This is a genomic window from Rickettsia sp. MAE-05 (assembly GCF_057319745.1).
Genome location: NZ_JBLTIO010000001.1, coordinates 57,466 through 172,808, shown reverse-complemented (window position 1 = coordinate 172,808; position 115,343 = coordinate 57,466). Strand labels below are relative to the sequence as shown.

Sequence of the window (115,343 nt, the reverse complement as noted above, 5' to 3'; positions counted from 1 at the left end):
ATATTAATTTTATATTCAATAATAGAGAATGTAGTTTTAATACCTCTATAATTGGTAGTTTTCAGGCTAGCAATTTATTAATTGCTGCCCTTACTGTACATTACACCGGATTTGCTTTTGATGAGATAATAGACGCTTTAGCAAAAGTTAAACCGGTAAAAGGTAGAATGGAGCGAATAGACGGCACTAATATTTTTGTTGATTATTCCCATACTCCGGATGCTCTTGAAAAAGCTTTAACGGAACTGAAAAATGTTAAATTACGTGATAGTAGGCTAAACGTAGTTTTTGGTTGTGGCGGTAATCGTGATAAGACAAAAAGAAGTCTTATGGGGCAGATAGCCGCAAGACTCGCTGATAACGTCATAATTACCGATGATAACCCACGTCATGAAGATCCAAAACTGATCAGAGCCGAAATCATAAGCGGTATAGAGAAAGCGGATTATACGGAAATAGCAAATAGAGAAGAAGCTATTAAATATGCTATAAATAATTTAAAGCAAGATGATATCTTATTAATTGCCGGCAAAGGTCATGAAAATTACCAAATTATAGGCGATAAGAAATTACCTTTTGATGATGCTGAAATTGTGAGGAAACTAACGTCATTGCGAGGAAAGGCGAAGCCTTAACGCGGCAATCTCATGCCAAAATCCTGAGATTGCCACGCAGCCTATGGCTGCTCGCAATGACGGGTTGAGCATCCACGCAACAAGACCTTCTTGCAATGACAATAAAAATACACAACAAAAACATATGATTTGGAACTCTGAAACGCTAAGTAAAGCACTAGCTATAACAATCTCTAATTCTATCAATTGTAATGAAGTGCAATTTAACTCCAAAGACGTTAAAAAAGGTGATTTATTTATAGCACTTCAAGGTAATAGAGACGGTCACGATTATGTTCTAGATGCAATAGATCAAGGAGCGGCAGCCGTAATTGTTAGTAAGCAAGTAGAGATAAATGATAAAGATAAAATTATCCTAGTTGATGATTGTTTTGAGACTCTACAAAAAATGGCTTTGTATAAACGAGAGAATTCAAAGGCTAAATTTATAGTTATAACCGGTAGTGTCGGTAAAACCTCCACTAAAGAAGCACTGAAAATATTATTGCAACATGATTCTCTAGTTTTTGCGAGTCGAGGTAACTTTAATAACCATTTGGGGTTACTAATTAATCTTGCATCAATGGCTGATGATACGGAATATGCCATTTTTGAGCTTGGCATGAATCATAAAGGCGAAATAAGGGAGCTAGTTCAAATATTAAAGCCGAATATTGCTATGATTACCAATATTTCGGAGGCTCATTTAGAATTTTTTAACTCGCTTGAAGAGATAGCTGAAGCTAAATGTGAGATTTTTGAAAATTTTAGCAAGAATGATATTGCTGTTATTAATGCTGATACTAATTGCTATAACAAAATATTATCGATATTAAAAAATCTCTCTATTAATAGAGTATATAACTTCGGCATATCGCATAATACACCTGCACAATTAGTTTTATATGAGAACCTAGGAGAGCAAGTTTATTTAAAGTATAAGATAAATAATAAGTCCTTAAGTGTAACTATACCGTTCATTCCTAGGCATTTTGCCGAAAATTATACAGCTATACTTTTAATTATCGATATATTAGGTAAAGATATAGAGATAGCTGCAAATCACTTGGCAAATATTCCTCCTAACAAGGGAAGAGGGGAAATTATCAATATACAAAACTCTCGTATAATTTGTGATTACTATAATGCAAGCCCTGCTTCAATGAAAGCTGCATTAGAATATTTAAAACAAGTACCTGCTGAAAATAAAACTGCTATAATAGGCGATATGCTGGAGCTTGGGGAAAATTCTAAACGGTTACATGAGGAGCTAGTACCTTATATATTAGATGCCGGTTGTTCTAAAGTTTATTTAGTAGGAGTAAATACTAAATATATTTATGATTTACTACCTCCCAAAATAGCTAAAAAATACTTTGAAAATGTTGATGAATTAATTACGCATATCACGGATTTATTTGAAAGTAATGAGCTTATCCTAATAAAAGGGTCAAGAGGTGTAAAACTTGATAAGATTGTTGATTATTATAAATAAATACACTAGGATATTTTTAATGTTGTGTGGTTTAGTTTTAACGTCATTGCGAGGAGAAACATAGTTTCGACGCGGCAATCTCAGGAGTTTGTTATTACTTCATGGGATTGCCACGCAGCCTATGGCTGCGTAGCTCATGACGATTTTATGCAATAAGAACAACATCAAAATATACTTTTTAATTTAAATCTACAAATGTTATATAATCTTTTACTTCCTCACATTCATAATTCACATATAGCTAATTTATTTCACTATATTACTTTTCGTAGCGGTCTTGCTATTATTATAACTCTAAGCCTTAGCTTTATCACGGGTCCGATATTAATAAAATTTCTGCGATCTCTTCAAAAAAACGGTCAGCCTATACGCTCAGACGGACCTGAATCGCATCAAACAAAAGCAGGTACTCCGACAATGGGAGGCATTATGATTATTTTGTCTAGTTGTCTTTCTACTTTATTACTTGCTGATTTAACTAATAAATATATTTGGATTACGTTATTTGGTTTTATTAGCTTCGGTATTATAGGATTTATGGATGATTATGCTAAGGTAACTAAAAATAACCATTACGGGGTAAGGGGAAAAAGTAAGCTTTTACTGCAAGGAATTATTAGCTTAATTATATGTGTTTTACTAGAATATCTAGATAAAAATCCAAGTCATTTACTTAACGTACCGTTTTTTAAAAATTTAAGTTTGGATCTTGGTTATTTTTATATAGTTTTTGCTATATTTGTTATAGTCGGCTCTTCTAATGCCGTGAATCTAACGGATGGGCTTGATGGTCTTGCTACCGTTCCTATTGCTTTTACTGCCGGTTCTTTTGCTTTAATAAGTTATTTAGTAGGGAATCTAATTTACTCGAACTACTTACAGCTAACTTATATACCGAATACCGGAGAGTTAACGGTGTTATGTGCGGGGTTAGTCGGTAGCTGTCTTGGATTCTTGTGGTTTAATGCACAACCGGCAGAAGTTTTTATGGGCGATACCGGTAGTCTAAGTCTTGGTGGTGTACTTGGCATTATTAGTATCATTACTAAGCATGAAATAGTTTTAGCTATTGTCGGCGGCTTGTTTGTTATTGAAACTGCATCCGTAATTTTACAGGTATATTATTTCAAAGCTACTAAAGGAAAAAGAATATTTAAAATGGCACCGCTCCATCATCATTTTGAAAAACACGGTTGGGCAGAATCAAAAGTCGTAATAAGATTTTGGATTATTTCAGTTATATTTGCTCTTATAGGCTTATCATCCTTAAAATTACGTTAATGATATACTCGTCCCACTTGAAAAATTGGCTGCGTCGTCTTTGTAAGTCCTCGGATGCTGAACGTTTATTATACGCTCCGCTCCTCGGCTTACAAACTTCTTGCTCTTTTCCAAGTTGAACTTCGTCTATCTACTTCTCATTTATTGAGAATATATTAACATAAATTAACTTTCCCTTTGCTTTTGTACAAGAAATTTACTATAATGCCAACATTAATTTATAGTAGGTGTATGGCGTGGCTAGAGAAATAGATATAAATAAATTATTAGCACAAGAAAATAATGCTTTAAATACTATATTAAGCCAAGTAAATGAATTATGCGAACAAAATAAGAAGTTGCAAGGTTTAATTGAAATACAAAATGAAACTAAAGAACTAGAAAAAGAACATAATAGATCGTTGCCTTGGTTTAAAAGACTTGTAAAAACAGTTTCTAATGTAAAGTATATTTTTGTAAAAAGTGAAGAACAGTTAACAAATGAAGCAATAAAGTATAATAACAAAATATTAAAAGATATTGATAATAAGATATATAATATAGCGGAAAAATCTGCACCTTTAAAGCAAGAATTACAAGAAGAAATCGAAAAAAATTTTAAGGATTTAACAAAGAAAGATTTATCTAAAGAACAAAGAGAAAGACTATCGGAAGTATATTTTAGTTATAAGAGTAAACCTGAAAGATTTTCAACTCTAAATATGACAAATCCTTTACAATTCATTAAGGCTGAAGAACTAGAGAAACAATATAATTCTTTAAATGCTACAAAACAAAACATCCAAAATTTAATATCTGAGAATTCTAATATCAAAGAACTTAAGGAAATACAAAAACAGGTTGCTGAAATTAGGGAAGAAATACCTTATACATTTTTTGAAAAATTAAATAATATTTGGCAAAATGTTAAAAATGTTTTTATAAATAATAGTGAGCAGGTTTTAGCAAAAAACAAAGAAAGTAATACTAGAACAATTAGAAAGATTGATGAACAATTATATAAAACGAAGCATAAATTTGAGGAATTAATTGAAAATAAGGAAAGAAATATTAATGATATAATTGCAAAGTTGCCTGACAATGAGGAGTTACAAAAGATAGTAAGTAATCTTGCAAATCATATGACTTCAAAAAAGGAGCCAATATTAGCAAATTCGTCCCTAGCTAAACCTTTGGAAAATAGTGTAACATCGCCGCCTCCTTTATCACAAAATAATATTCCATCACCACCTCCACCACCACCCCCTTTGCCGGAAAATAACATTCCACCACCACCGCCGCCACCTCCTTTATCGAAAAATAACATTCCGCCGCCACCACCGCCTATGCCTACTATGGCTCCGGCTCAGACTGAGACATTATCTAAACCTGTAGGAATTACTACTACGGTTAAAAAACCGGAAAATCAACCACGTCCTTCTATAGATACTTCTGATTTAATGAGAGAAATAGCAGGACCAAAAAATCTAAGAAAAGTTGAAAAAACGGATGTTAAGACACAAGATTCTAGAGACTTATTGCTGCAGTCTATAAGAGGTGAACACAAACTAAGAAAAGTTGAGTTTGATCCTAATACAGGAAAACCGGTTGCACATTCGCATAGTAAGCCTGCTCAGAATGTTAGCAAACCTAATGGAGTTGCATCAATTTTAGCACGAAGAGTTGCTATGGAGATGAGTGATAGTAGTAGCAGTAGTGGCAGTGAAAGCGATAGTGGTAACTGGAGTGATGCTAGTGTTAATAGCAATAAACCAAAGGCTCTAAAAACTAGAGGAGAACGAGATGCTAAAACGACTACGCATGCTCAAAAAATTCTAAGTAATAGGAGTTCACAAAAACCATCATTTGTTAGAAGTTGATCTTTAAGTATGCTTTGTTGTGTGGATACTAGAGGCCGTCATTGCGAGGAGCCGTAGGCCTTGTTGCATGGCTCGGTTTTTGTCATTTCTGCGAAAGCAGGAAGGAAGTAAAAACCTATAAAAAACTTGTTTTTTTAGGTTTATTTTATCAATTAATAGTAATTTTATAGCAGTATTAAAGTTATTTTTTGGATTCCCGCTTCTGCGGGAATGACATAAAACACCATATAAATCTATCCTTTAAACTTCTTAGTTATTTCAACTATTCTTTTACCAAATAAATTAGCAGTTTTTAAATCGCCCACGGTAGGAGTAATATCAGGAGAGGATTTGTGGTTAGATTGCGTCATAAGTCCTGACCAGCTACCTAAGCGGTTAATTTTATCTGGATCAGGCATCTCATGATCGGCAAAATTGGGTGAGCTTTCCGCTTGCCCAACCCAAATCATGCAATGCTGCATAGCAAAGTGAAATAGCTGCTGAATACTGCATAACTTATCGCCTGAATAAGAAGCGGAATTAGTAAAAGCTGCTGCTATTTTATCTTTCCATTTCTGCTCGGCCCATTTTGCTGAGGTAGAATCCATAAATGTTTTAAACGGACCGGCTAAACTACCCATATACGTTGGGACTCCAAAAACGATAGCATCCGCATTATCTAATAAATCCCAATCTATATTATCAGGTTTGTCTTTATTTATTTGTATAATAGAAACATTTGCTCCTGCTTCTTTTACGCTCTTGTGTAGTTCTTCAGCTACTTTTGCAGTATGACCGTACCCGCTATAATATACGATAGCTACTTTAACCATTTTATTCTCCATATAAATATTACAACTAAATCGTCATTGCGAGCAGCCGTAGGCTGCGTGGCAATCTCATGAAATAATAACAAACTCCTGAGATTGCTTCGTCAATTTACTATTGTAAATTTCCTCGCAATGACGTCTAAACTACTGATATACGAAACCACACCTCTCCTATAAGCCTACAATAAACTCGGCTTCAGTTTTAGACTTTATTTCCTCAATAGTAACATCGTCAGCCTTTCTAACTAATATCATTTCATCTTTATCAATATCAAAAATGCCAAGATCGGTAATTATTCTGTTAACTACTTTTTTACCTGTTAACGGAAAGCTGCATTCTTTTAATAATTTAGCACCGCCGTCTTTTGCGTTATGTGCCATTATAATAACTACTCTTTTGGTATTAGCGACTAAATCCATAGCTCCTCCCATACCTTTAACCATTTTACCTGGAATAGTCCAGTTGGCAAGATCGCCTTTTTGTGAGACTTGCATAGCACCTAAAATAGTTAAATCGACATGCGAACCTCTAATCATCCCAAATGAAAAGCTACTATCGAAATAGCTGCTTTCAGGAATAGCAGTAATAGTTTGCTTACCGGCATTAATTAAATCAGGGTCTTCTTCACCTTTATACGGAAAAGGTCCCATACCAAGCATACCGTTCTCGCTTTGAAATATTACATTCACTCCTTTAGGTATATAATTTGCTACATGCGTAGGCATACCTATACCAAGATTGACATATAATCCGTCTTTAAGTTCCTCTGCGGCTATTTGATAAATTTCTTCTTGGCTCCAAGCCATATCTTATTTTTCCCTGACGGTTAATTGCTCAATACGTTTCTCATATTTTTCACCTATTATTAATCTTTGTATGAAAATATTAGGTGTGTGAATATTGTTAGGGTCAAGTTCTCCTACCTCAACTATTTCCTCTACTTCACAAACTGTAACTTTAGCGGCACCTGCCATGACTGCATTAAAATTTCGTGCAGTTTTATTGTAAACCACGTTGCCGCTTTTATCAGCTTTAAAGCCTTTAATAATAGCAAGATCGGCTTGCAATGCTGTTTCCATTATATATTTTTCGCCGTTAAATTCCTTTGTTTCTTTACCTTCCTCGACTATTGTACCTATACCGGTTTTAGTATAAAAAGCAGGGATGCCCATACATGCAGCTCTAATTCGTTCGGCTAAAGTTCCTTGGGGGTTTAATTCAAGCTCAAGTACTTTATCAAGATATTGTTGCTCAAAAATCTTATTTTCTCCGACATACGAAGAAATCATTTTTTTTATTTGTTTAGTTTGAAGAAGAAGCCCAAGTCCGAAATTATCAACACCGCAATTATTGCTTATAATCGTTAAATTTTGAACATTGCTTTTAAGAAGTGCATTTATTAAATTTTCAGGAATACCGCATAGACCGAATCCACCCGACATTATAGTCATGCCGTCATAAAGAAGTCCTTCAAGAGCAGCTTCAGCCGAAAGATAGATTTTATTCATAAATTTAAAATTATTTAATATCTATTATTTAAGAAATTAGGAGGATTTTCAAAAGAAGTCAAGGACATACACAAGTTTGGTATATTAAAAAAATACTTTACAAATTTAAAATAGTATATATTGTAGCTACTTATGATTAATAAAAATTAACGATACTATGAAATTAAATAAACTAAATTTAACTATTGCTGCTTGTCTTTTATATTCATCATCAGTATTAGCAACTGCATCAAATATTGATGACGATATGACAATTCAAGAAAATTCTAAAAAAAATTATAGCTATGTAATTACTTATGATAAAGATATGTCCTCAAGAGCAAGTAGTGATGCTGCTATGTCATTGATTGAAGGTTATCGTCAATTAGATGATGCTATGTTTGCCGATTCAGATAATATAGCTATGAAAATCTTAAGTTATATTACAAGATTTACTGCTACATCTTGGATTATGGTAGGTAATCATGAGATAGGCGGTCATGGAGCAAGAGCAAGAGAGTTTGACTTAAAAGTAACAAAATATGAAGTAGATCCTTTTGAGGGTACAACATATTTTAAAACTAAAGATTTTAATTCTTTGCAAGTTCATAAGCAAATTGCTATAGATACAGGTGGGATTCAAGCAAGCTATTTGTTATCTGAAAATATTAAAGATAGATATATGACAAGTAACAAAATTAATCCTACTTACGGTATAGGTTATTTATGGACAAGACTAGATCAAGCAAGTTATATTTTTAGTACTAAGTTTGACGGTAAAGATAAAGACGGTAATGATATAAATGCATATGTAAAAGCGATTAACTCCATATATGGTAAAAATTATATTACTAAAAATAAAATTCGTTCATATGCTTATTTAGATTTATTTGATCCGTTTTTAGTTTATTCAGGTTATTCATTTGTAATGAATACTAACTTAAATGATATTCCGATGATTGAATTAGGACCGGTTAAATATTTACCTGCGACTAGAGCAATACTTGCTCCATATGGTTTAGAGCGTGGTTTGGTTAACCATTTTGTTGTTGATAATAAATATATTCAGCTTAATCTTAATTACGGCAAAAATCAGAAATTTAAGTCTTACGGTGTTGGAGTTAAAGCTAATAACTTAGTCACATTTGATTTTGTCGGTTTAGGTTTAGAAGCAGCATTTTGGAATCAACCTAAAATGTTAACCGCTACTCCTTTAAAAGAGAGCTGTAAACAAGGCGGACTTGGGGCAGTTAATTTTGAGCTTAGCTTAAATGAAACATTTAAGATAGTAGGCTCAGGCGGTTACAAAACAGCGGGATTTATCGAAGGTATGCCTTTAAAATCCTCAGCTATTCTTAGAGCAGGGTTAAAATTAGATTTATAAGCATTGCAAAAAACGTCATTGTGAAGCGGCATTGCCTGTGTGGGACTGGTTTTTCCGTCATTGCGAGCGACCGTAGGGAGCGTGGCAATCTCAGGAGTTTTGCCTGAGGTTGCTTCGTCAATTACTTTGTAATTTCCTCGCAATGACGGCTTTAGTATATTTATTCCGGATGACTTTCTGAATTCCCTGTAATATCTACTTGTGTTTCGCTGGCGAGATATTGCTTAAAAAATCCACCATGGTAGAGTTTTTCATCTCTTTGACATATAAAATCTTTAATTGCTCCTCCTTTCTCCATAGCTATATTAAATGCCTCTTGATCTAAGTTAATATAGCTTAACAGATTCTTTACTATTTCTATATTTCCTGTTTTCATCCCTTCATAAAGGTATTTATTATCATCTTTAATGTCATTACCTGTTAAGCGGAATAATAATGATACTAAAGTTTGAGTCCCTGTTATTTCTTGAGATTGGATACAATCTGTTAAAGCTTTGTATATAATAGAGGAGTGTGATTGTTCTGAGGGTAAACATATCTTAGTAAGAAAAGCTAGGGAGGTGATAGGAGCAAGTTTAGCGATTTTTATAAGGCTTTTTTCATCTAATATTATATTAAAGTTAGGCTGTATACTTGACATATTGATAAAATCAATCATTTCAAACATTAATTTTTTTAAATCTTCTACATTATCTTCATCCATTGCTTTTTGGAAATTACTTCCTAATTTTTTAGCTGTATTCTGTAATAATACAAGATCTAAATTTTCTTGTTGATTAGTTAACATATTAATCTCCATTTAATTTTTTTGTAAAATAGCAAACAAATATAATCATGTAAACTAAAAATTCTTATTAATTTTCTTAGCAAAATAATTTAGAATATATTAGAGTCTGTCGGTAAATAAATATTAACCGGTAATTAAGTTCTTTTTTGCTGCAAATTATAAGATTTTTTTGAAATATGAATAACTATTCCTGCAAAAATCTCATTAATTTTCGCTAAAAAAGCTCTTTAATTACTAATTAATATTTATTTACCGACAGACTCTTAGATTCTTTAAAATATATGCTAACTATTCTAGAAAAATTTTTATTTGCTCCTGTAAAAACGTTCATTAGTATTCGTGAAGATACCGTCTCAGCTCTTAAGAGGCTCGGTATTAACAATATTCGGGATTTATTATTTTATTTACCCGTTTCATATCAAAATAAAATATTATCGCCTAATTTAACCGAAGTTAGAGACGGCGAAATAATCCAAACGGAAATTATAATTGAGAGCATTAATTTACCGAAAAAAAGCAATCAGCCGTTAAAGATTACGGCTAGCAATGATACCGGTTCGTTGTTATTAGTGTTTTTTCATAAGCCCCCTCCGTTCATCTTCAACAAATTAAAAGTAGGTACTTCTCATATTGTTAGCGGGAAAGTACAATTTTTTGATCATTATTTGCAGATTTCACATCCTGAATTTATTACTAATCCTAAGCTTGCAAAGGAAATAGAGCCGATTTATTCCCTGACATATTTACTGAGTAACAAGCAGCTATATTCATATATCATAAAAGCAATAGAGATATTTGAAGATAAGTGTAAAGCGGTGGAAGATAAAGAGGTAAGGGATTACTTAGATGTTATATTGCAGAATTTGAAAATGTTGCACTCTTTATGTCATTCCCGCCCCTTATGTCATTCCCGCGAAAGCGGGAATCCAGAAAAAAAAGTAATAGATTCCCGCTTTCGCGGGAATGACATGATGGGGCTTCGCAATGACGATTTATATGCTAACGCCAAAAAACAACTAGCCGCCAAAGAACTTATCGCTAATCAAATATCTCTTTTTAATGTACGTATGCAAATTGCCGGAAAACAAGGTAATATTTATCCTAAAGCTGTAGCTATACAAGCAAATATATTAAATGAGCTGGGGTTTGAGCTAACTTCCTATCAAAAGCAAGTCATAGAAGAAATAGAGCTTGAGCAAAGCGATAAAGTAGAAATGATGAGGTTATTGCAAGGTGACGTTGGCAGCGGTAAAACTTTGGTAGCTCTGCTGACGATGGTAAACACGGTGGAGGCAGGGTTTCAAGCAACGCTTATGGCTCCAACCGATTTACTTGCCAATCAGCATTACGAGTTTTTTGTTAAAGCCTTAAAAAATACTAATATAAGAGTCTCATTACTTACAGGTAAGATACTCGGGGCAGCTCGTAAAAATATTATGATACAACTTGAAAACGGTGAGATTGATATATTAGTTGGTACTCATGCGTTATTTCAAGAGAAAGTAAGTTTTAAGAAGCTAGGTTATATAGTGATTGATGAGCAGCATAGATTTGGAGTGCAGCAGCGTTTGAATCTAATAAATAAAGGAGTAAATCCCGATGTTTTAGTTATGACTGCAACACCGATTCCTCGGAGTCTTGCACTTACTATGTTTGGTGATATGACTATCTCAAAGCTAATGGGTAAGCCGAAAAATCGTTTGCCTATCGCTACGAACACCATGTCAGTTAATAAGATAGAACATATTATCGAAGCGATAAATAAGAAGCTTGTAGCAGGTGAGCGGGTATATTGGATATGCCCGTTGATAGAGCAGGGAGAGAACTCTGTTATGACACGGGAGGAGCAAGAGGATAGTTTATTGATGGATGTGGGTAGTCGTTTTAATTCGATTGAGAATATATACCAAGGTTATACCGGTATTATTCATGGTAAGATGAAGAACGAGCAGAAAGACCAAATAATGAGGCAGTTTAAGGAAGGTGAAATTAAGATATTAGTTGCAACAACTGTTATTGAAGTCGGAATAGACGTACCTGAAGCAACTTTAATTGTTATCGAAAACGCTGAGCAGTTTGGTCTCGCTCAGCTTCATCAGCTTAGAGGTAGAGTAGGGCGAGGCTCTTTGCAGTCATATTGCATATTGCTCTATAATCCTAAAAGGCTTGGAAAAGTTGCACGAGGTAGGTTTGAGATAATGAAACAAACTAATGATGGGTTTTATATCGCTGAGCAGGATTTAAAACTTCGAGGTAGCGGTGAGATTTTAGGAGTAAAACAAAGTGGTGAAATGGAGTTTTTCTTTGCTGATTTGGCGAAAGATTATGATCTATTACTTAAAGCTCATAAATTTGCAGAAATAGGTTCAAAAGGTAATTTAAATTTTGTTAACTTTCAGATAAAGCTCTTCGCCAAAACGCAACTAAGTGAGCTGGTTTAATTTAAATATGTCACTGTTTGGCATTGTGGTATGGCTTCCTAATCGTCATTGCGAGCGACCGTAGGGAGCACGGCAATCCAGCTAAAATAATAAAAAAATTCTGATTTACAGAATTTTTTACTGGATTGCTTCGTCAAATTACTATGTAATTCTTCTCGCAATGACAGAAAAACCTAGCCATGCAACAAGGCTGGCTTGACCACGATATCTAAAAAAACTACTATTAGTATTATTTCCTATTCTTGATCTGATGGGGCTGATAGCATTTCTCCAATTGCTTCTAGCTCTTGTGTAGGATATCCCGTGTTAGAATTATAGTAAACCGAATTGTAATCGGGTGGTGAATCTAAATTTACTAAAGATTGGGTTTCTATTTTATTAAGATCATAAAGCTCTGCTATTTTATTATGAAGAATTTTTGAAACTTTTTGATCCTTTGTTGCAGCAGCAATCTCATAAATTGTATGACCGCTATTATTAGGTATTAAAGGAAATAATTTAAAATCAGTCTCTACTTTTGCCTTGCTAAAATAATTTTTTAGTAGAGGAGTATTTTGTGATTGAAGTATATTCATTAAAACTGAATTTCCTTCGGCGTCCTTATAATTAAGATTAAGTTGACCTGATGAAAGTAGTAGTTTTGCAGTTTTGTAAGAATTATTTTGTAATGAAGTTTTGAAAGCTTCATCTAGGGGGTATATTTACAGCATTATAAGCACGTATAGTAGTAGCTAAATCGTATTAAGTTTACTAAAAATGCTTTTTGGTGTTGCTGTTAGTACGCGGAGTATTGGCATAACTTAATCCATTAATATTGTTTAATATTCATATAGCTTACATATTAAAAATTTTTAATATGTAAATAAGCCTTAGTGATATACATATAATGGATTTAAATGTCAATTAATTAGTTTTTATCTTTGCTATTTATAATATTCGGTGAAAATTTATTTACTGATACCCTATTATCCAATTAGTCCTGTGTAATTTCAGCAAGTCTAGTAAATAGAGTATCAATCATATCCCAGCCTTTTTTTTGGATAGTGAGTAGAGAAGAATCATTAATATTTATTTGTTTTAATAAATCTATTCCCATTTGTTCATGTTTGGGATCAAGATGCATATGTGTTTTGAAATGTTTTGCTGACTTATGATTTAAAAATATTGATCCTAGTTTTTCATAGAATATAGTAGCACAAGACTCTATTACTAAATGGACAAGGACGGCTCTTTCACTATCTCCAAGAGTCATCATTTTTAGTGTAAACCAAGAACCTAAGGCCTCAAAAATAGAATCTGTAGTTCCTTCATTATTTTCTGGATTTTGGGATAATTCTATATTATGTCCAAATTCATCGGTAAGATGCTCCCATGAAAGTTGTTTAAATTCTTTTGTTTCAGAAAATACTACTCTTGCTAATACCATTTTTTGAAATTCGTCTGACCAAATCCTAAAATGTTTAAGAAATTTATTTTTTTGTAGGGTACTATCTAACTTAATTTCAAATAGTTTGTTTTTTCTGAATTGCTCTTTATATTGTTCATTATCCGAAATTAGATGATCTATTAAATCCATATAAGTAATATTAATATTATCTAAATCATATTAATATTAATCTAGGAGCACTGTCACTAATTATTAGTATTTACTTACCAATTTTTAAAACCATATGTGTATTTATAGATAAATATAAATTGTAAGATTATAATTTGTATGCAGTAAATATATAAAGCATTTCGGCTTATCCATTTTAAATTTATCGGTATTTTTTGTGAGTAATCTTTTAGTATCATTAATGTATAGGTAATCATTAAGAAGATGAGATCTAAAATTAATTCAGTATTTGAAAAATTAAACTCATTAAAGGAAATTGCAAGAGTAAAAAGAGTTGAATGCACGAAAGAAGCAAAAATTGCTATAAAGCAGCAAAGTTTTAGATTTGTCTGCTCATGTTTTGAAATAAATCCAAGTATCATTATAGCAATTACAAGAGTCCCGTAATCAATCAAAGCCCAGCTAATATACCATAATATTACCATTATAATTACATGACAATAACCGCTATAGAGAAAGTGAGTTAAAGAATTACGAAAATAATAAATATACCATTGCCCTAAATATATAGAGATTAGAATATTTGTAGTAAGAAACTGTTTAAATAGTACAGTAGTATATATTTGTAATAAAACACCGAATATTATTATATGGGTTTTTGGCTTATCATGAAAATTATAACCGGCAAAAAAGCAAAATATCGGCATAGCCGTGCGACCTATAATTCGCATAATAGTTAATTCAGGATATAGATATAAACCAACATGATCAATAATCATGGCTATAATAGCTAAGGTTTTTAGCAAATCCTGATAATTTGATTGGTGCTTATTTCTTGTTATTATCATAATTGACCACTTTTAATAAATATGCCGTGCCGAAAAATGCTCCCATTCCAACTGCAATTGTACCCCCTAGCATGCAAACTTTAATCAATAAATATTCCGAATAAAAATATTCTAAATAATAATATTTTATTAAAGCAATGATGATAGACATTGTTATGCAGCATAACAAAATTTTACCACAGAAAAGCTTTATACCTGCTTCTATATGTAGCTTATTTTGTTTTGTAGTATAGCTATATAATAAACCTAGATTATACCAAGCTGCAATAGATGTACCAACTGCAATACCAATATGTTTCAACGAATCCATTAATAATAGATTCATACCGGTATTAATTATTATTGAAAATAAGGTTATTTTGAGCGGTGTTTTAGTATCTCCGTTAGCGTAAAAAATAGGAGTTAAAATTTTTGCCAAAATAAAAGCAGGAAGTCCGAGTGCAAATGCAGAAATAGTCTCGGCTGTATTTGTAGTATCTTGGCTCGTGAATACTCCCCTTTCATAAATTATATTAATAATCGGATGAGATAGAATTATAATACCAAATGTTGCAGGCAATGATAACAATAGCCCCATTCTAATAGCGTTATTCTGTATTTTTTTTGCAGCTACTATATCATTTGATTTATAGATTTTTGACAGTTCAGGTAGCAATATAGTAGAGAAGCTAGTACCTATTATCGATAAAGGAAATTGATATATCCGGTCGGCATAAGATAATATAGAAATAGCACCTTCAATAAAGCTAGCAATAGATTGGGATATGAAAAGATTTAATTGCTGTACGCCGGAGCTAATGGTTGCCGGTCCCATATTAATCAAAAGCTTTTTTACATCGGGATCGCTTGGGTTAAAAATTATCGGAAAGTTTAAATCCGCTCTTTTCACACAGACAAACATAAAAGAAACTTGTAATATTCCGGCAATTATTAAAGATAAGCTAATCGAGATAGTAGACTCTATATAATTATCAAATGTTAAAGTAAAAATTATTACGCATACACTTAAAATAACCGGTGAAAAAGCAAATGCAGCGAATTTTTTTACAGAGTTTAATATTCCGCCAAGTAGAGCCGTTAATGAAACAAATATTAAATAAGGTATTGTAATTCGGCATAAAAATACCGTAAGCTCAAATTTTTCTTTTTTACCGTGAAATCCAGGAGCAATAAACAGCATTAATTGTGGCATGAAGATTTGCATTAATGCTATTATTACTATTAATGTCAGAAGTAGAAGGGTAAATACCTCGCCTGAAAAATTATTAGCGGCTTTCTTAGAAATAAGCATTTTTTCATTATAAATAGGAATGAATACGCTTGATAATGCTCCTTCTGCAAAAATTCTTCTAAATAGATTCGGTAGTTTAAAAGCAACATTAATGCTATCACCCATAGGGGTAGAGCCAAATAATGATGCGATAAATTGTTCACGCACAAGCCCGAATATGCGAGAAATTAATGTGAAAAAAGCTACTACGACCCCTGAACGAAATAATCGACTTCCTGCATAACTTGCTTCTAAAGGTAATTTGTGCGTCAATCCGGTACTCGCATCCTCACGTACTAAAGTGTACGCTGCGGTGGCATGCGCTTCCGTGTTTCCTTCAAATTCCTCTTTATTAGCTACGTTATGTAAGAAGTCGGTCACTGTTTATTTTTTATCTTAAATTTTCCTGATGTCATTCCTGCCTGTGCTCATGGGTGTCAACTTAAGGCGAGTCTCACTGGATGTCATCCCTGCGAAAGCAGGGATCCATGCTAAAAAATCTTTAATTTTAAAAATTTTTTATTATATAGTTTTTTTAAAGTAAAGCTTTTAAAAAGCTTTACTTTAATGGATTCCCGCCGTTGCTAAGAATGACATAATCGGAAGAGCCATGCAGCAATGCCTCTAAATCCTGTTACAACTGGCTATTAGCCCTATCTATTCCTTCATTAATCAAACTATCCGCTTTTGCTTTATTTTCCCATCCGGTAACTTTAACCCATTTACCTTTTTCTAAATCTTTATAATGCTCAAAGAAATGCACGATACGTTTCTTTAGCATTTCACATAAATCATCTAATTCTTTAATATGATCGAAAGTAATATCGAGTTTAGAAGTCGGTACTGCGATTATTTTTTCATCAAGCCCCGATTCGTCTTCCATCATTAATACGCCGACTGCTCGGCATTTTATAACCGACCCAGGCACTACCGGATGATGAGCTACGACAAGTACGTCTACAGGATCACCGTCATTTGAAAGAGTATGAGGAATAAAGCCGTAATTACACGGATAGCTCATGGTAGTTTGCATAAAGCGATCAACAAAAACCGCTCCTGATTCTTTGTCAAATTCGTATTTGATTGGACCGCTATTCATCGGAATTTCGATAATTACGTTTATTTCGTCATTATTTGCTTTTGCTTTGATTTTATCTATAAACATGTTTTTTATTTTGTTTTTGTCATGCCGTGGCTTGACCACGGCATCCAGTTAAAAATATTTAAACAACCTGTAATTTAAGTTGTTTTTATGGATACCGTGGTCAAGCCACGGTATGACACCGAGTGCTTTAACTCGGAGGTCTATAATTCTCATCATGCTTTGCAAGTAATTGTCTTGCTATAAATTTTCCGTCCGATAATTGCCCTATGGCAATAATTCCTTGTCCTTCACGAAATAGAGCAGGGAGTACACCTTGATATAATATTTCGAAATCCTTAATATTATCGGTAATAACAAAACTTATCTTATCAGCAGCAATTTTATTTATTGAGTCTATTTTAACAAGACCGCCGACTCTTAACTCTTTTCCTTGTTCTATTTCATTAATTTTTGATGGTGGCAAAAAAAATACTATATTTTTCTCTAAATTGTAAAGTATTATACTAATTCCAAGAGCTGCAGAGCAGAAACAAATAATTATTGTTATTAATCTATTTCTTACTCTCTTTTGCATTTTTCAATAATTTGTAATTTAAGAAGCTTAAGCCTAGTAATATTGCTAAAACTAAAAAAGTAAATAAATATGCAGTTAATATATAGTTACTCATTAATTGCCTTTCAAAAACTCCATAATTTCCTTAGGTGAAGAATCTAAATAGAAATGTTTCAGATATTTTCCGTTTGCATCGATTAAATAGGTAAAAGATGAATGATCGAGCATATAGTTCGGGTCGTCATCATCACCATTTACACGAGCATAGAAAACTTTAAATTTATCGGTTACATCTTTTATTTGCTGCTCGTTACCGGTAAGACCTATAAATTTCGGATGAAAATGTTTTAGATATTCTTTAAGTACTATAGGAGTATCACGTTTTGGGTCAATAGTGATAAAAACAGGTAGAATATCTATTTTATGTTTATTTAAAATTTCTACAATCTCCGTCATTTTATTTAGAGAGGTTGGGCATATATCAGGACAACTAGTAAATCCAAAATAAATGAGGCTTAAATTGTCTTTCAACTTATCACTATTAAATATCTCTCCATTTTGGTCTATTAGTTCAAAATCACCGCCGATTTTTACGTTATCCTCATAGATATTAACTTGACCGGCAAGCGGTTTTTCAGGCGTTCTTAAAGATAACAACAAATATAATGCTCCTACTCCTATTAATAAGCTAATTACGATAATTATTTTTATAACATTTGATTGCATTTTCATAATATATACTCGTTGAACTTGAAAAATTGGCTACGTCGTCTTTGTAAGTCCTCGGATGCTCACGTATTAAATATACGCTCCGCTCCTCGGCTTACAGACTCCTTGCTCTTTTCCAAGTTGAACTTCGTATATCAACTCTTTATTTCGCAGGAGTATAATTCTTTTCTTTCAAGAAGTTTAAAATTACGACATTTTGGTTGTTTTTACACAAGCCCTAATTTTTTAGGTTTAAAATATTTCACCCAAATATCTATTAACAATTTAGTAATGATAATCGCCGAAAACATTGAAGATATAATCCCGATTGTTAATGCAACGGCAAAACCTTTTATTGCCCCGACTCCGAATATATAAAGTAAAAAAGCAACGATTAAAGTAGTTAGGTTAGAATCAAGGATAGTAGCAAACGCAGATTCAAAACCGGTTCTAATAGCATAAAGATTAGAAACTCCTTTATGCAGCTCCTCTTTAATTCTTTCGTAAATCAATACATTAGCATCAACAGCCATACCCATAGTTAGTATTATTCCTGCAATTCCCGGGAGAGTTAAAGTAGCTTGGAAAAGTGAAAGTAAAGCTAGAATATATAACAATGCAAGGCTTAGAGCTATATTGGCAAATAAACCAAGTACATCGTAAGACCAAACCATAAATATACAAACTGCTATAAACCCTATAAGTCCTGCTTTTTTGCCCGACTCTATAGAATCAGCACCTAAATTTGGACCTATACTTCTCTCTTCAATAATTTTAAGTGGGGCAGGGAGCGAACCGGCTCGCAATAATAGTGCAAGCTCATTTGCCGACTCAACGGTAAAATTTCCTGTTATTATACCGCTTCCGCCCATAATTGCTCCATTTATCGTTGGAGCACTTAGTAATTTATTATCTAAAACTATAGCAAGGCGTTTACCAGTATTATTTTTGGTTATTTCACCGAATATTTTACTACCTAAATTATTGAAAGAAAAAGCAACTACCGCCTGCGAATTTTGATCAAAAGAAGCTGAAGCGGTTGTAAGCTGATCTCCACCTAAAACGACTTTTTTCTTTATAACTACATAATACTCACCGTGATTTTCGTTATCACCTTTAACAAGCATTGAACCTACCGGAACATGTCCTTTTACCGCTTCTTCGATATTGGCATTTTCATCAACTAAATGAAAAGTTAGCTTTGCAGTTTTCCCTAATATATTCTTCAGGTAAGAGGGATTTTCTTCGCCTGGAACTTGCAGTAATATATGCTTATCGCCTTGCTTCTGTAGTGTTGGCTCTTTAGTGCCGGTACTATCAACTCTCATGCGAACGATCTCAATAGATTGGTCTACTACCTTATTAAGTAAGTCATTTAATCTAGATTCGCTGTAGCTAAGCTTTATTTTATTTTCATTTACTTCAGCGATAATTTCCGGATCGATTTTATTAATTATTTTCTTTAACGGCTTTAATTCCTCAGGCGATCTTATTTCTAATTGAATGCTATTTTGTCTAACTAACAGATTTTTATAGCCGATTTTATCCTCACGAAAATTTTTGCGTAAAGTGTCAGCAAGATTTTCCATTGAATCATTTAAGTAGGTGTCAAAATCAACATCGAGTAATAAATGGGCTCCTCCTCTAAGGTCAAGCCCTAGATTTACTGAATCATGAGGCAGAAACTTAGAATTTACCTGCATGAAATTAGGTAAGGCACAAATAACCGCAAAAACCGTACATATAATTGAAAGAAAAATTTTCCATTTAGGAAGATTTTGCACCGCTTACCTTCTTATCTTTTTTGTTATTTTCTTTTTTTACTGCTACTTCTTTTGTACGACTTGTTATATCAACAATAGCACTTTTTAAAGCTTTAATACGTACGTCTTTAGCTATTTCGATTTCAATATTATTGTCATTTTCACTTACTTTAGTCACAATACCGTAAATGCCGCTATTTGTTAGAACTTCTTCACCTTTTTTAACTTCACTTACTAATTTCTCTCTTTCTTTGCGTCGTTTTTCTTGCGGACGTAATAATAAGAAGTAAAATACGGCAAAAATTAAAACCATCGGTATTAAGCTTGTTAACCCCGATTGTAAAGAATTTGTTTCTACAGGCACTACCTCAGTTTCCTGTATCTCTATAGTGTCGTTATTATTTGCCTGATTATCTTGCGTATTTGCTGACATATGTAATTTCCTAATTGTTGCAATAGTCTTCCTGTATAACCTCTTTCTAAAGGTATAAGTCAATCCGGTACTCGTGTCCTCACGTACTTTTTTGTACGTTGTGGTGCTGCGTGCCGTGTTTCCTACAAATTTATCCTTATTAGCTACATTATGCAAGAAGTCTAATAAAATAAAAATAGCTAGCTAAACGCTTTTATGCAAGGGTAAAATAAAAATATAAAGTTAATCAAAGGTAATGCATTATATTTAAATGTATTTTATATTATTATAAGTTATCACAAAACCGATAAATGGCTATTTTTATGACAGTTATAACTACTAGAATTTCTAATGAACTAGATATTATACTTTCTAATGTTGCTAAGGAAATCGATAGACCAAAAGGATATATTATACGTAAAGCAATAGAAAGTTATATAGAAGAAAAAGCAGATTTGTTAATTGCTTTGTCTCGTATAGAAAAAGGGGAAGAAGTAATTTCGTTAGAAGATATTAAGAAAAAATATGGTTTGGAAGATTGAATTTATGATAAACTTACTGGTCGTGCCTCCGTATTGCAGTTTAGAGTAAATAGTCTATAATCCTCAAACAGTAATAAGAGAGAATTATAGTTAAGGAGTTATGGCAAAAATAGATGTTAAGTGTAGATATTGTAACAACACAGAAGAAGTAATAAAGTCAGGATATTCAATTTCAAAACAACAGAGATATCAATGCAAGCGGTGTAATCGATATTTTCAATTGGAGTATATTAATAATGCATCTAAGCCTGGAGTTAAGGAGCAAATAGTAGAAATGTCAATCAACGGCTCTGGAGTTAGAGATACAGTAAGAGTATTAAAAGCGGGTATCAATACAGTTATCCGTGTTTTAAAAAAATCTAGTATTAAAAACAATAAATCATTCTATCAGTACAACAGAAGTAATTATTGCTCCTGAGATAGATGAACAATGGTCTTATGTACAGAATAAATCCAGACAACGATGGCTTTGGTATGCCTTGGATAAGATTTCGTTAAAAGTAGTTGCTTATACGTTTGGTACAAGATGTGATAGCACATTAGAATCATTACTGAAAAAACTAGAGAATTTCAAGGTGACTTTTTACTATACAGATGGATGGGGGAGTTATGCTAGGTTATTAGACCCTAAAAAGCATATTATCAGTAAAAAATACACTCAACGGATAGAACGAAGTAACTTGAACCTTAGAACGAGATGCAAGAGGCTTGCACGTAAGACAATCTGCTTTTCCAAGTCATTGGATATTCATGATAAGGTTATTGGTACTCTTATTGAACGTATAGCTTTTTAATAGGCGTAACTGCAATATGGAGGCATGACCAACTTACTGATGTCATGTGTGAAAGAGCGTTGTTTCCTGGACTGATTTTCCGTCATTGCGAGCGAACGTTAGTGAGCATGGCAATCTCAGGAATTTTGCCTGAGATTGCTTCGTCGACGCCTATGACGTCTTCTCGCAATGACAAAAACGAATAATATTGAAAAATCACTGGAGCGGGTGAAGGGATTCGAACCCTCGACTTCGACCTTGGCAAGGTAGCGCTCTACCCCTGAGCTACACCCGCTTAAATATGAGGGCATCAGTAAATAAATTTTAACCGATAATTTAATTCTTTTTTGCTGCAAATTATAAGATTTTTTTGAAATATTGATAATATTCCTTCAAAAATCTTATGAATTTTCGCTAAAAAAGCTCTTTAATTACTAATTAAAATTTATTTACCGATATCCTCTAACAACGGCGTTTTAATGTAAAAAGTTTAAGGGGATCAAAATTAATTACATATAAAACGCCTTAGTGCTTTTTAATCTAAGCGAATCTGAATATAAGTAATTATAAGATAAATTGCAAGTATTAAATTAGAAATTTATTGGCATTGCTAAATAAAGATAGATTATTTAATAAATCAATACCATTGCAAGGAAATTACAAAGTAATTGACTAAGTAATCTAGTTAAAAACTCTGTAAACTAGTATTTTTTTATTATTTTCTTAGATTGATACGCTACTTTCAGTCGCTCAGCTCATTACGACATTTATCTTTAGTTAGTAATGCTATAAAATCTAATTTTTTTAAATTGACTTTTATTTTTATATAAAACAAGATAGTTCTTTATTAATTTTAACTAATCTGTAAAAAAGCATGTTAAGTTACCCAAAAGAGCAAAAGAGTTTAGCCCGTAATCAAAAAGAAGCAATAGGGCTATTATCGATAGGTACGTTTCTTGAATATTTTGATCTCATGCTTTATGTACACATGGCGGTACTACTTAACGAGCTATTTTTTCCTGAAGCTGATGCACGAGCTGCTTCTCTATATTCTGCCATCGCATTTTGTTCAACTTATGTGTTTAGACCTATCGGAGCTTTAATATTCGGTTGGATAGGAGATACTATAGGTCGTAAATCAACTGTTATTATTACAACTTTTTTAATGTCGCTTTGTTGTCTTATAATGGCTAATTTAAAAACTTATGCCGAAATTGGTATTACGGCAACTTTTGTAGTAACTGCGTGTCGGATTGTTCAGGGGATGTCTTCTATGGGGGAGGTAGTAGGTGCTGAGCTTTATCTAACCGAAATGACCAAAATTCCTCAACGTTATTGGGTGGTGGCTTCGCTTGTTATTTCTGTAGATTTAGGTATAACCATGGCATTGGCAGTAGGAACGCTTGTTACTTCTTTTGGGTCTGATTGGCGTATGGCATTTTGGTTTGGAGCAGTTATTGCTATAGTTGGTGCTGTTGCAAGGACAAATCTTAGGGAAACTCCGGATTTCATTGATGCAAAAAGACGAATAAAGAAAACTGTAGCACAAGCGGGGATAGATAGTAATAGGCTAAAATCAAGTCCTATTTGGAGTGAAAAAATTAATAAAACAACAGCAATAGCTTTCTTTTTTATACATTGTGGAGCACCATTATGGTTTTATATTTTGTATATTTATTGCGGTAATATACTAAAAAACTCATTTAATTACAGTGCTGCTCAAGTAATTCATCAAAATTTTATTGTTTCCATTGTAGAATTAATAAATACAATAATTCTTACTTATTTAGTTTGTAAAATACATCCTCTAAAAATCCTTAAAGTAAGATTAATAATATTTTCTATTGTAGCTATTATGTCTCCTATCTTACTAAATAATATCTCAGTTGCTACTGAATTATTTTTATTCCAATTATTTATTGCATTATTTGCACCTACTACTTTTCCGGCAGGGGCAGTGTTTTATGCAAGATTTCCGGTATTAAAACGTTTTACATGTGGTAGTTTTATATTTGCTTTATCAAGAGCTTTAATGTTTGCAGTTTCTTCTTTTGGAACAGTTTACTTGATAGATTATTTTAATCACTGGGGATTGTTATTCTTTATTATTCCAATTCTAATCGGTTATACATTTGGAGTAAATCATTTTATAAAGTTAGAGAAGGAAGCAGAAAGTTATCATTAGAAAAAGTTTTTTGTCTTTCAAGCTCAATATTAAAAACTTTTAGGCATAACTCAGCAAACTCTTGCTCTAGTTTATAATTTATATTAGCAGCGACCAAAAGAAAATTTATTAAAGTCTCTTCAATAATTTTTCTAGCTTTCTCAGATGATTTAACTCCCAAAGTTTGCACATTATGAATTCGATCAAATAATTTTATTAATGCCGTATTGTATCTTTTCTCTTTAATTAGTAAGTTTAGGCTTTCTCCGCTACTTATCTTCCCGTAAGATTTAATTCTAGTTAGACCTTCTACGTGTTTTGCTACTTCCGATCCAAAAATTTCGGTAATTGCTTCTTCAGTTAATTCGGTGTCTTCAATAGTATCATGAAGTAAAGCAGCTTGCAGCATAATAACGTTATAAAGCTTAGGTGTTTCTTCAGCTACAAATTCAGCAAGCATAATTGCTACCTCAATTGGGTGCGAATAATAAGGATCGTCTGATTGACGCATTTGAGAACCGTGATATTTACGTGTATAGTAGATACCTTTTTTGATTTCAAGGATATCTATAGGATTTTCTACTTTAGTATTTAAATATTCGAGTTTATCAAGTAGTTTTTTACTATAAACACAAATTTTAAACTTTTCTTTCCAAGAGCTTATATCTTCCATAAAAGTTATTTCTTATTTCATTATAATTTGTGGGCTATTAATTAAAAAATTTTAATAATAAATAGCTGCAGATTAAAAATTATTGTTATATAATTTTAAATATTAATCCTAAAGTCAAAATGTAACTATGTCAAACCGTAATAGTTTAGAAGTACAAGAGTATGCACAATCTAGCTCCTTAAATAATACTAATCTAACTGCATTACAGGGTGAGTTAATACTAACTGTTGCAAATTTATTATTCAAAGACTCGAATATAAATAATAATAATCAGAATATACCAAGAGATAATAATATATCTTATGAGAATAATATTAATAATATTACCGAGTCTGAAAATCAGGATACAAGTTGCGGTATATGTAAATGTCTTGGAGCTATAGCTACTGTTTGCTGTAATGTGTATGTATTTTTATTTGAATAGATATTACACTAAAAAAATATGAGCAAGGCTTAAGAAAGTTAAGAAACCTAGAGCATCGGTTATGGTTGTTAGAAATACGCCGGAGCCTGCAGCGGGGTCTATATCAAAATAATGCAGTATTATAGGAATAGCAGAGCCGAATAATCCGGCTACTAAAAAATTTAAAATAACTGCAATAGCAAAAATAACGCTAAGATTTAAGTCAAGCAACATCACAAAGCTAAGTCCTGCTCCGATAATTGCAAGTACAAAACCGTTAAAAGCCGATACGGCTATTTCTTTTAATATAACTTTATTGACATTATTATAATGAATATCTTTATTAGCAAGGGCTCTAACCGTAACGGTCATGGCTTGTGTTCCGGCATTTCCGCCCATTGAAGCTACAATAGGCATAGTGGCTGCAAGCGTTACAAGTTTTGCAATAGTGTCGTTAAAATGGTTAATGATAAGTGAGGTCATGCAGGCAGTGATTAGATTAACAAAGAGCCAAGGAAAACGATGTTTAACGGTATAAAATACATTGAAGAAAGTATCTTGAGTATGTACCCCGCTTAATGATAATATATCTTTTTCGGCTTGTTCTTCGATAATATAAATTATATTATCGATTGATACGCTACCTACTAACTTACCGCTTTTATTTACTACCGGTACGATAGTTAAGGCGTATTGTCTAAAAATGAAGCTGAGTTCATTTAAGTCGGTAAAAGCATCTGCGAGCTTAAAATCTTTGCTCATCAAATCTTTTATTAATTCATTTTTTTTATGTTTAATTAGCGTGCTAAGAGAAATAATACCGATAGGGCGTAATTTATTATCTGTAACGATTGCCGCATAAAAGTCATTCTTTACGTTTTTGATAAAATTTAATGATTCCTCGACCGTCCATCCTTCTTGAAGATTAATAAAATCTCGCTCAATTACTCTACCTACCGTATTTTCGGGATATGTACAACCTACAGTAATTTGGTGTTTTTTTTCTTTAGTAAGATTACTTAGAATAAGATCTTTTATATCATCGTCTAGATCGATTACTACTTCAATAGCATCTTCTATAACTAGCTTATTGATTAATTCTGCAGATTTTTTTATGCCTAAAGTTTCTATTATTAAAGGCTTACTATAAGCATTTAACGATACTAACGTTTCAGGCTTAATTTCATCCTGTAATAAAGGAATAATTATTTTATATGTTTTATTGTTAAGATTATCTAAGAAATCAGCTAAATCGGCATAATGAAGTTTGGCCAGCCTGCTTGCAGCAGCATCATAATTGTGATCTTCAATCAGATCATTAATTTGATCAAAAATCTCGGCAAATTGATCATGATGATCCGGTAAGATGCTTTTAAATATGTTGAAATTAGGCATGACCTATTTACCTAATAGTTTATTATAGACTTATTATAATTAGTTAAAGCTGGTTAGCTAGGCTTGGCACAGAATTGTATACAATTTGCTAATCAATATAAATCACAGAGTACAAATAAGCAATAGTTTTTATTTCAACTCCTTTTCATTTATCAGGAGTATGCAATTAGCACAAACATTTGCTAACAAGAAGAACTTAGGAGTAAATATAAAATCTGAAGTATTAAAATAGAAAAAATTTGACTTTGTGAAAAACTGGCGAGTGGTGCGGTCGAGAAGACTTGAACTTCCAATCTTTTTACAGAACAGCACCCTCAATGCTGCGCGTCTACCAATTTCGCCACGACCGCTTTAGAGGCTATCTGTAAATAAATTTTAATTAATAATTAAAGGGCTTTTTTAGCGAAAATTGATAAAATTTTTACAGGAATATTATTCATATTTCAAAAAAATCTTATAATTTGCAGCAAAAAAGAACTAAATTATCGGTTAAAATTTATTTGCGGATAGCCTCTTAGTTTTACTCTATAGCAGATTATGAGTAAAATATCAATAGAGTTGTTGTTTAGCTGTCATTGCGAGCGACTAAAAGGAGCGTGGCAATCTCAGGACTTTAGCACGAGATTGCGTACGTACAAAACTTACAGTTTTTCCTCGCAATGACGATAAAGCTATTTAAGACAAACTCACTACAAAACTAGGTATAATCGATTGTTTAATAGCAGCTTTTGTTAAATTATCCAGTTTTTCATCACTACTATCAAAATTACTATGATATTCTCTAGAATTTCCGGTTAACACTAGACCAGAATCTATACCAAGGCGATTTGCTGCAAGTATATCGGTATAGAAAGTATCGCCTATCATTAACATACGTTCTTTAGGGGTATTATGACATTCTTTTAAAATCTTGCTATATATATCTTCATATGGCTTACCGCTATAAATTACTTTTCCGCCAAACTGCTTTATTTTTTCGGCATAATAACCGCTACAATATCTATAAATACCGTGTTGATTTATTCCAAGGTCAGGATTAGCACAAATATTGACCATTTTACGTTGTACAACAATTTTAAATAACTCATCGAATTCGTTTAAATCTAAATTTTCGTTTTCGTCTCTGTAAATAGTCATTAAGAAAATATTAGCTTTGTTAATATCATCGGTGATAGGACATTGAATTCCGTTTATTATATCATTTTCTAAATGTCCTAGGTGATATATTACCGGTTTTTCAATACCGAATCGTTCTTTGCTTTCTAGGATCATTTGCACTGCTATTTCACCTGAGCTAATAATCATTTCAGGTAGCACGTTTACTCCCCAAGATTTAATTGTTTGATGCAGCGAAAAAATATTTCGTGGAGCATTAGTAACAAAATATACTTTTTTCCGTTTAATAATTTTATTAATATTTTCTACGACGCCCGGATAAGTATGTCCTCCTTCGATTATTACACCCCAAAGATCAAATAAAAACACGTCATAATCATCAATTACGTCGAAAATATTTTTTAACTTTAATGTATTCATTTGTTATCTCATTAATTCGGTATTGTCATATCGTCATTGCGAGCGACCATAGGGAGCGCGGCAATCTCGTCGAATATCCTGAGATTGCTTCGTCAAAATTTTCAATTTTTCCTCGCAATGACGATATCAAACTGTTATTTTGCTATCTCGCTAATTTTAAATCAAGAAACTTTACTATTCTAATAAGTTACGTTATAGTTATTTTTATTGTTTCTAGCAACAAATAAATATTGTGTCGGATTATGTCGGAAATTGAAGAAAAATTTAATGAATCATCATATGGTGCTGATTCTATAAAGGTTTTAAAAGGTCTTGAAGCCGTAAGGAAAAGACCAGGAATGTATATCGGGGATGTTGGAGACGGATCGGGTCTACATCATATGATTTATGAGGTAGTCGACAATGCTATCGATGAATCGCTCGCCGGTTATTGTGATTTAGTCCGAGTAACGTTAAATAAAAACGGTTCGGTAACCGTGTCCGATAACGGGCGAGGTATACCTGTCGAAATTCATGAAGAGGAAGGGATATCAGCAGCTGAAGTTATTATGACGCAACTTCACGCCGGCGGTAAGTTTGATCAGAACTCTTACAAGGTTTCAGGCGGTCTGCACGGTGTAGGCGTATCGGTGGTAAATGCTCTTTCAGAGTGGCTTGAATTACGTATTTGGCGTAATAATAAGGAATATTTGATTAGATTTAATAATGGTATAACAGAAGCTCCGCTTGCGGTTGTCAAAGAAAATATTGATAAAAAAGGTACGGAAGTTACTTTTTTTCCGTCTGTAGAAACATTTACTAATATAGAATTTGATTTCGGCACTATAGAACATCGTCTTCGTGAGCTTGCTTTTTTAAATTCAGGTGTAAAGATTTTACTCGTCGATAATCGCTTTGAAGAAGTTAAAGAAGTAGAGTTTTATTATACGGGCGGTATAGAAGCTTATGTAAAATATATAGACAGAGCGAAGCATGCTATCCATCCATGTATAGTAGTTAATACGGAGAATGCTGAGTCCGGTATAAGTCTTGAGCTTGCTATGCACTGGAACGATTCTTATCATGAAAATATTTTATGCTTTACTAATAATATTAGGCAGCGTGACGGCGGAACTCACCTTAGTGCTTTTAAGTTGGCAATAACACGTGTTATTACCTCTTACCTTGATACTACGGGTCTTAATAAAAAATCTAAAAATGACTTTAGCGGTGAGGATACTAGAGAAGGCTTATGTTGCGTACTTTCCGTTAAAGTTCCTGATCCTAAATTTTCCTCTCAAACAAAAGATAAATTAGTAAGCTCCGAAGTACGGCCGGTTGTTGAAAATGCCGTTTATACAAAGGTTCTTGAGTGGTTTGAAGAGCATCCGGCGGAATCAAAGGCAATTATAGCTAAGATTATGGAAGCAGCTAATGCTCGTGAAGCTGCTAGAAAAGCGAGGGAGCTAACTCGAAGAAAATCAGCCTTAGAAGTCTCGAACTTACCCGGTAAGCTTGCTGATTGCCATGCAAAAGATCCGGCAATTTCAGAATTGTTTATTGTTGAGGGAGACTCTGCGGGCGGTACTGCAAAGCAGGGTAGGGATAGTAAAATTCAGGCTATATTGCCTCTGCGTGGTAAAATTTTGAACGTTGAACGTGCAAGATTTGACAAAATGCTCGGTTCGGATCAAATCGGTACGTTAATTACAGCTCTTGGGATTAGTGTTGAACGAGAATTTTCCTTAGAAAAGCTTAGATACCATAAAGTTATTATTATGACTGATGCTGATGTTGACGGCTCGCATATTAGAACTTTATTGCTCACGTTTTTCTATCGTCATATGCCTGAGCTAATAAATAAAGGTTATCTATATATAGCCCAGCCACCACTTTATAAGGTAAAGAAAGGAGCAGCTGAGCTTTATTTAAAGAATGAGCAAGCTTTACAAGATTATTTGATAAAATCAACTATCAATGATGCAACTCTAACTCTAGACGGTAAAGAGCAGTTAGTAGGCGGTGATTTAGAAGAGCTAATTAATAAAGTAGTTAAGTTTAATGGCTTGCTTGATCATGCTAGCAAAAAATTTAATCGCTCAATTACTGAAATTCTTGCGATTAATGACTTACTTAATAACAAAATATTTGAGCTAGAGAGTGATTCAAGGCTTCAAAAAGCTTTAGATGTTTTAAATAGCTTAGAAGAGTCGCCTGATAAAACTAATTGGGAAGTTTTAAAACATGAAAATAAAATAGAATTTTTCCGTTTTAGTAGGGGCTTAAAAGAAAGTAAAATATTGTTGAAAGAGCAGTTGGAATCATTTGAGTTTATACAAATATCAAAGCTTGCTTTAGCAATTTTTGATATATTTAGTAAGCAATTAAAGCTTATAGTAAAAAATCAGGAATTCAATATTTTAACACCGAGTCAGTTGCTAAACGCTATTATAGAATGCGGAAAAAGAGGTATAAGTATTCAGCGTTTTAAAGGTCTTGGTGAGATGAATTCCGACCAATTATGGGAAACTACTCTTGACCCTGCAAAAAGAACTTTACTTCAGGTAAGAGTTGCGGAAGTCGATGAAGCGGAGGGCATTTTCTCTACTTTAATGGGTGACGTTGTTGAACCTCGTAGATTATTTATCCAAGCTAATGCGTTAAATGTTGTGAATTTGGATGTGTAGTACAGTGTCATTATTCGTCATTGCGAGCAGCCATATGCCCGAACCGTCATTGCGAGGAGCGAAGCGACGCGGCAATCTCATGAAATAATACTCCTGAGATTGCTTCGTCGAATTACGTTGTAATTCTTCTCGCAATGACGTTGCAATTTTATCAAAATAACTTATGCAAAAATTAATTATTCACGGCGGTAAACCTCTTAAAGGTAGTATTAATATTAGTGGTGCTAAAAATGCCGTGCTACCTATTATGGCAGCGTCTATTCTTACCGATAAACTGCATATTACTAATGTCCCCAAATTAACGGATGTTAGTACTATGAAAGATTTGCTAAGAAGTCATGGGGCAGATATTGAAATATTAGAACACCCGGATGAATTTGAACCTATAATTAATACCGGAAATATAAATAACTTTACTGCAGATTATGAAATAGTCCGTAAAATGAGAGCATCGATTTGGGTGCTTGGTCCTTTGCTTACCAAATACGGTAAAGCAAAAGTATCGCTTCCGGGTGGTTGTGCTATTGGAGCAAGGCAAGTAGATTTGCATATTGCCGTATTAAAAGCTATGGGAGCTACGATTGAAATAGAAGACGGTTATATTAACGCTTCAAGTAAAGGACGTTTAAAAGGTACTCATTTTGCTTTTGATAAAGTTTCTGTAGGTGCTACAATTAATGCAATACTTGCAGCTGTTTTAGCAGAGGGGGAAACTGTACTTTTTAATTGTGGTCGAGAACCGGAGATAGTTGATTTATGTAATTGCCTTATCAAAATGGGAGCCGATATTGCAGGTGTTGGCACTAGCGAAATAACAATTAAAGGTAAGGATTCTTTAAATAAAGCGAGCTATAAAGTACTTTCTGATCGTATTGAAGCCGGTACTTATATGTTTGCGGCAGCTATTACTAAAGGTGATATAAAAATTTGTGGGATTGATTACCATATTATAGAAAATATAGCTTTAAAACTTATTGAAACGGGTATAAAAGTTGTGCCGATCAATAACGGAGTCCAAGTAACTTATGAAGGGAAGTTAAATTCAGTTGATTTAGAAACTAATCCCTATCCTGGTTTTGCTACTGATTTACAAGCACAATTTATGAGCCTTATGACGCTTAGTAGCGGTGTTTCAATGATCACCGAGAATATTTTTGAAAATCGCTTCATGCATGTTCCTGAATTATGTAGAATGGGAGCAGATATAGTAGTACGAGGTAATAAGGCGGTCGTTCGAGGTGTAGAAATGTTAAAAGGAGCAGAAGTTATGGCAAGCGACCTTAGAGCTTCGGTATCGCTAATACTCGCAGGACTCAGTACTAATAGCAAAACCGTATTACACCGAATATATCACTTGGATCGTGGCTTTCAAGATTTAGAAAAAAAATTAAGTAATTGCGGTGCGGATATAAAAAGAGTATAATATACTCGATGAACTTCAAAAATTGGCTACGTCGTTCTACAAGAGCTTCGGTACTCACGTATTAAGTAACTGCTGCCGTTCCTCGCCTTGTGAACTCCTTGCTCTTTTTGAAGTTGATCTTCGTATACTCAGTTCCTATTTATTTGTAGTATACTATTTTTAACGGAGAAAATTATGGCAAGAATTACAGCAGAAGATTGTAATAAAATTATACCGGATAGGTTTCGGCTTGTTGTACTAGCAACAAGATATGCTAAATTATTAAATTATAAAGTAGAAACTAATCAAATCAAAAAAGAAAAGCGTGATAAACCTCCTGTTATCTCATTACGTAGAATTGCTGCCGGAAAAGTATCGGTAGAACAGTTAGAACAAGACCTAATAAACAGTCTGCGTACAAAAACTATGATAGAGCCAATTGTTAATCAGGATGAATCAGAAGATATAGAAGAAAAATTTGAGTATTTACCTGAGGTTTGTATAACGGAAGATTACTCTGATTTAGATGATCAAATTTTTATTGATGAGACCGGTGATGATTTTGAAGATAAGTAAATGTTTATCGGTGTCGGTACTGATATAGTACAAATTCCTAGAATCGAAAAAATATTACATTTATATCCAGAACTTTTTGCTAAAAAAATTCTAACTTCAAAGGAGTTAGCACAGTTTAGTTTATTGGACAAAACAGGTCATGCTGTATTTTTAGCAAAGCGTTTTGCTGCTAAAGAAGCTGTGAGTAAAGCCTTTGGAGTCGGTATAGGTCAAGGTATAAATTTAAAAGATATTACTATACTAAATGATAATTTGGGCAAGCCTATAGTAGAAGTTAGTTCAAACTATACAAAAAAACTCCCACCTTTTAATATTCACCTTTCTCTTTCTGATGATTACCCTATATGTGTGGCGTTTGCTGTAGTCGAGGGGAAGTTATAGTGTCATTCCTGCGGTATTGTTGCGTGGATACCCAAACCGTCATTGCGAGGAGCGAAGCGACGTGGCAATCTCATGAAGTAATAACACAAACTCCTGAGATTGCTTCGTCAAAACTTACAGTTTTTCCTCGCAATGACGACTTGGTATGCGGGGAATGTCCGCTCTAGCGAAATATAAATTACGCTCCGGCTTTGCTGTCTGCTTTAGGTAACATAATTTTTAAATTGGCTTTAGCTTCTAAATCAGAAATATATTTCTTTAGTACTTCTGCAGCTAATATATTATCAATAGTTACTTTTGCTTCTTCTTTTGTTGGAATAGGCACAGGTTTTTTCTCAAGCACTTTGATAATATGCCAACCGAAATCGGTTTTTACAGGAGTTGAAACTTCATTTACTTTTAAAGCAAAAGCTTTCTTCTCAAATTCCGGTACTAACTGTCCAGGTTGATTTAATAGAATGTAACCTATAACTCCGCCGTTTGAAGCTGAAGCTTTATCAAGAGATGATGCTTCTGCAAGCTTAGTGAAATTTCCGCCTTTGCTTAATTTGGTCTTTATATCGTTAGCTTCTTTTTGGGATTTAACTAAAATATGAGCAACTTTTATTTGCTCTTTACCTTTAAGATTACCGACATATTTATTATATTCGTCATCAAACATCTTATCTGTAATATTAGATTTTATATAATTTGCCAATAATTCTTGTTGAGCTAATTGATTTTTTGCATTTTCAAGTTTTTCTTGGAATTCTTTAGAAGAAGTAATATTTGACTTAGCAACTTCTTCTTTTAACAAAAGATTATTAACATAAATTTTTATTAATTTTTCCTGATCTTGCGGTGGAAAATCATCAAAATTTTTGATTGTTTCACCTGATTGAAGATTAAGCTGAGGCTTAAATTCTTTCATAATTTGCGATTCTTTTACTGCACCGCCTTTATAGGTAGCAACTACTTTGTCTTTATCGGCAAAAGCAATACCGGAAAGCATGCTAACTGATAAAAATATAACAGATAATTTTTTCATTTATGACTCATAATTGTGTTAAACATAAGCTTAAATTTTATAAAAATAATATATAACCGTCAACAGCTATTTGAGAATATTTTATTTATTAATAATAATTTACAAATATTTGTAGTAAAAAAATGCCTTTCAATAAAAAATTATTCATTTAAATAAAATTATAACATTTGATAATTTTATAAAATATACCTATATTTAAGTACTAAAATACTAAAAATATCATAAGGACTTTAATGCTTTCTATTTTAAAAAAACTTTTCGGTACTGCAAATGATCGTACTGTAAAAAAACTATATTCTGAAATTACAAAAATTAACTCGCTTGAGCCTGCTATACAAAAATTATCAGATGAGGAGTTAAAGAATAAAACTATAGAGTTTAAAGAAAAGCTTAAAAACGGAGCTACTTTAGACGATATAGTATATGAGGCGTTTGCGGTAGTTAGGGAAGCGGCTAGAAGAGTTTGCGGTATGCGTCATTTTGACGTTCAGCTTATAGGCGGTCTTATATTACACCGAGGCATGATTACTGAAATGCGTACCGGTGAGGGTAAGACCTTAGTTGCAACGCTTCCTGCTTATTTAAATGCTTTAACCGGAAAAGGTGTACATGTTGTAACCGTCAATGATTATTTGGCAAGCCGTGATTCTGCTTCCATGGGTAAAATTTACAATTTTTTAGGTTTATCGGTTGGATGTATTGTTGCCGGTATGCCTGATGAAGCAAAACGAGCTGCCTATAATGCCGATATTACTCATGCAACAAATAATGAACTCGGTTTCGACTATTTAAGGGATAATATGAAGTATAGCTTGCAGGAGCGAGTACTTCGTCCTTTTAATTTTGCTATTATCGATGAGGTTGATTCGATTTTGATAGATGAAGCAAGAACTCCGCTAGTTATCTCAGGTCCGGTTAATGATAATTCGGAATTATACGGTAAAATTGATAAAATTGTACGCCTGCTTAATACAAGTGATTTTGAAAAAGACGAAAAATTAAAAACTATCAATTTAACGGAAACCGGTATTACACATATAGAATCACTTTTAAGTAAAGAACATCTTATAAAGCCTGATTCTGGTTTATATGATTTTGAGAATCTAACTTTAGTACATTATGTTAATCAAGCCTTAAGAGCTCATAATATGTTTACTATTGATGTAGATTATTTGGTGCGTGAAGGTAAAGTAATGATTATCGATGAATTTACCGGTCGTGTAATGGAGGGGCGTAGATATTCGGAAGGGTTACATCAAGCATTAGAAGCAAAAGAAAATGTGAAAATTCAAAATGAAAACCAAACTCTTGCATCTATTACTTTCCAAAATTATTTCCGTAATTATCCTAAATTATCGGGTATGACCGGTACGGCCATGACCGAAGTACCTGAATTAAAAGACATATATAATCTCGATGTGGTTGCAGTTCCAACCCATAATAAAGTCACAAGGCTTGACCTTGATGACGAAATTTACGGTAGTAAAAAAGAAAAATATGATGCTATCTTAAAGCTAATTAAGGATTGTTACGATCGTGGTCAGCCTATACTTGTCGGTACGATAAGCATAGAAAAGTCAGAAGAGCTTTCAAGCGTTTTAAATAAAGAAAAAATCCCTCATAAAGTTTTAAATGCTAAGTTCCATGAGCAGGAAGCTTTTATTATTGCTCAAGCAGGTAGGTTTAAGGCAGTAACGATTGCAACCAATATGGCAGGGCGAGGTACTGATATTATGCTTGGCGGTAACCCTGAAATGCTAATAGAGCAGCTGGATAATGATCATAATTACGAAGCTAAAACAGCTGAAATAAAAGCTCAAATTGCTGAAGAAAAGAAGCAAGTTATTGATGCAGGCGGTTTATTTGTGATAGGTACGGAAAGGCATGAAAGCCGTAGGATAGATAATCAGCTAAGAGGAAGATCGGGTAGACAAGGTGATCCCGGTAAGACTAAGTTTTTCCTATCTCTTGATGATGATTTGATGCGTATTTTTGCATCAGATCGTATATCAGGAGTTCTTAGAACACTTGGATTGAAAGATGGAGAGGCTATCCACCATCCGATGATTAGTCGTTCACTTGAGAAAGCTCAGCAAAAAGTTGAAGGCCATAACTACGAGATGCGTAAAAATTTATTACGTTTTGATGATGTAATGAATGACCAACGTAAGATAATATACGAGCAACGTACTGAAATTATTAAATCTAAAGATAGTCACGGTTTCTTAAATAGTACTACTGAGGAACTCGCTAAAAAGATAGTATTAACTTTTATGCCGGTAGGCTCTTATAGAGAAGATTGGGATATAGAAAATTTAAGCGTAGAATTACATCGTGTCTTTTCTATGAAATTTGATCATAATTTAGTCAGTAAAAATGACGTAACGGAAGAAGAAATCACGAAAATCGTTATACAAATGGCTCATGATATATACAAGTCAAAAGAAGAAGCTTATAGTAGTGAGTTAATGCATAATGCCGTGAAGTATATTTTACTAACTACTCTCGATCAAGTTTGGAAAGATCATTTATATAGCTTAGATCATTTAAGACAAGGCATATCGCTTAGAGCTTATGCTCAAAAAGACCCTCTTAGCGAGTATAAAAGAGAAGCATTTAATTTATTCGAGCAGATGCTCAATAATTTAAAAGAATTATTTATTCAAACAGTATATCACTTCCATATCGACTTAAAACATATTCAAAAAGAAGATGTTTCGCTTGAGCATAAAAAACTTCAGAAAAATATGCGAGAAAGTCGGGAGGATCCGGCATTTAGTAAATATAATGCAGGAAGTAGCCTTGAGACTGACCTTAAACCAGTCGTATCACGTATTGACCCAAAAGATAGAAACCCTGATGATCCTACTAGCTGGGGGAGGGTATCTCGTAATGAGCTATGCCCGTGCGGTTCAGGTAAGAAATATAAATATTGTCATGGTGCAAATGAGTAGATGAAAACCACTTTACCTGAACGTTCTCTAAAAATCCAAGCTAGGCTTAATTTTATAGTGCAGCAAATTCTAGATATTGCCCAAGATAAAATCGCTATGATTATCTTGTACGGTTCGTTTGCTCGAGGTGATTGGGTGCGTGATTTACCTAACGGTTACCATAGCGATACCGATATTTTGATAATTCTGAAGAAAGGTAAATATAAAGGATATAGGTCATGCCTAATAACCTAGCATAACTCCCCCATCCATCTGTATAGTAAAAAGTCACCTTGAAATTCTCTAGTTTTTTCAGTAATGATTCTAATGTGCTATCACATCTTGTACCAAACGTATAAGCAACTACTTTTAACGAAATCTTATCCAAGGCATACCAAAGCCATCGTTGTCTGGATTTATTCTGTACATAAGACCATTGTTCATCTATCTCAGGAGCAATAATTACTTTTGTTGTACTGATAGAATGATTTATTGTTTTTAATACTAGATTTTTTAAAACACGGATAACTGTATTGATACCCGCTTTTAATACTCTTACTGTATCTCTAACTCCAGAGCCGTTGATTGACATTTCTACTATTTGCTCCTTAACTCCAGGCTTAGATGCATTATTAATATACTCCAATTGAAAATATCGATTACACCGCTTGCATTGATATCTCTGTTGTTTTGAAATTGAATATCCTGACTTTATTACTTCTTCTGTGTTGTTACAATATCTACACTTAACATCTATAATTCTCTCTTATTACTGTTTGAGGATTATAGACTATTTACTCTAAACTGCAATACGGAGGCACGACCCACAAAATTATAAATAAATAGAATATGACACAACTATTAAATCGCAGTTTAATTATGCTGCTAAAGTCAAATATAATAGTGCAAGATGTACAGTCTTATGTAGTTCAATTTGGTTTTGAAGCTATTTTAAAAGAAGCTATATCTTTTGATAAAGTGGATGTAGTAAAGAGTTTAAATAAATTACGTGCAGTATCTACTACTGAATTATTTTCAGCATCTTCAAATAATGCACTAAAAGTTGCTGAGTGGCTAGTTGAAACAAAAAAAGCAAATGTTAATATGTGTAGTGAGATTTTTAAGGATACTCCTTTAAATTCAGCTGCACGTCACGGAAGTTATAAAGTGGCAGAATATCTAATAGCAAAAGGAGCTGCAGTAAATGGTAACGATAGAGCTTGGCTAGGGTCACCTTTATATGAAGCTGCAAACGGTAAGCACTTTAATGTAGCAAAACTATTACTTGAGAAAGGAGCTGCGGTTGATCAAAGAAAATCCGGAGAAACGCCTTTACATGCGGTTGCTAAAAACGTTCGATATACTTCTAAAGATATTAAGGATGATGAAATATATAAACTGTTAGTATCATATGGTGCTGATACCAACGCAAAAGTAGAATTTAGAGGAGTAGGGTTTAGTATATATGATGGAAAAACGGTATCAGAAATAGTAAATTTTAAAATAGAGTTAGTTGGTGAAAGTGAATAATAACGGAAGAATAATCATTTTCTGAGATATTACTAGACGGTAGTTATTGACAAGTTTAGGAAAAAGTTTTATATTCTTCACAAGTTTAAGAAAAAGTTAATAGTGTATGTCTAAAGCTAAAGCAAAAACAGCTTCCAAAAATAACCCGACTTCTAGGGAACAGGCTAAAGAATATTTTCATAACGGTCAGAAAATCAAACCGGTAAAGCTTATTGCTGCTCAAAATTCCTTTCTAGCTGCTGAATATGAATCTTCCGGGGATTTAGTCGTAGGAAGTAACGGTCAGCCATTGCCTTGGGGATTAGTTAAAAGCTTATCTTAATAATTTTTACTTCCAAAGACCTCACCAATAAATAATAGGGGATGTAGCTCAGGGGTAGAGCATCTGCTTTGCACGCAGAGGGTCAAGGGTTCGATTCCCTTCATCTCCACCAGTTCCTACAAGGGTTTCAGAGCTTTTTGAAATTTAGCAAAAACTTTGAATGTTCCTTTTATGTTCCAAAATGTCTAATTTTTGTATTAAATCTCTTTTAAATTCCGAATTTTAAATATCATCAAAAAAACTAACTTTATATATTTCTTAAATCAACCTCAGCTTATTTATTCATACTTTTAGTTAAATTTCTATTGCATTCTTAAAACTCCTTATTATGATATATTCATATTTTTTTGTTAGTTTAACAAATAATTATTGTAAAATAGAGTTATGAATAAGAACTAATTCATAGTTTAAGTTAATCAAGGGTATAAGTTATGTATAAAGAATTAATAGAAGCAATAATAGAAAAAGGGCCGTGCCTCCGTATTGCAGTTTAGAGTAAATAGTCTATAATCCTCAAACAGTAATAAGAGAGAATTATAGTTAAGGAGTTATGGCAAAAATAGATGTTAAGTGTAGATATTGTAACAACACAGAAGAAGTAATAAAGTCAGGATATTCAATTTCAAAACAACAGAGATATCAATGCAAGCGGTGTAATCGATATTTTCAATTGGAGTATATTAATAATGCATCTAAGCCTGGAGTTAAGGAGCAAATAGTAGAAATGTCAATCAACGGCTCTGGAGTTAGAGATACAGTAAGAGTATTAAAAGTGGGTATCAATACAGTTATCCGTGTTTTAAAAAAATCTAGTATTAAAAACAATAAATCATTCTATCAGTACAACAGAAGTAATTATTGCTCCTGAGATAGATGAACAATGGTCTTATGTACAGAATAAATCCAGACAACGATGGCTTTGGTATGCCTTGGATAAGATTTCGTTAAAAGTAGTTGCTTATACGTTTGGTACAAGATGTGATAGCACATTAGAATCATTACTGAAAAAACTAGAGAATTTCAAGGTGACTTTTTACTATACAGATGGATGGGGGAGTTATGCTAGGTTATTAGACCCTAAAAAGCATATTATCAGTAAAAAATACACTCAACGGATAGAACGAAGTAACTTGAACCTTAGAACGAGATGCAAGAGGCTTGCACGTAAGACAATCTGCTTTTCCAAGTCATTGGATATTCATGATAAGGTTATTGGTACTCTTATTGAACGTATAGCTTTTTAATAGGCGTAACTGCAATATGGAGGCATGACCAAAATGGCTTATTGAACATGAGAGACAGAATTATTAAATAAAAAATCAATGCCTGAATTTCGGTTATAGTGGTTTTAAGAAGTTCGTATAATATAATTATAAATTTATATTATAGGATAAATTAATATGTTTAATGAGCTTCAAATTAATGAGATTCAAAGGCAAGAATATTATCAGGCATTAATTAATAAAGATGACAGATATGAAAATATCTTTTTTGTAGCGGTTAAAACCACAGGAGTATTTTGTAGATCGACTTGCCCTGCACGAAAGCCTAAATTTGAAAATTGTGAATTTTATAAAACTGCTAAGGAAGCTTTGCATGCTTCATATAGACCTTGTCAGCGTTGTAAGCCTCTTTCTCATCCTTACGAAGCTTCAGATTTAGTTCGCACTCTTGTTGACGCTGTTGAGCTTGAGCCTGCTAAGAAGTGGAAAGATAGTGATTTTGATAAGCTATCAGTAGATGCTTCTACAGCACGTCGCCAATTTAAAAAACGTTTTGGTATGACGTTTGTAGAATATGCAAGAGCAAGGCGTATGGGTATTGCGATGAAGCAAATTCGCATGGGTGAATCAGTAATTAATACACAAATTGATATGGGTTATGAGTCAAGTAGCGGTTTTCGAGATGCTTTCTCTAAAATAATGGGCGGACCGCCGACAAAACTTAATAAGCATTTAAATATTTTAAAAGCTGCTTGGTTAGATACTACACTTGCGGCTATGATTGCAATTAGTGATGAAAAGCTACTTTACTTATTAGAGTTTGTTGATAGAAGAGGTTTAGAGCTGGAAATTGAAAGGCTAAGAATTAAGACGAAATCTGCTATTATTCCTGGAAGTACTAAACCGATTTTAATGATTGAAGAGGAGCTTAAATTGTACTTTAACGGTACTTTACAAAAATTTAATACACCTATATATCTTTTAGGAAGCCCATTTCAAAAAATGGTTTGGCAAGAATTAATTAATATACCTTACGGCAAAACACGAAGTTATTTAAATCAGGCTAAAGTTTTGGGCAAACCTACTTCTTATAGAGCTGTTGCAAATGCTAACGGCATGAATCAGTTAGCAATAATTGTTCCTTGCCATCGTATTATTAATAGCAATGGCGAACTTGGAGGATATGGCGGAGGATTACATCGTAAAAAATGGCTTATTGAACATGAAAGAAAATTTACAACAAATTAGAAATATTTTACTTGAGAATGCTACTATTCCTGTGGAACGTAGAACGCTGTTTTTTAAAACTAAGGAAGGGGAGTATGGAGAGCATGATAGGTTTATTGGAGTTAAAGTTCCAATACTGCATAAGCTTGCTAAAAGTTATTATAATTTAGATGCAGAGGATTTAAGTCAGCTTATTGCTTCAGAATTTAATGAAGAAAGATTTTTAGCGTTAGCTATTTTGATTATGCAATATCAGAAAGCACAAGATAAAGAGTTTTTTTATAATTTTTATTTAAACAATATAAAATACGTAAATAATTGGAATTTAGTGGACGCATCAGCTCATCACGTTGTAGGAGCTTATTTATGGGATAAAGAAAAGGATTATCTTTTTACATTAACAAAATCGGAAATTCTTTGGGAGAGACGAACAGCTATGGTTGCTACTTGGTATTTTATCAAAAATAATCAATTAGATACAACTTTTGAAATAGCAAAATTACTCTTAAACGATAAACATGATTTAATGCATAAAGCAATAGGTTGGATGCTACGTGAAGCAGGAAAAAAAGATGAAAAACAGTTAATAGATTTTTTGGATCGTTATATATCACAAATGCCAAGAACCGCAGTTCGTTATGCAATAGAGAAATTTCCTGAAGAGGTACGTAAGAATATTTTGCAAAAAAAATAACTTATGCTAGTATACTCGTTTAATTTGAAAAATTGGCTACGTTATCTTTTGCTGATAATCCTCACATACTAGTATGTACGCTGCGTTTATCAGCTTCAAGATGCCTTGCTCTTTTCCAAATTAAACTTCGTCTAACCAACTCTTCATTTATTAGATGTATATTCAATTTTAATTTAGCAAAGGTATTATTATGTTAAAAACTTTATTAGTCGGTTTTATAACTTTAATTTGTGCAGTAAGCTATGCTGATGACCAAACAGCTCAAAATCCTAATTCTACAAATTCTTCTTCTGATCAGCCCAATGATATATTACCTGCAGAGGCAGCCGTTAACTTTGCCCAGCCTTGGGCAAGACCTACAACAAATGTGCAAGGTAAAGTTAGCAATTCTGCTATGTATTTTACATTAATAAATACTAGAAGTAAGAGTTATAATTTAGTGAATATATCTTCAGATAAGATAAGCGGAATAGAAATTCATCAAACAATTAATGATCAAGGAGTTAGTAAAATGGTAAAAGTCGATTATCCATTTTCAATTGCCGGTAATATTAACGTTGATTTTAAGCCCGGTGGCATGCATGTTATGCTTTATGACCCGAAAGTAGATTTAAACGCAGGAGATGAGTTTAAAATAACCTTTTTCTTCGATGATAACACGACAAAAACGGTTAATGTTAAAGTAGCAAATGATAATCCGTATAATAAAACAGGGAATTAAGAAAAACGTCATTGCGAGCAGCTATAAGCTGCGTGGCAATCTCATGAAATAATAACAAACTCCTGACTCCTGAGATTGCTTCGTCAATTACTTCGTAATTTTCCTCGCAATGACGATAGGCTAAACAATATGACCCTAGAAATTACCGGAAGTGAGTTAATTAAATCTAAACTTATAGATGCTCCCGAACGCTGCGGGGTTTATCGGATGTTTGACGTTAACAAGCAGGTGATCTATGTCGGTAAAGCTAAAAATTTAAAGAAACGCCTTACTAATTACATTAAAAGCGATTTAGACAATAAGACACTTCGGATGATTGCAAATACTTGTTTTTTAGAGTATAGCATCACTAATTCCGAAGTTGAGGCACTACTTTTAGAAGCCCAGCTAATCAAAAAATTTCAGCCGAAATTTAATATTCTTCTTAAGGATGATAAGTCTTTTCCTTTCATCAAGTTACGTTTAGATCATGATTTCCCGCAATTGCTAAAATATCGAGGTAAAACTCTAAGTGACGGGAAGTTTTTTGGTCCTTTTGCTTCGAGTGCGGAAGTTAATACTACTTTAACGGAATTGCAAAAAATCTTTAAATTACGTTCCTGCACGGATAATTACTTTAATTCACGTACTCGTCCTTGTCTGCAATATGAAATAAAACGTTGTTATGCTCCTTGCGTCGGTAAAATAAATAAGGAGGATTATAGGGACTTAGTAGCTCAGGTTAAAGATTTTTTACAAGGTCGTACTAAAGAACTCCAAGAGAACTTATCTAAAAAGATGGAAGAGCTAAGTAGTCAGATGCGTTTTGAAGAGGCGGCAGAAATTAGAGACCGTATTAAGGCACTTAGTTATGTGCAGCTTAAGGCAGGTGTTTCAGATATTGTTAAAGACGCAGATATAATCGCTATTGTAGAAAAGAACGGACATTATTGTGTGGAAGTGTTTTTATATAGGGCAGGGCAAGCATGCGGTAATATTCCTTATTTTCCTACTTCTACTGAAAATAGTACCAAAGAAGAAGTATTAGAATATTTTTTATTACAATTTTATCAAAAACAACAAGTTCCTGCGGAAATTATAATTAATCATGAAATTAATGATAAAGAGAATGTGATAGAGGCGATTAAAAAAATCAATAATATTACTAAACTCAATATTATAATACCTATTAGTGGAGGTAAAGCCAAGCTAGTTCAGAATGCCGCAATAAATGCTTTATTCTCTCTAGAGCAATATTTGAAGAAATTTGCAAAAAATCAAGAGATTATGCTTGAAATCAAAGAGCTATTTGGTCTTTCTGAAATTCCTGAAAGAATTGAGATTTATGATAATAGTCATATTCAAGGTAAGTTTGCAGTCGGTGTTATGGTAGTTGCCGGTAAAGCCGGTTTTGATAAAAAGGAATATCGGGTTTTCTCATTGTCGTCCCGCAACTCTTCATTGTCATCTCACGCCTCCCCATTATCATCCCGCGACTTGATCGCGGGATCCAGTAGTTATTTTTTGGATCCCATGGTCAAGCCATGCGATGACATTGTAGGTGACGATTATGAAATGCTCAGGCAAGTTTTAACACGAAGATTAACTAGACTTAAGAATGAGCCGCATAAATTGCCAAGCTTGATGATTATAGATGGCGGCAGGGGGCATTTAGGCGTAGTTAAAGAGGTAATGGATAAATTTGAAATGAATATTCCTTTTGTTTGTATGTCAAAAGGAGTAGATAGAAATGCCGGTCTTGAGCAGTTCCATATGACAGGTAAAGAAGTATTTACTCTAGATAAAAATTTGCCGGTTATGAAATATTTACAAATTTTGCGAGATGAAGCTCATAATTTCGCCATAAAGAATCATAGACTCGGTAGATCGCGTGCCATAAAATTATCAAGCCTTGATGATATAGAGGGTATAGGTGAAACTCGTAAAAAAGCATTGCTGCACTATTTTGGTTCTTATAAAGCAGTATGTGATTCAACAATAGATGAGCTTACTAAAGTAAACGGTATTAACAAGTCACTTGCCGAGATGATTTTTAGAACGTTGCATAAGAGCTTATGAATAATTACTCATAATGTCCCCACATGCTAAGTATTTTTATAATTTTTTTATCCTCTAATATTTCATAAACCAATCTCTGTTGTAAATTAATTCTTATAGAACGTTTACCAACTAAATCGCGATAAAGTTTTTTACTATTTAATGGCATTGAATTTATTGTTAAGGATTTACATAAATTTTCTGCTTTATCGGCTAATTTAGCTGCTTTTAAATTTTGTATATCTTCAATTGCTTTTTTTGTGTACAGTATAGTATATATCATTTCCATGCTTCTTCATGGCTAATATATTCTTCTAACGGTTCTTTACTAGCTTCAATGATTCTTTTTACTAAGCCTGGTTTAGAGTACAAATATAAAGTTTCTTGTAATCCTTCGTAATCTTGTTCTGATATGATTACCGCATTATTACGTTTTCCCTTTATATAAATAGGCTCATGAGTTTTATTTGTCTCGTCAATAAGAGTAAACAATTTAGCACGTGCTTGCGAGCTTGTGTAAATAGCCACAATATTATCTCTAAAATAAGTTTTATAATCAAGTGTACCACATTATGTACGTAATAGCAATAATTTGTTTGGTCGTGCCTCCGTATTGCAGTTTAGAGTAAATAGTCTATAATCCTCAAACAGTAATAAGAGAGAATTATAGTTAAGGAGTTATGGCAAAAATAGATGTTAAGTGTAGATATTGTAACAACACAGAAGAAGTAATAAAGTCAGGATATTCAATTTCAAAACAACAGAGATATCAATGCAAGCGGTGTAATCGATATTTTCAATTGGAGTATATTAATAATGCATCTAAGCCTGGAGTTAAGGAGCAAATAGTAGAAATGTCAATCAACGGCTCTGGAGTTAGAGATACAGTAAGAGTATTAAAAGTGGGTATCAATACAGTTATCCGTGTTTTAAAAAAATCTAGTATTAAAAACAATAAATCATTCTATCAGTACAACAGAAGTAATTATTGCTCCTGAGATAGATGAACAATGGTCTTATGTACAGAATAAATCCAGACAACGATGGCTTTGGTATGCCTTGGATAAGATTTCGTTAAAAGTAGTTGCTTATACGTTTGGTACAAGATGTGATAGCACATTAGAATCATTACTGAAAAAACTAGAGAATTTCAAGGTGACTTTTTACTATACAGATGGATGGGGGAGTTATGCTAGGTTATTAGACCCTAAAAAGCATATTATCAGTAAAAAATACACTCAACGGATAGAACGAAGTAACTTGAACCTTAGAACGAGATGCAAGAGGCTTGCACGTAAGACAATCTGCTTTTCCAAGTCATTGGATATTCATGATAAGGTTATTGGTACTCTTATTGAACGTATAGCTTTTTAATAGGCGTAACTGCAATATGGAGGCATGACCATTTGTTTTAAATATCAGTTTCATATAGAAAAAACTAATTTTATAACTCATAATTATATGGTAGTATGAGTTATAAAATAAATATTTATAGCTCATGATATGGAATTGGCAGCATAAAGATTGGCCTAACTTTAAATATAATCAGAAACATATATTAGATTTAGAGAAAAATTTTGTTAAAAATAGTGGTATTCTTTTAGGGGCAGCTAAATATCTTTCAGAAGCAGATCAAAATAACTTAATTGTTATGCTTGCAAGTGATGAAGCATTAAATACTTCTGAAATTGAGGGCGAATATTTAAACAGAGCTAGTGTACAATCTTCTATAAAGCGTTATTTTAATATAGCAACGGATAATAGGAAAGCTTCTCCTGCAGAAACCGGAATCTCTGAATTGTTAGCCGGTATGTATTATTCGTATGAGCAACCTTTAAGTCATGATTGCTTATTTTGTTGGCATAAAATGCTAACTAACGGTAGAAGAGATTTAGGTGCTATAGGAAAATATCGTACTCACTTAGAGCCTATGCAAGTGGTTTCAGGTAAATATCATGAACCTACAATTCATTTTGAAGCTCCTCCGTCTAATATTGTACGGCAAGAAATGGATAAGTTCATAAAATGGTATAATGATACTAAAGATATTCCTCCACTTACTAAAGCTGCTATAGCCCATCTTTATTTTGAGTCTATACATCCGTTTGAAGACGGTAACGGAAGAATAGGCAGAATTATTACTATAAAAATGTTATGTCAAAATATAGGGCAGCCGATATTGATTGCTTTATCGCACGTAATAAATGAAGAAAAGAAATTATATTATAATGTTTTAGAAAATAATAATAAAAGTTTAGAAATTACGGACTGGATATTATATTTTGTTGAAACGATAATTAAAGCTCAAGATTATACTTTGCGTAATATAGAGTTTTTAATAAACAAAACAAAGTTTTACGATAAATTCAAAAATATATTGAATGCACGGCAAGAAAAAGTAGTTACAAGAATTTTTGAGGAAGGAGTTGACGGTTTTAAAGGCGGTTTAAGTGCTAAAAACTACATAACTATTACTAAAACTTCTAAAGCTACCGCTACAAGAGATCTCCAAGAATTAGTAGAAATGCAGCCATTTATTAAAACCGGAGAACTCAAAGGAACGAGGTATAGTATTAATTTAGAAAATTTCTCACAATGATAGGTATTGGTGCATGGAACGATTTTTTCGTCATTGCGAGAAGAATTACAACGTAATTCGACGAAGCAATCTCAGGAGTATTATTTCATGAGATTGAGATTGCCGCGTCGCTTCGCTCCTCGCAATGACGGTTCGGGCATATGGCTGCTCGCAATGACGATTCGTCCAAAAATAAATATCATAAGACTCATCATCGTTCCTATAAACACCCCTCTAAGGTTGAAATATTGTAACGATAAAGAATAATATTCCCACGTTAAAAAAGTAGCTGCTCCGCCGAGTGATGATAAGACCATTACGGTTTTAGATGTTCTGATACCGAAAAGCGTTGTTATTAACGGTACTAATATTACTGGTCCCCAGAAACCGGTAAAGAACACTACTAAATCAATTACATTACTAAATTTTAAGGCTACAATTATCGCAAAACTCCCTATTATAATGTTAATAATTCGGGCAATTAATAATAATTTTTGCTGATTTTTAACCTTAAAAATAGGATTGATTATATCTTTAACAATAGCTATAGAAGTAACGTTTAAATCAGAATCGGCAGTAGACATAACGGCAGCTAAGAGTCCGCTCATTACTACCCCTTGAATTAAAGGCGGAATAATTTGGTTGATTAAATAAGGTAATACTAAATTTGACGGTTGGTTTGGATAAAGCTTATAAGCAATTAAACCGTTTAAAGTAATGCAAATCAAGAAGAAAAAATATATAGCGGATTTTGCATATATTGCTTTAGTTGTTTGCGTAGGATTTTTATTAATTAAAGCTCTTTGAATAAATGTAGGATATAGATTCATGACACTAAAGCTTAAAGCTGCTGCAATCGTATAAGAAAGTAGGTTGCTCTGATCAAAATTTGCATTTTCCGTAGGTAGGTTATTAATAAAATCTACAAAACCGATTTTATTTAAACTGATAAAAGTTATGGTCGGTATAGCGATTATCATTGCCAAAAATTGTAGTAAATTAGTAAAAACAATAGATTGTAAGCCGCCGATTGTAGTATATATAAGTACTATACTATAACTTAAAATTACCCCATTTACATAATTTATTTCTAAGATATATTGAAAAATATAGCCGCTTACGCTTATTTGAGCAGCCAAAAACCCTACTGAAACAATGACTGAGCTAACACCGCCGGTAAAACGACCGATGTTACCGTAATATGTACTCAGGATATCGCCGATGCTTTCAGCTCCGTAATATTTGGCAATTAAAGGCACTATATAGATCGCAATTAATATATCTATAGGTATTGTAAGCATCAAAGCATAGGCATAATATTCATGTCCTAAAAAAACCTTTTCCATAATACCGAAAGTGGTAGCACCTCCGACAGAGCTTGCAAATATTGTAGCTATTAATAACAGTTTACTATTTTTCGCTTTACTTTCGACATTTGCATAGTTCTTAAAACTACTATGTTTAGCTCGGTAATATATACCAATGAGTAGAATAGATATTAGATATATGAATACAATAACATTATCTATAGGTATTTTAAGCATAAATTAGGTTTTTGAAATTCAAAATTTAGTGTTAGTCCACAATAATATATATATCTGGTTAAGAATACTAGATTTATAATTATGTATCATAATCTGTTCCAAGAAGTTCAGTATCCGGTGTCCAAATATCTTGGTTGGGATCATATTTATATATTTTACCTTGAGGCTTAATTTCTGTTTCAGTAGTTTTTTTTCTTTGGTGGATAGTTAGAGTTTGATTGAGTTGTAGTTTTTATATTTTTACAATCTTTATGTGTTTTAAAAAAGCCTATTTTAAATTGTGGCATAATTAACTTTTATTTATGTTTAATCTAAGATAATTTTAACAAAAATTAATAAATCAATATTTTTTATATATTAAGCTTTAATTGTATGTACGAAATATTTAGATATGTAAGTATCGCAAGTTAATAGGGTTAAACCTTCTACTATTGCTTGGGCTATCAATAGTCTATCAAAGGGGTCTTTATGGTATAGAGGCAAATTTGCAATATAGATGCTATGTTCTATTGTAATCGGTAATTTTTGAAAATCATTAGCTTCAATGGCTTTTTCTATGTCATTTGGAGCTTCTAGCTTTCCTAAAGATTTTTTAATGGTAATCTCCCATGTGTTTACACTGCTTACGAAAATTATATTATCAGGATTAGCTATAATTTCTGATATTTTATGCGACAGAGTTCTATCATTATTTAACCACTGCAATAAAATATGTGTATCTAATAAATATTTCATCTGAGCCAATTACTTAAAAAACTCCATAAAATCATCAGGCAAATCATCAAAATCCTCTTTTATAACAACTTTACCTTTCCAATAGCCAGGTTTACGCATTTGCTTCTTAGGATTATATTGCACAAGCTTAACAGTAGGCTTGCCTGATTTGCATATAATGACTTCTTCACCGTTTGCAGCTAATTTTATTAATTCGGATAAGTGAGTTTTTGCATTATGAATGTTAACTATTTGCATTTTAAGCCTTCAAATTTTAAACCAATTTAAACTAGCTTAGTTTAGTTCAGTTTAAAGCATATGTCAAGATTTTACGTCATTGCGAGTGACCTTTGCTTTTGGTGTATGGCTCGAGAAGCTTGCTCTATGTCATTCTCAGCTAAAAGCAGGAGTCCATCATAAAGCGAGATAACCTCCGCTTTTAATTTTAAAAACTTGCTGTATTTATAATTTTTTTTGGATTCCTGCTTTTAGCTGAGAATGACATCGATTATTAATAATTTAACTCCTATCTGTTAAAAACGCTTGACTACGTTATATTCCTATAATATCCTATAAATTACCATAAAATCCCAAATTAACCCAAATTATACCAATGAATGTATTTTTATCTAAGTATGTAAATGGTGTGGATAAAAAGAGTAGGGTGTCAGTGCCGGCGAATTACCGTGCGGTATTAGGGAAAGAACTATTTAACGGTGTGATTGCTTATCCGTCTATTAGGAATAATTGTATAGAAGCATGCGGTATTTCGCATATCGAGAAATTAAGGCAGATGATTGAGAGTCTTGATCCATATTCCGAAGAGCGTGATGCCTTTGAGACTATGATATTCGGGGAAGCCGTGCAGCTTCCGTTTGACGGGGAGGGAAGAATTATATTGCCGCAATCTTTAATGCAGCATGCAGGGGTAGAAGAGCAAGCATGTTTTGTAGGTAAGGGAGTGATTTTTGAAATTTGGCAGCCGCAGAATTTTAAAGAATATTTAAATTCCGCTCAAAAAATTGCTCATGAAAAGCGTTTAACTCTAAGGAATGCGAATTGATGCCGCAATCTCATATACCGGTAATGCTAAATGAAATGCTAGCAAATTTAGCTCCAAAAGACGGTGAGTCTTATCTAGATTGTACGTTTGGAGCAGGAGGATATAGCAAAGCAATATTGGAAAGCTGTAACTGTTATGTCACAGCTTTGGATCGTGATCCGAATGTGATTAAAAGAGCTGAAGAAATTAAGCAAAATTACGGTGAGAGATTTGATTTTATAGAAACGAATTTTGCGGATAGTTTTGCAAAGCTTAAGGAAAAAAAATTTGATGGGGTAGTGCTGGATTTAGGCGTTTCATCAATGCAGTTAGATATAGCAGATAGAGGATTTTCGTTTTTACATGATGGACCACTTGATATGCGTATGAGCGGGCAGGGGCTTAGTGCCGAGGAGTTTGTAAATATTGCAGAGGAAAAAGAGCTTGCCGATGTAATTTATAAATACGGTGATGAGAGCTTTTCACGAAGAATTGCTAAGAGAATTGTGGAATATAGAAAAACGGTGAGAATCGATAGCACAGGTAAACTAGCTCAGATTGTAAGGAGCAGTATAGGATTTAGAAAAGGCAAAATCGATCCTGCTACTAAAACCTTTCAAGCTATTAGGATTTATATCAATAATGAGCTTGGCGAGCTTGAGAGATTTTTAGCGAATGTAAAAAATATATTAAAGAAAGACGGACGTTTAGTTGTGGTGTCTTTTCACTCTTTAGAAGACAGGATAGTTAAGAATTTCTTTAAAGAAAATTCGGAAAAGCCGGTAGCAAGGTCGAAATATGCTAAAGACGATATGGTAATTGATCCAAATAAATGGCTTAAGATTATTACTAATAAAGCTCTAGCACCGTCAGATAAGGAAGTAGGGCTAAATATTAGAGCAAGGTCGGCAAAGCTAAGAGCGGCAAAAAAGATACTATAGTCGGTGTTATTCTTGCATGGACCGATTTTTCCGTCATTGCGAGGAAATTACGAAGTAATTGACGAAGCAATCTCAGGAGTTTGTTATTACTTCATGAGATTGCCACGTCGCTTCGCTCCTCGCAATGACGGACCGGGTATCCACGCAGGTAACGCCTACGCGGGAATGATATCGAATGCTTTTAAAAAATTGTCTAAGTATTATAGGAAATACAAGAGTAATTTAGTTATGACTATAAGAAAGTTTCACTATTTAATATTATTGATAACAATTATAGCAATATGTAGTTTGTTTAGTATAAAAGAGCGAGTCTCAACTCTTGATTATCAATTAAGTAGCGTTGTAAAACAGATAAATAGTGAGAATAATAATATTCATATTTTAAAAGCAGAGCAAGCTTATCTACTTTTGCCGGCTAGATTGGAAAAACTTGCGGCAGCTTATTTAAAATTAGAAACAGTTAAATCTTATCAAATGATAAAAGATCCGTTAGGACCAAATATCGATCAAAATATTAAATTTAATCATAATATTAGTATTTCAAAGAGTAGTAAATGGCGTTACAAAAGAATTACGAATAATAAGTATATACAAACTGTTTCGAGTAGGACTAAGCCTTAGACGTCATTGCGAGCGACTGAAAGGAGCGTGGCAATCTCAGGATTTTGGCATGAGATTGCTTCGTCGAAACTTATAGTTTCTCCTCGCAATGACGAGACTACTACCTACTTAAAACACCATAAATAATATATGAAACAAATTTTAGAAAAATGGAAACCTGCAATTAAAAGTTTGATAATTTGGAATGTTTGTAGTAAAAATACAAAAATCCGATTATTAATGGTTATTTGTGGCTTTTCTTTTCTTTTTTGTACTTTATCTTACAGATTGATAATCGTTGCTACGAATGTTTACGATAAAAATATTAATTCCTTTAAAAAAAATCATCAATTTAGAAAAGAAATAGTTGACCGAAACGGTAATTTATTAGCAGTTAACCTACCTTCTGCGTCATTATTCGCTAATCCACAAATAGTTCTCGATCCTGAAACTTCCGTAAAAAAACTAGCAGAAATTCTACCTGATATTAATAAAGCTAAATTACTTGCGGAACTTAAGTCAAATAAAAGCTTCATATGGGTAAAAAGGGATTTATTACCTAGTCAGCAGGAAAAAATAACTAGCCTTGGGTTACTTGGTTTTGAATTTGAAGACGAGCAGAAACGAATTTATACCTTTTCTAATTTATTGTCGCATGTTGTCGGTTATGTAGGTAGAGATTCGGTAGGGCTTAGTGGTTTAGAACTCGCTTACGATAAATATTTAACTAATTCCGATTATGAATTAAATGAACCAAAGAATCGGAAAGAACCACTTCAATTATCTATTGATATCAGATTACAAAGTATTTTAAGTGAAGAGATTGATAAAACTTTAAAGCAATTTAAGGCCATAGGAGCAGTAGGCATTATTGCCGATCCAAATAATGGTGAGATTTTAGCATTAGTAAATAAGCCTGATTTCGATCCTCATCATCCGAGTTTAGCCAAACCGGAAGAGCTGTTTAATATAGCAAGCCTCGGCATTTATGAAATGGGTTCGGTGTTTAAGGCATTAACTATGGCAGTCGGTTTTGATACCGGTGCAATAAATATGAATGATGCTTATGATATAAGCTATATGAAAGTAGGAGGATTCCAGCTTAAGGATTATACACCAAGGCAAGGGTGGCATAGTGTACCTGAGATTTTTCTATATTCTTCAAATATTGGCACAAGTCAAATTATGCTTGAAATCGGTAAAAGCAATTTTAAAAAATACTTAAAGAAATTAGGTCTATTAGATCAGTTACAAATAGAATTACCTGAACGAGGTACTCCGTTATTTCCTTCCGAGAAAAGATGGAATGAGTTAACTAGTGTTACTATGTCGTACGGCTACGGCATTTCGATTAGCCCTTTGCATTTTGTTAGAGCAATGTTACCGGTCGTTAACGGCGGTACTTTATATGACCTTACTTTATTAAAAAGAAAGGATGAAAAAGTAATAGGTACAAAAGTTTTTAGTGAAAATACCTCTATCCAAATGAAGAAATTATTTAGATCGGTAGTAAAAGAAGGTAACGGTAAAAGAGCAGAGGTCAAAGGCTATCTTATCGGCGGTAAGACCGGTACGGCAGAAAAGCTTTCCCAAGGTGCAGGGGGGAAAAAGAAATATCTAAAAAATAGTAGAGCTTCATCGTTTTTAGGAGTGCTACCTGCATCTAACCCGCAATATGTTATTTTTATTAGATTTGATGAGCCGAAACCGACTAAAGAAAGCTTTGGCTTTGCAACGGCAAGCTGGACGGCTGCCCCTACTGCCGGTAGAGTTTTTGAGCGTATGATATCTTTATATGGTTTAGAGCCGATAGAACAAAGTGAAGAGGATAGTTGAGATATACTAAGATAGAACTTCAAAAATTGGCGTTACCCGCATAGATCACTTATGTCATTCCTGCGAAAGCAGGAATCTATAGGGAAAAAGTATAAATAAAGCAAATTTTTGAAATTAAAAGCTGAGGTTATCTCGCTTTACGCTGGATTCCTGCTTTCGCAGGAATGACATTTAGTAAGGAGGTTTTTATGTCAAAAAATAAAAAAACAAATAAACCTAATAGCACTAGATCTATCAGACGTCTTAAGTCTTTTGATCACCTAGCACTAAGAAATAATATTATAACAAAACAACCGTTTTTCTCCTTAAATTTCAATGAACAAGGAGAATTAGAGCTTAGCGGCGATGATAAAAGACCTAACCCTAATTATAGTGAGTTATTGTAGACTCCATATTCATTTTTTAAAACTGTACAAAATAGAAAATTAATTTATATTTTGTAGTGGATAACTGAGCCGTCATTGCGAGGAGCGAAGCGACGTGGCAATCTCGTCAAATATCCTGAGATTGCTTCGTCGAATTACTTCGTAATTCTTCTCGCAATGACGGAAAAACCGGTCCACGCAACAATACACGCAGGCAATGACAGAAAATAAGATAATTCATGTTGAAGATAAAACACGAAATATATAAAAATAGCTTACAAATAATATTAAAATTGCTGTTTGCTTTGCTATGTTTTTTTATAATATTATTTCCGTTAGTGAGTTATAAAATAAATATTCAAAGCAGAATTTTTCCGGCAATGGAAATTATATTTATTTATTATTTTATGTCTTTATATTCCTTAAATATTTTTAGCATATTTTTTCTCGGTTTATTTATAGATCAAGTAAGCGGTATGCCTATCGGTACAAATTCGTTAGTTTTTTTGTCGGCATATATAATATATAAACTCTCTTCAAAATTTTTTATAGCTAAAAACTATTTGATAAATTTTGTTGTTTTTTGTGTTTATTGCTTATTTATATTGAATTTTAAATATTTACTAATAACAATCAAGAAGCTAGAAGTAGACGGATATTTAATAATTTTCTTTCAATTTTTAACAACTATATTTTCTTATAATATAGTTCGTCTTATAATTGACTCTCCTATGAATTACTTTAAAAAGTATGCTAAATAAAAAAATACTACATGGTGAGTTAATTTCACGAAGGGCCTTTATAATTGGACTCGGTAAACTCGGATTTTTATCACTGCTTGGAATAAGAATGTTTTATTTACAGCTTATTAAAAGTGAAGAATATAAGACTTTATCGGATAAGAATCGTATTAATTTCGTTGTACTTTCGCCGACTAGAGGAAGAATTTACGATTTAGACGGCAATATTTTAGCTACTAATAAACCATGTTATCAGCTAGTAATAGATAGGAGCATTAATAATAATTATCGGGATGAATTAGAAATAATTAGTAATATTTTAAATTTATCTCCGGAAAAATATAATTATATTAAGCAAAAAATTAAAAAATCTAGTCGCTACACTCCTTTAATAATACTTGATCAGCTTGATTGGCAGCAAGTATCAATGATTGAAGAACAAAAGCATAAACTGGCTTCAATATTTATCGATATAGGATATTTAAGGTTTTATCCTTTTTCAAGTGTTACTTCTCACTTAATAGGTTATCTAGGTCAAATAAATGAACAAGAGAAGCAAGAGCTAAATATACATAGCTTAAGCGATTTTAATATCGGTAAATCCGGTATCGAAAAATATTACGATAATAAATTACGAGGAGAATTCGGTTATAAAAAAGTTGAAGTAAACGCTTACGGTAAGCAGGTAAGAGAAATAGCAGGAACCCCTACTAAGTCGGGTGAAGATATGTATTTAAATATCGATGCTTCTCTTCAGCAAAATATCCAGCAATATTTAAATCCTAAAGGTTCTTCGGCAATAGTTATGGATACTAGAACCGGAAACATACTAATTTGTGCTTCCACACCGGGTTTTGAATCAAATAATTTCAGTAAATTATCGGAAAATTATTGGCAAAGTTTAATGAGCGATCCCTATAAGCCTTTAATTAATAAGGTAATACAAAGCTCGTATCCCCCAGGTTCGGTTTTTAAAATAATTACCGTACTTGCAGCCCTTGAAGTAGGTATTAATCCTAATAAAACCGTTTTTTGTGACGGTAGTTCTGCTCTTGGTACTAATAGCTTTAGATGTTGGAATCATAGCGGACATGGGACGGTAGATATGATGTCTGCTTTAAAGCATTCCTGCAATATTTATATGTATGAGTTAGCCAGAATAGTAGGTCCGGATAAAATTCTTGAAGTTGCAAGAGAATTTGGCCTTGGTTCAAAGACCGGTATTGATTTAGCTCCTGAAAGTAGCGGGTTTGTACCGTCAAAAGAGTGGAAAAAGAAAAAATTAAAGCTTCCTTGGTCAATAGGGGATAGTTTTAATTTAGCAATCGGGCAAGGATTTTTAGGAGTAACGCCTATGCAGCTTGCAAGATTTATTACGGCTATTGCAAGTAACGGTAAACTATATACGCCTAGAATATTAAAAAATGATCCGGAATTTTATAATGTTAATATTAAGCCTAAAAATATCAAAATAATACAAGAAAGCTTGTATAATACCGTGAATGTTGCGGGAGGTACGGCGTATTATAATAGGATTCTAGGCGAAAATAGGCAACTTGCCGGTAAAACAGGTACTTCGCAGGTGCAAGGTAAATTAAATGCTAAAGACGATTTAAGCCGTGACTCTATTGCCTGGGAGAGACGTAATCATGCTTTATTCTTAGGATTTGCTCCTTATCACGATCCTCGTTATTCCGTTACTGTTTTTGTTGACCATGGAGGAGGCGGTAGTAAAGCCGCCGCCCCAATAGCTCGCAAAATCATGTCGGATGTGCTGGATAAGTATACTCACTGAATTTAAAAATTGTATGTACGTTGCGGTTAAAAGCTTCAAAACCGATTCCTCTTTTTCAAATTGAGCTTCGTATACTTACTATGTATCTTGATGTGTTATTAATTTTTAAATATAGGTCAAAAAGATGGCAAGACTTAATTTAAGTATTCCTGATGAACTAAATAATAGTTTAGCATGGTCAGCAAAAAACTTAGACAGATCAAAAGGATATATAGTACGTAAAGCAATTGAGTATTATCTACAGGAAATGCAAGAAGATATGGAAGACACTAAAATTGCCTTACAAAGAATTAACGCTCCTGATTTTAAAACTTATACTACCGATGAAGTTAGGGTGTGGTTAAAAAAGAAAAATGTTTAAAGTTATATTTTGAAAATGTTATGTTTTTCTAGATTCTAAGCTGTTTGATATGTCATTCCTGCGAAAGCAAGAATCCAGGGTAAAGCACGTTAGGTGTCACCTCGTGGCTTGACCACGGGGTCCAGAAAAAAACTAACAAAGACTGGATACCGCGATCAAGTCGCACAACTGTCCGAAGTTCGAGGAAGCCTAGAAAACAAAGGAATTCTTGAACTTGGATGGGTCGTGCTGGTATAAAAGTATAATATCATAAGTAATAGCTCTTCGTAGTTGTTCAACAAATCTTTTTCTAGCTAACTTGAAACTATCAATATTATTTAGCTTTTTAAAAGTTAGAATAAGTAAAGCCGCTATTAATATTATATAAAACACTACCTTAATACCATTTATATCTCTAGAAAGAAAATGCTTAGCATTTAGGTGTTGTTTGATAAACTTAAAAAATACTTCTATATCCCATCTCATCTTATAAATATCTGTTATCTCAACAGCACTTAGTTCTGTTAGATTCGTTAAAAATACAAACTCTTTCCCATTAATCCGGTGTTTTGTTTTAATTAATCGAAATTCTTCTTTAATCCAATGTATATCTCTGCTTCGTAGATTTACTATATAATCTCCTAATATATCCAAATCTCTATCTGCTTCTAAACCTGCTTCCGCCTCTTGCTCATTAGACTTTATTATCTTGTAATTAACCTTATCATTTAAACGGGTAACAAACTTTATCCCTGCTTGCTTAAACTCTTGAAATGTTTTACGTGCGCTTATCCCTCTATCAAATACAACTATATCTTCCTTTGATAAACTTGCCTCTTCTATAGCGGCTTTAAGGGCTACATCCTCACTATTATCACTAGCTTTATCACCAAAACGTACGCTAGACGGTAGAGAGTCAAATCCTACACTAAATTTTATCTGATGCTTACTTCCTGTTGAGGTCTTAAAACCGCATTTTAACAATTTACTCGACAGCGTTACCAAAGTAGAATCAAATAATTCTATATTCTTTCCCTCATTTGATACTATATCTTTCCCTATACTCTTTCTTAAACTACTAAATATACTTTCATAATACCTATAATCAATCGCTTTAAGTCTATCTGATATTCCGCTCTTGCTTGCTCGTACTATGTTCCCTCTATGGTATACTGTAAATTGATGTTCTTCAAAACTCTCTTCTATCACTCTTAAACTTATCTTATCTTCTTCGCATATATTATATAGTAATATCTGAAACAATGACTTCCCTGTAAGCTTATGGTTTACCTTATCTATCTTATATTCTGCTCCAACTGACTCAAATAAACTGTCCGGTATTTTTGATAACAATTCTGAATATCTTACTACCATATATAACTCCTACTAAAAATAGAAATTATTTTATCACTACTCTACTTATTTTTCAACTTCGGACAGTTGTGTGCTTTTGCTGGGATGACCTTGAGAGCTTTTTAAAAAAGTATTTATAACTCATTAAAAATTTAAGTTATTTTTTACTATAATTTACCATATAACATGGTTAAAATTAAATTAGGTTAAAATATGTTAGAAGAATTAAAAGCACTATTTTTTGAATTAGGTAAAAAAATAAATAGTTGGTCAGAAAAAGAAATATTAACAGCTCAAGAAGAATGGGGAAATTGTACAGCAGAAGAAATAGTAAGTTTAGCTGCTAGAAATGATCTAGTCCCTATATTAGAAGAATTTGTTAAAAATGGAGGGGATTTACATTTTATAATAGACGAAGGTGGCGAAAAAGCAAATTTACTTAATATTGCTGCAGAAGAAGATTCTTTAAATATTATAAATTATTTACTTGATAATAATATTTTTACCGTAAATACAGAAGCTTCTGAAGGAACTCATACGGCTTTTCATTCGGCAGTTGAAGGTAATAATATTGAAGCTGCTAAGCTTTTACTGAAAAAAGGTGCAAATATTAATGCTGAATATTTGAGGCATAATATAAGCTATTCTACTGTGAAAAAACTTTTTGTAATTTATAAAGATGAAAATGGTGTAGAATTTGATCACTTGGAAATGGCTAAGTTGCTTGTTAGGTTTGGCGTGCAAATACCTGATAATATAGATATATTATGTGATGATTCGTTAATACAACACCATCCTACTAAAGGGCCTATTAAAAATTTGCTGTTGTCTATAAAAGAACTTGAGAATTTACAAGGTGACGATTTTATTAATGCTTATAAAACTTCAACTCCTGAAGTTCAAGAAATTTGGGATGCTAGAGTATCGAGATATCATTTAAATAAACTTGCTGAATTTATTGAAAAGAAGTTTAGCAAAGAGAGTACTATAGAGAATACAGAATATGCCGCTCTTAGAGAATATAGCAGTTTATCGAAACATAAACAGGAAGTATTAGAAATACTATTAGCACGAAAGAATTTTAATTCTGATGATTTTGTAAAAGTAGATAATCACATAAAAGATCATTTTTTTGAAATAGCTTGTACAGTTAAAGACCTTACCGGTACTGTTTTTGCAGCAATAGCTAAAGCAGGAATAATAAGTGAGGTCACTCAATATCTACATTTTGAAGATAGCAGCATTAAAATAGCAGGCATGAGTCTAGACAATAATACTGCCGGCGATTATTCTTAATATTTATATTACTTACATAACTTGGTTTTATGTAAGTAATATCTTAGCTCATGTCAAAAAATACTTTATTTTAGTTAGTAATTTATGTTATTAATAATTGAGAATTATTACAGAGGTATATATGTCTAAGAAAAAGCAAGACGACCAAATAATAAAAGAATTAGAAGAAAGACTAGCAAAACTTAAGGGCACTCCTCCAACCCTTGAAGAACTAGAAGAAAGACTAGCAAAACTTAAAGGTACTCCACCAACACTTGAAGAATTAGAAGAAAGATTTGCAAAGCTCCAAGATAGACCTTATACCCCCACAAAAAAATCCGGTTATGACTCTGGTTATGAATCCGATGATGAGGTAGATAAGCTAGTTGAGAAGATACAATCCGAGGTTAAATTAGAACAAAAAAGTAAAGCTCTCAATGCTCAAAAAGACCAAGAAATACGTGATAGGCTAGATAAATTAAGAGAAGATAGCCCTATAACGCAAAAAAAGACACATATAGATCTTTCTTTTAATGATACTAAATCAATAATTACCGATACTATAGATGCTCAGGCAGATATAGCTAGTTCATATGCTAATCGATCTACTGATTTAGAGGAGAAAAAAGCATTATTTAATTTAGCTAACAATCTAACTGAAGCTAGAGATATTATTAGGGATACCCCTCCTATATCTAAAGAATATGAGCCTAAAATATTAGATGTTATTGCTAGAGGACTCGGTAAAATTTATGAAGGAATAAAGAAAATAGCTTCGCCTGCAGTTAATATTATAAAAGAAATAGGCAGTAGTCTTGTTAATTCGATTAAATCACTTCCTCAAAAATCTTCCAAACAACAAATAAAAGAATCTAAAATAAAATTAAAGAAGTTATATAAAACATATATTGATTTGAAAGGAGTAAAACCAAAAATAAAAGAAGAGTTTCTTAAAAAACATTATGAGCAAATTGATCAGCTACAAACTCCTCAGGAAATATTTGTAGAAACTGCCAAAATTACTAAATCTATAAGGATAGCCGGAAAACAAAAGATAAATAATCTTAAACAACAACGAATTATTAATAGAATGAAGAAGCAAAGTCCTGCTAGAAGAGGTAATAGTCCATTGGTACCTTCCAATACTCCTAAGGTTAATAAAGGAAAGCCTTTAAAGGGAAACCAACGGTAATTTCTATGTCATTTCTGCTTTTAGCAGTCTTGTTGCGTGGATCGATTTATGTCATTCCCGCGGATGCGGGAATCCAGCATAAAGCGAGATAAATCGAGCTTTTAATTTCAAAAATTTGCTGTATTTATACTTTTTTTCTGGATTCCTGCTTTCGCAGGAATGACATAGAACAAAAACTACTCCACCCCTTTCATTCCGTTTGTCTTAGCCTTATCAAATGAAGTATCTTTAATTGTTGCTTCGGTAAAATCGGCATTTGTTAGGTCAGAGTTACTAAAGCCCGCCTGATCAATTTTAGCTGATTTAAATATGCTATCTGTTAATATTGAGTTTGAAAAATCTGTTTTAGTAAGTATTGCTGCAGAAAAATTAGCCTCTTTTAAAATAGAATTTTTTATTACCGTATTTGTTAAATTAGCATTTTTAAAGATACTATTTGAAAAATCTACTCCATTAAATACTAAACTACTTAAGTCAAGATTTGTTAAATTTATATTTGTTAAGTTAGTTATTTTTTGCAAATCTTTTACCGAATTTATTACTATATTATTTGGTGGAATTTTGCTCGAATTATCGTTATTTAAAATAATATTATTAGAAACATTAGTATTAATAAAACCGGAATATGCTTGGTAGTTAATATTATTTATTTGTGAATTAGAAAGGACGGAGTTAATAACCGTAGTATTTGTTAGATTAGAATTTATTAGAGCTACTTGGTTTAAATTACCTAAAGTAATTTTAACATCTGAAAAATTTACGTTTTGTATTAAAGATTTAGAAAAATTTACATTATTAAATTGTCCGTTAGTTATATTTGAGTTTATTATTTCACTACTGTTTAAGTCAGTATTAATCACTATAAATTGTTTAAAATCATTATTGCTAAAAATATTATTAGTATAGCTTATATTATCTAAAGTAATATTTGAGCCTTTAGTTTTATTAATCCTTACAAAATTAGCATTACTATTTTTTATTGATAAATTATTAAATTTGTTATCGTTTAGACTCATATTATTTAATATAGCATTATCGATTTTAAAATGATTTAAAACTGAACTACTAATTGTACTATTTTGTAAATCACATTTAGTAAGGCTAATATTCTGTAATGTTGAATCTTGAAAGGAAGCGTATGAAAAGAAAGAGTTATTACTTTGTACGTTATTAAAGTTTACTTCATTAAAAATACTTTGTGTGAAGTTAGAATCCTTAATTATTACTGCTGTTAATTTAGTTTGACTTAGGTCGCTAGATTCAAAATAATTATTAGTAAAATTGGTGTTATTTATTACACTTTTTTCTAAATCCGTACCGTAAAATATTGAATTTGTTATATTAGTATTTTTAAAGCTATTATTCTTTAGGTTAGTTTTTTGAAAATTAACACCGTCAATAGTATTATCACTCCATAATACATGACTAAATTTAGAATTTTCAAAGTTGACATTTATTATAGTAGTTTTATTAAAAGCAGTATCGCTAAAATTTGATTGAACAAAATTTGTATTTTGTAATGTTATATTGTTAAAAATTGAACCTTGAAAGTCAGAATTATACCCAGAAATATTTTTTATTACTGAATCTGCAAAATTACTTTCTTGAATTATAGCATTTGTAAGTATAGCTTTTTCTAAATTACTACCTGCAAAATCAGCACGTAATATTTCGCAGGAAGTTAAATCTATTCCTGATAAATCTTCATTTATTAGCTTTACTCCTATTAATTTGACTCCTTTTAAATTTGAACCGAACTTCTCTTTAAGGTTCACTTTAAGGTTTTTAGAATTTTGCGATATTATATAATTCCGAATTACCGTGCTTTGGCTATCCGTAAGTAATCCATTCGCATCACGAGTAGATTCGGAGCAGCTGCTTAATAACAAATAAATAGTAATTATTGATATGACTTTAAGCATTTGCTTCCTCATATTCTTCTTCATTTATTCTATTTGTAGGAGGTATATGTAAGCTTAATAATTTTAATTTACGATGCAAAGCCGATCTTTCCATACCGACAAATGAGGATGTTTTTGAAATATTATTATTAAAACGACTCATTTGTGCCGATAGATATTGACGCTCGAAAACTTCTCTGGCTTCTCTAAGCGGCATAGATAACATATCAAAACTATCTTCAAGTTTTGTGAGATTAGCACTATTTGCTAATATTTCGGAAGGTATCATATAAGGTTTGATAATTTCATTATTACCTGTAGTTAGCGGATTCATAATTAAAGTCCATTCAACTACATTACGTAATTGTCTAATATTGCCCGGCCATTCATAGGATTGAAGAGCAGCGATAGTTTCATCGGCAAAGTTACGTTCTTTTAAACCTGAAAATTTTGAAAGCTGCTTAACAAAATATTTAACGAGTAGTGGTATATCTTCTTTTCTCTCATATAATGAAGGTACTTTTAGAGAAGATACATTAAGGCGGTAATATAGATCTTCTAGGAATTTGCCGTTATTAACCTCATCTTGAATATTTTTAGAAGTACCGGTGATAATTTTTATATCAACTTTAATATTTTTTCCACAAGGCTTTGTAATAGTTTGATCTTTAAGGAATTTTAATAATTTTACCTGGATAGGAATAGGAATATTACTGACCTCATCTATATATAAAGTACCGTTATTGGCAAATTCTAAGATAGTAGGGCGTTTGGTATTATTTTCCTGCTTTTCTGATTCGCCGAATAATTCTTGATTAATTTTTTCTGTAGTCATACAGGTAGGGCTGAAAATAATGAACGGATTATTAACCCTTTTAGATTGTTTATGAATTAACCTTGCTGCAAGTTCTTTACCGCTACCGACTTTACCATGAATCATTATACGACTGCTAGAGCTAGCTGCCTTTTCTATTTCCATTTTATATTTTAAAGTTACCGAACATCCACCTACTAATTCAGTTTTATCTATAACTTTTGATTTTAAATCTATATTTTCACGTTTTAACTTTGTTACTTCGCAAGCTCTTTTAAGTAAAATAACTAATTTATCATTATTAAAAGGTTTTTCTATATAATCGTAAGCCCCCATTTTTATAGCATTTACTGCTGTTTCTATAGTACCGTGACCGCTAATAATTATTACCGGCATTAAAGGATAGCGTTTTTTAATTATCTCTAAAATCCCAAGCCCGTCAATTTCACTTCCTTGAAGCCAAATATCAAGTATAACTGCAGAGACCGGTTTTTCGGAAAGTATTTTAAGAGCTTGAGTACTATTAGCGGCAACCTTAGGATTAAAACCTTCATCTTTCAAATTTGCAGCAATGAGATTTCGTATACTCTCTTCATCTTCTACTATTAAAACTTCGAGTTGTGACATTACAATTTACCTTAAAAATATTAATCAAAGCCTAAATATATACGTTAATGCTGAATGTAAAAGAAAGCAACATTTTTTTATAACATTTTTGTCACAATAGCTATTTATAATGTAAAGGTTGGCTAAGATTACATAATATTAAAATTATTTAAGGAATTTTAATTAATTTTATTTGCAGTTTGTAGTGTTATAAATGATTATATATAATGAGGGTGTGTTAATACTGAATTGTCATTGCGTGGAAAATTACATAAGTAATTTGACGAAGCAATCTCAGGCAAAAATCCTGAGATTGCCACGCGAACTAAAGTTCGCTCGCAATGACGATTTTAAACCAAATTTTAAAAATTATGCTTAACATCTTTTTAATTATTATTTCATTATTTATTTGCTTAATAACCTACCTATTTATCAAAAAAACAGATATTTTTACGAATCTATTAATTCTAAACAGTTTTACGACTATTGTAAGTTTATTTATTTGCTGTTTAGGCTTATACTCAGGCAATAGTTCATATTTGGATATAGCAATTATTTATTTTCTTCTAAGCTTTATAGCAACAAACGGTTATTTAAAATATTTTATACATGAATCAAATAGAAACAAAACAGATTGATATTATCATTTTAGGATGTGGCTTGAGCGGCATGCTAACTGCACTTTCTTTCGCACAGAAGGGTATAAAAACTACTATATTCGAGAGTAAATCAGTAAAAAGCCAGGAATTCTTTAAAGATATAAGGACGACTGCTTTAACGCCGTATTCTAAAAATTTCTTATCCTCTATTGATATATGGGAAGAGCTTGAGAAGTTTGTGGCAAAAATGCAAGATGTATATGTGGTAGATGATAAGGCGTCAGAGATATTAGATTTACGAAATGACGATGACACTGTACTTGGATATGTGGTTAAGAATAGTGATTTTAAAAAAATACTATTGTCAAAAATAACTAATAATCCGTTGATAACATTAATTGATAATAAGCAATATCAAGAGGTTATAAGCCATAATGACTATTCTGTTATAAAATTTGATGATGATAAGCAAATTAAGTGTAATTTATTAATTATATGTGATGGAGCAAATTCAAAAGTGAGGTCTCATTACTTTGCTAATGAAATAGAAAAACCTTATCAAACTGCTCTGACTTTTAATATTAAGCATGAAAAACCGCATGAAAATTGTGCTATGGAGCATTTTCTGCCGCTTGGTCCTTTTGCTTTGCTGCCTTTGAAAGATCAATATAGCTCTTCCGTAATATGGTCAACTTCCGCTAGCCAAGCTTCGCTAATCATGAATTTGCCTATAGAAGAAGTAAGGTTTTTAACTCAAAGAAATGCCGGTAATTCATTAGGTAAAATTACTATTGATAGTGAGATCAGTAGCTTCCCGTTAAAAGCCCGGATGGCAAATAGATATTTTCATAAAAGAATAGTGCTTATTGCCGACACTGCTCACACAGTACATCCTTTAGCAGGACAGGGGCTTAATCAGGGCATAAAGGATATAGAGACTTTGAGTATGATTGTTAGTAATAACGGTACATTACAAGAATATCAAAAGCTAAGGCAAGAGGATAATTTTATTATGTATAAGCTGACTGATGAGTTAAATAATATTTTTTCAAATTATTCCAAAAATTTAAGATGTTTAAGACAAATAGGGTTTAAGGCGATAAATAATTTTAAGCCTATTAAAAACTTGATTACTAGCTATGCGATGGGGAAGAGGTGAGTGTACTCGGTGAATTTCAAAAATTGGCTACGTCGTTCTACAAGATCTACGGTACTCACGTATTAAGTATACGCTCCGCTCCTCGCCTTATGAACTCCTTGCTCTTTTTGAAATTGACCTTCGTCTACCGATTCTTCATTTTACTTCGAAGTATATTCCGATGTCATTCCCGCGGAGGCGGGAATCCATTACTTTAAAACTTTTTAAAAGCTCGATGTGTCTCGCTTTATGCTGGATTCCTGCTTTCGCAGGAATGACATAGGTATCCACGCAACAATGCCTACGCGGGAATGACATAAAAGAGCGAGAATGACATAGAATGTGAAATAACATAGAACATAATTTTATGAGATATGTATGAGTAAAGGGTCGTGCCTCCGTATTGCAGTTTAGAGTAAATAGTCTATAATCCTCAAACAGTAATAAGAGAGAATTATAGTTAAGGAGTTATGGCAAAAATAGATGTTAAGTGTAGATATTGTAACAACACAGAAGAAGTAATAAAGTCAGGATATTCAATTTCAAAACAACAGAGATATCAATGCAAGCGGTGTAATCGATATTTTCAATTGGAGTATATTAATAATGCATCTAAGCCTGGAGTTAAGGAGCAAATAGTAGAAATGTCAATCAACGGCTCTGGAGTTAGAGATACAGTAAGAGTATTAAAAGCGGGTATCAATACAGTTATCCGTGTTTTAAAAAAATCTAGTATTAAAAACAATAAATCATTCTATCAGTACAACAAAAGTAGGTCATGCCTCCATATTGCAGTTACGCCTATTAAAAAGCTATACGTTCAATAAGAGTACCAATAACCTTATCATGAATATCCAATGACTTGGAAAAGCAGATTGTCTTACGTGCAAGCCTCTTGCATCTCGTTCTAAGGTTCAAGTTACTTCGTTCTATCCGTTGAGTGTATTTTTTACTGATAATATGCTTTTTAGGGTCTAATAACCTAGCATAACTCCCCCATCCATCTGTATAGTAAAAAGTCACCTTGAAATTCTCTAGTTTTTTCAGTAATGATTCTAATGTGCTATCACATCTTGTACCAAACGTATAAGCAACTACTTTTAACGAAATCTTATCCAAGGCATACCAAAGCCATCGTTGTCTGGATTTATTCTGTACATAAGACCATTGTTCATCTATCTCAGGAGCAATAATTACTTCTGTTGTACTGATAGAATGATTTATTGTTTTTAATACTAGATTTTTTTAAAACACGGATAACTGTATTGATACCCGCTTTTAATACTCTTACTGTATCTCTAACTCCAGAGCCGTTGATTGACATTTCTACTATTTGCTCCTTAACTCCAGGCTTAGATGCATTATTAATATACTCCAATTGAAAATATCGATTACACCGCTTGCATTGATATCTCTGTTGTTTTGAAATTGAATATCCTGACTTTATTACTTCTTCTGTGTTGTTACAATATCTACACTTAACATCTATTTTTGCCATAACTCCTTAACTATAATTCTCTCTTATTACTGTTTGAGGATTATAGACTATTTACTCTAAACTGCAATACGGAGGCACGACCCTCGCAGCCTATTTAAGTTCAATGAGCATAGCAAAAAAATAGTTCATCAGTTTAAATATCAGGATAAGACGATATTTGCTAAGCTTTTATATAATAGATATAGCGAGGATATAAAAGATATTGATTTAATCATACCTGTACCTATGAATAGATTTAAGAGGTTACTACGAATGTATAATCCTGCTCATATTTTAGCTATGGAAATTGCAAAAGTTACCGATAAAATGTTAAAAGCCGATATTTTAACTAAATCAAAATGGACCAAGTCTCAGACTTTTCTTTCACGAAAACAACGCAAAAATAATATAAAGGGTAGTATCAAATTTAACACAAAATATAATATTGTAAGTAAAAAAATCTTATTAGTCGATGATGTCGTTACCACCGGTGTTACTATAAATGAATGTGCTAAAATTTTACGACAAGCGGGGGCAGGGTCGGTATATGTGATGAGTGTTGCGATGACATAGTAGAGATTTGTCATACCGTGGCTTGACCACGGTATCCAGTCTTTTTTAATTGTTTTATGGACCCCGTGGTCAAGCCACGGGGTGACACTAGATAGGTAACTTATGCAAAATGAAATGAAAAAAGTTTGTGTTATCGGTTCGGGGGTAATGGGTTCAGGGATTGCAGCATTAATTGCTAATTCCTCTCATAAAGTAGTGCTGCTTGATATTATCGCTAAAGATTCCGATGATCCAAATAAAATAGTAAAAAATGCCGTAGAGAATTTGCATAAACAAAAACCTCCACCTTTGTCTTTTCCGGATAAAGCAAATTTCATTACCATCGGTAATTTAGAGCAGGATTTAGATTTAATTAGGGATTGTGATTTAGTAATTGAAGTTATTGTTGAGAAGTTAGAAATCAAACACCAATTATATAATAAAATTATTCCTTATCTTAAAGAAGATGCAATTATTGCTTCTAATACCTCTACATTACCTCTTAAAAGACTCAAAGAGAATTTACCGGATAATATTAAATCTAGATTCGTTATTACGCATTTCTTCAATCCGCCAAGATATATGGAACTGCTTGAATTAATTATAGACTCGACGGTAAAGTTTGAAGTAATAGAAAGAGTATCAGGATTCTTAACGAAAACTCTTGGTAAGACTATAGTAAAATGTAATGATACGCCTGGCTTTATTGCTAATAGAGTAGGGTGTTTTTTACTTGAATTAGTAGCTCGCAAAGCGATAAGTCAAAAGCTTGATTTTGTAGCTTTAGATAAAATATTTACTACATGTTTAGGGTTGCCGAGTACCGGAATTTTTGGTTTATATGATCTAATCGGGCATGACGTAATGAAGTTAATATCAAGCTCATTACTTGCTGTCCTTCCTGCAAATGATGCTTATCATAAAATATATGTAAATACTCCCGTTCTCGATAAGATGATAGAGAAGAAGTTAATTGGACGTAAAGGTGACGGGGGATTTTATCGCCTATCGGTATCAAACGGTAAAAAGATTAAAGAAGTTATCAATATAAACGATTTATCATATAGCCCTGTTCAAAAAGTAGATATTTCATTTAATAATCTTGACGAGTTACTAGTTAGCGATTCGGTTTACGGTAAATTTTTTACTGAAATTATCACGGAATTTTATGTTTATTTAGCAAGCTTAGTACCATCTGTAACCGATAATATCTATGATATCGATGCTGCTATGAAGCTTGGTTACAGCTGGAAATATGGTCCATTTGAATTATTGACCATAGCAGCTAAAGACGGCTGGAATTCGGTAATTAAAAATGCTGGTTTAAGGCATATCTTACTTCCGCAATATTTAGCCAATAAAGAATATCAAAAAATCGATAAACAAAAATTTAATTCTCACAAAGATCTTTTACAAGAAAGTCAGATAGTATTAGAAAACGATTCTGCAAAGCTAATAAATTATCGTGAGAATTTCATTTTTGTTATTACTACAAAAATGAATTGTTTAAACCATAATGTGTTTTATTTACTGCAAGAAGCAGCAAGTAAAGCCGAAAATGACGGCAAAAATCTTTATATTTATCCGCAAGGAAATAATTTTTCTGCCGGTGCGGATTTAAAGCTGCTTCTTTCCTATATTGAAGACGGCAATTTTCATGATCTAGAGAATTTACTAAAGCTGGGACAGCAAACTATGCTGCACTTAAAATATTCTGGGGTTCATATTATTAGTTGTGCTAAAGGAGTAGCACTTGGCGGAGGATGTGAGCTGCTATTGCACTCAAGCTATATTGTGACAAATCAGGAAATTAACGCTGGACTTGTAGAACTTGGAGTCGGTTTAATACCGGGATGGGGCGGTGTTACTGAAATGTTTGTACGAAGCAAGGGAGATAAAACTAAATTAATTAGAAATATCAGAAATATTATAGAGCAGAAGAAAACAAGTTCAGCCGATTACTTTAAATCAGATTATGATGTAGAGAATATGCACGTAAATATGAATAAGCATTATATTTTAGATGAAGCTTTAAAATTAAACCTATCTAAAAAGATAGTACCGATTCCGCATAAAATTACTTTGCCTAAAATAAATTTAGCAACAGAAATAGATACATTAAAATATAACGATCTACAAAATAAGGTAATTAGCAAATTCCAAAATATTATTGATAAGCATCCTGACACAAATGAGGAAGAGTTGCTTGGCTATGAGCGGGAAATATTTTTAGAACTTGCAAAAGATCCTAAGACTATAGAAAAGTTAAAAGTGATTGTGAAGTGAAAGATTATTAAGATGGTCGTGCCTCCGTATTGCAGTTTAGAGTAAATAGTCTATAATCCTCAAACAGTAATAAGAGAGAATTATAGTTAAGGAGTTATGGCAAAAATAGATGTTAAGTGTAGATATTGTAACAACACAGAAGAAGTAATAAAGTCAGGATATTCAATTTCAAAACAACAGAGATATCAATGCAAGCGGTGTAATCGATATTTTCAATTGGAGTATATTAATAATGCATCTAAGCCTGGAGTTAAGGAGCAAATAGTAGAAATGTCAATCAACGGCTCTGGAGTTAGAGATACAGTAAGAGTATTAAAAGTGGGTATCAATACAGGGTCATGCCTCCATATTGCAGTTACGCCTATTAAAAAGCTATACGTTCAATAAGAGTACCAATAACCTTATCATGAATATCCAATGACTTGGAAAAGCAGATTGTCTTACGCAAGCCTCTTGCATCTCGTTCTAAGGTTCACATACTTCGTTCTATCCGTTGAGTGTATTTTTTACTGATAATATGCTTTTTAGGGTCTAATAACCTAGCATAATCCCCCATCCATCTGTATAGTAAAAAGTCACCTTGAAATTCTCTAGTTTTTTCAGTAATGATTCTAATGTGCTATCACATCTTGTACCAAACGTATAAGCAACTACTTTTAACGAAATCTTATCCAAGGCATACCAAAGCCATCGTTGTCTGGATTTATTCTGTACATAAGACCATTGTTCATCTATCTCAGGACTAACTACTTCTGTTGTACTGATAGAATGATTTATTGTTTTTAATACTAGATTTTTTAAACACGGATAACTGTATTGATACCCACTTTTAATACTCTTACTGTATCTCTAACTCCAGAGCTGTTGATTGACATTTCTACTATTTGCCCCTTAACTCCAGGCTTAGATGCATTATTAATATACTCAATTGAAAATATCGATTACACCGCTTGCATTGATATCTCTGTTGTTTTGAAATTGAATATCCTGACTTTATTACTTCTTCTGTGTTGTTACAATATCTACACTTAACATCTATTTTTGCCATAACATAACTATAATTCTCTCTTATTACTGTTTGAGGATTATAGACTATTTACTCTAAACTGCAATACGGAGGCACGACCTGGCGGCGTTTGAATATTCGCCTCGGTTCAGTTTTTGCCGCAAGGTTGATCTTGGAACGCCGCAGCTCCGCAGTTAAAAATGAATGAAATTAAGGCGGCTTGTTTCTTAATTAAATTATTAATATTTCTTTTTAATTTACTATTTAGAAGAAAGAGAAAAGTTGCTTAGTTTAGAGATTTGGTGAAAGACAATTAATAAAAATTAGTTTTATCGAACCTTTCATTAAACGGCAAAAAGCTTGACTTTGTCCTGTGTCCGCCGTTTGATATTTTTGTAGAAATACTGGAAAATGAAGAATGGCTACACCCGAGAGGAGCCGAACCCCTAACCTTATGATCCGTAGTCATATACTCTATCCAATTGAGTACGGGTGCTGAGCTTGAAGTACTTATTCCTAAGCCTTATTTCTTGTTTGCTAACATACGAAGAAGCATATATAAAAGCATAGCATTTGTCAAGAAACATAGAGCGTTTTTATGTTTCTCTGAATAAATAAAATATAAAAAATTACAATTAGTAGTTGAATTATAATATTAGATATTGTATATAGAGGTGGTCGTGCCTCCGTATTGCAGTTTAGAGTAAATAGTCTATAATCCTCAAACAGTAATAAGAGAGAATTATAGTTAAGGAGTTATGGCAAAAATAGATGTTAAGTGTAGATATTGTAACAACACAGAAGAAGTAATAAAGTCAGGATATTCAATTTCAAAACAACAGAGATATCAATGCAAGCGGTGTAATCGATATTTTCAATTGGAGTATATTAATAATGCATCTAAGCCTGGAGTTAAGGAGCAAATAGTAGAAATGTCAATCAACGGCTCTGGAGTTAGAGATACAGTAAGAGTATTAAAAGCGGGTATCAATACAGTTATCCGTGTTTTAAAAAATCTAGTATTAAAAACAATAAATCATTCTATCAGTACAACAGAAGTAATTATTGCTCCTGAGATAGATGAACAATGGTCTTATGTACAGAATAAATCCAGACAACGATGGCTTTGGTATGCCTTGGATAAGATTTCGTTAAAAGTAGTTGCTTATACGTTTGGTACAAGATGTGATAGCACATTAGAATCATTACTGAAAAAACTAGAGAATTTCAAGGTGACTTTTTACTATACAGATGGATGGGGGAGTTATGCTAGGTTATTAGACCCTAAAAAGCATATTATCAGTAAAAAATACACTCAACGGATAGAACGAAGTAACTTGAACCTTAGAACGAGATGCAAGAGGCTTGCACGTAAGACAATCTGCTTTTCCAAGTCATTGGATATTCATGATAAGGTTATTGGTACTCTTATTGAACGTATAGCTTTTTAATAGGCGTAACTGCAATATGGAGGCATGACCCATTGTGTGTTGCCTGATGTTCGCTTTCGCTTAGTTGCTTACCAACTTTATTAAATTTTGTCTTATCTTCTATTGCCATAAATCCCCTATATTTAATAGTTGTTATTTTATTAAACCATTATTCATCAAGTCAAATAAGTTAATTAAAATTAAGTTAAGTTAAAATATTAGTTAGAAATATTAAACTGTTACTTTAGAGATACTCTATATTGTAGACAAAGTCTTTACATACTTTATAATAAACCAAATGTAGAAATAGAAGATGCATATGAGTGATAAGTTAGATCCTTATGAACAAGATACTAAAGATAATTTTGAAAAGCAGCAAACAATAATAAGAAATAATATATGAGTTTTATAGAAGAATTTATAAATAAAGGATATTTCCATCAATGTACCGATTTGGATCGGTTAACTGCTATAACGAAAGAAACAAAAATAGCGGCTTATATAGGCTTTGACTGTACTGCTACATCGCTACATATAGGTAGTTTAATGCAGATAATGATATTACGGTTGCTTCAGCAGCATGGGCATAAGCCTATTGTGATTATCGGCGGCGGTACGAGTAAAATCGGTGACCCTTCGGGTAAAGACGAAGCACGTAAAGCTTTAACGAAAGAAGATATAGCTAAAAATGCTGAGGGGATTAAAAAATCTTTATCGAAATTTATCAAGTTCGGCGAAGGTGAAAGTGATGCTATAATGCTGGATAACGCAGAGTGGCTAGATTCTCTTAATTATTTAGACTTCCTACGGGATTTTGGTAGTTATTTCTCGGTAAACCGCATGCTAACTATGGATTCAGTAAGGCTAAGGCTTGAGCGTGAGCAGCATTTAAGCTTTTTAGAGTTTAATTATATGTTGTTGCAAGCATATGATTTTTACTATTTAAGCAAGCATTATAATTGCAGCCTGCAGCTTGGCGGTAGCGATCAGTGGGGCAATATAGTAATGGGAGCGGATTTAATCCGTAAAATAAGCGGCAAAGATGTGTTCGGTATGACGACGCCGCTACTTACGACTAGCTCGGGCGCTAAGATGGGCAAGACTGCTGCGGGAGCAGTATGGCTTAATGAAGATTTGTTAAGCCCGTATGATTATTATCAATATTGGCGTAACTGCGAGGATGCCGACATAGTTAGATTTGCCAAATTATATAGCGAATTAACGCAAGAAGAGCTTAATAAGTTTGAAAGTTTAGCGGCTGAAGATATTAACTCTGCTAAAAAACAGCTTGCTTATGAGCTAACTAAGCTTTGTCATTCGGAGCAGGCAGCAAAATCAGCTTTAGAAACTGCGGTAAAGATATTTGAAGAAGGGCAAATCGATGAGAATTTACCTACCGTTGTTTTAGAGCAAGAAGTATTACAAGCAGGTATTAGTGCGTATGAGTTATTTCATGAAGCAGGTCTTGCTAGCTCTAAGTCAGAAGCACGCAAACTTATAAGAGGGAAAGGTGCTAAAATAAATGATGAGGTGGTTGCAGATGAGAATATGATAATTAATACTACTTTCCTACTTGATAAAAATGTTATAAAGCTCTCTGCCGGTAAAAAAAGACATATATTAGTGAGGATTTAAGCGGTAATTCTTGAATATAAAATTAAATCGTGCTAAATTGAAACTATAAAATTCAAGTGGATAGACCTGACTATGTTTCAGCGTAGTATTAAAGAAGTTATAGAGCGGCTTTCTCAGTTTTTTCCTGTAATTGGTATTACCGGTCCTAGGCAATCAGGAAAAACTACTTTAGCTAAAATGCTATTTCCTCATTTACCTTATGTATCGTTAGAAGATTTAGACATTCGATTGCAAGCAAAAGAAGACACGCGTACCTTTTTATCTAAATATCATAATGGGGCTATTTTTGATGAAGTGCAGCATGTACCGGAGCTATTATCTTATTTACAAGGTGTAGTAGATGCCTCGCCTCAAAAGGGAAGATATGTAATTACCGGTTCTCAAAATTTTGCTCTTAATCATAATATAACCCAATCGCTTGCAGGGCGTGTTGGTATGGTTACTTTATTACCTTTGAGTTTATCTGAAATTCAAAAAACGGAAAACCCTTTAACTTCTATATTTAAAGGGGGATACCCTTCTTTGCATAATTTAAATATATCCTCGCTTGATTTTTATCCGTACTATACTCAAACTTATATTGAACGAGATGTACGGCAATTACAAAATATCGGTGACCTAAATCAGTTTCGTAGTTTTTTGGGGTTATGTGCGGGTAGAATAGGGCAGATTGTGAATTTTTCTTCTTTGGCACAAGATTGCGGTATTTCACATACTACGGCTAGGCAGTGGCTTAACATATTAGAAGCAAGCTATATTATTTTCTTTCTCCATCCGTTTTATAAAAATTTTAACAAGCGACTTATAAAGATGCCAAAATTATATTTTTATGATACTGGTCTTGCTTGTAATTTGTTAGGACTTGAACAAGATAAACAATTAGAAACTCATTACCTTAAAGGGGCATTATATGAAAATTTAGTAATTTTAGAGCTTTTAAAAGGTAGATTAAATTTAGGGTTACCGGCGAATTTTTATTTTTGGCGCGATAAAACAGGTCATGAAATAGATTGTGTCGGTGAGTGGGGCGGTAAGATAAAAGCGATAGAGATTAAATTTAACTCCACTTTGCAGAAAGATTTTATTAAGAATCTAACTTATTTTTCTAAATTTGATCCTAATATTGAAAATTATTTAGTTTATAATGGAAAGCAAGATGGTAGTTTTTTAAATACTAATTTAACCCCGTTAGGACAAATCGCTCAGATATTAAAATGACTAAAATAAGGCTTGATGAATATTTGCTGCACAAAGGTCTTGTAACGGATATTACAATAGCACGAAGCTTGATTATCCAAGGTAAAGTACATAATAAGCATGAGCAGTTAATTAAGCCTGGGATACAGGTTAATATAAATGACACCGACATTAAGGTAAAGCTACCGCAGCATAATTATGTTTCAAGAGGTGCATTAAAGTTAATTGCTGCTTTGGATTATTTTAAAATTGATCCCGAAAATTTAGTTTGTATTGATATCGGTAGTAGCACCGGCGGTTTTACCGAAGTATTACTTGAGCGTAAAGCAAAATTAATTTTTGCCGTAGATGTCGGTTATGGCGAACTTCATCCTAAATTACGTGACAATCCACAAATTAAAGTGCTTGAGAAGACTAATGCACGATATTTAACCGATAAGCAAATACCAACGAAGCCTGATTTAATTGTTTGTGATGCCAGCTTTATTAGTTTAACTACTATATTACCGACTCCACTAAATTTAGCTAAAGAAGATTGCATGCTTATTGCTTTAATAAAACCGCAGTTTGAGGTCGAAAAGCATGAAGTAGAGCAGGGAGGAATTATTAAAAATCCTCTCTTACATCAAAAAGTATGCGATAAAATCAAAGATTGGCTTGAGAAAGAGCATAATTTTAAAATATTTGGTATTATAGAAAGTCCAATACTAGGAGCTAAGGGAAATAAGGAGTTTTTAATAGCGGGACATTTTAGGCCTTGATAATTAGATAACTAATCACTGTTTGTCTAGAAAATAAATCCAACAAAAATTATGCAGCATTAAAAAGAGACTAAAATAACAAATAAGATAAAATGCCATAAAAAGTGCTTTCTTAAAAAGTTTATCTTTTATTACAAAATTAAGTAGGGGCTACTAGAAATAAAAGCAAGATACCTAAATTAATAGCCGCTCGGTCAAACAAGAAAGTTTTTTGATCTCGCCACAAAATATACTTATCATATAACCCTAATGATAATAATACGAGGCAAAAAATTCCTATGATAAATAAAATTATATTACAATAAGAAAAAGCTTCCTTAAATTTTAAAAACATATATCTTGTTATAGTTATAAGGAGTTCACTATAAGTAATTTTTTTTAAACTGTAAAGATAGAAGTACGTTTCCTTAAAATTTTTGAGATTAGTATATATTTAAAAATATAAAGTTAAATATTGCTTATATATTCTAATTAGTGTATTTTCATTACGGATAAGCGTTATAAAAGTTATAAAAAGGTGGGTTTATCCCACCTTTTTTGTTATAAATATTAAATATGCAAACTATTGAACAACAAATAACAAACGTAATAGAAGAATCCTTGACGGATATGGGGTTTGAGTTAGTTCTTGTTAAGTTTAAAGGTGTTAACCCTAAAGTAGTCGAGATATTAATTGATAGCTTAAACGGTGAAAAAATATCTGTGGAAGATTGTACTAAAGCAAGCAGAACTATCTCCGCTATTTTGGATGTTGAAGATTTAATAGAAGACGCATATTCTTTAGAAGTAGCATCAAGCGGTCTTGAACGTCCGTTAGTAAAGTTTGAAAATTATAATAGATTTTTAGGAAGAGAAGTTAAAATCAAACTTAAAGAATTATTGAACGGCAAAACTCGTTATCAGGGTAAAATAATTAAAGCCGAAAATAATAAAATATATTTAAAATGTGAAGAACAAGAAGTACTAATTGATTATGATTTAATTAAAAATGCCAATCTAGTTTTAACTGAAGAAGTATTTAAAAAATTGCTAAAGCAATAAGAGATAATGTATGTCTAATATAGGTAATGTAGAAATTTTACAAATTATAGATTCTGTAGCCCGTGAGAAAGGAATATCAAAAGAAATTTTGATTTCAACGGTTGAACAAGCGGTACAAGTAGCAGGACGAAAAAAATACGGTAATGAATATAATATTAAAGCTCAGATAAATAGGAAAACCGGTGAGATAAATCTTTTAAGAATCTTAAAAATAGTAGAAGATGTAGAAGATTACTTAACGCAAATCTCACTTGAAGAAGCTTTAATAAAGAATCCGGAAGCTAAAATCGGTGATGAGATATATGAATATTTACCACCGATTGATCATGCTAGAGTATCGGCTCAAGCTGCAAAACAAGTTATAACTCAACGTGTTATAGAAGCTGAACGTGAAAAGCAATATCATGACTTTAAAGATAGAAAAGGCGAAATTATAAACGGGATAGTTAAGAGAATAGAATACGGTGATATAATAGTTGACTTGAGTCGTGCTGAAGCAATAATAAAAAAAGATCAATTAATTAAGGGTGAGAATTTTAAACCTAATGATCGTATAAAAGTATATGTACAGGATGTAAGGCAAGAAACAAAAGGACCACAGATTTTCTTGTCTAGAGTAGATAACCAAATGTTGGTTAAGCTATTTAAGCTAGAAGTACCTGAAATTCTTGAAGATATTATTCAAATAAAATCAGTAGCACGTGAACCCGGTTCAAAAGCAAAAATAGCGGTATTTGCTTCGGATAGTAGTATAGATCCCGTAGGCTCATGCGTAGGTATTAGAGGTAATAGAGTAAAAGCCATAACAAATGAGTTAAACGGAGAGAAAATTGATATAGTATTATGGAGTAATGATCTTGCACAGTTTATAGTTAATGCTCTTGCACCGCTTGCACCCGGGGAAATTACAAAAATTTTGATTGATGAGGATAGACATAAGGTAGAAGTAGTAGTTTCACAAGAAAATCAAAGTATTGCAATAGGTAGAAGAGGGCAGAATGTTCGTTTAGCTTCTAAGCTTACAGGTTGGAATATCGATATAATGACTGAAGAGCAAGAATCAAAAAGAAGAAACGAAGAGTTCTTAACCTCTACGGAATTATTTATGGAAGCTTTAGATGTTGAAGAAGTTATAGGTCAGCTTTTATCGGTAACGGGATTTAATTCGGTAGAACAAATCGCAACTAGTGAAGTTAGTGCTTTAACAAGAATCGAAGGCTTTGAGGAAGAACTTGCCGTAGAGATCAAAAATCGAGCTATTAATTACGTCGACCTTAAAAATGAAAAGATTATCAAAAAGCTAGAGGATCTGGGAGTTGAGCAAGAATTAATAGATATATTAGAATTACCGCTTGAATTAATATTAAAATTTGCCGAATATGGTATAAAGACCATAGAAGATTTAGGAGAGATGAGCGTAAATGAATTTAAAAATTTAGCTCCAAATTCTAATATAACGGACGAAAATATTAAATTACTGATTAAAACTGCTAGACAGCACGGTGAGTTGAAAGATAGTTAGTAAAGGGTGTATATGTCATTCCTGCGAAAGCAGGAATCCAGTAAAACCGACAAAAAACTTGTTTTTTTAGGTTTATTTTGTCAATATTAAGACTATTTTTTCTGGATTCCTGCTTTTAGCTAGGAATGACATAAAGAGCATTTACTGGTCTACGCAACAATGCCTCCTCGCAATGACGGAAAATTGATCCACGCAGGCAAGGTCCTACGGGAATTACGTTGGTATACGGGATTATACAATTAGTTTTTCTTCGTAATAGACGAAAAATAGAAACACAAAGGTTTTAAATATGACGGATAACCAGGAAATCAAACCCAAAAAGTTGACACTTGGCAATTCAAAATTATTGCTTAATAAGTCTTTTGACTCTCTTACAGGAGCTCAAAGCTTTGTTAATGCTAAATCTAAAACGCTAGTAGAAGTTAGAAAAAGCTCTACCGGTAGTACTACTACCCTTTCATTAAATAAAGAAAGAAATAGCCTAGATCAAACTGCTATTGATGCTAATAAGGAAGAATTTAACAGACGTTTATCTATTCTTAAAAAAGCTGCTGAGCAATCTAAATTAAATGACCCTTCACAAATAAGCACTTTAAGTAAACTTGCAAGTATTAACCAGTCTGCTAACTCAAAAATAGAAACGCTAGAAACTGAAATTGAACAAAAACAGCAAAATACCGAAGAAAATAAAGTAGAAGTTAGTGCTAAAATCGTTCAAGATAATGAAGATATAACGTCACAAATATCTAAAAAGAAAGAAGAATCTTTTGTAAAGTCTCCTTTAGTAGGAATGCGAACACGTTACGGGATAGAATCAGAGAAAGAATTAGATAAAACAGTAGATAATAAAGTAGTCGCACCAAAAATTAAGCTAGAAGAACCGAAAAAATTCAAAAAAGCCGATCTTTTCAATATGCTTGGCGACGACGAAAGCGGTAGCGGTAGAACTAGAAGTCTTGCTTCTATAAAAAGAGCTAGAGAAAAAGAAAAGCGTAAATTAGTATCACAAACACCTGAGAAAGTATATAGAGAAGTGACGATACCGGAAGTTATCGGAGTCGGCGATCTTGCAAATGCTATGTCTGAAAGAGTAGCAGATGTAATTAAAGAATTAATGAAGCTCGGTATTCTTGCAAATGCCAGCCAAACAATAGATGCCGATACGGCGGAACTAGTTGCAACAAATTTAGGGCATACGGTAAAAAGAGTTCAAGAATCGGATGTTGAAAATGTTTTAATTAGTGATGATAAGGTTGAAGATTTGAGAACGCGTGCTCCGGTTGTTACAGTAATGGGGCATGTCGATCATGGTAAAACATCATTACTTGACGCGCTTAAATCTACGGATATTGCTGCAAGTGAAACTGGAGGAATTACCCAGCATATCGGGGCTTATAGAGTAACTCTTGCAGACGGTAGAGCGATTACTTTTATTGATACTCCGGGTCACGAGGCTTTCTCGGAAATGCGGTCAAGAGGTGCTAAAGTAACGGATATAGTTATTATAGTAGTCGCAGCAGATGATGGAATCAAAACGCAAACGGTTGAGGCAATTAATCATGCGAAAGCAGCGGGCGTTCCTATAATTGTAGCTATTAATAAGATTGATAAGCCTGATATTGATATTGAGCGTGTAAAGAACGAATTATATGTCCACGAAATTATAGGCGAAGAGGCAGGGGGTGACGTTATGGTTATTCCTATCTCGGCACTAAAGAAAATTAACTTAGATAAACTTGAAGAAGCAATTTTATTAATTGCAGAAATGCAGGATTTAAAAGCGAGTCCTTTTGGTTCGGCTGCAGGTAGCGTAATCGAGTCAAAAATCGAAAAAGGAAGAGGAACGCTAACCACTATATTAGTTCAACGAGGTACTTTAAGAAACGGTGATATTATAATAGCAGGTAGCTCTTACGGTAAAGTTAAAAAGATGACTAATGATAAGGGATTAGAAATAGTGGAAGCAACACCGTCTATTCCTGTAGAAATTCAAGGTTTAAATGAAGTACCTTTTGCTGGCGATAAATTTAACGTAGTACAAAACGAGAAACAAGCAAAAGATATAGCCGAATATAGAATGCGTCTTGCTAAAGAAAAGAAAATATCTATTGCACCGCGTTCAAGTTTAGAGGATTTGTTTTTAAAGGCTTCCGGTAATAGTAAAATTAAGGAATTACCTTTAATTATTAAAGGTGATGTCCAAGGGTCGGTTGAAGCTATTTCAGGTAGCTTATTAAAATTACCAAGTGATGAAATAAAGCTTCGTATACTTCATAGCGGCGTAGGTCCGATAACGGAATCCGATGTATCTCTTGCACATGCTTCTTCAGCTATTATTGTCGGCTTTAACGTTAGAGCAGGGACAAATGCTTTAACTGCAGCAGAAAAAGAAAAAGTCGATATTAGATATTATAGTATAATATATAATTTAATTGATGACGTAAAAGCCATTATGAGCGGTATGCTTGATCCGATCGTTAGAGAGCAATATATCGGAAGCGTAGAAATCAGACAAATATTCAATATTACCAAAGTCGGTAAAATAGCCGGTAGCTATGTAACTAAAGGGATTATTAAGAAAGGAGCGGGCGTACGCTTATTACGTGATAATGTAGTCATTCATGAAGGAAAACTCAAAACTTTAAAACGCTTTAAAGATGAAGTTAAAGAAGTTAGAGAAGGATATGAGTGTGGTATAGCATTTGAAAATTACGAAGATATTAGAGAAGGAGACACAGTTGAAGTTTTTGAGCTAGTTCAAGAACAGAGACAATTATAATATACTCTGCTGCTTTCAATAATTGAATTTCATTTTATCAAGGATTCGCATCCTCACCTATTAAGTATAGGCTGCGGGTGCTCACCTTTCAAAATAAAATTCAATTATTGAAAGCAGCAGAGTATATACGAAAATCAACTTCAAAAATTGGCTATGTCATCCTACAAGTACTGCGGTACTCACGTGGCATTGTTGCGTGGATCAGTTTTAGCTCTGTCATCCCGTGGCTTGACCACAGGATCCAGTTAAAAGTACTAAAATTATTAGTATTTTTTATTGTTTTTATGGACCTAGTTAGCAAGCGAACTAGGTGCCACAGTGGGTTTTACTAGTCCACGCAATAAGATCTGTCCGCCTACGCAGGAATAACATTTAGTAGAATATCTCTCTTTGATAAATTAATCAATTTTAAGCAAAATATAATAAAAAAGTTAATAATTATTAGTCTTTATCTTGACTTCCTCATAATTTCTATTATAATGCAACGCTGATTATTATAATAAGAAATGAGGAAGAATTATGGCAATAACATCAATTTTTAATAAGTTACAAAATTTAATCCCACATAATACTTATCCAAAGCCAGCCTCTTATCTTGCCAACGATGAATTTAATTATCGTTCAAATGAAGAATTAAAAATTTGGGGGTATAAAGATACTCTAGGCATCTCTCAAATCAAATATACTGATATTATGAATGAGCTTGATGGTAGCGAAAAAGTAACTAACACAGCTGAAAGTAAAGGCTTTTTCAGTACATTTAGTTCATCATTAAAAACAGTTTATGATTTTGGAGTAAAGAGTTTTAATATTATAAAAAATACATCTAGTATTCTTTCTTCTAAAGTTGCTGAAACTTTTAATCTTGTGAGTAATAAAGTTTTTTCTTATTTAAATAATGAAGCTGAAGAAACATTTAATCTCTTAGATCAACTTGAAACTCTTTCTGATAATGAGTTAGTAGAAGAAATTTTAAACACGCCTGAAAATGAATTAGATGAAGTGTTTGAAAAGATGACATATGAAAAATTGGCAGAATTAATTAATAATATTTCCGATGAGCAAGCACAAAAATTAGTTAATTATATTTTGCCTTGGCATCTTGAAAAAGTAATAGATTTAATTACACAAGATAAGTTGGATAAATTATTTAATGAAAACCCTAATAATCTTTCTTTAGAAGAACTTACCGAGCAGGAACTAAAAAAATTATCAAATGAGGGTATTTCTGATGAATGGCTTGAAAATATAATTATTTTAGCAGGAGAAGAAAAATTTGCAGAAAAGCTTGATATTATTCCAAATGATAAATTAGCAATGATAATTAATACCGCCTTAGATGAAGATTTAGAAAGAATCGTCGATAGTATATCAGATCAAAACTTATCAAAGACATTGTCAGAGATATCATCTTTATTACCTGAAGAAAAATTTAAACAAATAATGATCTTAATTCATGGTGCAGAGGTTGTAGAGCAGCTTGAAAATCAACAATTATTAGAAGAAATTATAAATACGCCTGATAGTGAATTAGATAAAATTAAGATTACATATGAAAAATTGGCAAAATTAATTAATAATACTTCGGATGAGGATTTAGAAAGAATTGTTGATAGTCATAGTTTATCAGGATCGTTAGTTCAACAAATAATAACCCTTATATATAACAAGAAGTGTGCAAAGCAAGAATCAGATGAAGTATCTGATAGTGATTCCGGGTTCTCTGATTATAAAGATGAAATAGAAGTATCAGGCAATCAAGTAGGATTTTCTAATAGTGATTTTACTACGAAGTTATCAGGTAATGATTTTGGATTCTTTGATTATGAAAGTGATGATGTAGTATATTTATAATAAAGCTCTTATGTCAACCTATCTTATGGTAGACAAAAAATGGATTACTGTTTTTAGCAGCTTTGTTGCATGGATCAAAAAACCTACTGGGTGTCATACCGTGGCTTGTCCACGGTATCCAGTAAAATAACTAAAAATACTAATAATATTAGTATTTTTAACTGGATCCCGTGAATAAATCACGGGATGACAAAAAAACTGAGCCATGCAACAAGGTTGCTTTTAACTAGGAGTAGGAGCGACATAATTTATTGCTATTTTTAGCATCAGGCGGGCGTATATAAAGCGGTTCGATAGAGCTATTTAACTTCATACCGCTCGATAATCTACTAGCAATATATCTACAAATAACCCATGCTTTAACTCGTGCAAAACGTGGCAAGGTTATTATATTCGGTAAATGTATAATTTGAGGATATATAAATTCAAGCCCACTACCGCAGCAAACTATATTCCCTTTCTCATTTGCAAGCAGTTTTATAGCGTACTCGAAATCTATCAATAACGGCTCTTCTATTTTTTCTGATTTATGAAAAACTTGCATATAAAGCTGTGAGCGATAAGCGTTTAAAAAGACATATATTTTATCATAATCTTTAACTTGAGTTATGGCTCTAAAGTAGGCATATTCAAAATTGCTAACCGCTACTGCTTTAATATTTTCCTTGGCAAACAATATACCTTTAGCACTAGCAAGTCCTATCCTAATACCTGTAAAGCTACCAGGACCTAGAGTTACCGCTAAATAATCTAGATCATCATATGAACATTTAGCCGATTTCATCACGTCTTCTATCATCGGCATGAGATTCTCTGCTTGCATGGAAGGGCGTAATTCTTCTATATATGCCAGAATATTCTCATTTTCGGATATTGCTACCGATGCAGTATTATTGGCTGTGTCAAATGCTAGTATTTTCATAGGTTATTATTTGAATAAGTCACTATGGGTGCCGAGTGTACCGGAAAATTTTTAAAAAATCTCTTATGTCATTCCTGCGAAAGCAGGAATCTAGGCTAAAAAAGTCTTTTTATTATGTTGTTTTCTTTTTGAGTAAAGCTTTTAAGAAGCTTTACTCAACTGGATTCCCGCTTTTAGCTAGGAATGACATAGAATAAAATACTAGAAGTTTGCAAAATCATATTAAATTAAGTTTTTTATACATTTCTTTATATGAAGAATATTTATTAATATTTAAACCTTTTGCTGATTCTTCTAATATTTTAATTGATTCTGCATTTAATTCTTTTTCCTGTTCTATTTTATGATATATCGCTTCTCTTACAAAATTCATAATAGTATCATTTTTATGTGCAGTATGAACTTTAAGAAAATGATGTAATTCGTTTGGTATATCTATGCTTAGTCTAGTCATATTACGTACTTATTTAAGTAATTACTTAAATAAGTATATCATTAAAAAAGAAAAATAAAAGTAAAAATATAGCCTCTAAAAATTATTTAAAATATACTCCATAAAAATTTGGCGTGCTTCAGCCTGTCTATTATTATGAAACAAATACCTATTAAAAAAATAGTTTGTTAAGGTTAAAGCTTGTCTTTTTTCTTCTAATGTAATCTTACTATCATCTGAAAGTAAAAATTTTGGTAAAATCAACAATTTATCTTTGTAAGGCTTCCCTACTTCATATGATAATGCTCTAGCTGATTTAGGTGATACATAGGTTAAATCAGTTGTAACATGAGTCACGCCGCACTTGGTAAGATCAAGCTTATAACCCGTCTCGGCAAGTAAAGCTAGCTCAAAATTAATATAATCACGAAAACAAAAATTCTTTGATAAATTATCTAAATAGTTAATTAGAAATGAAAAAAAATTAGAATGTTCTTCTCTTTCATGAAATAACTCTTTGATTAAAGATATAACGGAATTAAAGGCATATAATTTAGCTTTATTTATGATAAAATAACCGGTGTAAGATTTGATGAGTTCGCATTTAGCCATGCCGATATGTTCGTGTAGTCTTGCCTGCCAAAGAAAATCTACAATATTTCCTTCTTGATATATAAATTTGCTTTTTTTAGAAGATTCTTTTACAACTCCCGAATATAAACCATGATTTTTAGTAAAAACCGTAATAATAAATGTATTTTCTTTCAAAGGTTTTTTAGCAATTATTACTCCTACATCTTTGATATTCATAGTTTTTTATTAAATTTTTGTCATTGCGAAGAAAGTTTGCTTGTGCGGATCAAAAAACGCATTCGGTGTCATACCGTGGCTTGTCCACGGTATTCAGCACAACAACTAAAAATACTAATATTATTAGTATTTTTAACTGGATTCCGTGAATAAATCACGGAATGACAGAAGTGGAGCTGGTCCACGCAGGCAACACCTCTAGCCACTCAGCTTATGACGGCTTGATATCCCCCCAACACTCTCTTAGCTTCCTTAGAATAACCTGTATAGACTATATTTTTATACCCTAGTTTGATTGCAGTAAATAAAGCAGGATGGTCATCACCTACATCTGCAATAAGATCTATAGCTTTTTCCGGAAATTCTATGCTTAAAGTTTTAAGCATTTGATCAATTACTAACATACCATAATATTTCACGCTTCCACTTGGAGTAGTTAACACAAATTTTCCTTTTTCAGAAGATAAAAAATTTCGTGCTTCTTCCAAATTTCTTACCTCATAAACTAGAGTATTTTTATATTTTTTTTTCATTTAATTAGCTCTTTTAGGTCTTTCAAATGAGAGACGGAAGATATAAAGTCATACGTTAAATTCTCAAGCTTAGAACAAATAATTCTACTAAATCCAAGCTTTACGGCTTCTTTTATTCTTGTTTCTGCTTTTGCAGTTTTTCTTATCTCACCCGATAAGCTTATTTCGCCGAAAAAAACGCTTTGTTCAGGAACCGGTTTTCCTGTTGTGGCAGATATTAAGCTCGCTGCTACTGCGAGGTCCGAAGCAGGATCGGCAATTTTAAGCCCTCCAGCGATGCTTAAATATACTTCATAATTAGCAAGATTAAGTCCTATCCTACTACTAAGCACGGCAAGTATCATTGATAATCTATTAGCATCCCAGCCTACCGCAGAGCGTCTAGGAGTTACCATATTTGAAGGTACTATGAGGGCTTGTACTTCCATAAGTAACGGTCTTGAGCCTTCAATTCCTGCAAAAATAGACGTACCTATAACGTTCTGTTCTCGCTTCATCAAAAATAGTTCAGACGGATTTGTTACTTCAATAAGCCCGCTACCGCTCATCTCAAATACTCCTATTTCACCCACACCGCCAAAACGATTTTTATATGAACGTAAAATACGGAAATGATTATTATGATCTCCCTCGAAATATAGCACGGTATCAACTAAATGCTCAAGTATCTTAGGACCTGCTAGCTGACCGTCTTTAGTTACGTGACAGCTTAGTAAAATAATTATATTGTTTTGCTTAGCATAATTAACAAGCTCATTTGCACATGTACGAATTTGTGAAACAGTGCCTGGAGGCGAGGATAATTCTTTTGTGGTAATTGTTTGAATAGAATCAATCACTACTAAATCAATATTATTTTTATTAGCTTCTATACTCGCAATAATATCTTCCAAATTAGTGGCTGCTAAAATATCGGTATTATAGTTAGTTAGATTTAACCTTATGGCCCTTAATTTTATTTGGTCTAATGATTCTTCGCCCGTTATATATAAGCAATTCATCTTTGATGCAAAGTTACTTGCTGCTAGTTGTAGTAACAAAGTAGATTTGCCTATGCCAGGGTCTCCTCCTATTAATATAGCAGAACCAAGCACCAAACCGCCACCTAGTACTCTATTTAATTCGCCTATAGGGGTAGGGATGCGTAACTGTTCGGCTACGTGACCTGAAAGCTTATCGAAAGCTTGTTTGCTACCTGTTTTAACAATTGCTTTATTTGTGCTTACTATCTCTTCGACAATACTACCCCATACACCGCAGTCAAAGCACTGCCCCGACCATTTAGGACTAGTATTTCCACAGTTAGAACAGATATAATGCTTCTTGTCTTTGGTCATGTTTTACTTTCTAGTGATGATGAGTAATATGGCAGCGTCATTGCGAGCGCCTAAAAGGAGCGTGGCAATCTCAGGATTTTGGCACGAGATTGCTTCGTCGAAACTTACAGTTTCTCCTCGCAATGACGTTTCTTTAAAACTAACAGCTTACTCTTACCATATAGTTTTTCACGTAAAATTTCAATATTTTCATCTAAAGCATAATCATCTAGTTTAGCCATCTCAATAACTATGATAGTACCGTCTCTAAGCCAGTTATTTTTTATCAGCAATTTCATTACTTTGGTTACTATATCTTTATGATAAGGGGGGTCTATAAATACAAGATCAAATGATTCATTTGCTTTCGGTAGATTTAAAGCATTAATATTAACCAAATTAACATTATTTTCAATGTTTAGAGATTTAGCAAATCCTTCTGCTATTTTTAATGAGGATGTATCAATATCAATTAAGGTAGCAAAACCTGCTCCTCTTGATAAGCTTTCAAAAGCAAGACTTCCGCTACCAGCGAATAAATCGAGTATATGAGTATTTTCGTTAAATAATTTATTACCGGTAAACTCGCCGGAGGTTAATATACTAAATATCGCCTCTTTGAGCTTGCCTGTAGAAGGGCGATATTTGATATTTTTAGCGGTAGGTATAATTTGGTTTCTATATTTACCGGATATTATTTTTAACACTTATTTAGTTATATGCTTCTTTTGTTGAATTTGGTTTTTTTTTCGTCTTTTATTTTTTCGACAAATCCTTTGCCTTTAGTGTTAGGCTTAAATTTTGCTGCAAATTTACCAGGCTCTGTTTGTTGTTTTTCTACAGTTTTATCTTTCTTTTCTTTTATTTCTACTTTTGGCGTTTCCTGGTTTAAATTATTTTGTGCTTGTTTTAAAATATCTTGTTCTTTAGCTTTATCAATATTATTATTTACATTATTTAAATTTTCTTCTCTTTCCTTAGATTTTTCTGTCTCAGCTTTTTGTCTTGCTTGTTGTTTTTCTGTTACTAATTCATCAATATTTTCAGGAGGTGGTGAGATATATTTATCTATACTGCTAGTCAAATTTTCAAATGATTTCTGAAGATTGCGTAAAGGTTTTTGAGTAAGTTTATAAGTTCCGGTAGCGACTAGACCTCCGGCTAAAATACCTGCTCCTAGAATAACAGCTTTAGTAGCAAGGGCCGTGCCGGTGACCAATAATACAGGCATCGCTACGAAAGGTGCAGCTGCTACTGCAAGACCCGCTACTACGGCAAGTCCTACTAAAAATTTCTTACTTGCTAAAAAATTTGTTACGCTGCTAATTCCTGATGTAGTAGTTTTAGCAATTTTTGTACAAAACTGTCCTACTCCGGTTTTCAGAAACCAACCGCTTTTTTCTCTTGCATGAATTTTATCTTGTAATTTAGCATGTTCGTTAACATTGACAGATGTTTTTTTACCGTCTTTATCTTGATGATCTAAATTCCCTTTAGCCTCACCTTTAGTATCATTCATCTTTGTAGCATCATCGATTTTTGCTTTATCAAAATCTGCTCTTTCTTTATTAATTCCAGCTAGATTTGCTGCTTTTAGATTTGCTTGTTTTAGATTTGCTTCTTTAAATATAGCCTCGGCTGCTTCTACTGCTTGCATATCGGCATTTTCAAGCACCGCTTTAGTGAAATCAGCTTTAGTAAGATCGGCACGCTGCATAATTGCATTTTTAAAGTTAGCTTCCTTAGCATTAATATTTTTAGCAATAGCATCAGAAATATTTAATCCTTCAGCTTCTGCTTTTTCTAAAGTAGCATTACTTAACTTAGCAAATTGTGCAGTTGCATTAGTAAGCGTAGCGTTTGTAAGATCGGCATATTCAAGATTTGCTTTATCAAGCTTTGCTTTTGTTAAATCAGCGTTCCTAAGTTTAACACGCTGCATTATAGCTTCTCTTAAGTCAGCTTCTTTTAAAGATAGTATATTTTCAAATTCAGCATCGCTAAAATAGGCATTCCTTGCAGTTATGCCTTGCATGTTACATTGCTCTTTGAATTTTGCTTCTAACGCATGTGCATTATTCATAAAAGCATTTTCAAGATCAGTAGAAACGATATTTGCTTGATCTAGAAGTGCATTATTTAAAACTACCCCCTGCATTTGAACTCTTTGCATATCTGCATAAGCAAGTGATATACCGGTAAGATTCGAGTTTTTCCATTCTGAATCTTTAATAATTAACTTTTCAGCATCGGCATTAACCATCATAACAGCATTAAATTTGCTATTTGTTACTTCTACTTCAGATAAATCTACTTTAGGCATGTAAGCTCTCGACATATCACTATTTTCAATTTTACTCTTTTTAAGATCAGCAAAAAGAAATCCTGCGTTACGAGCATTAACATTTTGAAAAACGGCATTTTGTAAATTAGCTCCTTCAAAATTAGCAAAATCTAAATTACAATTTGAGATATTAACATTTTCTAAATTAGCTGCAACAAATAATGTATTCTTCAGGTTAAGATTAGTAAGAGTTCTACCCGATAAATTAATTTCTGAAAGATCAGGAACTATATTTAAATCTTCTGAAAGATTTTTTTGCTTTCTAACAAATTTGGTAAGAGATAATTTTGTATCAGAGTGTTTTGCTGCTTCAGCTAAATATAGATCAAATTCAGCAGAAGTTAATTTTATATATTCTTTCGGTATATCACGCTCTTTGGCAGTCGAACCTATAATATATGATGGGTCTAGTTTTATTTGTATTTCTTCATTTTTTAGCTGCTCAAAAATATCTGCAAGACCGTTACCGCAGAACATTCTAAGATTAGCTAAAGCATATACTTCAGTTTCTAGTTTATTTACTTCATACTGTAAGTTATTGATTTTTACTAGTTCATTGTGTCGATTTTGAGCAATAGTTTCGGCACTATTCCAAAAAGCATTTAAAAAATTGGTAGCAATCCCAGGATTATCTAGGTTTTGCTTTAGAGTTTCTAACTCTTCTTGCTTAGTTTTTAGTTCTTTGGATTTAACTTCCCATAAAGTTTTTTCGTCTTCAGTAGCTAGAATATATTTCTTTTTGTTTGTAACTTCATCTATAACTATTTCTTTTATACGCTCTTTTTCTAAATCCTTATCTATATATTTATTTAATCTTTCAAGATCTGAAAAAGATAGTTTTATATCTCGTATTTTATCTTTTAGATTGGGGATTTTATAGTTATCATAATCATAATCTTTATAATTAAAGTCTGTGTAATGAAGATTTGCTCCTCTAAAGTCGGTACCGATAAATGTACAATCATTAAATTTTACATTTGTTAAATCTGAATCACATAATATGGTATTTGTTAAGTCACAATTATTAAATATAGCATCTGTTAGTATTGTACCTTGGAAATTAGCATTGGTTAAATCTGCGTTAATTTCCATATTTTCTAAACTAGTGATAATAATTTTATCATTATCTTCAGCGAAATATTTATTTTTGATAAAATCATTTAATGAGACACTAGGGTTATCTTTTATATAACCAAGATAATCGTTTAAGTCTTTTTCTTCACATTTATATATATTAAGATTTGTCATATGTTTTCTATATGATTAGTTAAAATGCGTTAATAATAACACATTACTAATTATTTTCCCAGTATTTTATTATTTATTTCTTTATAAGCTCCGGGTTTTAGATTATCTATTGTAAAACTACCATATTGAATCCTAATTAATTTGTTAACTTTTAGTCCAAAATACTCGAATATTCTTCTAATTTCCCGATTTTTTCCTTCAAATAAAACTACTTCAAACCAAGAATTACTCTTATTTTGCTTAAGTAACTTTATCGAATGAGGATTATAAAATATCCCGTCAATTTCTAAATTTTTATAATCGCTTTTTAGTAGAATATCAGACTTCCCATATGCCCTAACATGATATACTCGCTTTAACCTATTTGAGGGTAGCTCAAACTGACGAGCTAAGTCACCGCTATTAGTTAGTAATAACAAACCTTCGCTATTTAAATCCAGCCTACCTATTGAAATTACACGAGGTAAACCGGTTAGTTGTTCAAACACCGTTTTACGAGATAAAGGGTCTTTATGAGTGGTAATTAAACCGACAGGCTTGTAATAAATCCAAAGCCTTGGTTTTTGCGATTGATTGATTAATATGCCTGATACTTCAATTTGATTACTAATATCAACATTTGTAGCCGGTGATAAAATTGTAATGCCGTCTACTTTTACCTGTCCTTCAGCTATCAGCTTTTCAGCATCACGCCTAGAACATATTCCTGCATTACTAATTATTTTGGCTAATCTCGGCATTTTTAAATATAGTAAATTTCATAGACATCTTTCTAAACCAGCTTCTAGAGGTTATTTAGAAAGCTGTCTAATAAAAACATACAAAAATACCCTTAAAAAGCAATATTAATAATTTGACATAAATAATTAATATAATTATACTATATCGTTATATGTGCTTTAACAAAATTATACGAATGTTAATTTTACTTATCAAAACTTTTTCCTTTAAAATCTTATCTTCTTTTTTTAGCTGATTTTCTTTTTAGCAAAAATTACATACTTTTTTCTTCAATCTAAACTTCATTAAATTATGCAAAAACTTATTGGTTCAATCCTGTTAATTTCAGGTACTTGTATAGGTAGCGGTATGATAGCACTGCCTATGGTATTAGCAAAATTAGGTATAATACCTAGTATAATATTGATGTTTATAATTTGGTTTATAATGTATTATACTTCTTTAATTAACCTGGAGCTTAATCTTCAAGCGGGTAAAGGTTTAACACTTGGAGCATTGGGAAAATATTTTTCAGGACATACTGCTCAAATCATCGGTACGGTAAGCCTTAAGCTCCTTTCATATGCTTTACTTGCAGTATTTATATATGGGGGTTCTTCAATATTACAGAAGTTATTAGCTTTAGATACAAGTATAACTTATATAGGAGCATGGTATGTTATTATTAGCATTCTAATATTATTATTACCTCTAAAGTTAGTAGATTATATAAATCGAGTGCTATTTATCGGGTTGCTTATAATAATTGCAATTTTAGTTATTGGACTTGTTTCCATGATTCAGTGGGACAATTTACCTTTATTCTCACCAAATTATAAAGAAATATCTATATGGGGCGTAGTAACTCCGGTAGTTTTTACTTCATTTGGTTTCCAAGTAATCTTCCATACCTTAACTCATTATTGTAACAAAGATGCTAAAATGCTAAAGACGGCGTTTTTATTTGGAAGCTTAATTCCTGCAATAGTATATATAATTTGGACTTGTAGTATTCTTATTGTAGTACATCATAATAATCCAACATTTTATCAACAAATGATTACAAGTAATGTAGAAGTCGGAGATTTAATTAAGGAATTAAGTAATATAGCAAAATGGCAGTCCGTACAATTATTAGTTTGGATAATTTCAACTCTTGCTATCGCTACATCAATACTCGGAGTAGGAGTAGGGCTATGTGATTCTCTTAAAACTATGTTTATGAATTCGATACCGAATGTAGTAATTCGTAATATGACTGCCGCTATTGTTACTATATTACCGGCTTATATTGTAGCAGTAGTAGTACCTAATGCTTTTATTACAATTTTAGGGTTTGCCGGTATGATTCTTGGGTCGTGCCTCCGTATTGCAGTTTAGAGTAAATAGTCTATAATCCTCAAACAGTAATAAGAGAGAATTATAGTTAAGGAGTTATGGCAAAAATAGATGTTAAGTGTAGATATTGTAACAACACAGAAGAAGTAATAAAGTCAGGATATTCAATTTCAAAACAACAGAGATATCAATGCAAGCGGTGTAATCGATATTTTCAATTGGAGTATATTAATAATGCATCTAAGCCTGGAGTTAAGGAGCAAATAGTAGAAATGTCAATCAACGGCTCTGGAGTTAGAGATACAGTAAGAGTATTAAAAGTGGGTATCAATACAGTTATCCGTGTTTTGGTCGTGCCTCCGTATTGCAGTTTAGAGTAAATAGTCTATAATCCTCAAACAGTAATAAGAGAGAATTATAGTTAAGGAGTTATGGCAAAAATAGATGTTAAGTGTAGATATTGTAACAACACAGAAGAAGTAATAAAGTCAGGATATTCAATTTCAAAACAACAGAGATATCAATGCAAGCGGTGTAATCGATATTTTCAATTGGAGTATATTAATAATGCATCTAAGCCTGGAGTTAAGGAGCAAATAGTAGAAATGTCAATCAACGGCTCTGGAGTTAGAGATACAGTAAGAGTATTAAAAGCGGGTATCAATACAGTTATCCGTGTTTTAAAAAATCTAGTATTAAAAACAATAAATCATTCTATCAGTACAACAAAAGTAATTATTGCTCCTGAGATAGATGAACAATGGTCTTATGTACAGAATAAATCCAGACAACGATGGCTTTGGTATGCCTTGGATAAGATTTCGTTAAAAGTAGTTGCTTATACGTTTGGTACAAGATGTGATAGCACATTAGAATCATTACTGAAAAAACTAGAGAATTTCAAGGTGACTTTTTACTATACAGATGGATGGAGGAGTTATGCTAGGTTATTAGACCCTAAAAAGCATATTATCAGTAAAAAATACACTCAACGGATAGAACGAAGTAACTTGAACCTTAGAACGAGATGCAAGAGGCTTGCACGTAAGACAATCTGCTTTTCCAAGTCATTGGATATTCATGATAAGGTTATTGGTACTCTTATTGAACGTATAGCTTTTTAATAGGCGTAACTGCAATATGGAGGCATGACCCGTGTTTTAAAAAAATCTAGTATTAAAAACAATAAATCATTCTATCAGTACAACAGAAGTAATTATTGCTCCTGAGATAGATGAACAATGGTCTTATGTACAGAATAAATCCAGACAACGATGGCTTTGGTATGCCTTGGATAAGATTTCGTTAAAAGTAGTTGCTTATACGTTTGGTACAAGATGTGATAGCACATTAGAATCATTACTGAAAAAACTAGAGAATTTCAAGGTGACTTTTTACTATACAGATGGATGGGGGAGTTATGCTAGGTTATTAGACCCTAAAAAGCATATTATCAGTAAAAAATACACTCAACGGATAGAACGAAGTAACTTGAACCTTAGAACGAGATGCAAGAGGCTTGCACGTAAGACAATCTGCTTTTCCAAGTCATTGGATATTCATGATAAGGTTATTGGTACTCTTATTGAACGTATAGCTTTTTAATAGGCGTAACTGCAATATGGAGGCATGACCAATAATATATAGTAATATTGAAAAATAGGAATTATGATAATAGAAAATAATACAAAGACAATCAAGCAAGCAGGGAATAACGGGCAAATATCCTTAGGAAAGAAATATGCCGGTAAGTTCATTCCTGATAATGAGATGTGGCTTTATAGGGACAATAATAATGAGGTGCTTGATAAAGCAATAAAATGGGTAGAAAAAAATAAACGACAAACGTCGTCATTGCGAGGAAGTTACGAAGTAACTGACGAAGCAATCTCGGGAAACATTCCTGAGATTGCCACGCTCACTAACGTTCGCTCGCAATGACGGCTTGGTGTCCACGCAATAATGACGTTAAAGTAATTCTGATTTAATTAGAACTAAAACTTCTTTTCTCCAAATTACCAAATTTAGAAAATTGACTATCATAATAAAGCGGAACATTTCCAACCGGTCCGTTACGATGTTTTGCAACAATTATATCGGCAATATTATATACTTTATTGAGCTTATCTAACCATTCGGCATGTTTAGCATCGCCTGCTGCCGGTTCTTTTCTTGTTAAATAATATTCTTCACGGTAAATAAACATTACTATATCAGCATCCTGTTCTATAGTTCCTGATTCTCTAAGGTCGGATAGCATAGGTTTTTTATCCTCACGTAGTTCTACCGCTCTTGAAAGCTGAGATAACGCAATAACCGGAATATTTAACTCTTTTGCTATTGCCTTTAAACCTTGGGTTATTTCTGAAATCTCGCTAACTCTATTTTCAGATTTACTTACTCCTCTAATTAATTGTAAATAATCGATAAATAATATACCGAGGTTATGCTTGCGTTTCATTCTTCTAGCTCTTGTTCTTATAGCGGAAATAGATAGAGCAGGGGTATCATCGATAAAAAATTGTAATTCCGATAAAGTATTTGCTTCTTTGCGAAGACGGTTATATTTTTCTTCACCTAGAATCCCCGTACGAAGAGAAGTAGAATCAATTTCTGCACACATTGAAAGTAGACGTGTGGTTAGCTGTTCTGAGGACATTTCTAAAGAGAAAAAACCTACCGACTGAATTTCCTGATTATCTCTAATATTTTTAAGACGCATATTATTACAGGCGTTAAGTGCAAGATTTATAGCAAATGCTGTTTTACCCATCGATGGACGTCCTGCGAGAATTAAAAGATCGGAATTATGAAAGCCGAATAATTTATTATCTAGATCAAGTAAACCTGTAGATATACCGATTACGTGATCGTTATTTTTCATAGCTCTATTGATGCTAGCAAGGGATTCCGAAATAGGAATACCGATTCTGGTAAAACTCTTTTCATTTAGGCCTTCGCTAGCTAAATCGTAAAGTTTAGCCTCGGCATGTTCAATCTGTTCTCTTGCTTCAATCTCTAATGAGGAGTTATAAGCGTCGTTTACTACTTCTTCACCGATATTGATTAAATTACGCTTTATTGCTAAATCATATATTATTTTACCGTAATCAACCGGATTTATTACCATCATTGACATAGTTATCAATTTTGCTAAATATTCCGCTCCTTCTATTTCTTGAAATAGTTCATCTTGAGTTAACATACTACGTAAAGTAATAGGTGTAGCTATCAAACCTTTTTCGGTAATTTTTTCAATTGCGTTATAGATTTTTTGATGAATAGGTTCGAAAAAATGTCCCTCGCGCAAAAATTCCGATACATAACTAAGTAATTCATTATTAGTTAAAATCGCTCCAAGTAGCATTTGTTCTGCTTGAACATTTGAAGGTAAAACCCTTGTAGGTAAATTATCTTCATCATCAGTTAGTATATTTGTCATTTTATTTATTACTTAACGAATAAGTATAATTTTACAATTTAATTGCACATTAGCCCATGCTTTATCTGCCGTGTATGTAGGATAGCCGGTAATTAACCCTAGTGTAATACAAGCACGATCTCCAAGCGATAAGCCTAAATGTCTAGTTTGTTTTTTTATAGTTGCAGCAAGAAAAGATTGTTTCTCATCAAAAGGTACAATAGAATTTACAAATGGCTCTATATAATCCTTACATTCTTGATATGATATTCCAGATTCTAATAAAATTCCGGCTACTTCAGAAACATTAACGGAAGACATGGATACATTTCCTAATAATTTTTTTAATTCTATATTAACGCTTTCATTCTTTATTAGAGCCAATAAGGTTGACGCATCAAATATTACATTATTCATTTTTTGCTTCATTTCTACGTTCAGCGATCAATTTATCTACTAAACTTTCTTCCGAAGAGTAGTATTTATTGATATTAGTATGGACTTTTTTTAATACAAAACTTAATGGAGAAATTACCACCTCATTTTCTTTAAGAGTAAATACTACTTTATCCCCTTCTTTTAAATGTAATTGTTTCCTATAAGCAGCCGGTATAGAGACTCTACCGTCTTTAGCTATTTTAGCACTATTTACCATATGGATACCGCAATCATTAAGATTAACCTACAATTATATTCTATATTAAAAATGATTGTAGTACTATTATTATATTTAGAACTAATTTTTAATTAAACACTCCCCCAACGTTTAATTAAATTAGTTTCAATATCAAAAAAATCTAAAACTCTAGTAATAGAATGATTCACTATATCATCTATTGCTTTAGGATTATTATAAAAAGCTGGTATGGGCGGTGCTATGATACCGCCGTAATTCGCTACTTTTAACATATTTTCTAAATGTCCGATATGTAGCGGAGTCTCACGGGTCATTAAAATAAGTTTTCGTCTATCTTTAAGTACAACACCTGCTGCTCTACTAATTAAACTATCTTCCATTGAGTGAGCAATACTTGCTAAGGTCTTCATACTACAAGGAGCTATTATCATTCCCAAAGTTTTAAAAGAACCGCTTGAAATGCTAGCACCTAAATCTTTATCGTCATAGCAATAATCAGCTAGAAACTTAACTTCATCTATAGAATATTTAGTTTCAAGCTTTATAGTAAGAGCTGCTCCCTCTGAAATAACTAAATGAGTTTCGATATTTTGTTCTTTTAGTACTTCAAGCAAACGAATACCGTATATAGCACCTGATGCTCCGGAAATTGCTATAATAATTTTTTTATCTTTATTCATCTAGGTTTCTATAATTTATCAGTTTAGTATATAATAAAAAAAAAATTATAAAATACATTATATATGCGAATAGCAAAAATATTATTACCGGCAGCAAAATTATTCCCTTTAGACTATTTAATACCAGAAGATTTGGAGCTAAATATCGGTGATCTTGTTGTAGTGCCTTTTAGAAATAAGGAATTAACCGGTACAGTATGGGAATTTGCTACCACTCCTGAAGCAAAAAAGCTAAAAACCGTAAAAGAAAAAGTACCATTAAATTTAAATATTACTTCAGAAGTTTTAGAGCTGATTAAATGGATGAGCGGTTACTATATGTCAGAACTTGGGAGCATAGCCAAGTTAGTATTACCTATAGATATTGCTGAAAAACCGATTAAAGTTAAAGAGCAGAAAGTAAATAATAACTTTGTGCTACCTGATTTGTCAGAAGAGCAGAATAGGGCAGTAACAGTCTTAAATGAAAGCCGTAAGCCTGTGATTATTAAAGGTGTTACGGGGTCAGGTAAAACGGAAATATATTTTCATTTAATAGCAGACTACTTAGCAAAAGGCAAACAAGTGCTTGTTATGTTGCCTGAAATTGCTTTAAGTACACAAATTATTAGTCGTTTTATAGAGCGATTCGGTTTTGAGCCTATCATATGGAACTCAAGCGTTACCAAAGCTCAAAAGAAAATGATTTTAAGAGGTATATTAAGCGATAAAGTTAAAGTAGTAATTGGGGCTAGAAGTAGTTTATTTTTACCTTTTAAAAATCTCGGTTTGGTGGTTATAGATGAAGAGCATGACGATTCCTATAAACAAGATGACGGTATATTATATAATGCTCGGGATACGGCTATCGTAAGAGGTACATTTGATAAAGCACAAATTGTTTTGTGTTCGGCAACACCGTCTATTGAAACGATGTATAATATAGAAATAGGTAAATATCAATTGGTTACATTGGTTAATAGATACAAAAATGTCGATTTGCCGAATATAGAAATAATCGATATGACTAAAGAAAAGCTATCTAAGAATTCCTATTTATCCAAGCTTCTTATAGAAGCTATCAAAGATAATTTAGATAATAAAAAGCAAGTATTATTATTTCTTAATAGGCGTGGTTATGCTCCGCTCATGCTATGTAAAGCTTGCGGTCACAGATTTACCTGTAAATTCTGCTCTTCTTGGATGGTAGTACATAAAGCAACTAAAAAACTTGAATGTCACCATTGCGGTTATCAAAGTAAAATTTTTAGTTCTTGTCCTGAATGTCTAGAGGATGAAACATTAACTATCTGTGGTCCAGGAATAGAAAGAATAGAGGAAGAAGCAAAGGCACTTTTTCCTGAGAGTAAAATTGCGGTGATAAGTAAAGATCATGCTAAAAGTCCGGAAAAAATAGCACAACTTCTACATCAAATGGAAAATCTAGAAATTGATATTTTAATAGGCACACAAATAATAACAAAAGGCTATCATTTTCCAAATCTTACTTTAGTTGGAGTAATAGATGCCGATCTTGGGAGTAATAACGCCGATCTTAGAGCATCTGAGCGAACTTTTCAGCTACTACATCAAGTAGGCGGTAGAGCGGGTAGGGGAGATGGTAAAGGTGTAGTATATTTACAAAGCTATTATCCTGATAATATAATTTTTAGTTATGTTAAAGCCGGCGATGAAGATAGTTTTTTTGCAAATGAACTTGAAATAAGAAAATCAGCAGATATGCCGCCATTTTCCAAAACGGCATCGGTAATTTTATCAGGTTCCAATGAGTCTAAAATTTTAGAGATTGCTAGAGCTATGGTCCGAATTGCACCAAAAGCAAACGTGAAAATTTTAGGACCGGCAAGCTCATTAATGTCAAAGCTCGCCGGTAAATATCGTTACCGGATACTTATTATAGCCGATAAGAAATTTAATTTGCAGAAATATTTAAAATTTTGGCTAAGCCTTATAAAAATTCCTTCTTTTTGCCATCTAAAAATAGATATCGATCCTAAAAGTTTTTATTAGCTTCTATATCTTTCTCCTTTATTCTTCGACGGTGGAACATTAGATGAATGAGGAAAAGGATTAGTAAGAGATTTTTGTATTTCTGCTATAGCTTTTTTAGTATTTTGAGTAGAATTTTTTATAGCGTCTTTATAAAAAGCAGCTTTAGCTTTATCTCCGGTAAATGAATATTTTATAAAATTACCAATATTTTTCCAAATAGGATTATTATCCATTTTTGTAGTTTCTTCACACCATTTACCTACCTCTTTCAGTTTTGCTTCAACTTTAGTTATAGCAGCTGGATTATGTTTATTATCATCATAAATTTGAATAAGGTTATTTACTTTTTCTTTAAATTCAATGTGTTTTCTACTTTGTTTTAAATGACCTATTATATCATCATTGTTTACTAATTCTCTAAGATTATCAATTATATCAGGTAATTTAGGTGGCTCAGGTAATTTATAATGTTGATTGATTTTCTCAAATTTATCTTTATGTGGATGATTCTTTATTAGCTCATCTTCTATAAAAGAAACAAACTCTTTTTGAGGTACTCCTACTTGATTTATTAGTCGTCCTAATGATTGTTCATAAGCTTTAACAGTAACATCAAGACGCTTTCCTGCCATAGAATTGCTTAATTCTATATAGCGGCTAAATTCTGGAATAAAAGCATCTTTGGTATCAATATTATGATTTTTAAAAAATTTCTCTATTTTTTCTTGTACGGTTAAATTAGATTGTTTTTTAGGTGTTTCTTCCGGTACTTTTGTTTGTTCCGGAGCGGGTTTTGAAAAAATAATAGGCTTTTGGGTTTCTACTTGTGGAGATGTGGTATCGACAAATATATCAAGTGCTTGAGAATGTGTAGTTAAGTCAGTCTGTTTTTTATGTTCCTCGTTCCGTGCCTTTATTTTCTCAGGAGTAGGTTTTGGAGGAACAGCCGGTTTTGTATTTTTTGGTGGGGTATCTGACATATTTGTTTTGTTTTCCCACTCTTTTATTCTATCTTTTACTGATTTTGGAATATTATCTTGTGCCATATTAAGCTCCTATATTTATTTACATAATTAAACCATATTTTTATTTTCGTTAGTTTGCTTAAATTTTTTATAAATTGCAAGTAAAATTTCTTTTTGTAATGCAATATTTTTACTATAAGATAATTAGGTTATATATTTTATATATGTAGAATCCAAGTTATTAACTAAAATGAGATGTGAATTTTATGTACCCCCTTATTAGACTTAGAAGAAATAGAAAAGCTTTTTGGCTTAGAGAATTAATAGCCGAAAGTAGCTTATCGGTTAATGATTTAGTGTTGCCTTTATTTGTTGTTGAAGGACATAATGAAAGACAAGAAATTAAAACTATGTCCGGTATATATCGCTACTCTATAGATCAAATAGTAGAGACGGCAAAAAAAGCAGCAGAGCTAGGTATTAATGCTATTGCATTATTTCCTAGTATTGATCAAAGTCTAAAAAGTGAAAATGCCGATGAGGCTTATAATTTAGATAATTTAATATGTAGAACTATTAGAAGCATCAAAAACGCTAATATCGATATTGGTATAATATGCGATGTAGCACTTGATCCTTACACTACAAGCGGTCATGACGGTATTGTACATCATGGGGAAGTTGATAATGATAGATCAGTAAGAGCTTTATGTAATCAAGCATTAGTGCTAGCAAAAGCCGGAGTAGATATTGTTGCACCTTCCGATATGATGGATGGAAGAATCGGGGCTATAAGGGAATATCTTGACAAAGAGGGATTTATAAATGTTGGAATTCTTGCTTATGCCGCTAAATATGCTTCAAGCTTTTACGGTCCGTTTCGTGATGCTGTTAAGAGTAATAAAAAGAATTATTTAGATAAATCAAGCTATCAAATGGATGTACGTAATATTAAGGAAGCAATGCTTGAGATTGAGCATGATATAGCAGAGGGAGCCGATATGGTTATGGTGAAGCCCGGTATGATGTTTTTGGATGTTATTCGTGAAGCGGCGAATAATTTTAATGCTAAAATTTTTGCATATCAGGTTAGCGGAGAATATGCAATGTTAAAATTTGCAGCAGAAGCAGGGGCAATTGATTGGGAGAAAGCTTTGATGGAGTCATTAATTAGTTTTAAACGTGCCGGTGCAACCGGTATATTTACCTATGCTGCTCTTGAAGTAGCTGAAATGTTAGGGAACAATAAAATTAAGTAGAAAACGGCTTCAATCCTTGATATAATATAAATAATATGTTTTATAATTATATCAAAATTATCAATTTTATATAAATCATTATAAAGAGGCGAGGATGACTCAAAATAAGAAATCAGTATTTAAAGGTTGGAATTTTTTAAAGCCTAAAGGAGGCGGAGCTAATGAAGCAGGAGAGCATGGCGGAGTATATCAAAGCTCAGACGGTAAAATTACGGCGATGATAAAAAAAGAGGCTTCAAGCTCAAAAAATATAGCCGAGTTTTTAGGATCCCAAATTTTTGAAGCTATAAGTCCCGGAAATGGAGCAAAGGTTAATTTAATTGCTCCTGATGATTTTAATAAATCTAAGGCCGTTGATTCACAAATATATGTCAAATCTGAATTTTTTGAGAATTATAGTAGTGATATGTATGTGGACATGGATAAACATATGTCTGCTAAAACTAAACCGAGTTCCTGGTTTAGAAAGGACGGCGGTAGACCGCTTTTTATGGGGGCTAGAAATAAATTATTTAGAACCTTAGAAAATGCTTTTAAGGAAATTAAGTATCAGAACTTTGAAAACATTATGCCGGCAAGTTTATTGATCGGCGATTTTGATATACATGTTGGAAATATAGGAGTTATCAGAGAACAAAAAAATCCAAAAACTTTACCTAAATTAGTAAGAATTGATTTTGCCGGTAGTTTTGATAATTTAACAAATAATATATATCCGCATTCAAGAGCCAAACATTTGCCGGGATTCGGTCCTACTAACCATTTTAGAGAATTTCCTTCTAATTTAAGAACAAAAAATCCTAATTTTGCCGATAGCTTACTTGCAGTTTCTAAAATTGATTTAAGCAAAACTATTGATAAAAGTTTTGATGAATTAACTAAATATTATAGTAATGAAGCAATTGCAGAATTTGCAAAACAAGCAATGCCAAAGAAATTTAATAATAAAAAATCTAAAGAAATAACGCCTGAAGAAATTAAGGCTAGTTTAATAGATACAATGAAAAAAAGACAAGAATCCTTAAAGGAATACGGCTTAGAAATTAAAGTAAATAGCTTAATTTCTAAAAAATATAGTTTTCCTTATTACGAAGTGAAAGAGCAAGGATTAAAAACATTAATGAAAGAATATCCTGATTATTTTGAGAAAATTCTTAATTATGAAGAAAGAAAAAAAGGAGGACAAAAACTTAAATTAAGAAATAAAGTTACTACTAGTTTTGCAAGAATTTTAGAAATACTCGGTATCAGGGATAGTGCGAAAAAACATTTAATAAAGACAATAAAAAGTTTAAATGAAGATATTAAAGATGCAAGAAATTTAGCTGATTCTTCTGATAAAATAAAGAAAGAACCAAAACAAAAATCAGCAAAGACAAATATAGATGCAAATAGAGAATATGTAGACGCTCTAGAAAAATTTAAGAAAGAAGTCGGAACGGATGATATTGTTAGTGTTACTCCAAGTCAATTAGGTTTAGCTAAAAAAGCTAGAAAGTTAGATGAAGATATTAAAGATGAAAGAAATTTAGCTGATTCTTCTGATAAAATAAAGAAAGAACCAAAACAAAAATCTGTAAAGACAAATATAGACACAAATAGAGAATATGTAGACGCTCTAGAAAAATTCAAGAAAGAAGTCGGAACGGATGATATTGTTAGTGTTACTCCAAGTCAATTAGGTTTAGGTAGAAAAGCTAAACAGGAAGACCAAGATTTATTAAAATTAGATGAAGAAGATCTAAAACATATAAAGAATCTAAAAGAAAAGGTTATGAAGCCTACAAAAATTACTTCGGCTAATGTTGTTAATAAAAAGTCTACACCGGCTAAAACGAGATAATAAATGAACCGAGCAACAAGAAGCCTACAACTAAGCAATTAATCAGTAAGAGCCCATATTGCATAGGAAGCTTAATTATCTCAATCTTTTTAGAAAAATACATGGCTTTTACTACTTTAAGATAATAAAAAGCAGCAACTATGCTGGTAAAAATACCACAATAAGCTAATACGAATTCTTCTTGATTAATTGCTTGGTAAAAAAGGTAATATTTACCGAAAAATCCTGTGAGAGGAGGAATTCCGATCATCGAGAACATAACTATGCTAATTACGGCAGCTATAGTTTTATGGTTCTCTGCAATTCCTTGTATAGTTTTAAAACTAGCTTTATCGGCGTCTTTACCGAGTAGCATAATTAAGCAAGTAAAAAATCCTATACTCCCTACCGCATATATTAGAATATATAGTAAAGCTGCTTTATACCCTTCTTGATTATGCAGAAGAACGCCGATTAATACATAACCGATATTTAAAATAGTACTATAAGCCATTAATCTTTTTAGAGAAGTTTGACGAATGGCTCCAAAAGCTCCAAACAGCATAGATAATATAGCAATTATCTTTATTAAATTATAATTAATAGGATAGTAATTACCTATAATTAATTTGCTAATATTTAATAAAACAATAACCATACCTATTTTTGAGGCAGCGGTGAAATAAGTAACCGAACTAATCGGTGATCCTTCATATACGTCAGGAGCCCAAAAATGAAGAGGAACGCTTGAAAGTTTGAAGAAAATACTACTTAAAAATAATACAATACCGATTATTAAACCAAGATTCATCCCGGAATTATCATTTAGCTTATATAAGATATCCTCAAATTGTAGGCTTCCACCGAATCCATATATAAAAGAAATCCCGAATAATGATAAACAACTAACTAAACTACCTAAGATAAAATATTTTAAAGCACCCTCCGATGATTTAATATCATTTAATTTGAATCCTGCAAGTGCATATGAAGTTAAAGCAGTAAGCTCCATACCGCAGAATAATAATAGAAAATTCCGTGACGAAATTGCAACAAAAATACCTACGACCGATAATAATATTAAAGTGATAAATTCAAACTTTAATTCCTCAGCAACAAGAATAGAGTAATCACGGTATATAATCATGGATATAATAGTGAATAGCAGTACTATGCTTTTACTAATACCGATATTTATTCCGGTAGCAAATGAGTACCATACTCCTTCATAGCTTGAGTACTTAAAGGTAAGAAAAATTGATAATATACATAATAAAATAACGATATTAGAAATAATTCTATTTTTATTTGGTATAATTACGGCAAAAAACTGCCCTAAAAGTGCTATTAAAGTCAAAGTTATTTCAGGAAGTAGCAGTAGCATATAAAACTAATATTATTTATGGAAATATAGATATTAGTAAATAAATCATTTTTTATCAACAAACTTATATATAATATTGAACTTTAATACTACCTCTAATTAAAATTATTGGTCATGCAGATTGTCTTACGTGCAAGCCTCTTGCATCTCGTTCTAAGGTTCAAGTTACTTCGTTCTATCCGTTGAGTGTATTTTTTACTGATAATATGCTTTTTAGGGTCTAATAACCTAGCATAACTCCTCCATCCATCTGTATAGTAAAAAGTCACCTTGAAATTCTCTAGTTTTTTCAGTAATGATTCTAATGTGCTATCACATCTTGTACCAAACGTATAAGCAACTACTTTTAACGAAATCTTATCCAAGGCATACCAAAGCCATCGTTGTCTGGATTTATTCTGTACATAAGACCATTGTTCATCTATCTCAGGAGCAATAATTACTTTTGTTGTACTGATAGAATGATTTATTGTTTTTAATACTAGATTTTTTAAAACACGGATAACTGTATTGATACCCACTTTTAATACTCTTACTGTATCTCTAACTCCAGAGCCGTTGATTGACATTTCTACTATTTGCTCCTTAACTCCAGGCTTAGATGCATTATTAATATACTCCAAGGCACGACCCACTTAATATAGACTCTCTCATGTATCACGATATTATAGGTAATGGGAAATATGATTCTTTTTTTGAAGCATTATATAATTACTTAAATGATAGTAAAGCAGCACTCATGCCTTTAGTATCTAATAAGAAAGAATATTATCCTGTTTTTGAAGAAGTATGTAATGAATCTTTAAAGGAAAAAATATCATTAATAATGACATATTTAGAAAAAGAATCTGATGATCACCCTAGATGGGAATATGAAGAATCTTTAGATTATTATTTAGAAACTAGAAAAAATTATAATAAGCCTAAACCTGAACCTGAAATAGAAAAAAGCGAAGAGGAACCTAATTTAAATTATGCAGAATCTTTAGATTATTACTTAAATGTTATAGGGTAGGGTAATAAAATTTTCCTCTCACTTGACATTATAATAATAGGCAACTATCTTAAGTGTAAAATTAAAACAGGGTATTTATGATAAGATATTTAATAATTTTATTTGCTTCTATAGCTTTAATCGGTTGTACGGGTCAAAAAACTACGAAATCAAAAGAAGTAGTAGAACTTGACGGTGATCCAAGTTATGCAATTATGAAAACAATTGATAATACTAACAGAAATATCGCTAATACTACCTCATCTCTTCCGAGTACTCCGGTTAGATAGGAATGCTTGTTATTATTTCTTCCGCTAAAACTCTTAATTTTGAGAAGTTAGCTCTTAAGACAGAGCTAACGACTCCTATATTCCCTAATTTAACTAATCAGTTACTTTCTACACTCCAAAGCTATTCTGAGAATCAATTATCGGAAATAATGAATATAAGTGCAAAGCTTGTGCTTATAAATAAAGAAAGATTTAAGGATTTTGATAATCAAAAGAGTAAAGCAGCTATTTTTGCTTATGCAGGAGATGCTTTTAATAATATAGATGTAGAAAAACTAACTAATCATGAACTAAATTTCCTGCAATCACATTTGCTTATTATATCAGGTCTTTACGGAGCCTTAAAACCGCTAGATGCTATTAAGCCGTATAGATTAGAAATGACAACAAAACTAAATGAAATAAATTTAACGAGCTTTTGGCAAGATGAAATCACTAATTATATTAATAAAATCCTTGCTGAGCATAAAAATAAATATTTACTTAATCTAGCATCGCAAGAATATTCGTCTGTAATAAATCCAAATAAGCTTAAATATCAATTAGTTAATGTTCATTTTAAAGAAAATAGGAACAAAAAATTATCAACAATCGGGATAAATGCTAAAAAAGCTCGTGGAAACATGGTTAACGTTATCGCTAATAACCTAATTGATTCACCTGAACTACTTAAGAATTTCTCATATTTAGGTTATGAATTTAGTCCCAAACACTCATCTGATAGCGAATTGGTTTTTATTAAGAGTTAAGCTTTTAAATTTTATATATGTTATTATTCTATTTGATGTAATACTTTAAAAATGTTATAGTATGATTATATCGTTTGCATGTCGTGATACAGAGAAACTATTTGAAGATAAGTTAGTTAAACGTTTTCATTCTATATCTAGACAAGCACAAATAAAGTTAGCATTTTTAGATGCTGCCGGTAATATTAACGAATTAAGAACGCCCCCCGGTAATAGGTTAGAGTTACTTACAGGCGATCGTAAAAATCAGCATAGTATTCGTATTAACGATCAATGGCGTATATGTTTTACTTGGCATGACGGCAATGCTCACGATGTTGAAATTGTTGATTATCATTAGGAGAATATTTATGACCCAATTACTTGACCTTATAACCCCTGGTGATGTCTTATATGAAGAATTTATGAAGCCTTTGAATATAAGTCAAAACCGGCTAGCTCGTGATATTGATGTACCGCCTAGCCGTATTCACGCTATAGTGCATGGCAAACGAACCCTTACGGCTGATATGGCACTGAGACTCGGCAAATATTTTCAAACTTCAGCTCAGTTATGGATCAATTTACAAGCAAGATATGATTTAAAATTAGCCCAGCGTAACCAATGGCCTCATATTAAAAATCGTATTCGTACGATGGAAGTAGCGAAAATAGCAAGTTAGTTATTTCTTAGCAATGGCAAAAGATTTGAGGTGTCTGATGGCAATATCGATATCCTGCATAAAGCTGACGATAGTTTCGCAAATATGCTAATTTCCTTAGTGGAACTGGCTTCCAACGCCCACCAAGCGTTTACCGGTTCGACAATTGCAGAAAAACGCAATTTAGTAAATTTAACATTCTCTAACCTTTCTTTGAACGCCGAAAAGCTTGACTTTATGCTGCGTTTGCCGTTTGATACCTTTGTTGAAATACCGAAAAATGGAGAATGGTGGGTGATAGTGGACTCGAACCACCGACCTTTACGATGTCAACGTAATGCTCTAACCAACTGAGCTAATCACCCTTATAACGCCAATTATATGTATAAGCTTTTGCAAGCAAAGCCTTATACATAGTTAGCTTATAATTTTAAATTCTATATTTATTGCATAATGTACTAGATTTCAAGCTTTATTTCTATTATTTATAATATTTTATTACTTAGTCTATAATTTTATGGTGGATTTAAAAACTAAAGCCTTCGATTTTTCTCAAAATTTTACTATTTCCCTTGACGGCCCTGCTGCTTCAGGTAAAGGGACTATCGGTTTAATATTGGCAAAAAAATTTTCTCTTAAATATTTTCAGTCAAGTATTGTTTATAGGCAGCTTGCTTTTGACTGTATTAATCAAAAAATAGATGTCACTGATATAGATGCAGTAATTGCTTTATCTAAAGAATTAAATCTCGATAATAATTTTGACTTAGAAAATGAGGATATAGGGAATATAGCCTCGCAAATTGCCGTAATAAGCGAAGTTAGAAATAATCAAAATAAATATCTGATTAATCTAGTAAAAACAACGCCAAGAATCATTATGGAGGGTAGGGATATAGGTACCGTTATTGCACCTGACGCCGATTTAAAGGTTTTTATCACTGCAAATCCTCAAATTAGGGCTGAAAGACGATATAAGCAGTTGCAAGCAAAAGGAAAAACATGTATACTCGATGAGATTTTACAGCAAATAATTTTGCGAGATAAAAGAGATAAGGAGCGAAAAGCCGCACCGTTATTACCGGCTTCAGATGCTTTAATTATCGATACTTCAGAGCTTTCAGCTATAGAAGTCGTAGAAGAAATAACGAATTACATAAAGAATAAACTAACTTAAAAAAGTGCTAAGTTATTTTATTTGATTATAGATATCGTCATGAGCTACGCAGCCATAGGCTGCGTGGCAATCTCAGGATTTTGGCATGAGATTGCTTCGTCAAAATTTTCAATTTTTCCGTAGCTCAGACGTAATTTATTTTACAATATCATTTTATTAACCCTTTAAAAAATCTTATTAGCCTAAGCACTTTAGCTAATATTACGAGAAAAATATGTCAATAAAACTAAAACAACGATTTGTTCCACAACTTGCAGCAATTAATCACGAATTTGAAGAAGATTTTTCTAAAATGCTTGAAACCGTTGATACAAGTCATATAAAAGAAAAAACGGTAGTTAAAGGTCAAGTAATCGAAATAAAAAACGATATGGTTATTGTTGATGTTGGATTAAAAAATGAAGGTAGAATACCTAAATCTGAATTTTTAGCTTTACCTGAAGTTGGGGACGTAGTTGAAGTTTTCATCGAGAAAATTGAGGGACGTAACGGCAGAACGATATTGAGTCGTGAAAAAGCAGTCAAAGAAGAATTATGGGGACAACTAGAAATCATGTGTTCCAAGGGTGAATTTGTCGACGGTACAATTTTTGGTCGTGTAAAAGGAGGCTTTACCGTGGATTTATCTGGTGTAGTAGCATTCCTGCCAGGAAGCCAAGTTGACGTTAGACCTATTAAAGATCCTACTTCTATAATGAATATTAAGCAACCGTTTAAAATTTTAAGCATGGATAAAAAGCTTGGTAATATAGTAGTTTCAAGAAGAGCTATTTTAGAAGAATCACGTTCCGAAGCTAGAGATGAGATGCTATCTAAAATTAAAGAGGGCATGGTGTTAGAAGGAACCGTAAAAAACATTACTGATTACGGTGCGTTTATCGATCTTGGAAGTGTTGACGGTTTATTACATTTAACCGATATTTCTTGGGGAAGAGTTAACCATCCTTCAGAAGTATTAGAATTTAACCAAAAGGTTAAAGTAATGGTTATTAAGTTTGATGAAAAAACCAAAAGAATATCACTTGGCATAAAACAACTTGATTCTAACCCATGGGAAGCAATTAAAGAAGAATTCCCCGTCGGTAAAAAAATGACCGGTAAAGTTACAAATTTTGCTGATTACGGCGTATTTATAGAATTAAGAGACGGACTTGAGGGACTTGTTCATTCAAGCGAAATTAGTTGGTTAAAATCTAATCAAAACCCTAGAAAAACATTAACTATAGGACAAGAAGTAGAATTCGTAGTTTTAGAGGTCGATACTGAAAAGCATCGTGTTTCTTTAAGTATTAAACAATGCCAAGAAAATCCTTTAATAAAGTTTGCTGAAAATAATCCTGTCGGTACTATAATTAAAGCACCGATTAGAAATATTACGGATTTCGGTATTTTTGTTGCACTAGGTAATAATATGGACGGCATGATTCATGAAGGTGATATTAGCTGGGAAGATAAGGGAACAGATCTATTAAAATCATACAAGAAAGGTGACGAAATAGAATGCAAAGTTCTAGCCATTAATATTGAAAAAGAACAAGTTAGCTTAGGTATAAAACAATTGTCACCTAATCCATATCAAGAAATCAGTGACGAATATAAAAAAGGCACAATAGTTAAAGCCCTTATAACAGAAGTTAAAGATGATGGACTCGAAGTACTATTAAACAATAAAGTAGCAGGTTTTATTAAAAGAACTGAACTATCGGATGAAAAAGACGAGCAGAAACCTGAAATGTTTAAAATAGACGAAGAAATAGAAGCAAAAGTTGTTTCTATCGAGAAATCAACCGGTAGAATTTTATTATCGGTAAAAGCTCATAAAATAGCAGAACGTCAAAAAGCTCTCAAAGAATATGGTTCTAGTGATAATACCACCAATATGGGAGATATACTTGCTAATGCTTTAGAAGATAAGAAGTAAGCAATCGTCACTGCGAGGAGCGAAAGGCGTTGCATGGCTTATTTATGTCATTCCTGCTTTCGCAGGAATGACATAAACATTTTAATATAATTTCAGGAGAAAATATTAATGTCGTATGTACCGATAGTAATTGAACAAACCTCACGTGGGGAGCGTGCTTATGATATATATTCAAGATTGTTAAAAGAACGTATAATCTTTGTATGTAGTACTGTTGAAGATCATATGGCAAACTTAGTCGTTGCACAATTATTGTTTCTTGAAGCAGAAAATCCTAAAAAAGATATATATATGTATATCAATTCCCCCGGAGGAGTTGTAACCGCAGGGCTTGCTATTTATGATACAATGCAATATATAAAGCCTAAAGTAGCTACATTATGTATAGGTCAAGCTTGTTCTATGGGTTCACTTTTACTTTGCGGAGGCGAGAAAGGAATGCGTTATAGTTTACCTCATAGCCGTATTATGATCCATCAACCGTCAGGAGGTTATAGAGGACAAGCTACCGATATAGAAATTCACGCTCAAGAAACCCTAAAAATCAAAAGGTTACTTAACGAATTGTATAGTAAACACACTGGGCAAGAGTTAAAACATATCGAAAAAAGTATGGAACGTGATAATTTCATGTCACCGGAAGAAGCAAAGAAATTTGGAATAATCGATAATATAATTTCTTCTAGAGATGCTATGACAATGTCAGCAAAATAAAGAATTGGTATTGCTAACTAAATATAGATTCGTCATTGCGAAGCCATGAAAGCGTTGTTGCATGGCTCGGCCTCTCCTTTGTCATCCCGTGATTTATTCACGGGATCTAGTTAAAAATACTAATAATTTTAGTATTTTTAGTTGTTTTACTGGATACCGTGGACAAGCCACGGTATGACACCGAGCGGGTTTTTAAGCCATGCAACAAAGCCAGCCGTGAAGTGGCTGGGTTAATCCAGAAAAATAATAAAAAGTGCTAATTCTAATATTTTCTTACTGGATTGCTTAGTCAAAATTTTTAATTTTTTCGTAGCTCAGACGTTAATTTCTAATTAATCTATACTTAGTTAGCAATGCTTAAAGAATTTTATAAAAAAATCTTATAGATTTAGTTTTATTATTATAGTATAAGAGAATTAATTTGTTATTGGGGTCATAGCTCAGTTGGTAGAGTGCTTGAATGGCATTCAAGAGGTCGAGGGTTCGATTCCCTCTGGCTCCACCATGTCTTATTTCAATTTATAAATACTTCAAACAGTAAACATATTATACACTAAGGACTTTATTCCTTTTTAGATTAGTTTTAACTTACTTAGTGAATTAATTAAGAGACTATAAAATGAATAAAGTAATTACACAATTATCAGAAATTAAATTAGTCGGTATTACAGCCCGCACCTCAAACGCCGCAGAAACGAACGCTGATACTGCAAAAATAGGGACAACAATGCAGCAATTTTTTGCAGGCAAATTACAAGATAAAATTCTAAATAGAAAAACTCCGAAAAAAGTTTTTGCAGTTTATACAAATTATGAGAGTGACGCTACCGGGGAATATACTTACTTTCTTGGAGAAGAAGTTACTTCTTTTGAGAATATAGATAAAGAATTTTCAACTCTTACTATTCCAATGCAAACGGTCGTGCCTAATAAGAGAGAATTATAGTTAAGGAGTTATGGCAAAAATAGATGTTAAGTGTAGATATTGTAACAACACAGAAGAAGTAATAAAGTCAGGATATTCAATTTCAAAACAACAGAGATATCAATGCAAGCGGTGTAATCGATATTTTCAATTGGAGTATATTAATAATGCATCTAAGCCTGGAGTTAAGGGGCAAATAGTAGAAATGTCAATCAACGGCTCTGGAGTTAGAGATACAGTAAGAGTATTAAAAGTGGGTATCAATACAGTTATCCGTGTTTTAAAAAAATCTAGTATTAAAAACAATAAATCATTCTATCAGTACAACAGAAGTAATTATTGCTCCTGAGATAGATGAACAATGGTCTTATGTACAGAATAAATCCAGACAACGATGGCTTTGGTATGCCTTGGATAAGATTTCGTTAAAAGTAGTTGCTTATACGTTTGGTACAAGATGTGATAGCACATTAGAATCATTACTGAAAAAACTAGAGAATTTCAGACCCTAAAAGCATATTATCAGTAAAAAATACACTCAACGGATAGAACGAAGTAACTTGAACCTTAGAACGAGATGCAAGAGGCTTGCACGTAAGACAATCTGCTTTTCCAAGTCATTGGATATTCATGATAAGGTTATTGGTACTCTTATTGAACGTATAGCTTTTTAATAGGCGTAACTGCAATATGGAGGCATGACCTAAAAATTTTATTATCCCCAATAAATTTTGATAGCTTATCTATATAAATATTACAAACGTCATCACTAAATCCAAAGCCCTGAGCAAGTACCTGAACCCATTTCGTATATTCTTCTATTTCAGTAATAATTTTAATATTTTTATTATCTATAATTTGCTCATGATAATCTTTAAGCTCGTAAACCATTCCCGGTACGTCGCCAAAATCAGCATATTTACCGTTTTGGAAACGCTCAAGCATTTCAGAAGATAGATTATTTTCATCGACCCACCAAGCAAACGGCAAACCTTTTAGTTTAAACCCTTCTTTCATTCTATCCATTTGAGCTACATTCACTTTATCAGGCAGTACAATCATATTCCATAAAGGATGATTGCACCCTGTATGTATTAGATAATAATTTACCTTATCTATTTGCATTTCTTGCAATCCAAAATATCTAAATGTGCCTATTAAACTTTAATCCACTAAATCAGCATTATTACTCATAAATTTATCTAACTGTATTAATTATATACTAAAAGTTATAATAAGAATTGGCAAATAGTCAAAGAAATATATTTTGCAAAGCTAGAAATATTAATATAGATTAAGTACAAAAAGGAATTAGTGAGCAAAATGTCAAAAGATCAGAATCTAGATATAGAAAGAAAGCAAGATCATATTGAAATTAATCTTACGAAAAACGTTGAATCTACGCTTAAAAGCGGTTTTGAATCTATGCAATTTATTCACAACGCATTACCGGAAATTAACTACGATAGCATAGATACTACTAGTACTTTCCTTGGAAAATCTTTGCAAGCACCTATTCTCATTTCTAGTATGACCGGAGGCACGACTAGAGCCGGAGATATTAACTATCGACTTGCACAGGCCGCCCAAAAAGCCGGAATTGCTATGGGGCTTGGCTCTATGCGGGTTTTGTTAACGAAGCCGGATACGATTACGACATTTGCGGTAAGGGATGTTGCTCCTGATATCCCATTACTTGCTAATATCGGTGCAGTGCAGCTTAATTACGGGGTAACACCTAAAGAATGTCAGTATTTAGTTGATACTACTAAAGCTGATGCCTTAATCCTCCATCTAAACGTGTTACAGGAGCTGACTCAGCCGGAAGGTAATAGAAACTGGGAAAATCTTTTGCCTAAGATAAAAGAGGTGGTTAATTACCTCTCTGTCCCTGTAATCGTTAAGGAAGTAGGATATGGTTTATCTAAAAAAGTTGCTGAAAACCTCATAAGGGTAGGGGTTAAGGTTCTTGATATTGCAGGGAGCGGTGGAGCGTCTTGGAGTCAAGTAGAGGCTTATCGTGCTACAAATTCACTGCAAAACCGTATAGCTAGTAGCTTTATTAACTGGGGAATCCCGACTTTAGATTCTCTAAAAATGGTGAGAGAAGTGTCTAGGGACATTCCGATTATTGCTAGCGGTGGGTTAAAATCCGGCATTGACGGGGCAAAAGCAATCCGGATGGGAGCTAATATTTTTGGACTCGCCGGTCAATTCTTAAAAGCGGCAGATACATCAGAAAGCTTAGTTTCCGAAGAGATACAATTGATAATCGAGCAGCTTAAAATTACCATGCTATGCACCGGATCACGCACTTTAAAAGATTTAGCAAAAGCAGAGATAAAACTTTAAAAACCTTGACAAAAACTAATATGCTCTAAAATCTTCTCTGCTACAGCATTTGCTGTTAGATCACTAACATCTATTTCTAACAAATGAGGATGTGTTATATTAATTAACTTTGCGTTTCCTTCAATACTCAAAGATTTATAACGCAAAGCTCTATCGGGGTTTTGTATTCGTTTATTATTTTCCTCTTCTGAAATAAGTAGTTTTACAGGTACAAAAAGAGAGTCACGCCGCAATGCCATATTTTCT

104 protein-coding genes, 6 tRNA genes and 15 pseudogenes (1 of these 125 running past the window's edge) are annotated in these 115,343 nt (G+C 32.6%); 72 read left to right on the top strand and 53 right to left on the bottom strand.

What is annotated here, in order from left to right; translation table 11 throughout:
• From ACNFN7_RS01000 to rickA, 4 genes are all read left to right on the top strand, one after another.
• Positions 1-635: the end of a UDP-N-acetylmuramoyl-L-alanyl-D-glutamate--2,6-diaminopimelate ligase gene (locus ACNFN7_RS01000; protein ID WP_485440501.1), read on the top strand. 958 nt of this gene lie to the left of the window's left edge; the window shows 635 of its 1,593 coding nt (coding positions 959-1,593); its start codon lies off the left edge, out of view; it ends in the stop codon at positions 633-635.
• A 124-nt stretch (positions 636-759) separates the two neighbouring features.
• Positions 760-2,109 carry a UDP-N-acetylmuramoyl-tripeptide--D-alanyl-D-alanine ligase gene (locus tag ACNFN7_RS00995; protein ID WP_485440500.1) on the top strand — a complete coding sequence of 450 codons (1,350 nt, stop codon included), beginning with the start codon at positions 760-762 and terminating at the stop codon, positions 2,107-2,109.
• A 195-nt stretch (positions 2,110-2,304) separates the two neighbouring features.
• The gene (gene mraY / locus ACNFN7_RS00990) at positions 2,305-3,390 is read left to right on the top strand and encodes a phospho-N-acetylmuramoyl-pentapeptide-transferase (RefSeq protein ID WP_485440499.1); all 1,086 of its coding nucleotides are present in this window, start codon (positions 2,305-2,307) and stop codon (positions 3,388-3,390) included.
• 236 nt (positions 3,391-3,626) lie between these two features.
• The gene (gene rickA / locus ACNFN7_RS00985; RefSeq protein ID WP_485440498.1) at positions 3,627-5,249 is read left to right on the top strand and encodes an Arp2/3 complex-activating protein RickA; all 1,623 of its coding nucleotides are present in this window, start codon (positions 3,627-3,629) and stop codon (positions 5,247-5,249) included.
• Between the two features lie 233 nt (positions 5,250-5,482).
• Here rickA and ACNFN7_RS00980 read toward each other — a convergent pair whose 3' ends face one another.
• The 4 genes and pseudogenes from ACNFN7_RS00980 to ACNFN7_RS00965 all read right to left on the bottom strand — a co-directional run bounded on the left by ACNFN7_RS00980 (position 5,483) and on the right by ACNFN7_RS00965 (position 7,567).
• A complete protein-coding gene (locus ACNFN7_RS00980; protein WP_485440859.1) occupies positions 5,483-5,698 on the bottom strand; it encodes a transcriptional regulator in 216 nt (71 codons plus the stop codon).
• 42 nt (positions 5,699-5,740) lie between these two features.
• Positions 5,741-6,061: pseudogene (locus tag ACNFN7_RS00975) on the bottom strand (flavodoxin family protein); the annotation flags it as partial.
• A gap of 168 nt (positions 6,062-6,229) precedes the next feature.
• A complete protein-coding gene (locus tag ACNFN7_RS00970) occupies positions 6,230-6,865 on the bottom strand; it encodes a 3-oxoacid CoA-transferase subunit B (protein ID WP_485440497.1) in 636 nt (211 codons plus the stop codon).
• Positions 6,866-6,868: 3 nt separating this feature from the next.
• The gene (locus ACNFN7_RS00965; RefSeq protein WP_485440496.1) at positions 6,869-7,567 is read right to left on the bottom strand and encodes a CoA transferase subunit A; all 699 of its coding nucleotides are present in this window, start codon (positions 7,565-7,567) and stop codon (positions 6,869-6,871) included.
• 157 nt (positions 7,568-7,724) lie between these two features.
• Between ACNFN7_RS00965 and ACNFN7_RS00960 the strand changes: the two genes are divergently transcribed.
• Complete coding sequence (locus ACNFN7_RS00960; RefSeq protein ID WP_485440495.1) at positions 7,725-8,930, top strand: hypothetical protein; 1,206 nt, start codon at positions 7,725-7,727, stop codon at positions 8,928-8,930.
• Between the two features lie 160 nt (positions 8,931-9,090).
• On the opposite strand, the gene ACNFN7_RS00955 is transcribed toward ACNFN7_RS00960, so the two are convergent.
• A complete protein-coding gene (locus ACNFN7_RS00955; RefSeq protein WP_485440494.1) occupies positions 9,091-9,717 on the bottom strand; it encodes a hypothetical protein in 627 nt (208 codons plus the stop codon).
• 281 nt (positions 9,718-9,998) lie between these two features.
• Here ACNFN7_RS00955 and ACNFN7_RS00950 point away from each other — a divergent pair, with 281 nt between their 5' ends.
• A complete protein-coding gene (locus tag ACNFN7_RS00950) occupies positions 9,999-12,158 on the top strand; it encodes an ATP-dependent DNA helicase RecG (RefSeq protein WP_485440493.1) in 2,160 nt (719 codons plus the stop codon).
• 236 nt (positions 12,159-12,394) lie between these two features.
• On the opposite strand, the gene ACNFN7_RS00945 is transcribed toward ACNFN7_RS00950, so the two are convergent.
• From ACNFN7_RS00945 to yajC, 10 genes and pseudogenes are all read right to left on the bottom strand, one after another.
• Positions 12,395-12,733, bottom strand: a complete 339-nt coding sequence (locus tag ACNFN7_RS00945) for a hypothetical protein (RefSeq protein ID WP_485440492.1) — start codon at positions 12,731-12,733, stop codon at positions 12,395-12,397.
• Between the two features lie 398 nt (positions 12,734-13,131).
• On the bottom strand, positions 13,132-13,734 hold the full coding sequence (locus ACNFN7_RS00940; RefSeq protein ID WP_485440491.1) for a hypothetical protein: 603 nt from the start codon (positions 13,732-13,734) through the stop codon (positions 13,132-13,134).
• A 74-nt stretch (positions 13,735-13,808) separates the two neighbouring features.
• Positions 13,809-14,561, bottom strand: a complete 753-nt coding sequence (locus ACNFN7_RS00935) for a TraX family protein (RefSeq protein WP_485440490.1) — start codon at positions 14,559-14,561, stop codon at positions 13,809-13,811.
• Complete coding sequence (gene murJ, locus ACNFN7_RS00930; RefSeq protein ID WP_485440858.1) at positions 14,542-16,104, bottom strand: murein biosynthesis integral membrane protein MurJ; 1,563 nt, start codon at positions 16,102-16,104, stop codon at positions 14,542-14,544. The genes ACNFN7_RS00935 and murJ overlap by 20 nt, the downstream gene beginning before the upstream one ends.
• A 361-nt stretch (positions 16,105-16,465) precedes the next feature.
• The gene (ppa, locus tag ACNFN7_RS00925) at positions 16,466-16,996 is read right to left on the bottom strand and encodes an inorganic diphosphatase (protein ID WP_485440489.1); all 531 of its coding nucleotides are present in this window, start codon (positions 16,994-16,996) and stop codon (positions 16,466-16,468) included.
• 127 nt (positions 16,997-17,123) lie between these two features.
• Complete coding sequence (gene ccmE / locus ACNFN7_RS00920; RefSeq protein ID WP_485440488.1) at positions 17,124-17,510, bottom strand: cytochrome c maturation protein CcmE; 387 nt, start codon at positions 17,508-17,510, stop codon at positions 17,124-17,126.
• 93 nt (positions 17,511-17,603) lie between these two features.
• Complete coding sequence (locus ACNFN7_RS00915) at positions 17,604-18,221, bottom strand: SCO family protein (protein WP_485440487.1); 618 nt, start codon at positions 18,219-18,221, stop codon at positions 17,604-17,606.
• A gap of 16 nt (positions 18,222-18,237) precedes the next feature.
• Positions 18,238-18,337 (bottom strand): annotated as a pseudogene (locus tag ACNFN7_RS00910) (palindromic element RPE5 domain-containing protein); the annotation flags it as partial.
• An 87-nt stretch (positions 18,338-18,424) separates the two neighbouring features.
• Positions 18,425-19,981, bottom strand: a complete 1,557-nt coding sequence (gene secD, locus ACNFN7_RS00905) for a protein translocase subunit SecD (RefSeq protein WP_485440486.1) — start codon at positions 19,979-19,981, stop codon at positions 18,425-18,427.
• Positions 19,965-20,342 carry a preprotein translocase subunit YajC gene (gene yajC, locus ACNFN7_RS00900; RefSeq protein WP_485440857.1) on the bottom strand — a complete coding sequence of 126 codons (378 nt, stop codon included), beginning with the start codon at positions 20,340-20,342 and terminating at the stop codon, positions 19,965-19,967. Before yajC ends, secD begins: the two co-directional genes overlap by 17 nt.
• Before the next feature lie 341 nt (positions 20,343-20,683).
• Between yajC and ACNFN7_RS00895 the strand changes: the two genes are divergently transcribed.
• Together ACNFN7_RS00895 and ACNFN7_RS00890 are read left to right on the top strand one after the other, a co-directional pair.
• Positions 20,684-20,914 carry a DUF6290 family protein gene (locus tag ACNFN7_RS00895; protein WP_011271280.1) on the top strand — a complete coding sequence of 77 codons (231 nt, stop codon included), beginning with the start codon at positions 20,684-20,686 and terminating at the stop codon, positions 20,912-20,914.
• Between the two features lie 100 nt (positions 20,915-21,014).
• Positions 21,015-21,708 (top strand): annotated as a pseudogene (locus ACNFN7_RS00890) (IS1 family transposase).
• A 199-nt stretch (positions 21,709-21,907) separates the two neighbouring features.
• On the opposite strand, the gene ACNFN7_RS00885 reads toward ACNFN7_RS00890, so the two are convergent.
• A tRNA-Gly gene (locus ACNFN7_RS00885) sits at positions 21,908-21,982 on the bottom strand.
• A gap of 579 nt (positions 21,983-22,561) precedes the next feature.
• On the opposite strand from ACNFN7_RS00885, the gene ACNFN7_RS00880 reads away from it, so the two are divergent.
• Entirely contained in the window at positions 22,562-23,872 is a 1,311-nt protein-coding gene (locus ACNFN7_RS00880) for an MFS transporter (RefSeq protein WP_485440485.1), read from the top strand.
• Here the strand turns inward: ACNFN7_RS00880 and ACNFN7_RS00875 are convergent.
• The gene (locus ACNFN7_RS00875; protein WP_485440484.1) at positions 23,835-24,524 is read right to left on the bottom strand and encodes an HD domain-containing protein; all 690 of its coding nucleotides are present in this window, start codon (positions 24,522-24,524) and stop codon (positions 23,835-23,837) included. The genes ACNFN7_RS00880 and ACNFN7_RS00875 overlap by 38 nt on opposite strands.
• 127 nt (positions 24,525-24,651) lie before the next feature.
• Between ACNFN7_RS00875 and ACNFN7_RS00870 the strand changes: the two genes are divergently transcribed.
• On the top strand, positions 24,652-24,948 hold the full coding sequence (locus tag ACNFN7_RS00870; protein ID WP_485440483.1) for a hypothetical protein: 297 nt from the start codon (positions 24,652-24,654) through the stop codon (positions 24,946-24,948).
• A 3-nt stretch (positions 24,949-24,951) separates the two neighbouring features.
• Here ACNFN7_RS00870 and mgtE read toward each other — a convergent pair whose 3' ends face one another.
• The 3 genes from mgtE to ACNFN7_RS00855 form a co-directional block, all read right to left on the bottom strand.
• Complete coding sequence (mgtE, locus tag ACNFN7_RS00865; protein ID WP_485440482.1) at positions 24,952-26,322, bottom strand: magnesium transporter; 1,371 nt, start codon at positions 26,320-26,322, stop codon at positions 24,952-24,954.
• A gap of 263 nt (positions 26,323-26,585) precedes the next feature.
• Positions 26,586-26,672 (bottom strand) — tRNA-Leu (locus tag ACNFN7_RS00860).
• Between the two features lie 325 nt (positions 26,673-26,997).
• Positions 26,998-27,858: a TIGR01459 family HAD-type hydrolase gene (locus ACNFN7_RS00855; RefSeq protein ID WP_485440481.1), complete on the bottom strand. Its 861-nt coding sequence runs from the start codon at positions 27,856-27,858 to the stop codon at positions 26,998-27,000.
• Between the two features lie 242 nt (positions 27,859-28,100).
• On the opposite strand from ACNFN7_RS00855, the gene gyrB reads away from it, so the two are divergent.
• The 4 genes from gyrB (at position 28,101) to acpS (ending at position 32,883) form a co-directional block, all read left to right on the top strand.
• Entirely contained in the window at positions 28,101-30,524 is a 2,424-nt protein-coding gene (gene gyrB / locus ACNFN7_RS00850; protein ID WP_485440480.1) for a DNA topoisomerase (ATP-hydrolyzing) subunit B, read from the top strand.
• A gap of 163 nt (positions 30,525-30,687) precedes the next feature.
• Positions 30,688-31,947, top strand: coding sequence for a UDP-N-acetylglucosamine 1-carboxyvinyltransferase (gene murA, locus ACNFN7_RS00845; protein ID WP_485440479.1), 1,260 nt, complete (start codon positions 30,688-30,690; stop codon positions 31,945-31,947).
• A 174-nt stretch (positions 31,948-32,121) separates the two neighbouring features.
• A complete protein-coding gene (gene rpoZ, locus ACNFN7_RS00840) occupies positions 32,122-32,502 on the top strand; it encodes a DNA-directed RNA polymerase subunit omega (RefSeq protein ID WP_011271267.1) in 381 nt (126 codons plus the stop codon).
• Positions 32,503-32,883: a holo-ACP synthase gene (acpS, locus tag ACNFN7_RS00835; protein ID WP_485440478.1), complete on the top strand. Its 381-nt coding sequence runs from the start codon at positions 32,503-32,505 to the stop codon at positions 32,881-32,883. It abuts the gene before it with no gap.
• Between the two features lie 178 nt (positions 32,884-33,061).
• Here acpS and ACNFN7_RS00830 read toward each other — a convergent pair whose 3' ends face one another.
• Positions 33,062-33,910 carry a foldase protein PrsA gene (locus ACNFN7_RS00830; RefSeq protein ID WP_485440477.1) on the bottom strand — a complete coding sequence of 283 codons (849 nt, stop codon included), beginning with the start codon at positions 33,908-33,910 and terminating at the stop codon, positions 33,062-33,064.
• Positions 33,911-34,143: 233 nt separating this feature from the next.
• Here ACNFN7_RS00830 and secA point away from each other — a divergent pair, with 233 nt between their 5' ends.
• Complete coding sequence (gene secA / locus ACNFN7_RS00825) at positions 34,144-36,864, top strand: preprotein translocase subunit SecA (RefSeq protein ID WP_485440476.1); 2,721 nt, start codon at positions 34,144-34,146, stop codon at positions 36,862-36,864.
• Positions 36,865-37,077: pseudogene (locus ACNFN7_RS00820) on the top strand (nucleotidyltransferase domain-containing protein); the annotation flags it as partial. It abuts the gene before it with no gap.
• On the opposite strand, the gene ACNFN7_RS00815 reads toward ACNFN7_RS00820, so the two are convergent.
• Entirely contained in the window at positions 37,013-37,600 is a 588-nt protein-coding gene (locus ACNFN7_RS00815; protein WP_485440856.1) for an IS1 family transposase, read from the bottom strand. The pseudogene ACNFN7_RS00820 and the gene ACNFN7_RS00815 sit on opposite strands and share 65 nt — an antisense overlap.
• Positions 37,601-37,692: 92 nt before the next feature.
• On the opposite strand from ACNFN7_RS00815, the gene ACNFN7_RS00810 reads away from it, so the two are divergent.
• The 9 genes and pseudogenes from ACNFN7_RS00810 (at position 37,693) to uvrC (ending at position 44,618) form a co-directional block, all read left to right on the top strand.
• Positions 37,693-38,373 carry an ankyrin repeat domain-containing protein gene (locus ACNFN7_RS00810; RefSeq protein WP_485440475.1) on the top strand — a complete coding sequence of 227 codons (681 nt, stop codon included), beginning with the start codon at positions 37,693-37,695 and terminating at the stop codon, positions 38,371-38,373.
• Between the two features lie 106 nt (positions 38,374-38,479).
• Positions 38,480-38,695, top strand: coding sequence for a hypothetical protein (locus tag ACNFN7_RS00805; RefSeq protein WP_014412567.1), 216 nt, complete (start codon positions 38,480-38,482; stop codon positions 38,693-38,695).
• A gap of 37 nt (positions 38,696-38,732) precedes the next feature.
• Positions 38,733-38,807, top strand: a tRNA-Ala gene (locus ACNFN7_RS00800).
• Between the two features lie 438 nt (positions 38,808-39,245).
• Positions 39,246-39,939 (top strand): annotated as a pseudogene (locus ACNFN7_RS00795) (IS1 family transposase).
• A gap of 156 nt (positions 39,940-40,095) precedes the next feature.
• Positions 40,096-40,587 (top strand): annotated as a pseudogene (locus ACNFN7_RS00790) (bifunctional transcriptional activator/DNA repair enzyme AdaA); the annotation flags it as partial.
• A 30-nt stretch (positions 40,588-40,617) separates the two neighbouring features.
• Positions 40,618-41,166 (top strand): methylated-DNA--[protein]-cysteine S-methyltransferase, encoded by a 549-nt coding sequence (locus tag ACNFN7_RS00785; protein ID WP_485440855.1) that lies wholly within the window; start codon positions 40,618-40,620, stop codon positions 41,164-41,166.
• Positions 41,141-41,839: a DNA alkylation repair protein gene (locus ACNFN7_RS00780; protein ID WP_485440474.1), complete on the top strand. Its 699-nt coding sequence runs from the start codon at positions 41,141-41,143 to the stop codon at positions 41,837-41,839. The genes ACNFN7_RS00785 and ACNFN7_RS00780 overlap by 26 nt, the downstream gene beginning before the upstream one ends.
• A gap of 190 nt (positions 41,840-42,029) precedes the next feature.
• Positions 42,030-42,560, top strand: a complete 531-nt coding sequence (locus ACNFN7_RS00775) for a copper chaperone PCu(A)C (RefSeq protein WP_485440473.1) — start codon at positions 42,030-42,032, stop codon at positions 42,558-42,560.
• Positions 42,561-42,689: 129 nt separating this feature from the next.
• Positions 42,690-44,618: an excinuclease ABC subunit UvrC gene (uvrC, locus tag ACNFN7_RS00770; RefSeq protein ID WP_485440472.1), complete on the top strand. Its 1,929-nt coding sequence runs from the start codon at positions 42,690-42,692 to the stop codon at positions 44,616-44,618.
• A 4-nt stretch (positions 44,619-44,622) separates the two neighbouring features.
• Here the strand turns inward: uvrC and ACNFN7_RS00765 are convergent, their stop codons facing one another.
• Together ACNFN7_RS00765 and ACNFN7_RS00760 are read right to left on the bottom strand one after the other, a co-directional pair.
• Complete coding sequence (locus ACNFN7_RS00765) at positions 44,623-44,880, bottom strand: type II toxin-antitoxin system RelE/ParE family toxin (protein WP_485440471.1); 258 nt, start codon at positions 44,878-44,880, stop codon at positions 44,623-44,625.
• A complete protein-coding gene (locus ACNFN7_RS00760; protein WP_485440470.1) occupies positions 44,877-45,125 on the bottom strand; it encodes a type II toxin-antitoxin system Phd/YefM family antitoxin in 249 nt (82 codons plus the stop codon). Before ACNFN7_RS00760 ends, ACNFN7_RS00765 begins: the two co-directional genes overlap by 4 nt.
• 152 nt (positions 45,126-45,277) lie before the next feature.
• On the opposite strand from ACNFN7_RS00760, the pseudogene ACNFN7_RS00755 reads away from it, so the two are divergent.
• Both ACNFN7_RS00755 and ACNFN7_RS00750 read left to right on the top strand, forming a co-directional pair.
• A pseudogene (locus tag ACNFN7_RS00755) lies at positions 45,278-45,971 on the top strand (IS1 family transposase).
• A 124-nt stretch (positions 45,972-46,095) separates the two neighbouring features.
• Positions 46,096-47,196 carry a DUF4172 domain-containing protein gene (locus ACNFN7_RS00750; protein ID WP_485440469.1) on the top strand — a complete coding sequence of 367 codons (1,101 nt, stop codon included), beginning with the start codon at positions 46,096-46,098 and terminating at the stop codon, positions 47,194-47,196.
• Positions 47,197-47,276: 80 nt separating this feature from the next.
• On the opposite strand, the gene ACNFN7_RS00745 is transcribed toward ACNFN7_RS00750, so the two are convergent.
• The 3 genes from ACNFN7_RS00745 to ACNFN7_RS00735 form a co-directional block, all read right to left on the bottom strand.
• On the bottom strand, positions 47,277-48,719 hold the full coding sequence (locus tag ACNFN7_RS00745) for a sodium:solute symporter family protein (protein WP_485440468.1): 1,443 nt from the start codon (positions 48,717-48,719) through the stop codon (positions 47,277-47,279).
• A gap of 357 nt (positions 48,720-49,076) precedes the next feature.
• Positions 49,077-49,454 carry a type II toxin-antitoxin system VapC family toxin gene (locus ACNFN7_RS00740; RefSeq protein WP_485440854.1) on the bottom strand — a complete coding sequence of 126 codons (378 nt, stop codon included), beginning with the start codon at positions 49,452-49,454 and terminating at the stop codon, positions 49,077-49,079.
• A gap of 9 nt (positions 49,455-49,463) precedes the next feature.
• On the bottom strand, positions 49,464-49,691 hold the full coding sequence (locus ACNFN7_RS00735; protein ID WP_485440467.1) for a type II toxin-antitoxin system Phd/YefM family antitoxin: 228 nt from the start codon (positions 49,689-49,691) through the stop codon (positions 49,464-49,466).
• Positions 49,692-50,046: 355 nt separating this feature from the next.
• Here ACNFN7_RS00735 and mraZ point away from each other — a divergent pair, with 355 nt between their 5' ends.
• The 3 genes from mraZ to ftsL all read left to right on the top strand — a co-directional run bounded on the left by mraZ (position 50,047) and on the right by ftsL (position 52,037).
• Complete coding sequence (gene mraZ / locus ACNFN7_RS00730; RefSeq protein WP_485440466.1) at positions 50,047-50,496, top strand: division/cell wall cluster transcriptional repressor MraZ; 450 nt, start codon at positions 50,047-50,049, stop codon at positions 50,494-50,496.
• A complete protein-coding gene (rsmH, locus tag ACNFN7_RS00725; RefSeq protein ID WP_485440465.1) occupies positions 50,496-51,416 on the top strand; it encodes a 16S rRNA (cytosine(1402)-N(4))-methyltransferase RsmH in 921 nt (306 codons plus the stop codon). The genes mraZ and rsmH overlap by 1 nt, the downstream gene beginning before the upstream one ends.
• 228 nt (positions 51,417-51,644) lie before the next feature.
• Positions 51,645-52,037, top strand: coding sequence for a cell division protein FtsL (gene ftsL, locus ACNFN7_RS00720; RefSeq protein ID WP_218460751.1), 393 nt, complete (start codon positions 51,645-51,647; stop codon positions 52,035-52,037).
• A gap of 1 nt (position 52,038) precedes the next feature.
• Here the strand turns inward: ftsL and ACNFN7_RS00715 are convergent.
• A pseudogene (locus ACNFN7_RS00715) lies at positions 52,039-52,134 on the bottom strand (zinc ABC transporter substrate-binding protein); the annotation flags it as partial.
• A 32-nt stretch (positions 52,135-52,166) separates the two neighbouring features.
• On the opposite strand from ACNFN7_RS00715, the gene ACNFN7_RS00710 reads away from it, so the two are divergent.
• The 5 genes from ACNFN7_RS00710 (at position 52,167) to ACNFN7_RS00690 (ending at position 57,113) form a co-directional block, all read left to right on the top strand.
• Positions 52,167-53,852: a peptidoglycan D,D-transpeptidase FtsI family protein gene (locus ACNFN7_RS00710; RefSeq protein WP_485440464.1), complete on the top strand. Its 1,686-nt coding sequence runs from the start codon at positions 52,167-52,169 to the stop codon at positions 53,850-53,852.
• Positions 53,853-54,040: 188 nt separating this feature from the next.
• Complete coding sequence (locus tag ACNFN7_RS00705) at positions 54,041-54,238, top strand: hypothetical protein (RefSeq protein WP_485440463.1); 198 nt, start codon at positions 54,041-54,043, stop codon at positions 54,236-54,238.
• 218 nt (positions 54,239-54,456) lie between these two features.
• Complete coding sequence (locus tag ACNFN7_RS00700) at positions 54,457-54,978, top strand: hypothetical protein (RefSeq protein ID WP_485440462.1); 522 nt, start codon at positions 54,457-54,459, stop codon at positions 54,976-54,978.
• Positions 54,968-56,752 (top strand): penicillin-binding protein 2, encoded by a 1,785-nt coding sequence (mrdA, locus tag ACNFN7_RS00695; RefSeq protein ID WP_485440461.1) that lies wholly within the window; start codon positions 54,968-54,970, stop codon positions 56,750-56,752. Before ACNFN7_RS00700 ends, mrdA begins: the two co-directional genes overlap by 11 nt.
• A 124-nt stretch (positions 56,753-56,876) precedes the next feature.
• A complete protein-coding gene (locus ACNFN7_RS00690; RefSeq protein ID WP_485440460.1) occupies positions 56,877-57,113 on the top strand; it encodes a hypothetical protein in 237 nt (78 codons plus the stop codon).
• Between the two features lie 189 nt (positions 57,114-57,302).
• On the opposite strand, the gene ACNFN7_RS00685 is transcribed toward ACNFN7_RS00690, so the two are convergent.
• Entirely contained in the window at positions 57,303-58,466 is a 1,164-nt protein-coding gene (locus tag ACNFN7_RS00685) for an IS4 family transposase (RefSeq protein ID WP_485440459.1), read from the bottom strand.
• A 192-nt stretch (positions 58,467-58,658) separates the two neighbouring features.
• Here ACNFN7_RS00685 and ACNFN7_RS00680 point away from each other — a divergent pair, with 192 nt between their 5' ends.
• Together ACNFN7_RS00680 and ACNFN7_RS00675 are read left to right on the top strand one after the other, a co-directional pair.
• A complete protein-coding gene (locus ACNFN7_RS00680) occupies positions 58,659-59,741 on the top strand; it encodes an ankyrin repeat domain-containing protein (protein WP_485440458.1) in 1,083 nt (360 codons plus the stop codon).
• Between the two features lie 121 nt (positions 59,742-59,862).
• On the top strand, positions 59,863-60,912 hold the full coding sequence (locus ACNFN7_RS00675) for a hypothetical protein (protein ID WP_485440457.1): 1,050 nt from the start codon (positions 59,863-59,865) through the stop codon (positions 60,910-60,912).
• A 176-nt stretch (positions 60,913-61,088) separates the two neighbouring features.
• Here the strand turns inward: ACNFN7_RS00675 and ACNFN7_RS00670 are convergent, their stop codons facing one another.
• On the bottom strand, positions 61,089-62,834 hold the full coding sequence (locus tag ACNFN7_RS00670; protein WP_485440456.1) for a pentapeptide repeat-containing protein: 1,746 nt from the start codon (positions 62,832-62,834) through the stop codon (positions 61,089-61,091).
• A complete protein-coding gene (locus tag ACNFN7_RS00665) occupies positions 62,827-64,254 on the bottom strand; it encodes a sigma-54-dependent transcriptional regulator (RefSeq protein ID WP_485440455.1) in 1,428 nt (475 codons plus the stop codon). Before ACNFN7_RS00665 ends, ACNFN7_RS00670 begins: the two co-directional genes overlap by 8 nt.
• 350 nt (positions 64,255-64,604) lie before the next feature.
• On the opposite strand from ACNFN7_RS00665, the gene ACNFN7_RS00660 reads away from it, so the two are divergent.
• From ACNFN7_RS00660 to ACNFN7_RS00650, 3 genes are all read left to right on the top strand, one after another.
• Positions 64,605-64,871, top strand: a complete 267-nt coding sequence (locus ACNFN7_RS00660) for a monovalent cation/H+ antiporter complex subunit F (RefSeq protein ID WP_218460427.1) — start codon at positions 64,605-64,607, stop codon at positions 64,869-64,871.
• The gene (gene ubiH / locus ACNFN7_RS00655; RefSeq protein ID WP_485440454.1) at positions 64,843-65,991 is read left to right on the top strand and encodes a 2-octaprenyl-6-methoxyphenyl hydroxylase; all 1,149 of its coding nucleotides are present in this window, start codon (positions 64,843-64,845) and stop codon (positions 65,989-65,991) included. Before ACNFN7_RS00660 ends, ubiH begins: the two co-directional genes overlap by 29 nt.
• 449 nt (positions 65,992-66,440) lie before the next feature.
• A complete protein-coding gene (locus tag ACNFN7_RS00650) occupies positions 66,441-66,797 on the top strand; it encodes an IS1-like element transposase (protein ID WP_485440453.1) in 357 nt (118 codons plus the stop codon).
• Here ACNFN7_RS00650 and ACNFN7_RS00645 read toward each other — a convergent pair.
• Positions 66,775-67,468 (bottom strand): annotated as a pseudogene (locus ACNFN7_RS00645) (IS1 family transposase). The gene ACNFN7_RS00650 and the pseudogene ACNFN7_RS00645 overlap by 23 nt on opposite strands.
• A 225-nt stretch (positions 67,469-67,693) precedes the next feature.
• On the opposite strand from ACNFN7_RS00645, the gene ACNFN7_RS00640 reads away from it, so the two are divergent.
• From ACNFN7_RS00640 to ACNFN7_RS00630, 3 genes and pseudogenes are all read left to right on the top strand, one after another.
• On the top strand, positions 67,694-68,020 hold the full coding sequence (locus tag ACNFN7_RS00640; protein WP_485440452.1) for a ComF family protein: 327 nt from the start codon (positions 67,694-67,696) through the stop codon (positions 68,018-68,020).
• Positions 68,021-68,122: 102 nt separating this feature from the next.
• The gene (locus tag ACNFN7_RS00635) at positions 68,123-70,285 is read left to right on the top strand and encodes a 3-hydroxyacyl-CoA dehydrogenase/enoyl-CoA hydratase family protein (RefSeq protein ID WP_485440451.1); all 2,163 of its coding nucleotides are present in this window, start codon (positions 68,123-68,125) and stop codon (positions 70,283-70,285) included.
• 96 nt (positions 70,286-70,381) lie between these two features.
• A pseudogene (locus ACNFN7_RS00630) lies at positions 70,382-70,618 on the top strand (IS1-like element transposase); the annotation flags it as partial.
• 31 nt (positions 70,619-70,649) lie between these two features.
• Here ACNFN7_RS00630 and ACNFN7_RS00625 read toward each other — a convergent pair.
• Positions 70,650-71,333, bottom strand: a pseudogene (locus ACNFN7_RS00625) (IS1 family transposase).
• Positions 71,334-71,714: 381 nt separating this feature from the next.
• Positions 71,715-71,787 (bottom strand) — tRNA-Arg (locus ACNFN7_RS00620).
• A gap of 262 nt (positions 71,788-72,049) precedes the next feature.
• On the opposite strand from ACNFN7_RS00620, the gene ACNFN7_RS00615 reads away from it, so the two are divergent.
• Positions 72,050-72,742 (top strand): IS1 family transposase, encoded by a 693-nt coding sequence (locus ACNFN7_RS00615; protein WP_485440450.1) that lies wholly within the window; start codon positions 72,050-72,052, stop codon positions 72,740-72,742.
• On the opposite strand, the gene ACNFN7_RS00610 is transcribed toward ACNFN7_RS00615, so the two are convergent.
• The gene (locus tag ACNFN7_RS00610; protein WP_485440449.1) at positions 72,720-72,851 is read right to left on the bottom strand and encodes a hypothetical protein; all 132 of its coding nucleotides are present in this window, start codon (positions 72,849-72,851) and stop codon (positions 72,720-72,722) included. The two genes, ACNFN7_RS00615 and ACNFN7_RS00610, sit on opposite strands and share 23 nt — an antisense overlap.
• 269 nt (positions 72,852-73,120) lie before the next feature.
• Between ACNFN7_RS00610 and tyrS the strand changes: the two genes are divergently transcribed.
• The 7 genes from tyrS to ACNFN7_RS00575 all read left to right on the top strand — a co-directional run bounded on the left by tyrS (position 73,121) and on the right by ACNFN7_RS00575 (position 83,510).
• A complete protein-coding gene (gene tyrS, locus ACNFN7_RS00605) occupies positions 73,121-74,356 on the top strand; it encodes a tyrosine--tRNA ligase (RefSeq protein ID WP_485440448.1) in 1,236 nt (411 codons plus the stop codon).
• A 72-nt stretch (positions 74,357-74,428) separates the two neighbouring features.
• The gene (locus ACNFN7_RS00600) at positions 74,429-75,574 is read left to right on the top strand and encodes an ATP-binding protein (protein ID WP_485440447.1); all 1,146 of its coding nucleotides are present in this window, start codon (positions 74,429-74,431) and stop codon (positions 75,572-75,574) included.
• The gene (locus tag ACNFN7_RS00595) at positions 75,571-76,314 is read left to right on the top strand and encodes a TlyA family RNA methyltransferase (RefSeq protein WP_485440446.1); all 744 of its coding nucleotides are present in this window, start codon (positions 75,571-75,573) and stop codon (positions 76,312-76,314) included. Before ACNFN7_RS00600 ends, ACNFN7_RS00595 begins: the two co-directional genes overlap by 4 nt.
• Before the next feature lie 555 nt (positions 76,315-76,869).
• Entirely contained in the window at positions 76,870-77,355 is a 486-nt protein-coding gene (rimP, locus tag ACNFN7_RS00590; RefSeq protein WP_039595081.1) for a ribosome maturation factor RimP, read from the top strand.
• 10 nt (positions 77,356-77,365) lie between these two features.
• Entirely contained in the window at positions 77,366-78,877 is a 1,512-nt protein-coding gene (nusA, locus tag ACNFN7_RS00585; RefSeq protein WP_485440445.1) for a transcription termination factor NusA, read from the top strand.
• 289 nt (positions 78,878-79,166) lie between these two features.
• Positions 79,167-81,656, top strand: a complete 2,490-nt coding sequence (infB, locus tag ACNFN7_RS00580; protein WP_485440444.1) for a translation initiation factor IF-2 — start codon at positions 79,167-79,169, stop codon at positions 81,654-81,656.
• Positions 81,657-82,175: 519 nt separating this feature from the next.
• Positions 82,176-83,510 carry a DUF445 domain-containing protein gene (locus ACNFN7_RS00575; protein ID WP_485440443.1) on the top strand — a complete coding sequence of 445 codons (1,335 nt, stop codon included), beginning with the start codon at positions 82,176-82,178 and terminating at the stop codon, positions 83,508-83,510.
• A gap of 226 nt (positions 83,511-83,736) precedes the next feature.
• Here the strand turns inward: ACNFN7_RS00575 and tsaB are convergent, their stop codons facing one another.
• The 3 genes from tsaB to recO form a co-directional block, all read right to left on the bottom strand.
• On the bottom strand, positions 83,737-84,432 hold the full coding sequence (gene tsaB / locus ACNFN7_RS00570; protein WP_485440442.1) for a tRNA (adenosine(37)-N6)-threonylcarbamoyltransferase complex dimerization subunit type 1 TsaB: 696 nt from the start codon (positions 84,430-84,432) through the stop codon (positions 83,737-83,739).
• A gap of 217 nt (positions 84,433-84,649) precedes the next feature.
• Positions 84,650-84,886, bottom strand: coding sequence for a hypothetical protein (locus ACNFN7_RS00565; RefSeq protein ID WP_010422183.1), 237 nt, complete (start codon positions 84,884-84,886; stop codon positions 84,650-84,652).
• 75 nt (positions 84,887-84,961) lie between these two features.
• Positions 84,962-85,675, bottom strand: a complete 714-nt coding sequence (gene recO / locus ACNFN7_RS00560) for a DNA repair protein RecO (RefSeq protein WP_485440441.1) — start codon at positions 85,673-85,675, stop codon at positions 84,962-84,964.
• A 40-nt stretch (positions 85,676-85,715) separates the two neighbouring features.
• Here recO and ACNFN7_RS00555 point away from each other — a divergent pair.
• Positions 85,716-85,890 (top strand): annotated as a pseudogene (locus tag ACNFN7_RS00555) (MFS transporter); the annotation flags it as partial.
• Here the strand turns inward: ACNFN7_RS00555 and ACNFN7_RS00550 are convergent.
• The 5 genes and pseudogenes from ACNFN7_RS00550 to ACNFN7_RS00530 all read right to left on the bottom strand — a co-directional run bounded on the left by ACNFN7_RS00550 (position 85,882) and on the right by ACNFN7_RS00530 (position 91,856).
• Positions 85,882-86,208, bottom strand: a complete 327-nt coding sequence (locus tag ACNFN7_RS00550; RefSeq protein WP_485440440.1) for a hypothetical protein — start codon at positions 86,206-86,208, stop codon at positions 85,882-85,884. The pseudogene ACNFN7_RS00555 and the gene ACNFN7_RS00550 sit on opposite strands and share 9 nt — an antisense overlap.
• Positions 86,205-87,545 carry a DNA repair protein RadA gene (gene radA, locus ACNFN7_RS00545; RefSeq protein WP_485440439.1) on the bottom strand — a complete coding sequence of 447 codons (1,341 nt, stop codon included), beginning with the start codon at positions 87,543-87,545 and terminating at the stop codon, positions 86,205-86,207. Before radA ends, ACNFN7_RS00550 begins: the two co-directional genes overlap by 4 nt.
• A 104-nt stretch (positions 87,546-87,649) precedes the next feature.
• Positions 87,650-88,231, bottom strand: coding sequence for a 16S rRNA (guanine(966)-N(2))-methyltransferase RsmD (gene rsmD, locus ACNFN7_RS00540; protein ID WP_485440438.1), 582 nt, complete (start codon positions 88,229-88,231; stop codon positions 87,650-87,652).
• A 4-nt stretch (positions 88,232-88,235) separates the two neighbouring features.
• A pseudogene (locus ACNFN7_RS00535) lies at positions 88,236-91,116 on the bottom strand (pentapeptide repeat-containing protein).
• A 50-nt stretch (positions 91,117-91,166) separates the two neighbouring features.
• Entirely contained in the window at positions 91,167-91,856 is a 690-nt protein-coding gene (locus ACNFN7_RS00530; protein ID WP_485440437.1) for a pseudouridine synthase, read from the bottom strand.
• A gap of 292 nt (positions 91,857-92,148) precedes the next feature.
• Between ACNFN7_RS00530 and ACNFN7_RS00525 the strand changes: the two genes are divergently transcribed.
• The 5 genes and pseudogenes from ACNFN7_RS00525 to ACNFN7_RS00505 all read left to right on the top strand — a co-directional run bounded on the left by ACNFN7_RS00525 (position 92,149) and on the right by ACNFN7_RS00505 (position 95,115).
• Positions 92,149-93,216 carry an aromatic amino acid transport family protein gene (locus ACNFN7_RS00525; RefSeq protein WP_485440436.1) on the top strand — a complete coding sequence of 356 codons (1,068 nt, stop codon included), beginning with the start codon at positions 92,149-92,151 and terminating at the stop codon, positions 93,214-93,216.
• A gap of 56 nt (positions 93,217-93,272) precedes the next feature.
• Positions 93,273-93,524: pseudogene (locus tag ACNFN7_RS00520) on the top strand (IS1-like element transposase); the annotation flags it as partial.
• 81 nt (positions 93,525-93,605) lie between these two features.
• Positions 93,606-94,298, top strand: a complete 693-nt coding sequence (locus tag ACNFN7_RS00515; protein ID WP_485440435.1) for an IS1 family transposase — start codon at positions 93,606-93,608, stop codon at positions 94,296-94,298.
• A gap of 61 nt (positions 94,299-94,359) precedes the next feature.
• Positions 94,360-94,779, top strand: coding sequence for an IS1 family transposase (locus ACNFN7_RS00510; protein WP_485440853.1), 420 nt, complete (start codon positions 94,360-94,362; stop codon positions 94,777-94,779).
• A 63-nt stretch (positions 94,780-94,842) separates the two neighbouring features.
• The gene (locus tag ACNFN7_RS00505) at positions 94,843-95,115 is read left to right on the top strand and encodes a hypothetical protein (RefSeq protein ID WP_011271189.1); all 273 of its coding nucleotides are present in this window, start codon (positions 94,843-94,845) and stop codon (positions 95,113-95,115) included.
• Between the two features lie 43 nt (positions 95,116-95,158).
• Here ACNFN7_RS00505 and ACNFN7_RS00500 read toward each other — a convergent pair whose 3' ends face one another.
• The 4 genes from ACNFN7_RS00500 to ACNFN7_RS00485 all read right to left on the bottom strand — a co-directional run bounded on the left by ACNFN7_RS00500 (position 95,159) and on the right by ACNFN7_RS00485 (position 97,912).
• Positions 95,159-96,616 (bottom strand): replicative DNA helicase, encoded by a 1,458-nt coding sequence (locus ACNFN7_RS00500; RefSeq protein WP_485440434.1) that lies wholly within the window; start codon positions 96,614-96,616, stop codon positions 95,159-95,161.
• Between the two features lie 12 nt (positions 96,617-96,628).
• On the bottom strand, positions 96,629-97,012 hold the full coding sequence (locus tag ACNFN7_RS00495) for a type II toxin-antitoxin system VapC family toxin (protein WP_485440433.1): 384 nt from the start codon (positions 97,010-97,012) through the stop codon (positions 96,629-96,631).
• Positions 97,005-97,250 (bottom strand): AbrB/MazE/SpoVT family DNA-binding domain-containing protein, encoded by a 246-nt coding sequence (locus ACNFN7_RS00490; protein WP_218460335.1) that lies wholly within the window; start codon positions 97,248-97,250, stop codon positions 97,005-97,007. The genes ACNFN7_RS00495 and ACNFN7_RS00490 overlap by 8 nt, the downstream gene beginning before the upstream one ends.
• A gap of 92 nt (positions 97,251-97,342) precedes the next feature.
• The gene (locus ACNFN7_RS00485; protein ID WP_485440432.1) at positions 97,343-97,912 is read right to left on the bottom strand and encodes a UbiX family flavin prenyltransferase; all 570 of its coding nucleotides are present in this window, start codon (positions 97,910-97,912) and stop codon (positions 97,343-97,345) included.
• Between the two features lie 63 nt (positions 97,913-97,975).
• On the opposite strand from ACNFN7_RS00485, the gene ACNFN7_RS00480 reads away from it, so the two are divergent.
• Positions 97,976-99,922 (top strand): primosomal protein N', encoded by a 1,947-nt coding sequence (locus ACNFN7_RS00480; protein ID WP_485440431.1) that lies wholly within the window; start codon positions 97,976-97,978, stop codon positions 99,920-99,922.
• Here the strand turns inward: ACNFN7_RS00480 and ACNFN7_RS00475 are convergent.
• Complete coding sequence (locus ACNFN7_RS00475) at positions 99,919-100,950, bottom strand: hypothetical protein (RefSeq protein ID WP_485440430.1); 1,032 nt, start codon at positions 100,948-100,950, stop codon at positions 99,919-99,921. The two genes, ACNFN7_RS00480 and ACNFN7_RS00475, sit on opposite strands and share 4 nt — an antisense overlap.
• 185 nt (positions 100,951-101,135) lie before the next feature.
• On the opposite strand from ACNFN7_RS00475, the gene hemB reads away from it, so the two are divergent.
• Positions 101,136-102,128 carry a porphobilinogen synthase gene (gene hemB, locus ACNFN7_RS00470; protein ID WP_485440429.1) on the top strand — a complete coding sequence of 331 codons (993 nt, stop codon included), beginning with the start codon at positions 101,136-101,138 and terminating at the stop codon, positions 102,126-102,128.
• Positions 102,129-102,222: 94 nt separating this feature from the next.
• Positions 102,223-103,971 (top strand): hypothetical protein, encoded by a 1,749-nt coding sequence (locus ACNFN7_RS00465; protein WP_485440428.1) that lies wholly within the window; start codon positions 102,223-102,225, stop codon positions 103,969-103,971.
• Here the strand turns inward: ACNFN7_RS00465 and nuoN are convergent.
• Positions 103,958-105,334 (bottom strand): NADH-quinone oxidoreductase subunit NuoN, encoded by a 1,377-nt coding sequence (gene nuoN, locus ACNFN7_RS00460; RefSeq protein WP_485440427.1) that lies wholly within the window; start codon positions 105,332-105,334, stop codon positions 103,958-103,960. The two genes, ACNFN7_RS00465 and nuoN, sit on opposite strands and share 14 nt — an antisense overlap.
• Before the next feature lie 95 nt (positions 105,335-105,429).
• A complete protein-coding gene (locus ACNFN7_RS00455) occupies positions 105,430-105,957 on the bottom strand; it encodes an IS1 family transposase (RefSeq protein WP_485440426.1) in 528 nt (175 codons plus the stop codon).
• A gap of 29 nt (positions 105,958-105,986) precedes the next feature.
• On the opposite strand from ACNFN7_RS00455, the gene ACNFN7_RS00450 reads away from it, so the two are divergent.
• The 5 genes from ACNFN7_RS00450 to ACNFN7_RS00430 all read left to right on the top strand — a co-directional run bounded on the left by ACNFN7_RS00450 (position 105,987) and on the right by ACNFN7_RS00430 (position 108,029).
• A complete protein-coding gene (locus ACNFN7_RS00450; RefSeq protein WP_485440425.1) occupies positions 105,987-106,349 on the top strand; it encodes a hypothetical protein in 363 nt (120 codons plus the stop codon).
• Between the two features lie 77 nt (positions 106,350-106,426).
• Positions 106,427-106,618, top strand: a complete 192-nt coding sequence (locus ACNFN7_RS00445) for a hypothetical protein (protein ID WP_039594994.1) — start codon at positions 106,427-106,429, stop codon at positions 106,616-106,618.
• Positions 106,619-106,620: 2 nt separating this feature from the next.
• Positions 106,621-107,367, top strand: a complete 747-nt coding sequence (locus ACNFN7_RS00440) for a YaaA family protein (protein ID WP_485440424.1) — start codon at positions 106,621-106,623, stop codon at positions 107,365-107,367.
• A 61-nt stretch (positions 107,368-107,428) separates the two neighbouring features.
• Complete coding sequence (locus ACNFN7_RS00435) at positions 107,429-107,707, top strand: type II toxin-antitoxin system RelE/ParE family toxin (RefSeq protein WP_485440423.1); 279 nt, start codon at positions 107,429-107,431, stop codon at positions 107,705-107,707.
• 10 nt (positions 107,708-107,717) lie between these two features.
• A complete protein-coding gene (locus ACNFN7_RS00430; RefSeq protein WP_485440422.1) occupies positions 107,718-108,029 on the top strand; it encodes a HigA family addiction module antitoxin in 312 nt (103 codons plus the stop codon).
• 267 nt (positions 108,030-108,296) lie between these two features.
• Here ACNFN7_RS00430 and ACNFN7_RS00425 read toward each other — a convergent pair.
• A tRNA-Val gene (locus tag ACNFN7_RS00425) sits at positions 108,297-108,373 on the bottom strand.
• A 152-nt stretch (positions 108,374-108,525) separates the two neighbouring features.
• Here ACNFN7_RS00425 and cmk point away from each other — a divergent pair.
• From cmk to ACNFN7_RS00395, 6 genes and pseudogenes are all read left to right on the top strand, one after another.
• Positions 108,526-109,185: a (d)CMP kinase gene (cmk, locus tag ACNFN7_RS00420; RefSeq protein ID WP_485440421.1), complete on the top strand. Its 660-nt coding sequence runs from the start codon at positions 108,526-108,528 to the stop codon at positions 109,183-109,185.
• Between the two features lie 214 nt (positions 109,186-109,399).
• Positions 109,400-111,106, top strand: coding sequence for a 30S ribosomal protein S1 (locus tag ACNFN7_RS00415; protein ID WP_485440420.1), 1,707 nt, complete (start codon positions 109,400-109,402; stop codon positions 111,104-111,106).
• A 108-nt stretch (positions 111,107-111,214) separates the two neighbouring features.
• The gene (gene clpP, locus ACNFN7_RS00410; RefSeq protein ID WP_011271101.1) at positions 111,215-111,820 is read left to right on the top strand and encodes an ATP-dependent Clp endopeptidase proteolytic subunit ClpP; all 606 of its coding nucleotides are present in this window, start codon (positions 111,215-111,217) and stop codon (positions 111,818-111,820) included.
• A gap of 429 nt (positions 111,821-112,249) precedes the next feature.
• Positions 112,250-112,325 (top strand) — tRNA-Ala (locus ACNFN7_RS00405).
• Positions 112,326-112,439: 114 nt separating this feature from the next.
• Complete coding sequence (locus ACNFN7_RS00400; RefSeq protein WP_485440419.1) at positions 112,440-112,766, top strand: GyrI-like domain-containing protein; 327 nt, start codon at positions 112,440-112,442, stop codon at positions 112,764-112,766.
• Positions 112,767-112,776: 10 nt separating this feature from the next.
• Positions 112,777-113,419, top strand: a pseudogene (locus tag ACNFN7_RS00395) (IS1 family transposase).
• On the opposite strand, the gene ACNFN7_RS00390 reads toward ACNFN7_RS00395, so the two are convergent.
• Positions 113,397-113,870 (bottom strand): hypothetical protein, encoded by a 474-nt coding sequence (locus ACNFN7_RS00390; RefSeq protein WP_485440418.1) that lies wholly within the window; start codon positions 113,868-113,870, stop codon positions 113,397-113,399. The pseudogene ACNFN7_RS00395 and the gene ACNFN7_RS00390 overlap by 23 nt on opposite strands.
• A gap of 198 nt (positions 113,871-114,068) precedes the next feature.
• Here ACNFN7_RS00390 and fni point away from each other — a divergent pair, with 198 nt between their 5' ends.
• On the top strand, positions 114,069-115,097 hold the full coding sequence (gene fni, locus ACNFN7_RS00385; protein WP_485440417.1) for a type 2 isopentenyl-diphosphate Delta-isomerase: 1,029 nt from the start codon (positions 114,069-114,071) through the stop codon (positions 115,095-115,097).
• Here fni and ACNFN7_RS00380 read toward each other — a convergent pair.
• The gene (locus ACNFN7_RS00380) at positions 115,094-115,336 is read right to left on the bottom strand and encodes a hypothetical protein (protein WP_485440852.1); all 243 of its coding nucleotides are present in this window, start codon (positions 115,334-115,336) and stop codon (positions 115,094-115,096) included. The genes fni and ACNFN7_RS00380 overlap by 4 nt on opposite strands.
• Positions 115,337-115,343 lie beyond the last annotated feature (7 nt).

Coding starts and splice junctions, on each gene's coding strand:
- ACNFN7_RS00615 (WP_485440450.1), top strand. CDS start 72,050: ATGGCAAAAATAGATGTTAAGTGTAGATATTGTAACAACACAGAAGAA.
- ACNFN7_RS00430 (WP_485440422.1), top strand. CDS start 107,718: ATGACCCAATTACTTGACCTTATAACCCCTGGTGATGTCTTATATGAA.
- ACNFN7_RS00765 (WP_485440471.1), bottom strand. CDS start 44,880: ATGATATATACTATACTGTACACAAAAAAAGCAATTGAAGATATACAA.
- ACNFN7_RS00775 (WP_485440473.1), top strand. CDS start 42,030: ATGTTAAAAACTTTATTAGTCGGTTTTATAACTTTAATTTGTGCAGTA.
- ACNFN7_RS00435 (WP_485440423.1), top strand. CDS start 107,429: ATGATTATATCGTTTGCATGTCGTGATACAGAGAAACTATTTGAAGAT.
- ACNFN7_RS00485 (WP_485440432.1), bottom strand. CDS start 97,912: ATGAATAAAGATAAAAAAATTATTATAGCAATTTCCGGAGCATCAGGT.
- fni (WP_485440417.1), top strand. CDS start 114,069: ATGTCAAAAGATCAGAATCTAGATATAGAAAGAAAGCAAGATCATATT.
- ACNFN7_RS00685 (WP_485440459.1), bottom strand. CDS start 58,466: ATGGTAGTAAGATATTCAGAATTGTTATCAAAAATACCGGACAGTTTA.
- ACNFN7_RS00785 (WP_485440855.1), top strand. CDS start 40,618: ATGGGCGGACCGCCGACAAAACTTAATAAGCATTTAAATATTTTAAAA.
- tsaB (WP_485440442.1), bottom strand. CDS start 84,432: ATGAAAATACTAGCATTTGACACAGCCAATAATACTGCATCGGTAGCA.
- hemB (WP_485440429.1), top strand. CDS start 101,136: ATGTACCCCCTTATTAGACTTAGAAGAAATAGAAAAGCTTTTTGGCTT.
- rpoZ (WP_011271267.1), top strand. CDS start 32,122: ATGGCAAGAATTACAGCAGAAGATTGTAATAAAATTATACCGGATAGG.
- ACNFN7_RS00940 (WP_485440491.1), bottom strand. CDS start 13,734: ATGGATTTAATAGATCATCTAATTTCGGATAATGAACAATATAAAGAG.
- ACNFN7_RS00710 (WP_485440464.1), top strand. CDS start 52,167: ATGAAACAAATTTTAGAAAAATGGAAACCTGCAATTAAAAGTTTGATA.
- nusA (WP_485440445.1), top strand. CDS start 77,366: ATGTCTAATATAGGTAATGTAGAAATTTTACAAATTATAGATTCTGTA.
- radA (WP_485440439.1), bottom strand. CDS start 87,545: ATGACCAAAGACAAGAAGCATTATATCTGTTCTAACTGTGGAAATACT.
- uvrC (WP_485440472.1), top strand. CDS start 42,690: ATGACCCTAGAAATTACCGGAAGTGAGTTAATTAAATCTAAACTTATA.
- cmk (WP_485440421.1), top strand. CDS start 108,526: ATGGTGGATTTAAAAACTAAAGCCTTCGATTTTTCTCAAAATTTTACT.
- acpS (WP_485440478.1), top strand. CDS start 32,503: ATGTTTATCGGTGTCGGTACTGATATAGTACAAATTCCTAGAATCGAA.
- tyrS (WP_485440448.1), top strand. CDS start 73,121: ATGAGTTTTATAGAAGAATTTATAAATAAAGGATATTTCCATCAATGT.
- ACNFN7_RS00505 (WP_011271189.1), top strand. CDS start 94,843: ATGATAATAGAAAATAATACAAAGACAATCAAGCAAGCAGGGAATAAC.
- ACNFN7_RS00575 (WP_485440443.1), top strand. CDS start 82,176: ATGGCAATAACATCAATTTTTAATAAGTTACAAAATTTAATCCCACAT.
- ppa (WP_485440489.1), bottom strand. CDS start 16,996: ATGTTTATAGATAAAATCAAAGCAAAAGCAAATAATGACGAAATAAAC.
- ubiH (WP_485440454.1), top strand. CDS start 64,843: ATGAATCAAATAGAAACAAAACAGATTGATATTATCATTTTAGGATGT.
- ACNFN7_RS00450 (WP_485440425.1), top strand. CDS start 105,987: ATGTATCACGATATTATAGGTAATGGGAAATATGATTCTTTTTTTGAA.
- ACNFN7_RS00445 (WP_039594994.1), top strand. CDS start 106,427: ATGATAAGATATTTAATAATTTTATTTGCTTCTATAGCTTTAATCGGT.
- ACNFN7_RS00880 (WP_485440485.1), top strand. CDS start 22,562: ATGTTAAGTTACCCAAAAGAGCAAAAGAGTTTAGCCCGTAATCAAAAA.
- ACNFN7_RS00705 (WP_485440463.1), top strand. CDS start 54,041: ATGTCAAAAAATAAAAAAACAAATAAACCTAATAGCACTAGATCTATC.
- ACNFN7_RS00495 (WP_485440433.1), bottom strand. CDS start 97,012: ATGAATAATGTAATATTTGATGCGTCAACCTTATTGGCTCTAATAAAG.
- ACNFN7_RS00670 (WP_485440456.1), bottom strand. CDS start 62,834: ATGCTTAAAGTCATATCAATAATTACTATTTATTTGTTATTAAGCAGC.
- ACNFN7_RS00675 (WP_485440457.1), top strand. CDS start 59,863: ATGTCTAAGAAAAAGCAAGACGACCAAATAATAAAAGAATTAGAAGAA.
- secA (WP_485440476.1), top strand. CDS start 34,144: ATGCTTTCTATTTTAAAAAAACTTTTCGGTACTGCAAATGATCGTACT.
- ACNFN7_RS00530 (WP_485440437.1), bottom strand. CDS start 91,856: ATGCCGAGATTAGCCAAAATAATTAGTAATGCAGGAATATGTTCTAGG.
- ACNFN7_RS00955 (WP_485440494.1), bottom strand. CDS start 9,717: ATGTTAACTAATCAACAAGAAAATTTAGATCTTGTATTATTACAGAAT.
- ACNFN7_RS00875 (WP_485440484.1), bottom strand. CDS start 24,524: ATGGAAGATATAAGCTCTTGGAAAGAAAAGTTTAAAATTTGTGTTTAT.
- ACNFN7_RS00650 (WP_485440453.1), top strand. CDS start 66,441: ATGGCAAAAATAGATGTTAAGTGTAGATATTGTAACAACACAGAAGAA.
- ACNFN7_RS00805 (WP_014412567.1), top strand. CDS start 38,480: ATGTCTAAAGCTAAAGCAAAAACAGCTTCCAAAAATAACCCGACTTCT.
- ACNFN7_RS00415 (WP_485440420.1), top strand. CDS start 109,400: ATGTCAATAAAACTAAAACAACGATTTGTTCCACAACTTGCAGCAATT.
- ACNFN7_RS00490 (WP_218460335.1), bottom strand. CDS start 97,250: ATGGTAAATAGTGCTAAAATAGCTAAAGACGGTAGAGTCTCTATACCG.
- ACNFN7_RS00440 (WP_485440424.1), top strand. CDS start 106,621: ATGCTTGTTATTATTTCTTCCGCTAAAACTCTTAATTTTGAGAAGTTA.
- ACNFN7_RS00500 (WP_485440434.1), bottom strand. CDS start 96,616: ATGACAAATATACTAACTGATGATGAAGATAATTTACCTACAAGGGTT.
- ACNFN7_RS00595 (WP_485440446.1), top strand. CDS start 75,571: ATGACTAAAATAAGGCTTGATGAATATTTGCTGCACAAAGGTCTTGTA.
- ACNFN7_RS00465 (WP_485440428.1), top strand. CDS start 102,223: ATGACTCAAAATAAGAAATCAGTATTTAAAGGTTGGAATTTTTTAAAG.
- ACNFN7_RS00935 (WP_485440490.1), bottom strand. CDS start 14,561: ATGATAATAACAAGAAATAAGCACCAATCAAATTATCAGGATTTGCTA.
- ACNFN7_RS00680 (WP_485440458.1), top strand. CDS start 58,659: ATGTTAGAAGAATTAAAAGCACTATTTTTTGAATTAGGTAAAAAAATA.
- rimP (WP_039595081.1), top strand. CDS start 76,870: ATGCAAACTATTGAACAACAAATAACAAACGTAATAGAAGAATCCTTG.
- ACNFN7_RS00610 (WP_485440449.1), bottom strand. CDS start 72,851: ATGGCAATAGAAGATAAGACAAAATTTAATAAAGTTGGTAAGCAACTA.
- ACNFN7_RS00700 (WP_485440462.1), top strand. CDS start 54,457: ATGTTGAAGATAAAACACGAAATATATAAAAATAGCTTACAAATAATA.
- ACNFN7_RS00745 (WP_485440468.1), bottom strand. CDS start 48,719: ATGCTTAAAATACCTATAGATAATGTTATTGTATTCATATATCTAATA.
- ACNFN7_RS00690 (WP_485440460.1), top strand. CDS start 56,877: ATGGCAAGACTTAATTTAAGTATTCCTGATGAACTAAATAATAGTTTA.
- ACNFN7_RS00980 (WP_485440859.1), bottom strand. CDS start 5,698: ATGATTTGGGTTGGGCAAGCGGAAAGCTCACCCAATTTTGCCGATCAT.
- mraZ (WP_485440466.1), top strand. CDS start 50,047: ATGAATGTATTTTTATCTAAGTATGTAAATGGTGTGGATAAAAAGAGT.
- infB (WP_485440444.1), top strand. CDS start 79,167: ATGACGGATAACCAGGAAATCAAACCCAAAAAGTTGACACTTGGCAAT.
- ACNFN7_RS00525 (WP_485440436.1), top strand. CDS start 92,149: ATGCAAAAACTTATTGGTTCAATCCTGTTAATTTCAGGTACTTGTATA.
- mgtE (WP_485440482.1), bottom strand. CDS start 26,322: ATGCCTAATTTCAACATATTTAAAAGCATCTTACCGGATCATCATGAT.
- ACNFN7_RS00635 (WP_485440451.1), top strand. CDS start 68,123: ATGCAAAATGAAATGAAAAAAGTTTGTGTTATCGGTTCGGGGGTAATG.
- nuoN (WP_485440427.1), bottom strand. CDS start 105,334: ATGCTACTGCTACTTCCTGAAATAACTTTGACTTTAATAGCACTTTTA.
- ACNFN7_RS00810 (WP_485440475.1), top strand. CDS start 37,693: ATGACACAACTATTAAATCGCAGTTTAATTATGCTGCTAAAGTCAAAT.
- ACNFN7_RS00945 (WP_485440492.1), bottom strand. CDS start 12,733: ATGAATATACTTCAATCACAAAATACTCCTCTACTAAAAAATTATTTT.
- ACNFN7_RS00600 (WP_485440447.1), top strand. CDS start 74,429: ATGTTTCAGCGTAGTATTAAAGAAGTTATAGAGCGGCTTTCTCAGTTT.
- ACNFN7_RS00640 (WP_485440452.1), top strand. CDS start 67,694: ATGAATAGATTTAAGAGGTTACTACGAATGTATAATCCTGCTCATATT.
- ACNFN7_RS00870 (WP_485440483.1), top strand. CDS start 24,652: ATGTCAAACCGTAATAGTTTAGAAGTACAAGAGTATGCACAATCTAGC.
- ACNFN7_RS00950 (WP_485440493.1), top strand. CDS start 9,999: ATGCTAACTATTCTAGAAAAATTTTTATTTGCTCCTGTAAAAACGTTC.
- ACNFN7_RS00665 (WP_485440455.1), bottom strand. CDS start 64,254: ATGTCACAACTCGAAGTTTTAATAGTAGAAGATGAAGAGAGTATACGA.
- ACNFN7_RS00480 (WP_485440431.1), top strand. CDS start 97,976: ATGCGAATAGCAAAAATATTATTACCGGCAGCAAAATTATTCCCTTTA.
- ftsL (WP_218460751.1), top strand. CDS start 51,645: ATGACTATAAGAAAGTTTCACTATTTAATATTATTGATAACAATTATA.
- gyrB (WP_485440480.1), top strand. CDS start 28,101: ATGTCGGAAATTGAAGAAAAATTTAATGAATCATCATATGGTGCTGAT.
- ACNFN7_RS00780 (WP_485440474.1), top strand. CDS start 41,141: ATGAAAGAAAATTTACAACAAATTAGAAATATTTTACTTGAGAATGCT.
- mraY (WP_485440499.1), top strand. CDS start 2,305: ATGTTATATAATCTTTTACTTCCTCACATTCATAATTCACATATAGCT.
- ACNFN7_RS00740 (WP_485440854.1), bottom strand. CDS start 49,454: ATGAAATATTTATTAGATACACATATTTTATTGCAGTGGTTAAATAAT.
- ACNFN7_RS00565 (WP_010422183.1), bottom strand. CDS start 84,886: ATGACTAGACTAAGCATAGATATACCAAACGAATTACATCATTTTCTT.
- ACNFN7_RS00735 (WP_485440467.1), bottom strand. CDS start 49,691: ATGCAAATAGTTAACATTCATAATGCAAAAACTCACTTATCCGAATTA.
- ACNFN7_RS00830 (WP_485440477.1), bottom strand. CDS start 33,910: ATGAAAAAATTATCTGTTATATTTTTATCAGTTAGCATGCTTTCCGGT.
- rsmH (WP_485440465.1), top strand. CDS start 50,496: ATGCCGCAATCTCATATACCGGTAATGCTAAATGAAATGCTAGCAAAT.
- ACNFN7_RS00400 (WP_485440419.1), top strand. CDS start 112,440: ATGAATAAAGTAATTACACAATTATCAGAAATTAAATTAGTCGGTATT.
- ccmE (WP_485440488.1), bottom strand. CDS start 17,510: ATGCAAAAGAGAGTAAGAAATAGATTAATAACAATAATTATTTGTTTC.
- mrdA (WP_485440461.1), top strand. CDS start 54,968: ATGCTAAATAAAAAAATACTACATGGTGAGTTAATTTCACGAAGGGCC.
- ACNFN7_RS00750 (WP_485440469.1), top strand. CDS start 46,096: ATGATATGGAATTGGCAGCATAAAGATTGGCCTAACTTTAAATATAAT.
- ACNFN7_RS00915 (WP_485440487.1), bottom strand. CDS start 18,221: ATGAAAATGCAATCAAATGTTATAAAAATAATTATCGTAATTAGCTTA.
- recO (WP_485440441.1), bottom strand. CDS start 85,675: ATGAATATCAAAGATGTAGGAGTAATAATTGCTAAAAAACCTTTGAAA.
- ACNFN7_RS00965 (WP_485440496.1), bottom strand. CDS start 7,567: ATGAATAAAATCTATCTTTCGGCTGAAGCTGCTCTTGAAGGACTTCTT.
- ACNFN7_RS00895 (WP_011271280.1), top strand. CDS start 20,684: ATGGCTATTTTTATGACAGTTATAACTACTAGAATTTCTAATGAACTA.
- ACNFN7_RS00660 (WP_218460427.1), top strand. CDS start 64,605: ATGCTTAACATCTTTTTAATTATTATTTCATTATTTATTTGCTTAATA.
- ACNFN7_RS00515 (WP_485440435.1), top strand. CDS start 93,606: ATGGCAAAAATAGATGTTAAGTGTAGATATTGTAACAACACAGAAGAA.
- ACNFN7_RS00390 (WP_485440418.1), bottom strand. CDS start 113,870: ATGCAAATAGATAAGGTAAATTATTATCTAATACATACAGGGTGCAAT.
- clpP (WP_011271101.1), top strand. CDS start 111,215: ATGTCGTATGTACCGATAGTAATTGAACAAACCTCACGTGGGGAGCGT.
- ACNFN7_RS00960 (WP_485440495.1), top strand. CDS start 7,725: ATGAAATTAAATAAACTAAATTTAACTATTGCTGCTTGTCTTTTATAT.
- ACNFN7_RS00550 (WP_485440440.1), bottom strand. CDS start 86,208: ATGAAAAAAAAATATAAAAATACTCTAGTTTATGAGGTAAGAAATTTG.
- murA (WP_485440479.1), top strand. CDS start 30,688: ATGCAAAAATTAATTATTCACGGCGGTAAACCTCTTAAAGGTAGTATT.
- ACNFN7_RS00970 (WP_485440497.1), bottom strand. CDS start 6,865: ATGGCTTGGAGCCAAGAAGAAATTTATCAAATAGCCGCAGAGGAACTT.
- ACNFN7_RS00380 (WP_485440852.1), bottom strand. CDS start 115,336: ATGGCATTGCGGCGTGACTCTCTTTTTGTACCTGTAAAACTACTTATT.
- ACNFN7_RS00995 (WP_485440500.1), top strand. CDS start 760: ATGATTTGGAACTCTGAAACGCTAAGTAAAGCACTAGCTATAACAATC.
- ACNFN7_RS00475 (WP_485440430.1), bottom strand. CDS start 100,950: ATGGCACAAGATAATATTCCAAAATCAGTAAAAGATAGAATAAAAGAG.
- ACNFN7_RS00855 (WP_485440481.1), bottom strand. CDS start 27,858: ATGAATACATTAAAGTTAAAAAATATTTTCGACGTAATTGATGATTAT.